The sequence below is a fragment of the Enterobacter sp. WPR_3_1 genome (assembly GCF_003635055.1).
GTDB classification, from domain to species: Bacteria; Pseudomonadota; Gammaproteobacteria; order Enterobacterales; family Enterobacteriaceae; genus Enterobacter; species Enterobacter ludwigii.
The window spans coordinates 918679-1032485 of the sequence record NZ_RBXU01000008.1 but is presented as its reverse complement, the minus strand read 5'-3'; the positions used below and the strand labels follow the sequence as shown (position 1 = coordinate 1032485).

Genomic DNA, 113807 nt, shown 5'->3' with positions numbered 1-113807 from the left:
TCAACATGACCGGGAAACCGTCTGAAGTCTGGGTCATATCGTAAAGAACAGCATTTTTTATATACCAGGTATTATATTCCCGCTCCTGAAAAGCTGACCTCGAAGGCGCAGAAACGACCACCAGCATTGCCAGTGTAATAGTTTGAATTTTCATGAGATGTTGTCATCCGTGTCGTTGCACACATTATTCAGATCGTGCAAAAAACAGCAACACCTTAAGAATATTCCTACTACTATTGGCAGTCGTTTTGAGTTATCTACCGTGGTCATCGCGTTATTTCATTCCGTTTGTACACGCTCAGTACGTTAAAACAGGAAAGAGTTGGTACACCGCCACCATCGCTGAAATACTGACGATGACACTGACAATGAAGTAGGTTTTGAAGGGCTGCTTTTGCGTTTTATGGCGAAACAGTTGCTGACCTATAATCGCCCCGGGCCATCCACCGATAAGGCCAAACACCAGCAGTGTGGCTTCCGGCACTCTGCGCATGGCCCTTCGCGCCGCCATTTTGTCGGCGCCATACGTCGCTAACGTCAGTACGTTGATAAGCAGGAGCCACAGGATAAACGGATGCGAGGTGAATAGACTTCCGATTGCGGCGATCAACAGAAGCAAATAACAAAAGCGATTGAGGGTCATAGCACAAGCCACTGGAATGTTCAGAGTATGTCGAAGCCGCATTATACGCGATATCACAAAGCAAGGTTGCTGCCGTCCACAATTCAAAATCCTGTAAAACGTGCTGGCATTCGGCGCAACAATCCGTACCATACACGGCACACTTTCGCATGCTGGTGGTTAACCGCAGGCGCTGACCCGTCTTTTATTGCCAGTCAGATGGGGCACTAAAATGCGCAGAGGGTGTTTGAAATCTAAGCTTCATAGAGTGAAGAGATGAACAGCAAAGAGAGGGCAATGCTGACAGAAGCTGCCCCTCTAAACCGTTTGCCCCACTGGTGCCCCATTTGAAATTTGAGTACAGATTAAATGCAACAAAATCAAGATATTAATAAGAAAGAGCAATACAACCTGAACAAACTGCAAAAGCGTCTGCGCCGTAACGTTGGTGAAGCCATTGCAGACTTCAATATGATTGAAGAAGGCGACCGCATTATGGTCTGCCTGTCAGGGGGTAAAGACAGTTACACCATGCTGGAGATCCTGCGTAATCTTCAGCAAAGCGCGCCGGTGAAGTTTTCCCTGGTGGCAGTTAACCTCGATCAAAAGCAGCCTGGTTTCCCGGAACACATTCTGCCGGAATACCTGGAAAAACTGGGTGTTGAGTACAAAATCGTAGAAGAAAATACCTACGGGATTGTGAAAGAGAAGATCCCGGAAGGCAAAACCACCTGCTCGCTCTGCTCTCGTCTTCGCCGCGGCATCCTGTACCGTACCGCGACAGAACTGGGTGCAACCAAAATCGCACTCGGCCATCACCGCGACGATATCCTGCAGACGCTGTTCCTGAATATGTTCTACGGCGGCAAGATGAAAGGCATGCCGCCAAAACTGATGAGCGATGACGGCAAACACATTGTGATCCGCCCGCTTGCCTACTGCCGCGAGAAAGATATCGAGCGGTTCTCTCAGGCCAAAGGGTTCCCGATCATTCCATGTAACCTGTGCGGCTCTCAGCCGAACCTGCAGCGTCAGGTGATTGGTGACATGCTGCGTGACTGGGACAAACGCTACCCGGGCCGTATCGAAACCATGTTCAGCGCGATGCAGAACGTGGTGCCTTCTCACCTCGCGGACGTTGAGCTTTTCGATTTCAAAGGTATCAACCATGAGTCGGAAGTGGTGAATGGCGGCGATCTGGCGTTTGACCGGGAAGAGATCCCCGTGAAACCTGCTGGCTGGCAGCCAGAAGAAGATGACAATCAGTTTGAAGAACTGCGCCTGAATGTCGTGGAAGTAAAATAGTGAAATAGTGAAATAATGCAAACGCGTCTCAGACCACCGTCTGAGACGCGTTTAAACTTTATTTCAGCAGACGAACGCGACAGGTTTTACCCTTGATTTTCCCGTTCTGCAGCTGTTTCCAGGCCTTATGGGCAACCGACTGGCGAACAGCAACATAAACATGTGCAGGATGTACCGCAATCTTGCCGATATCAGCCCCATCCAGCCCCACGTCTCCGGTCAGCGCACCGAGCACATCACCCGGACGCATCTTGGCTTTTTTACCGCCATCAATACACAGCGTTGCCATTTCTGCTTCCAGCGGAACGAGACTGACGTTGCCCGGTGCATTCACCCAGTTAAGCTTAATCTGCAGCATTTCAGACAGAATATTGGCGCGCTGCGCCTCTTCCGGTGCGCAGAAGCTGATGGCCAGACCGCTGTTTCCGGCACGCGCAGTACGGCCGATACGGTGAACGTGTACTTCAGGATCCCATGCCAGCTCGTAGTTCACGACCAGCTCAAGCGATTTAATATCCAGACCGCGCGCCGCCACGTCGGTGGCAACCAGCACGCGGGCGCTGCCGTTGGCGAAACGGACCAGCGTCTGATCGCGATCGCGCTGTTCCAGATCGCCATGCAACGATAACGCGCTCTGCCCTGCGGCGTTCAGGGCGTCACAGACCGCCTGACAATCTTTTTTGGTGTTACAGAACACCACGCAGGAAGCGGGCTGATGCTGACTGAGCACCTTCTGCAGGAGCGCGATTTTTCCGTGCTGGGACGTTTCATAAAACTGCTGCTCGATAGCAGGCAGCGCATCAACACTGTCAATTTCGATGGTGAGCGGATTTTTCTGCACGCGGCCACTGATTGCGGCGATCGCTTCAGGCCAGGTCGCCGAAAATAACAGCGTCTGACGGTCTGCAGGCGCGAAACGGATCACTTCATCGATAGCATCGCTGAAGCCCATATCCAGCATCCGGTCTGCCTCATCCATGACCAGCGTGTGTAATGCATCCAGCGAGACCGTACCTTTTTGCAGGTGGTCGAGCAGTCGGCCAGGCGTCGCCACAATGATGTGTGGTGGATGCTGAAGCGAATCACGCTGCGCGCCAAACGGTTGTCCGCCACAGAGGGTTAAAATCTTGGTGTTAGGCAGGAATCGCGCCAGACGACGCAGCTCGCCCGCGACCTGGTCCGCCAGTTCGCGGGTTGGGCACAGCACCAGAGACTGCGTCTGAAACAGCGCAGCATCAATATGCTGTAGCAGACCCAGACCGAAAGCCGCCGTTTTTCCGCTCCCTGTTTTAGCCTGAACGCGTACATCACGCCCCTCAAGAATGGCGGGCAATGCGGCCGCCTGAACAGGCGTCATGGTGAGGTATCCCAACTCGTTGAGGTTATCGAGTTGGGCGGCGGGCAGTACATTCAGGGTTGAAAAAGCGGTCACAATAGTCTCTCGTGGTCATCTTTGCGGTCAGATGGCGCGTATCCTCGCAGATCTCGGGGTTCGATGCGACAATTTAATCGGTTCTTCATCGGGCGGCGGGTCAGGCATGGGTTGCGGACGCGGAACAGGATCGGGCATCGGTGTCGGATCGGTGGGGATCGGATCGGACTGACGTGAATACTGCAGTTGCAGAGCGAGTAAGATGCTCATCATTCCCTCCAGGTTTTACTGACGTCCCTTTTAGGGTAGACGCTGGGGAACAGGAGGCAAAAAAAAGCCGACTAGTTAAGTCGGCGTCGTACGAATCAATTGTGCTATGCAGTAATTCAAAAAAGGAAGTAAGACAATATGGAGCGCAACGCCCATCGCTTGACGTTGCATTCACCTGCGGGAGTAATATTGCACCTTACGGGGTCATTGTTTATTGACTTCGCTCAATTAAAAGAGCGTTTTGATCTCCGTAAAAGCTGAAAAAAGCGTAAATTTACAGCCATTTACTACGATGCAACCACCATGCAACACCACCGATCAAAACAACTAACATGACGCAAAATGCGGTAAAGCCATAATGGGCCGCGCCGCCGGGAATTCCGCCCAGGTTCACGCCAAACAATCCCGTCAGGAATGTGCTCGGCAGAAAGACCATTGCCATCAGCGACATCGTATAGGTTCTTCTTGCCAGCGACTCCTGCATCACCTGCGCGATTTCATCCGCCATGACGCCCGTGCGGGCAATACAGGAATCGATTTCATCAAGTCCTCGGCCCAGCCTGTCGGCAATATCCTGCATTCGGCGTCGCTGATCGTCATTCATCCAGTTGAGCCTTTCGCTGGACAGACGCGCGTATACGTCCCGCTGTGGCGTCATATAACGGCGCATGACAATTAACTGCTTACGCAGGAGCGCCAGAAAACCGCGCGGCGGAATCTGCTGATCGAGCAGGTTATCTTCGAGGTCGATGATTTTATCGTGCAGCTCTTCGATAAACTCACTCGCATGGTCAGTCAGCGCGTCGCAGACGTCCACCAGCCAGCTTCCGCAATCGGTCGGCCCGGTGCCCTCTTTCAGATCGTTCACAATATCATCCAGCGCCAGAACTTTACGCTGACGGGTGGAGACAATCAGACCATCGTCCATATAAACACGCATCGCGACCAGCTGGTCAGGACGTTCATCGGTGCTGCCGTTAATGCAACGCAAAGTGATGAGCGTGCCGTCCCCCATTCTGCTCACGCGTGGCCGCAGGCTTTCACCCGCCAGCGCATCACGCACGTTGTTCGGCAGGAGCGGCGTCGTGGCCAGCCAGTCGGCACTGTCCGGATGGGTATAGTTAAGGTGTAGCCAGCAGGGATGCTCATTATCAATAACATCGTTGTCTTCCAGCGGTCGGGCACCGCCACGACCATCCAGCACCCAGGCAAAAACTGCATCAGGAACGTTTAGTTCTGATCCTTTTATACTCTCCACCGCGCCTCCCCCTTTTCAGCTCTTTCGTTGTCAGTCTAGCTTTCATCAGGGGTTAAGCAACAACTATGTTTCGCATCGCGCTGAATTCGCTCAGGAAATAACCGTATTCCGCCAGGCGCCTTTTCAGACCGCACGGGAGGATAATTCAGCGGCGAGAAGTCGGGATAAAAGAGCCCGGTGACCAGGCTCTTTTCGCGCATCAGAGGGAGTGACCGGGACGCGAGTGGAATGACAGCGGGGCAGCATGCGAAGGCGTGGATTCAACCTGATACCCCTTTTCGAGCCGGAAGTTACGCGTCCGCGCCTGCAGTTCACTTACCTGATTACGCAGTACATCAGAGGATCCGTTGAGTTCTTCTGCCATCGTAACGTTACTTTGCGTGACCCGTTCCAGCTCAGATAAGGCCAGCGTAATCTGGGAAATGCCTTTCTCCTGCTCTGACGTCGAGGTGAAAATGTCATCCATCAACTGGCTGACATTGCCGGAGCCGGTCACAATTTCTTGCATATTCTTTTCAGCTTCGGACACAACGGTCACGCCCTGAGTAACGTTATTGCTGGTCACTTCAATCAGCGTTTTGATGTTTTTGGCGGCGTCCGCGCTGCGGTGGGCCAGGTTTCGCACCTCTTCTGCCACCACCGAAAACCCTTTGCCGTGGTCACCGGCTCTGGCCGCCTCAACGGCCGCGTTTAGCGCCAGGATATTCGTCTGGAAGGCAATGCCGTCGATCATCGAGATAATCTCCGTCATTTGCTGTGCACATTCGGTAATGGATTGCATATTGGTAGCCACCTGCCCCATCAACTCGCCACCTTTGCGCGCCTGCAGTGTCGCCCTGTTTGCCTGCTCGCTGGCCAGTCGGGTGTTATCGGCATTATTTCGGGTACTTGCTGCCATCTGCTCCATGCTGGCAGCCGTTTGCACCAGCGATGCAGACTGCTGCTCTGTTTTCACCGAAAGCTGCGCGCTACGCGCGGAGAGTTGATCGGACAAGGTCATGGCGGTTTGCGACGAGGCCCTGATCTCGCGTACCAGGGTCGCGATGTTGCTGGAGAGGCTGTTAATCCCGGGGATTAAACGCCCTGCACAGTTATTGCCAAATTCAGGGATAGTCACGCCAAGATTGCCTGCAGTCACTTCTTCAATACTTTTTTTCACCGTATTGATCGGCGTCACAAGATACTTTGTCATGTAGCCCCAGAGCAAAAATAGCGCAACGAAATTAATGATATTGAGTGAAATAAAGAGAGAGGATTTGCTGGAAAATAGAACAACGACACCTGCATCAACCAGGAAAAGACATAAAAGGAACCCGGCAATGAAGGTTCTGACACTAATATTTCTTAGCATGATTATATCCACGATTTTATATTTAGGTCGGCATTAAGATTTATAGCATTCGTGTTGTTGTTTGTCCTGATGAACAACGCTGGTTTCACCTTTCGCCGTTAGCCACCTGAGATTTAACTTAAGTCAGATAAAAACAGGGTATTAGTGAAAATGTTATATGCAGCATCCTGTGATACTGGTTTCCTGCCACTTTAAGCGATACCATCGCCTGCGATGAGACAATATGGCCGCGCTCATATTTAAGGAGCTTTGCTGCAATTATTCGCCTTTGTTTAGCAATGCTTAATAGGTGCCGGAAAGAATATATTTTATATTCACCGCCAGCCTTAACGTTTTAATATGACCGGTCGTTTTGCACGATACATAACTCATATTATTTCAATGCGCATGTACGTTGCCAGTTAAAGACGTGCCCGGCAGGCGAAATCGGTAACCCTCTTTGGCGTGGGATTGCATAATGCTCAATATATCGTGGGACCCTGTGTTAATAGCCCTCTCGTATCTGGTGGCCTTTATCGCCTCATTTGTGGCCATGGACAGCGCCGGAAAAATCCCGCTTTCCAGCCGTAAAACGGCGATGTTCTGGCGTATCGCCGGAGGCGTCACGCTTGGGATCGGGATCTGGTCAATGCACTTCATCGGCATGCTGTCGATGCAAATGCCGATGATAATGAGCTATAACCTCTGGTTAACCCTCGCCTCACTGGGCGTGGCGGTGGTTGCATCCACGGTCGCCATCAATATTGCCGTAACGGGTAAAACCCTTTCCCCTTTTCGATTGATCGTTGCCACGGTGCTCCTGAGTGCTGGCGTGGTCTGTATGCACTTTATCGGTATGGCCGCACTGATGCTGGACAGCCATATTCTCTGGGATCGACGCATTGTTGCCGTGTCCGTGTTGATTGCCGTTATGGCCTCCGGCGCGGCGCTGTGGCTGGCATTTCGCCTGCGGGATATGCGCAAAGGGGTGTTTATCAATCGTATTCTCGCGGCCTGCGTGCTGGGTGTCGCCATCTGCGCGATGCACTACACCGGCATGCGTGCCGCCCATTTTCAGGAAATGACGCATACCCTGCCCGGCGGTATCAGCGAGTTGGGGTTATCGGTCTGGGTTTCTGTCACCACACTGTGCCTGCTCGGCGGTATGTTAATGATTTCGCTCATTGACTCGCACCGGCGGACGAACCGACTGACCGACAACCTACGCCAGCTTAATCGTCAGCTTGAACTGCAGGCGCGGTTTGATGCGCTCACCGGTCTCGCTAATCGCCATCAGATGGACATTCGGATGCAGGATTGCCTGCGCAGCGCATTGCTCAGCAAGAAGTCATTCGCCGTGATTTTCCTCAACGTCGATCATTTCAAACGCATCAACGATACCTGGGGCCACAACACCGGGGATGAGTTGTTAATCTCTCTCGCGCAGCGCATTACCGCTCGCCTTACCCGCGAGATGACCCTCGCCAGGCTTGGCGGCGACGCATTTATCCTGCTGGTTCCCGAGTGTGACGACGATAAACTCAACCCGCTGCTCACGACATTGCTGGAGGATATGCGCCGCCCGTTTTCACTTTGTGGGCACACGCTGAGCACAACAATCAGCGCGGGGGTCAGCCTCTACCCGCAGGATGGCGAGACGCTGCATGAGCTGAAGCTTAAAGCCGATGCGGCCCTGAATCGCGTCAAAGAGGATGGACGAAACGGCTGGGCCGTCTACCGAAACGAGATGTCAACGGCTATTCCGGCTAACCCCGGCTTCCTGCAGGAGTTAACTCAGGCGCTGGAACGCGATCAGTTTGAACTGTGGTATCAGCCCACCTGGCATGCAAAAGACACCACTATTCACGGTTTTGAAGCCCTTCTGCGCTGGCGGCACCCTGAGCAAGGGGTGTTGCTACCTAATCTGTTTTTACCGTCGCTGGAACAAACGGGGCTGATCATCCCGGTGGGGAACTGGGCGATTGAAGCGGCATGCCGTCAGCTTCATTTCTGGACAGAACAAGGTTTCAGCCAGTGGACATTGTCCTTTAACCTCTCCCCCGTCCAGTTCGAACAGCCGGATATCTTCCACATCATTTCGTCGATGTTGCATAAATATAATCTGTCGCCCTCCCGGCTTATCCTTGAGGTGACAGAAAGTACCGCACTGAAAAATCTCGACCGCAGTATTGAATTACTCAATGCGTTCAATCAAGCCGGGATTACCGTCTCGATTGATGATTTTGGCACCGGCTATTCCAACCTGTTGATGTTGAGCGTTCTGCCCGCTAAAGAGCTAAAAATCGACAAAAGCTTTGTGCACTCGATGCTGGTAAATGAAAAAAGCCGCAAGCTGGTGGAAACCATTATTAATATCGCCAGGACCATGGAAATGAATGTGGTTGCGGAAGGGATCGAGACGCAAGAACAACAGGTGGTGCTGACGGACCTCGGCTGTGATTACCTGCAGGGGTTCCTTTTCTCCCGTCCTTTACCTGCCGAACAGGTTCCCTGGCTGCTGCTGCAAAAAAACTCAGACAAACAAATTATACCCATTGGTAAAATTCACGCGGAACCCGCATATATTTCACAAAAAAATCATGCCTGACCGGGTTAAGTAGAGTATGTTTCAAAGGAGTCCACTCCCGTTAATTCTGTCATGATCCTCAGGCACATGGTGCCGATGTACAGGAATACGCTATGTCGCAAAATTGTTTTGATGCGCTGAATTTAATTAAAACCCCCGTGTGGCTCATTTCACCTGCTTCAGAACAGATCATTTTTGCAAATGTGGCCGCCGCTCAGATCATGGGCGATAAAACCCTGGATGACCTACGCAAAGGTACCTATTCCGCCAATGCGCATCACGTGCTGTCGATGTATGTGCCTGAACTGAAGAGTGAGCAGGAGATCGTCGAAATCTGGACCATCTCCCGCGATGGACATGAAACCGCGCTGAGCTGCCGTCTCTCGCTTGCCCATTTCGTGTCCCAGGGGAATGTTATTGTTTTTGAAGGGCTGACGCAGCAGGTTCTCTCCGGGCTTAAGGCCAGCCGCTCCGCGACCTACCAGCGCAAAAAACAGGGATTTTACGCGCGCTTTTTCCTGACCAACAGCGCGCCAATGCTGCTTATCGATCCGTCCCGGGATGGCCAGATTGTGGATGCCAATCTGGCGGCGCTGACTTTTTACGGTTATGCGCATGATGAAATGTGCAGAAAACATACCTGGGAAATCAATACTCTGGGGCGGGATGTGATCCCCGTGATGACGGAGATTGCCGCGTTGCCGGGCGGCCATAAGCCCCTCAACTTTATCCACCGTCTGGCCGATGGCTCCACCCGCCATGTTCAGACCTATGCCGGGCCGATTGAAATTTACGGTGACAAATTGATGTTGTGCATTATCCACGATATCACCGAGCAAAAAAGGCTGGAGCAGGAGCTGGAACACGCGGCACTGCGTGATTCCATGACGGGCCTGCTCAACCGGCGTCAGTTCTATATCATCACCGACCAGGCCAACACCCATCATCTTCCCGCGCAGCAGCAATTTAGCCTGCTGCTGGTGGATACCGATCACTTCAAAAATATCAACGACCTCTTCGGCCACCTGAAAGGTGATGAGGTGCTGATCTCGCTCTCGCGAACGCTGGAAGCCTGTAGCCGCAAAGAGGACCTGGTCTTCCGCTGGGGCGGTGAGGAGTTCGTCATCCTGCTGCCGCGCACCCCGCTCGACACCGCCCTGCAAATCGCCGAAACTGTGCGCGATGCGGTCGCCCGCATCACGATCCCGGGTTTACCTCGTTTCACCGTCAGCATTGGCGTGGCGCGACATAATCCGGGCGAGAGTATGGATGAGCTGTTTAAACGTGTGGACGATGCGCTTTATCGCGCCAAAAGTGATGGGCGCAATAAAGTCCTGGCGGCATGAAACTGGTGTATCTTCGTCAGCCCCGTTACAATGCCCCTCTCGAATAAATGGACCACAGGTGGGTAGATGTGCAATGGGAAAAACAGAAATAATACTCACCATAATTATTTTATTCGTTATTATATTTGGCTTCTGGTTTATTTTCAGCGGTGAGATCTGGTTTCTGGTGGAATACCTTGAGAACAGTATCTACCCCACCTTCGATGCGCTATGACGCATGTTTAATTCCTTGTTTCACCTACCGAATTTGTCAGGTATCAGCACCGGTAAGAGGTGCGTAAAATACGCAACGTTATCCTCCAACAAGTTGATAACGAATCATTAAATCATTTGCTTATTTCGCCCGTTCTCTGACGGGCTTTTTTTATTTCCGGCAATTCAGCTGTGCCAGGCTATATCTTAAACATCGTTAAACCTAAAGGTGAGAAATGATGAGCAAGAAAATCCTGATGTTGGTCGGCGATTACGCCGAAGATTATGAAACAATGGTGCCCTTTCAGGCTTTACAGATGATTGGCCATCAGGTGGACGCCGTCTGCCCGGACAAATCCCGTGGCGACTACATCATGACGGCGATCCATGATTTCGACGGCGCCCAGACCTACAGTGAAAAGCCGGGCCACCGTTTTATCCTCAATGCCGATTTTTCCGCCGTAAAAGAGCAGGATTATGACGCGCTGCTAATCCCGGGCGGACGAGCCCCTGAATATCTCCGGCTAAATGATGACGTGCTGAAACTGGTGCAGGCCTTCGACGCCGCGCGCAAACCGATTGCTGCGGTTTGCCACGGACCGCAACTGCTCGCTGCTGCCGGCATATTAAAAGGACGAACCTGTAGCGCCTATCCCGCCTGTGCGCCTGAAGTCCGCCTCGGCGGCGGGCACTATGCCAATATTGGTATCGATCAGGCGCACGTAGACGGTAATCTGGTCACTGCCCCCGCCTGGCCTGCGCATCCGCAATGGCTGGCGAAATTCAGTGCATTGTTAGAATAACAGTTCACTGTTCCCGCCAGCAGCGCCTGGCGGGAGCAATCCGCTGGGAATAATGTGTCGCCCGGCAATTTAGCGATCCTGCCGCTCCCACTGCGCTTCCCGCTCAAGCGCTTTTCTGCGGGCTTCCTCTTTTTCACGATACAGTGGCGGATAGTAGATGTTCCCCCAGTCCCATTTACCGAACCAGAGACTCATCAGCGTACTAAAGATGATAATAAGTACGGTATAAAACAGAACGGTTCCGCTTTCACCACCGTGGCTGAACAGATCGATGACCAGCGAATGCTGCGCATCGCTGAACCACTGCGGATGGTCATCAAGCATCATGAAAAACAGGATCCCAAAGAGTAAATCCCCGACTTTAAATCGCTCATGAAATTTCGTGCGCCAGTTTGCATTATGTTTTTCATAATAATTCAGCAGGAACTGGTTGTTTTCCTTCAACGCTAAATCAAGTACTTCGCCTGAAGGAACTTCACCCGACCTCTTCTGATAATCACTCTGCGCGCGCAAGAAATCCGGGAAGATTCTGCTGTAGATGAGCTCATTAAGTAATAGCCTGACGATATTGGCTATAAAAGGCATCAGGGTGGTGGCAATCAAACCTAAGGCGGCGAGCGCCACGCAGAAAAAACCCAGATGTTCGGTCCAGTTAAGTGTCTGAACAGGCCAGGTCAATATTCCTTGCCCGCTGTATACCAGCAGCGCCAGATCGGCGAAAAGGACAATATAGATGAAGCGGATAATCCATTGCCATTCCCAGATTTTATCCATAATCCCTAACCCTGCCGGGAAAGACGCTTTCTCTTTCTTTTCATCCGTCATCATTTACCTCCCCTTTGACTCACGGAACAAACTTCCCTCGTTCAATAAAGAAAAACTGGCGCAAATGCGCCAGCTCTTAATTTTACGTTCACAACGAAGACCGGCGGTTCCCGGCTCGTCAGTGTTTCTCAATATACATCGTCCGGCTATAAGCCACGTCTTCCGGGTTATTAATGGGGTAACCTTTCACCCATGGTTTGATCAGGCGGCCGTTGGTGTACTGGTAAATAGGTGCGATTGGCGCTTTTTCCGTGAGGATTTTCTCCGCCATGTTGTAGTCTGCGTTACGCGCTTTCGCCGTGTTTTCGAGCGTCGCCTGATGGATAATTTTATCGTACGCCGGATCGTTGAAACGCGAGATATTGCCGCTGTGGGTTGAGGTCAATAACGACAGAAAGGTCGATGGCTCATTGTAATCCCCGACCCATGACGCGCGGATCACATCGAAATTACCGGTATTACGGCTATCGATGTAGGTTTTCCACTCCTGGTTTTGCAGTTTGACGTCAACGCCGAGGTTTTTCTTCCACATCGAGGCCACCGCAATCGCGATTTTCTGATGGTTTTCTGACGTGTTGTACAACAGGTTCAGCTTCAGCGGGCGCTGAGGGCCATAGCCCGCGGCCTGAAGCAGCGTTTTCGCCTGGGCATTAAGTTCCTGCTGTGACATTTGCTCAAACGGCGAGGTTTCTGGCGTAAACCCTGCCGTCACGTCTGGCGTGAAATGCCAGGCGGGCTTCTCACCGGTTCCTAACACTTTGTCCGCCATGATGCGGCGATCGATGGTCATGCTCAGGGCGAGGCGTACACGGGCATCGGCCGTGGGTCCTTTTTGCGTATTAAACGCATAGTAATAGGTGCCCAACTGAGGCGGTGTATACACTTGTCCCGGAATGTCCTTGAGCAGCTTCTGATACATGTTTTTCGGGAACGATTCGGTGATATCAATATCATCCGCCAGATAGCGTTTAGTGGCCGAGGATTCCTGGTTAATCGGTACGAACGTCACTTTTTGCAGGACGGTTTTGGCGTCATCCCAGTAGTGTGTATTCGGCACCACAACCAGTTTTTCATTCACCACGCGATCTTTCAGAACGTAGGCGCCATTTCCGACCAGAGCCCCCGGACGCGTCCACTCTTTGCCGCTCTCCACATTGGCCTTTTGCACCGGATAGAAGGCAAAGTTTGCCGTCAGATTGCTAAACCACGGTAGCGGTTTATCCAGCTGCACACGTAAGGTTTTTGCATCTACGGCCGTCACGCCCAGCGTATCTGGCGCGGCTTTACCATCAATTATCGCCTGTGCGTTATGGATACCCGCCAGCGCCGCATACCAGGCAAACGGAGACGTGGTTTTCGGATCAACCAGACGCTGCCAGCTGTAGACAAAATCCTCAGCGGTAACTGGCGAACCGTCAGACCATTTCGCGTTATCACGTAAGGAGAAGGTCCAGATACGGTTATCGTTACTCTGCCAGCGCGTCGCCACGCCTGGGGTCAGTTCACCTTTCTCATTCTGATTAACCAGCCCTTCAAAAAGGTCGCGAATGACCTGTATCTCGGGTAATCCCACGGCTTTTGCCGGATCAAGGGAAGCCGGCTCATCTTTAATGTGTCTGACCAGCTCCTGTTTTTGCGCCAGTACCGTGCCCTGTGGCACATCAGCGGCGTACGAAAGTGAAGAGAGTCCGCACAGCAACAGTGCAGCACAGAGACGCGAAACAGGATGCTTCATAAGATCCCCTTTTATGAATTCAGGTAATAAGCAGATGCGTAATTATTTGTTTCGACAATGAGAATTGCAAATACCTTCCTCCGGAAAGTTGATATCCGGCAATTTTCCCGCCATACGGAAACTATTTGATTAACCGCGAGTTTTGCACAACACTGCCAGTAGAGACTTCTTTATCAGGATTTCCTATGGCAATCACCCGACCCAGAGCGGAACGCGGCGCCTTCCCACCAGGTGCAGAGCAGTATGGCCGTTCATTTTTAGGCGCATCGCTGATTTGGTTTCCGGCCCCCGATGCCGATCGCAACAGCGGCTTAATCATTGCCGGCACGCACGGCGACGAGAACTCGTCTGTCGTCACGCTCTCGTGCGCGCTGCGCACGTTGACGCCCAGCTTACGACGTCATCACGTGATTCTGGCCGTCAACCCGGATGGGTGTCAGCTTGGGTTACGCGCCAATGCGCGGGGCATCGATTTAAACCGTAATTTCCCTGCAGCAAACTGGCGCGCCGGTGAAACGGTTTATCGCTGGAACAGCTCCGCTGAAGAGCGTGACGTTGTCTTACTGACCGGCGACACGCCGGGCTCGGAGCCGGAAACACAGGCGCTGTGCCAGTTAATCCATAAGATCCACCCGGCCTGGGTTGTCACCTTCCACGATCCGCTGGCCTGCATCGAAGATCCGCGGCACACCGAGCTGGGTGAATGGCTGGCGAATGCTTTCGCTCTGCCGCTTGTTTCCAGCGTGGGCTATGAAACCCCTGGCTCATTCGGCAGCTGGTGTGCCGACCTGGGATTACCTTGCATCACCGCGGAATTCCCGCCGATATCGTCAGATGAAGCTAGCGAAAAATATTTAAAAGCCATGGTGGAGCTTCTGCGCTGGCAGCCTCAAAAATGAAGGACGCCGCTGGTAAACGTGAGTGCCGGTGAAACGTCAACCGCCAGCCATGTCGGGCCATCAAGATCGGCAAAACTGACATGATTTACCAGCGGCAACGCCGCGTTGATCGCCCGGGATGTACACAGCATGCATCCCAGCATGATTGAAAACCCCTGCGCCTGCGCCTGTTCTGCCAGTGCCAGCGCCTCTGTCAGCCCGCCGGTCTTGTCGAGCTTGATATTGACCATCTCGTAACGGCCCTGCAGTTCAACCAGGCTATCGCGCGTATGGCAGCTTTCATCCGCGCAGATGGGCAGCGGGTGGATAAAATTCTTCAGCGCCGCATCATCCTGTGCCGGCAGAGGCTGTTCCAGCATGGCTACGCCCAGGTCGGCCAGCAGCTGACATCGTGCGGCAAGGCCTTCGGGATGCCATGACTCATTCGCATCCACAATTAACGTGGCTGTCGGGACTGCCGAGCGGATAGCGACCATACGCTCGCTGATCAGACGATCGTCAAGCTTCACCTTTAACAGCGTCGCCCCCGCATCAAAGAGTGCTTTTGCGCTGGCGGCCATGTGTTCAGGCTCGCCAATCACCACCGTTTGCGCCGTGACAACCGATGTCGGCAACGTGACGCCTAGCAGCGTCGTCAGCGAGGTTTGCTGTTTGGCAGCCTCCAGGCTCCAGAGTGCGCAGTCAATCGCATTACGCGCCGCGCCGGCGGGTATACGCTGCTGTAACGCCTCGCGGGTGAGCCCTTTTTCCAGATCGGGAACGAGCGTCATGATAAGTGCCATTACCGACGCCAGACTTTCGCCATAGCGCGGGTACGGCGTGCATTCGCCGACGCCCTTAATGCCGTCCTCTTCTATCTCCACCACAACCACACTGGCTTCGCTTCGACTGCCGCGGGAGATCACAAACGGGGTATGCAATGGCCAGGCTTCTTCATAGACCTTAACGCTTCTCATCACTGACTCCTTGCGGCCCGGAAAGGCGAAAAAATTGGTTTGCCGTGTTATCCGCTGATGGCATACACTAGCCACGACGTTAACTATATGTAAACAGGAAGATATCTATGTCACAACTCGTTCATTTCCAGGGCAACCCGGTTACTGTTGCAGGTTCCATTCCACAGGCTGGCAGCAAAGCACAGGCTTTTACTCTGGTGGCTAAAGATCTGTCTGACGTCACACTGTCTCAGTTTGCTGGCAAACGCAAAGTCCTGAACATTTTCCCAAGCATCGACACCGGCGTCTGTGCTGCATCCGTGCGCAAATTCAACCAGCTGGCGACGGAAATGGACAACACCGTTGTGCTGTGTATTTCTGCCGATCTGCCGTTCGCCCAGTCCCGTTTCTGCGGTGCTGAAGGCCTGAGCAACGTCATTACCCTCTCCACCCTGCGCAGCCCGGATTTCCTGGAAAACTACGGCGTGAGCATCGCGGAAGGCCCACTGAAAGGCCTGGCAGCGCGCGCTGTACTGGTTATCGATGAAAATGACAACGTCGTGTTCAGCGAACTGGTTAACGAAATCACCACCGAGCCGGATTACACTGCCGCGCTGGACGTGTTGAAAGCATAATGAATGCTTAGCATTCTATATAGCTTAGCAATCTAATGAAATAACAGGGTTTATTTCTCTTTGCAGGCTCTGGAAGACGACACATGACAAACCTCGCACTGGCGGGGTTTTTTATTCCCTTTAAGCTGAATCGTTAAAGCTAAACCCTTCACTGTTCACATTTACTGTGCAATTAATTGTATTAAAGTTAACTTAATTGCGATATTATTCTCATATTAGACCTTAAATATTCATATTTTCTTCCCCAGTGAAGCACATCACATTTCCCTTCAGGTCAAAACATTAGATTTGCTGACGAAAGCAAATAATCGTTTCAGCAAAAAGGAAGGGATATGAAAATTAAACTGGCTATTACGCTCCTTGCAGCTTTGATTTCGGGTCATGCGGCGGCGAAAACCTGGGTGCTGACAAGCGCTGAAAGCGGCGTGGAGAAAGGAAACTGGAAAATAACGAGCGATGAGCTGAAGGTAAAAGATCAGGCGTTCAGCATTGAACAAAAAGTGTTGCACGGTGGCAAACAGGAAGGCAGCAAAATCCTTGTTATCAGCAGTAAAAGTGGCCTGACCATTACCTTAAGCCCCTCTCGCGGCATGAACCTGCTCCATGTGGAAGGCTTCGGCACCAGAATGGGCTGGGATTCCCCGGTAAAAGAGGTCGTGAACCCGGCATATATTAATCTGGAAAGTCGCAACGGGCTTGGCTGGCTGGAAGGTTTCAACGAGATGATGGTGCGCTGTGGCTATGAGTGGACGGGCCACCCGGTCACGGCTGACGGCCAAATCTACACGCTTCACGGCAAGGCGGGCAATACGCCTGTCTCGCAGGTTGAAGTGGAGGTGGCTGACGCCGCCCCCCATGAAATTCGAATTCGTGGTTTGATCAAAGAGAGCACGTTCAAAAAAGCAGATTTGCAGACCATGACCGAACTGCGTTACGTCCCAGGAACCAACCAGTTCAGTTTGCATGATGTTCTGACAAACCATGCCGATTACCCGCATGATTATCAAATCATCTACCACAGCAACTTTGGTACCCCGATCCTCGAAGAAGGTGCACGCTTCCTTGCCCCGGTCGCGAGCGTCAGTCCATTCAATGACTACGCGAAAGCCGGTGTCAACGACTGGCAGACCTATGCCGGGCCAACGAAAGGCTTTGATGAGATGGTGTTTAACCTCAAACCGCTTGCGGATAACAACCACGAAACCCTCGCGGCCGTGGTGAATAAAGCCGGTGATAAAGGGGCGTCCATTCAGTTTGATACCCGCCAGTTGCCGGTGCTGACCTTATGGAAAAATACCGACACCCTGAAGCAAGGTTATGTCACCGGTATTGAGCCGGGTACCAGCTACGCCTACCCGGTCACCATTGAGCGCGAACAAAAACGCGTTAAGCAACTGCAACCGGGAGCCAGCACACAGTTTGATCTGACCTATACCCTGCTCCATAACCCGCAACAGGTGAAAGACGTGGAGAACCGAATTGCATCGATTCAGGGAGAGACAAAGGTCGACATTAATAGCACCCCTATCGCAAAAGAATGAGTAAAAAAAAGCCTCTTTACAGAGGCTTTTTACCGTTATTCGTCACCCTTCTTCTGATTCAAACCATACTCTCGCAACTTATTGGCAATCGCCGTGTGTGAAACGCCAAGGCGTTTTGCCAGCTTACGGGTGCTTGGATAGCTACGGTACAGTTGCGTCAGCACGGAGCGCTCAAAACGGCTGGTAATGTCATCCAGCGAACCTTCCATCGCCTCTTCACCTACTGACACCGTACCGGCATCGTAATCCGGTAACAGAATATCCTGCGGACGCAGTTCATAACCTTCCAGCTGCGTCAGCGCGCGGTAAACGGCGTTCTTGAGCTGGCGAATGTTGCCCGGCCAGCCGTAGCGCATGAGCACCGTGCCGAGATCGGCTGAAAGCTTCGGACGCGGTACCCCCTGCTCGTCGGCAAAGCGCGCCACAAACAGTTCGGTCAGCGGCATGATATCCTGCGGGCAATCGCGCAGCGGTGGGATATTCAGCGTCAGGACATTCAGGCGGTAGTAGAGATCCTCGCGGAATACCCCTTTTTGCACCAGTTCGACCAGGTTTTTCTGCGTCGCACAAATCACACGCACATCCACATGAACTTCGTGATCCTCGCCTACGCGGCGGAACGTGCCATCATTGAGGAAGCGCAGCAGCTTGGCCTGCATGCGTGGCGACATTTCACCAATCTCGTCCAGCAGCACGGAGCCGCCGTTAGCCTGCTCGAAGAACCCTTTTTTACCTTCCGGCGCGTGACCAAATAATTCGCTTTCGACGGCATCTTCCGGAATCGAGGCGCAGTTCAGGGCCAGATACGGTTTTGCCGCTCGCGGGCTGGCCAGATGCACAGCATGCGCCAGCAGGTCCTTCCCGGTACCGGTATCGCCGGTAATCAGCAGTGGCGCGGTCAGACTCGCGAGTTTGCGCGCCTGATCCACCACATGCCGCATTTTCGGGCTGACGGCAATAATCTGGCTGAATGCCCCCACATCCTGGCTGGAGATATTTTGCAGCTGACGGCCCATGCGCACGGTAGAACGCAGCATGATCACGGCACCGGTCAGAACGCGCGTGTCGGCCTCGCCTTTCAGATAGACCGGCGTTATCTCCATTAAGAAATTCTGTCCGTGGATAACCACATGCTCGCTGTGGGTGTTCTGCGGATTGCTGTCCAGCCAGCGCTGGAAGTTAAAGCCGGGAATTAACTGTGCTGCGTTGTGGTTGCTGAGTTTTTCCTGACTCTGCGTGAACAGCTGGCAGCTGGCATGGTTAACACGCTCAACCTTACTTTTTAAATCCAGGGAGAGGAAAGGCTCTGGCATGGCTTCAAGCAATGCGCTCAATGCCAGATGCTCACGCTCCGACGGCATCCAGGGGATGGTGCGTACATCCGTAACGCCAGCGATACGGCGTATTTCTGCCATCAGGCTACTGAACGTATTAAATTCAATTTCGGCAAAATTGAGGTAAATTCGCCCGACAGGATCGATCTCAATGCCACGTAAATCAATGCTACGTAAAACAAGAAGATCGAGTAATTCGCGGGTCAGACCGAGACGGTCTTCACAGAAGACTTCAAGACGCATGGGAAATTCACCGTTTTAAGCCAATAACATTAAAATGATATGTCAGAACACGGTGATCGGGAAGATGGCTGTCAACAAATATTGACAGCCAGCACGATTAATGACCAAACCGGCTACTGAACCGGTTTTTTATTGAGCGTCTCTTTGAGCTGACCGATTAACTCACGTCGGAAATCCCCCAATCGCGGCTTATCGCCATCAATCCACGGCAGTGGACGGCACACTTCCATCGCTTTGATGCCCAGACGGGCGGTCAACAAACCGGCACCAATACCCTGCGCGGCACGGGCAGAGAGACGCGCCGCCAGATCCTGCGACATCCAGTCCATCCCCACTTCCCGCACGAGCTCGCTTGCTCCGGCAAAGGCGATGTTGAGCAATACCAGACGGAACAAGCGAAGGCGGCTGTAGTACCCCAGCTCAATACCGTATAAAGCAGCAATCCGGTTAATCAGACGCAGGTTACGCCAGGCGATAAACGCCATATCCACCAGCGCCAGCGGGCTGACGGCAATCATCAGGGTTGATTCCGCAGCAGAGCGGCTGATTTCGCGCCGCGCCTGGGCATCCAGCACCGGCTGCACCATGTGGGAATACAGCGTCACCACTTCACGATCGTTCTGGGTTTCATGGATAGCGGCATACCAGCGCTGAAGCGCCGGGTGTGACTGGTCAATACCCGCCTGACTGGCCAGCTTTTCACAAAACGCGCGGCCTTTGCCGGTTCCGTGACTGTGGAGCAGATCCCGCGCTTCATCACGCTCATGGGCGCGCTGTCGCAGGCGCCACAGGCGACGCCACTCGGTCGCAACAGACCCGACACCCGCCCCCACAATCAGAGCACCGGCAGCGCAGCCGCCCAACGCGACCCAATCCTGGGTTTGCCAGGCGTTGACTGCCCACTGGACGCCTTGCCCAACCACGCTGACGCCAAACAACGCCAGCCCGGCAGTCACCATCTTTCGCCACAGGCTGCGTTTTGGGCGTAGCGCGGCTTCCACGACCGCTTCAGCCGGCCCCTCTTCAACAAGCAGCTCTTCGGTCAGCGCCGGGGCAAAATTATCTGCCTGCGGGCCATTAAACGTCTGCGCAGTTTTAAACGCCTCCGGGTGCTCTTGCTCAAGCGTTCCGGTAAAATCAATGCGCGGTTTTAACGGTTCCGTCATCGCAATTTATCTCCAATCAAAAACTCCAGCGCCGCATCCAGACGGATATGCGGTAACGGCTGATCGACCGTCATGGCCTGCGGGCGGAAGGCTTCAAACTGGAAGCCCTGGTTCTGCCAGAAGGCCGGCCCCGGAAGGCGGGCGGGCACTTCGCCCGGATAGACAGTAAGCGGTTCGCCGTCGCTAAGACGATTCCCGCGCAATGCCGGTATTTTCTCGCCATTAAGGTCAATCAACCCACTCTGTGTCGCCTGTACGGAAGCCAGTCCGAGGCAATCCATACTGATCCCTTCGAACGCGGCATTCTGCCAGGCGTCCTGCACCAGTTGCTGCAGCAGCGACACCATATTGGCATGCTGATCGACCGTCACGTGATCGGCTTTTGTGGCCGCAAACAGCAACTTGTCGATAACGGGTGAGAAGAGACGACGAAACAGCGTGCGCTGCCCGTAGTGAAAACTTTGCATTAACTGTGTCAGCGCCAGGCGCATATCGTTGAAGGCCTGCGGCCCGCTGTTCAGCGGTTGCAGGCAATCCACCAGCACAATCTGGCGATCAAAACGTAAAAAATGGTTTTTATAAAAATCTTTCACCACTTTTTCACAGTAGTAATTGTAACGCTCGCGCAGCATTCCGGCGTTAGTGTGTTTGTCCGCCTGGGCCAGTTTTGACTCCCCGATGCCATCCACGTCCGGCCACGGGAAAAACTGCAGCGCAGGTGCGCCCGCCAAATCTCCCGGCAGAACAAAACGGCCCGGCTGGATGAAATGCAACCCTTCCTGCTTACACTGATGCAGATACTCCGTCCAGGCCTCGGCAATCGCCGCCAGCCGGTTTTCATCGGCAGGGGCCAGCGGATCCAGGCCTTCGCACAGTTTTCGCCATTTCGTCGACCACTCGGCGCGGTTGCCCTGCAACAGCCCCGTCATCTGTCGTGACCAGCTGAGATAGTCCTGAGCCAGCATAGGTAAATCGAGCAACCACTCACCGGGGTAATCCACAATTTCCAGATACAGGGTGGAGGTATCCTTGAAGTGGCGCATCAGGGATTCATTAGAGCGAAAACGCAGCGCAAGGCGAATTTCACTCACCCCGCGCGTCGGCGTCGGCCAGGTGGGCGGTTCACCATAAAGCTGAGCCAGCCCTTCATCATAGGTAAAACGGGGAATGCCAAAATCGCGCTGAGGCACACGTTTAACCCCCAGCAGGCGCTCTTCCCGCACGGCGCTCAGCAGCGGCAGCCGCGCCCCACTGTGCAGGTTAAGCAGCTGGTTCACCATCGCGGTGATAAACGCCGTCTTGCCGCTGCGGCTCAGCCCCGTCACCGCCAGACGCAGATGACGGTCAACGCCACGGTTCACCAGTGAATTGAGTTCGTTCTTAAGTCGCTTCATCGCCGTCCTTCATTGCCCGGAAGCCTCAAATACATTGCTTCAGAATACAATAAATGGGGGCAGATCGTTGATTATCAATTCTTATTTATTGCTATTGCCGTTTTCTCTCCAGTAAGATGAACGACATTGCTGTTAGTCAGGAGTGAGTAAGGTGTATGTCACCCACCATCTATGATATCGCACGGGTTGCCGGCGTTTCGAAATCAACCGTCTCCCGCGTTCTGAATAAACAAACGAATATTTCTCCTGAAGCGCGTGAAAAAGTGTTGAAGGCGATTGACGAATTAAATTATCAACCCAATAAACTCGCCCGCGCCCTGACCTCTTCTGGCTTCGACGCCATTATGGTTATTTCGACACGCTCGACGAAAACCACCGCCGGCAACCCTTTTTTCTCTGATGTTCTGCATGCCATTACAGCCAAAGCTGAAGAGGAAGGTTTTGATGTTATTTTGCAAACCTCGAAAAGCAGTGAAGACGATCTGCTGAAATGCGAAAGTAAAATAAAACAAAAAATGATTAAAGGGATCATCATGCTGAGCTCACCGGCAAATGAATCCTTTTTCACAACGCTGGATGCTTATGGCGTACCGGTGGTCGTCATCGGGAAAGTCGAAGGTGATTTTCAGAATATTTACTCGGTCGACACGGATAATTTTCACGACAGCGCCACGCTAACAGAAACCTTTATTAAAAATGGCCGACGTAACATTGCCTGTCTGCATGCGCCGCTCAATTATCATGTTTCGATTGATCGTCTTGCCGGTTATAAATCCAGCCTGGAAAAGCACGGCATCGCCATTAACCCGGCGTGGATCATCGATGGCGGATATACCCATGAAAGCGCGCTTGCCGCGGCCACAGAATTGCTCTCCTCGGCCACACCACCTGATGCGGTATTTGCCACCGACAGCATGAAGTTACTCAGCCTTTATCGCGCGGCGGATACTCTGGATCTGAGGATCCCCGAGCAGGTTGTGATTGCAGGATACAGTGACCCGATGCTCTCTCTCATTTTAACGCCAGCACCCGGGGGCTTTGATATCCCAACCCGCAAGCTGGGTGAAGAGAGCTGCAATCTTCTTTTCAGGCGTATCGCCGGTCAGCCTGCACCACAAAAAGTGCTTGTCGATACCCGCTTTACGTTAGCGCCCTCTCTTCGCTAAAACCAGGGGCTGAAAGCCCCTGGCATCCGGTCTGTCAGAACGCGTAATTAACGCCAACACCCGCGTAGTGGAAACGGTCGCTGTCGCCTTCGTCATGGTTTTCCCATTCGTAGGCGTATTCCAGCGTCATGGATAATCCATTGTTGAAGTCATACGCGTACAGTAAACCCAGTCGGTTGAAATCGTGTCCTTCACGATCGGGATCGTCCTGCCAGTCCCAGTTCGACCAGCGATCCAGCCCCAGACGGGTATATGGCGTGAGCGTCGTCTGGCCTAATGAAACAGGCAGATACGCGCGAATTTCCTGCGTTGAAAATTCGCCGTTATTACGTGAACTGTCCATATTGAAACCGCGCTCAAGATAATAGTTCACTTTTGCAGAGAAAGTTTCATTAATGGTCCAGGTAAAACCCGTTTCCGTTTCTACGCGGCTGTCGGCATAACCGGTTTTTTCCAGGTCATTCGCAAACTGATACATGGCAAACCAGCCACCAAAACGCCAGTCGTCGGACAATTTAATATCCCAGTCTGGCTGAATTTTGTAACGCTGCATATTTGCGCTACCGTCTTTGGCACCGTGTTCATCTTTAAAGTGATAACCGTAATTACGGAAACCGCCGGTCAACCCGAGTGTAAAATCATCGGTGCCAATAAAGCGATAGCGTAATTCAAATTCCGGACGGTCAAAATAGGTCCCACGGGTCATGCTGCTGTAATCAACCGGTCCTTCCTGATACATTGCCAGCGAAAGGGTCCAGGCATCCCACGTGGCATTAAACCATACAGAGGGTTCATATAATCCATCTTTATCGTCGCCCTGACCTTCGACGTTTTCAATTTCATACATGGCACCGATATTAAATTCCCAGTGTTTTGCTGATTCCGTTGCGTGCGCGCAGCTAACCCCTGCGCACAGAACGAGCGCAGCACTTCTTAGTAGAGTACTCATTTAAATGTTCCCTTTATAATTAACTCAAAAAAAACCGGAAATTTGCATTTCCGGCGAACGCCTTTCTTATCTAATAGCCACTTCAGTATCAGCGTCGAAGAAATGACATTTATTCATATCGAACTGGATGCCGATATTATCCCCCGCCGCATAATCATTTACCGCTCCTGCACGAACGACCAGCTCATGCCCGCCCACGGTGGCATAGAGCATGAACTCAGCCCCGGTCAGTTCGGCCACGCTGACTTTTGCCGCAATATCATCCCCACGGCTTTGCAGCGTCAGAATATCTTCCGGCCGGATCCCAAAGACCACGGCTTTACGCTGATATCCGGCGGCATTCACCGCCGCCAGCGTGTCTTCAGGTATCTCCAGACGCAGCGTTTCCGTCACGAAATAGCGATCGTCTATCGCGCCCCGGATAAAATTCATTGCCGGTGAGCCGATGAAGCCCGCCACAAACATATTTGCCGGTTCGTTGTAGACCTGCTTAGGCGCCCCCACCTGCTGAATAACGCCATCCTTGAGGATCACAATGCGGGTCGCCATCGTCATCGCTTCCGTCTGATCGTGGGTCACGTAAATCATTGTGGTGTTGAGCTTCTGGTGCAGCTTGCTGATTTCAGCGCGCATTTGCACACGCAGCTTGGCGTCCAGGTTAGAAAGCGGTTCATCCATCAGAAAGACGCCGGCTTCGCGCACAATCGCCCGTCCTAACGCCACGCGCTGACGTTGCCCACCCGACAATGCGCCAGGTTTACGCGTGAGGTAATCACGCAAGCCCAGGATTTGTGCCGCCCAGTTCACGCGCTCTTCAATGACCGCGGGGGCAATTTTCTGCATCTTCAGGCCAAACGCCATGTTGTCGTAAACCGTCATATGCGGATAAAGCGCATAGTTCTGGAAAACCATCGCAATGTCGCGGGACTTGGCGGGCACATCGTTCATGCAGACACCGTCAATCACCAGCTCACCGGCAGAGATCTCCTCCAGCCCGGCAATCATGCGAAGCGTCGTCGATTTACCGCACCCCGAGGGACCCACAAAGACGATAAACTCCTTGTCCTCAATTTCGAGGTTAAAATCCTTAACCACATGGACCTGGTTATCGTAGATTTTCTGAATATGTTTCAGAGACAGTTGAGCCATTTTTAATTCCTTATCATTACCGTTCGGGATGCCCAGAAATCCGTCAGGCATTTCCAGGTCAGTTCCTGCGTTGAATGAAGTTGTAATCCCGCATGGTTCAGGCCAGGCCCAATCCCGACCGAGAGCATTCCCGCCGCGTTGATTGCCTCAACGCCGGCTGCAGCATCTTCGATTCCGATAGCCTGCTCGGGGCGCACGTTCAGCCCGGCGCAGGCCGCAAGAAAGATCTCCGGGTCCGGTTTTGAGCGGGCAATGCGCGAGGCATCGGCGCAGAAATCAAAAGCCCTCTCAATGCCCAGCGCCTGCAAAATACCGGGGGCGTTAAGGGACACTGAGGCCAGCCCGATTTTGACGTTCGCCGCACGAATTTCCGCCAGCACCTCGCGGATGCCCGGAAGCAGAGAATCCTGCGTCAACGACGCCAGAGACCCGACGTAGCGCGCGTTCTTTTTATCCGCGAGCGCCTGCCGCTGCTGGTCGTTAAACTCCCCCTCTTTTCCGCCATGGCGCAGGATCCGCTGCAGCGATTCCATACGGCTTATCCCTTTCAGCTCGTCGTTGAACACCACGTCGAACGAGATGCCAATTTCCTGCGCCACGGCACGCCAGGCCAGAAAATGCAGATGCGCGGTATCGGTGATCACACCATCAAGATCGAAGACAACGGCCTCAGGCTTCATGATTTTCTCCTGTGGTAGCGGTCCCATAAGTAGATGTAAAAAAATCCCTGAAAGAACAGACCTGCCGATCCGTTATGTACAGGGTTTTACCCCACAGCGTTAAGGTCACCGGTGCAGTGGTTTCAATCGTTAAAACATCATTTTCAAACGTGAAGTGCATGCGCGCGTTTCTCCATCGCAGCGGGAAAGCCAGTTTTCGCCAGTGGGCAGGCAGCTTCGGGGCAAGATGCAATTCCCCCTGGACGATCTGCATGCCGGCAAATCCCTGAATAACGCCGGACCAGATAGCCCCGGTGGCGGCAGCATGAATCCCGTCATCGCAGCTGTGCGGATCGTCGCCCAGATCGATGGCGACACCCTCGCGCCAGAAGGCGTAGGCCCTTTCCGTATCGCCACACCGGGCAGCAACAATTCCGTGAATCGCTTTGCTCAGCGAAGAGTCGTGTATGGTACGCGGCTCGTAGTACGCCAGGTTGGCAGCACACTGCTGCGGGGTAAACCGTTCCGGCAGCAGGTAGTTGAGCATCACCACATCGGCCTGTTTAAGGATCTGCATCTCGTTCACTTCCGCGCGGGAGTAATCGAGCAGAATGGTCTGTTTACCCGCTTTCGCCTTATAGCGGCTCAGATCGATAGCCGGTTTCGCCATGAAGGTGTCATCCTGAGGAAGGACCCCTTCAGCGTTGGCTTGCGGTAACCACAAACGGGACATAAACCGGCTGGCATTCTCCATGAAGCCATCATCTTCACGATTGAACATCGCCATAAACTGGCGCGCACAGGCGACATTGTGCCAGGCCAGATAGTTGGTGTACGCATTGTTATTGACGTGCTCCGTGTACTCATCCGGCCCGATCACATCGTGGATTTCCAGGCGACCATTGACTTCCGTCGCCCGCCCCATCCAGAACGTTGCCGTCTCTAGCAGTAGCGTCAGCCCTTCGTTACGCATAAAAGCGTCATCATGTGTCGCCTGCCAGTAGGCCACGACAGCCCAGGCAATGTCCGCCACAATGTGATGCTCTGCCAGCGCAGAGGCCACTTTCTGGCGCGTGCCCGTGCGGATGTTGATTGCTGCATATTCCGGCGTCTCCTCCTGACCGCTCGCGGCACTCTCCCAGGGGAAAAGTGCGCCAGGCCAGCCGTTGCGACGCGCTTTTTCACGAGCCCCGGCCAGGTTGAGCCAGCGATAACGCAGCAGACTGCGGGCGACCTGCGGACGCGTAAAGAGATGGAAAGGCAGCAGGAAAATTTCGGTATCCCAGAAGACGTGGCCTTTATACCCTTCGCCGGTCAATCCTTTCGCGGCGATACTGCAGCGCTCATTGTCGGCAGGCGTCATGGCGGTCAGATGCCAGACGGTATAATCCAGCGCGAGCTGATCCTGCGGTTCCGCTGACGTTACCGCCACCCGCGCATCTCGCCAGACGTCTTCCCAGGCGCAGGCAGAGCTCTCCAGCAACGATGCGTAACCTCGCGCTGCGCACACCTTGAGTTCGGCCAGTGCGTTACGCGCAAACGACGCCTGCGAAAGGGCTTTGTCAGTGCGGTGGGCGACCCAGACGAGCTTTTCAAGCGTGACAGTGTCACCCTGCGAAACGTTCAGGGCGTAATGCGCACTGATGCGACGATTTTTAGCGGTAAAGCAGCTTTCGCTACCCGCTGAAAGCCGGCAGAACGCGGATATAAAGACATCAGAAACCCGGTCCTGCGTTTCATACACGCCCTGCATACAGTTCTGGTCGAATACCCGGACTGAAATCTCATCCAGATGCTGCCTGCCGGTGTTGGTTTGCGTCGCATCGATTCCGGTTTTCAACACCACCTGCGAGGGCCCATCAAGGGGAGTGATGGCGAGTTGCATTGCCACTAACGGCAACTGAGCGAGAGAAACGAAACGACGACTCTCCAGGCGATAGCGTTTCCCGTCGGGCGAGCGCCAGAGCACGCTGCGACGCAGTTCACCATTGGCAAACGCCAGCTCGCGCTGCCACTCAAGAAGCGCCCCGGAAAGCAGGGTAAAATTCACACCATCCAGTTCAACCTCAATAGCGGTAATATCCGGCAGGTTGATTAACTCCGTGGTCTCATTGCGACCTGCGCGATGATAAAGCCCGGCGAGATACATGCCTCTGGTTTGCTGGGTGTAATCCTCTTCGTGTGCCGCGCGAATGCCCATGTAGCCATTGCCGCAAGCCATGATGGAGGCGTATTTATTCAGACTGTGGGGAGAGAAGCCCGGTTCGGTTAAAACAGACACATTCAGCATAACGTCACGCTTTCCCCTGTATCCGCCGATTCATAAAGCGCGGCAACAAGTTGCTGGATAACCAGTCCCTGTTCCGCATCTGCGATCATAACCGGCTCTCCCAGCACATGGCGTACAAACGCCTCCATGCTGCGCAGGTGACGCTGGTCGTCTGCCTCATCACGCTGCATGAGGGTCTGTAAAACGCCTGCCTCATCGTGGTATATGTGTGCCGGGAAGAGCGTGGCCCCCGCCTTTTCGCCACAGAATGAAACATTCATGATCGACTGCTCACGGATATTCAGCGCAAACGACGTATCCAGGCGCAGAACGCCGCCATTGCAGAATTCAATTGTGCCAAACAGAGCATCTTCAACGGTAAACCGGGCGGGATCCCACTCGCCAAACTGTCCACTGTTTTTACGGTTCCCCAGCTTCTGGAAGCTGTGGGCGGTCACCCTTTTTACCGCCGGAAAACCCAGCACATACATCGCGGCATCCAGCATATGAATACCGATATCGATAAGCGGTCCGCCACCCTGTAGCGATTTGTTCGTAAAGACGCCCCAGCCCGGCACGCCGCAACGACGCAGCGCCTGCGCCGACGTAAAGTAGATCTCACCTAAAGCCCCGTTTGTGACAGCGTCACGTAGCAGCTGCGTGTCGAGCGCAAACCGATGGTGAAAATCATACGCCAGCACTTTTCCCGCTTTACGGGCCGCCCTGCGCATCTGGTCAGCCTGTTGCGGCGTCATGGCAGGCGGTTTTTCGCACATCACATGACATCCGGCCTCCAGTGCCGCCATGACATGTTCAAAATGGAACCGGTTTGGGGAGCAGACGCTGACCACATCAGGTTTTACCGCCTGCAGCATTTCAGATGCATTCTGCCAGACCGAAGGAATTGCATGACGTTCCGCAAACGCCTGTGCCTGTTCAAGGCCGCTGTCCATGACAGCGACCATTTGAACATCACTGCGTGTGGCGTAATACGAGGCATGCACTTTGTCCGCGACCTGCCCGGCGCCAATAATGGCGACGCGCAGAAGCGAAGGTGTTGAAGCACTCATCACGCTCGTCATCCTTAGCATTCACGCAGATACGTGAGTGAATCCTGGTAAGCCTGGGCCGGATCGTCGGCGCGGACACGGCACTCATACACCACGTAGCCCTGATAGTTGTCCGCACGAAGCTGCCCGAACAACGTGGCAAAATCCAGCGTCCCGCTGCCAGGCTGATAGCGATGGTTATCGGCGATATGCACATGACCCAGCAGATCCCGGTTGCGATGCAGCGCCTCTGTTAGCGAATCTTCTTCGATATTCATGTGGTAAAAGTCGCCGATGATCTGCACATGCCTGAGCGCGTTCTCTTCGATATAGCGACGCGCATCCGCGAGCGTGTTGATCATGTGATCCTGGTAGCGGTTGAGCGGCTCAAGGTAAACGGTGGTCCCGGTACGCGCCGCCACCTCATCCAGATAACGCAGCGAAGCACTCACCGCTTCGCGGTCACCCGCCAGGCTGCGTGGAGAGGTCATCGGCGGCAAACGGAAGGTAAACATTCCCCAGGCAGCGGGCACAATAATCCCCTTTCCACCCACTTCAGCCAGTGCTTCCAGGATGCGTTCGATCTGTTTTAATCCGTTCAGACGACGTTCTTCAATGAAGTCACCAATCCAGCCGTCATATCCCCCGCAGGCGGTGGTCACCGGCAGGCCCGTGGCGGTGATTGCGGCTTTCACTTCATCGAGATTGTCCACCAGCAATTTGCCGTCAATTTCATAGCCATCAAAACCCATCGCTTTGATGTACTGGAATTTCTGCAGAATAGAAGTCGGGAAAAAGGCCTGGTTTTGCGTTGCGATTTTCATTGATGCTCTCCTTAGCTTAAAAAGTGACGCCCATCTTGATGCTCAGTTCCGGATGCTGATCGACATACTTCATGTAGCTCTCAGCGCTGGTGGTAAAGGTGACAACCGGGTCAATCAGATCTTCGCAGTTCAGATAACCGTTCATCAGCAGTTCCCAGCAGGTCTCTTCAATACGCTTTCGGCTCCAGCGCGGGTAATCCGGGTTGGGTTCGCTGCAGGCGCGCGAGAAAACGATTTTCGCGTTATTGAAGTGGGCTTCACGCCCCAGATTGAACCCTTCTGCGAACGGTTTCGCGAAAGCCACGTAGGAGATCGTTCCACCGTAGGCGAGCCCGCGCAGCGCAGACTGCAATGCATCGGCAAAACCGCTGGTTTCGATAATCACGTCAGCGCCCTGCTTTCCGGTCAGTTTTTTAATCTCCAGACCGACATCGGTGCCAAACGGATTGAGGCAGTAATCAGCCCCGTGACGGCGGGCAATTTCGCAGCGATGCGCGATAGGATCGACACCGATGACGATGGATGCACCGGCTTTTTTCGCCAGCTGAATCGCAATCTGCCCAATGGCACCCAGTCCGACTACAACGACAAAATCCCCTACCCGCACGTTAGCATCACGCACGCCGCTCATGGCGAACTGCGCAGGGTCGTAACAGACGGCATTTTTCCAGGAAGACCCTTGCGGCATTTTGCGCAGCTTGTAGTTATTAACGGCATTCACGATGACCGTCTCCTGCAGCGGCCCATAGCAGCAGACACGGTCGCCCGTCTGGTACTCCGTCACGTCATCGCCGCATTCGATAATGTCGCCAACGATCATGTTGCCCAGCTGGAACTTACCAAACTCAATGCCCCGCGCCGCGCCCTCTTCACGCGGGGTAAACATCTGCCACTCCGCGTTAAACTCCTCATCAATGAAGGGACTTGCCGCCCGGAAATCTACCACTTCGGTGCCGTGTTTTGGCGCACCGAAGCGCGCACGAATTTTCACTTCATGGACGGCAACAGGACGATCTTCATATTCCACCAGCGCCGCTACACGAGGCGCTGTCGCAACTAACTTTTTCATGACTGACTCCTAGTTAAAACTGGCCGCCTCAGCCCTTAACGCCACCGGCGGTCAAACCACTTTTGATAAAACGTTCAGACAGTGCGTACATGATGACCACCGGAAGCGCTGTCACCAGCGATGCCGCCATCATGCGACCCCAGATATAATCTGGCGTGCTAAAGAGGGTGTTTAGCCCAACCGGCAAGGTGAAATTGCTGGCGCTGGACAGGAAAATGGATGCAAACAGGTAGTCGTTCCATGCCACCATGAAGCAGTAGACGAACACCGACACGAGGCCGGAAATCGCCAGCGGAACGGTAATGCGGAAGATAATTTGCAGGCGGTTAAGCCCGTCCATCATCGCAGCTTCTTCTATTTCATCCGGAATGGTGTCGAAATAGCTGCGCAGCATAAAGACGGCTGTCGGCAGCGTCTGGGTCACCATGGTGATAATCAGCGCCAGCTCTGTGTCATAGATCCCCAGCGCGGTGATGATTTTGAACAGCGGCACCACCAGCAAAATCCCCGAGAACATATAGACGGTGTAAAAACTCGCATTGATCGTCGTACGTCCTTTAAAACGCAGTTTGGATAACGCGTAAGCCCCCAGCGTGCCGAGAAAAACGGCAATCACCGACGAGGTCAGCGAGACCACCATGCTGTTTCTGAAGTAATCCACAAATGGGAAGATCAGCGGATTAAAGATGTCGATGTAATGCTGCAGCGTCCACGCCTGCGGCAGGATGGTCGGATGGAGCGATATCGCCTCTTTCGCGCTCTTAAGCGAGGTCATTAACATCACAAAGAACGGGAACAGCGTGATGATCAGAAACACCGCCAGCCCCAGATAAAAACCGAGACGACCCAGTACGCGTTTATTTGTTGCCATTGAGGTTTACCCTTTTTCTGGTCAGCAGAATGACGGCGAAGATGATCACGAACAGCACCACGGAGATGGCAGCGGCTTTCCCGAGGTCATTGAAGGCAAATGCGGTCTTGTAGAGATAGACGCCCAAAATATCGACCTTGGTGGTCAGGAGATAAACATCAGCGAACATATAGAACATCCAGATGGTTCGCAGTGTAATCACCGTGGCCAGCACCGGCATAATGGCGGGCAGCGTGACGATACGAAAACGCTGCCAGGCATTTGCCCCATCCATTTCCGCGGCTTCGTACAGCGATTTATCAATGGTCTGCAATATCGCGAGGAACGAGATAAACGCGTAGGGGAAGTAACGCCAGATGGCGAACAGCACCACCAGCACAAAACTGCTGCCCGGGTTGTCGAACCACAGCGGCGCCTGGTCATACAGGTGCAACAGATCGACACCCAGATAGTTCACAATGCCGTAGCCGTTGTTGAACATGTATTTCCATGCAAACACCAGCGAGATGGATGGTGTGACGTAGGACAAAATCACCAGTGAACGCGCCGTTTTCCGCAGGCGAAATTCCCGGTTAAAAAAGAGGGCAACGGCCAGCCCCAGCGCCGTGCTGCCCATCACCACCAGGGCGGTGTACCAGAACGTCATCCACAGGGAGTGCCAGAATGCGCCATCGCTGAGGATACGAACATAGTTATCCAGCCCGACAAACACGGCGCTAATGCGCGGGTTAAGCGGCAAACGTAAAAAGCTGATTTCAATATTGGAAATCATCGGCCAGGCCACCAGGCCCCCCAGCAAAATCAGGCTGGGGGCCAACAGCAGCATGGCGAAAGGCATATCTGAACGACCAGAAAACAACGTCTTCATAATTTCCTTCCGCAGAGCGCTCCTATCGTTGTGAAATCAGGTCAGTCAGTCGCTTCTGGCTGTTGCTTAACGTTGCACTGAGATCCTGTTGACCTACTGTGACGTTATGCACCATGGAACTGATAATGCCGGACCCCGTTACATCACCCATGCGGGTAAAGTTTTTGTCGCCCACGGCGCCAAATACCTGCACATTCGGGAACTGGGCGATAAGCTCATAGGGAAGTTGACCAAACGCTTTAATGACCTCGTTGTCTTTCCAGGAGTCCGTGCCGACGACCAGTTTGTTCACCGGCAGCGCGGCACCCGGGGACATCATCACCCAGTCAGACGCGTTCTGTGCCTGCTCCATCCAGGTGACAAACTTCTGTGCAGCCTGGGTTTCATCTTCGGTTTGACCGGAGGTGATCGTCAGCGATGTGACCATGCCGTAGACCGCTGAAGACGTTTCAGTCGGAACGACAAAGCCCAGGTTGGCCGGGTTGCCGTCTTTATAGACCGCCGGCAGGATATAGGTGGAATACACCGCCATCGGCGCCGAGCCATTCATAAAGGCATCTTTAATCTCCATGACATCGTTCGAGCCCGGCATGGTGGTCGCGGCCAGTGCTTTATAGAACGCCAGCGCGTTCACCATTTCCGGGGTATCGATGTTGATTTTCCCGTTGGCGTCAAAAACGTTCGCGCCACCGGAAAGCGCAAACTGAGAAAACGCCTGCTCGGTCATCACGCTTTCTGCCGTGGGTAGCGCTATGCCATAGCGTTTTTTAGCCGGATCGCTGAGGCGTTGGCTGGCTTTCAGCAGCTGTTCCCAGTTATGCGGCTCCTCAATACCCGCCGCAGCAAGCACATCTTTGTGATACCAGACGCCAGACAGCCAGGCGCTGATTGGCACCCCCGTCCAGGCTGAGCCGTCTTCCGTGCGAACGACACGTAAAATTCCGTCATAGAAGGTGTTTTCGCCCACCGCTTTGATGGCGGCGTTGATCGCATCCCGGTCCAGCAGCTGCTCTTTATCCATGACTTTTGCGTAGTCGTGGCTGACCTCAATGACCTCGGGCAGCGCACCGGTGCGGGCCAACGTAATCACTTTGGTGTTGTAGGCATCCTCTTCTACCGGTACCTGTTTCACCGTAATCGTCGGGTTCTCTTTCTCGAATTTTTCAATCAGTTTTGTAATTACCGCCTGACGCTCCTGTTCAACTGAGGAGTGCATAAACTCAATGGTGACAGCAGAGGGTTTGTCATCCTTACAGCCTGACAACAAGGCGCACGAAACCAGTGCTGATATCAGCACAATTTTGGGCATATTCATGTTTAAGGTCCTTTTTTAGTTTTCTTTAATCCACAACACCTGCCATGGATTAAGGGTCAGAGTCGTACCAGTAATATCTTTCCCGGCGATCAATTCCCTGCCGGATGGAATATTCGACTCAAGCGTTTGAACGCGATCGCTGAAATTAAATAACGCGGTAACTTTTTCGCCACTTTGCGCAATACGCATTATTTTTAATACATGCTCGCCTGCCGTACTAAAAAAAGCCTGACTGTCAGGGTGGAATGCTTTTTCTGCACGCCTCAGGGCGATTAATTCACGCAATCTATAATAGACTTTCTGCCGCAGGCTATTTTCGTTCTCAAGCTCACTGTCAATTGCACCGGCGAGGTATTTTTTGCGGTTAATCGCACGGTTATATCCCAGGCGCTCCACGCCCTCATAATCATTACGCGAGCCAAGAATACTTTGAATATAGACGGCAGGCACGCCGGGGAAGCTCAGGAGTACAGCATGAGCCAGAATAAACCGGGCAATACGGTGATTATCATCGCAGTCCCTTGTGCTTAACGCATCAAGATAAGTGACATTGATTTCATACGGGCTTCGCGTTCCATCCGGATTGTTTTTCCAGTTGACCAGCGCCCCCTCGGCCTGAAGTTTCTCAACCAGCGAGAGGATCTCAGACTCGGGTAAAATTCCGCGTAACGGATTGAGGCCAATCCCGTCATGCGAGGCCAAAAAGTTAAACCAGGTGGTTTTCGTGGAAGGAAGCGTCAACGACGACGCCCACTGACACAGCGCCCGGACATCCTGACGGTGTACCGCATGCAGTACAAGCGGCGGCAAGGAGAACTGATACACCATCTGCGCTTCATTGTTGCCATCACCAAAATAGGAAACGTTGTCTTTATGCGGGACATTGGTCTCAGTGATTATCACCGTACCCGGCGCGACAGCCTCGGTAATGGCACGGAAAAGCTGGATAAGCTGATGGGTTTGTTCCAGATGGATACAGCTCGTTCCGGGTATCTTCCACATAAATCCAACGGCATCCAGACGAATGTAGCGCGCCCCTTCAGTCAGGTAGTGCAGCAGCACGTCTACCATCGCAATCAGAACCTGAGGAGAGGCAAAATTGAGATCGACCTGGTCGCTGCTGAAGGTGGTCCACAGGTGGCGTACGCTGCCATCGTGAAGCGTAAACGGCGTGAGGAGGGGCAAAGCACGCGGTCGCGTGACGGCCGACAGATCCGTTTCAGGGTCAACAGAAATGAAGAAATCGTTATACCCCGGCATTTGCTTAAGGTAATTCGCGAACCATTGGCTTTGCGCCGACATGTGATTGCAGACGAAATCAAACATCAAACTGGCTGATTGTTTTAATTCGGCGATGTCCTGCCACGTTCCTGTTTCTGGTGCGACGTCGTGGTAATCAATAACAGAAAAACCGTCGTCAGAAGACCACGGATAAAAAGGTAAAAGATGAACATGTGAAAAGGAGTGAGAGAGCCACTTATTATAAAACCGTGTGAAAACCGGCAAGGCTTTCTCCCCTTCTGCCGAAAACTGATCGGCATACGTAATCAGGACAACATCTTTTTCATCCCACCCCACCTTACGCTTATCTGTAATAACAGAAATCGCGTTATCAATCTTTTCCAGCAACACCGAAAAATGGGTATCGGAAAATGATTCCCCGTAAACAAGATTAATGATTTCTTTAATTTTAGCCTGCATTTTATTTTCCATGGTAGCGGTCCCACGGAACGCAATCTACTCCCATGAAAAATATCTGTCAACGGACCGGGACGCAGAAAAAGGCGATTGCAAAGCAGCTCAACGCAGTATTGTGAGCTGCCGCAAAGAAAGAAAGGGAAAGCGAAGAAGTATCGCTAGCCTGCCCCGAAAACGAGAAAGGCTAACGTACGCAGGAATTATTGGGGAAAGTAGCGGCGTGAAAGCCGTTTTGCCACTTTTTGCAGCAGAGGTTCGAGCGCCACAGCCAGCAACATTCTTACCGGCTTGCGGGCAACAGATTTTATCGCCCAACCCGCCACACCTGCCGGGCCGAAACGTAATGCCGTCAGCAGGACCAGTTTACCTGCGATTTTCAGGCCGGGTTTTACCTTCTGACCGGCCTGTTGCCAGTTTTGCTTCATGTATATTCTCTCTTAAAGCTGACGAAAACGGCTTCTCAGCGTGAAGGTGTCAGACGTGACATAGCGCTCCATCTCACGTAACCGCTTCTCCCCAGCGGCGAGTTGATCGTCAACCGCGTTGAGAAGATCGTTGCTGGTCGGTGCGCCTTCTGCGGCCAGTTCACCTTCCGGCATCGGGTCGAGTACAAACGACAGCACGATGTACGCCACCAGGGTGATAAACGCCAGACCGAAGAAGATCGACAGCACCGTTACCACGCGAACCAGTTTGACCGGGACATCAAGATAATGAGCCAGTCCGGCACAGACGCCGCGTACCATTCCCTGCTGCGGAATGCGCCACAATTTTTTGTTCAGATTCAGTCCGGCCATTAACGGTCTCTCCAGTTTGGATGTTCTGCATCGAGGATATCTTCCAGCGCCTGAATGCGTTCGCGCATTTTATTCGCCTGTTCGGTCAGCTGTACGAGACGCTGTTGTTCACTCTGGGAAAGTTCACCACGTGAAGAACGGTTGCTGTAGTGCAGCCATAACCAAATCGGCAGAACAAACAGCACGAAAATGGTCAGGGGAATAGCCAGAAAAAGCGCGCTCATGTGTACTCCTTGTCTTACGATGCGTGGCGGCACGCTCAGGTGCCGCACAAATTATTATTGGTTGTCTTGCTTCATTTTGGCTTTCAGCGCAGCAAGTTGCTCGCTGATTTCATCGTCCGCTTTCAGGTCAGCGAACTGCTGATCCAGTGACTTTTGTTTACCAATGCTGTGACTTTCCGCTTCCGCTTCCATATGGTCGATACGGCGTTCAAACGACTCAAAACGTGCCATTGCTTCATCCAGCTTACCGCTATCCAACTGGCGACGTACATCGCGGGATGAACTTGCCGCCTGGTGGCGCAATGCCAGCGCCTGCTGACGCGCACGCGTTTCGTTCAGTTTGTTCTCAAGCTCACCAATCTCTTTCTTCATACGCGAAAGCGTATCATCGACCAGTGTGACTTCATGCTCGAGCGTCGCGACCATGTCTGCCAGCTTCTGTTTTTCAATCAGCGCGGCGCGGGCCAGGTCTTCTTTATCTTTACGCAGCGCAAGTTCTGCTTTTTCCTGCCATTCGTTAAGCTGAGCGGTCGCCTGCTCAATGCGGCGCGTTAACTGTTTTTTCTCAGCCAGCGCACGGGCGGAGGTAGAACGCACTTCAACCAGCGTATCTTCCATTTCCTGAATCATCAGGCGCACCAGCTTCTGCGGATCTTCCGCTTTCTCAAGCAGTGAGTTGATATTGGCGTTCACGATGTCGGCGAAACGAGAAAAAATACCCATAATGTGATCCTCATAGTTCTGTTATCGGGCGATGCCCTGCTACATAGCTAATACAAATACCGTGCCAAGTTTTTATCTTGTTGATTTTACTTGATGTGGTTGATTTCCAGGCATCGGCACACTATGCTCACCTGGTGAATATCACTAAGGAGTGGTTAATTTCATCATGGCTGGATACAAAGACAATTTACTCGGCGAAGCCAACAGTTTTCTGGAAGTCCTCGAACAGGTCTCCCGTCTCGCGCCGCTCAACAAGCCGGTGCTTATTATCGGTGAGCGCGGCACGGGTAAGGAACTGATTGCTAACCGTCTACATTATTTATCCGGACGCTGGGATGGCCCCTTCATTTCGCTTAACTGCGCGGCGTTGAATGAAAATCTGCTCGACACGGAGCTTTTCGGTCATGAAGCCGGTGCTTTTACCGGTGCCCAAAAACGCCATCCGGGTCGTTTTGAACGCGCCGACGGCGGCACGCTGTTTCTTGATGAACTGGCCACCGCGCCCATGCTGGTACAGGAAAAGCTGCTGCGCGTGATTGAGTATGGCGAGCTGGAGCGTGTCGGCGGTAGCCAGCCGTTGCAGGTCAACGTGCGTCTGGTGTGCGCGACCAATGCCAACCTCCCGCAAATGGTGGCAGAGGATAAATTCCGTGCCGACCTGCTCGACCGGCTGGCCTTTGACGTCGTTCAGCTCCCGCCGCTGCGCGAGCGAAGAAGCGACATCATGCTGCTGGCAGAGCAGTTTGCGATTCAGATGTGTCGCGAGCTCGGCCTGCCGCTTTTTCCGGGGTTCAGCGAGTATGCAAAGGAGACACTCCTCGCTTACCACTGGCCGGGAAATATCCGTGAGTTAAAAAACGTCGTGGAGCGTTCTGTCTATCGCCACGGCAGCAGTGAGACCGAGCTGGATAACATTATTCTCGATCCTTTTCAGCGTAGCCCGCAGCCAGCTTCCGCCCCGCCCGTGTCCGGGGCTTCCCCTTCACTTCCCCTGGATTTGCGGCAGTTCCAGCATGAACAGGAACAACAGCTGCTTGAGCAGAGCCTGAAGGTGGCGAAATATAACCAGAAACGGGCGGCTGAACTCCTGGGTCTGACCTACCATCAATTAAGGGCATTGCTCAAAAAGCATCAAATGCGCTGACAATATCAGCACTTACCCGCAGACATTTTTACGAAGCAGGCGTAAGTGCGATACACTTTGCAGATCGAACCTAAAAACCTTAAAAATTATGCGTCTGGTTTTATCGTCCTTCTTTGCACTTGGTTTGTTCAGCAGCCTGGCGTTTGCTGCGCCCGAACCCGCTACGCAACCTGATATTCGCGACAGCGGCTTCGTCTATTGCGTAAGCGGTCAGGTTGATACATTTAACCCGCAAAAAGCGGGCAGCGGCCTGATTGTGGATACCCTTGCCGCGCAACTCTATGACCGTCTGCTTGATGTGGATCCCTATACCTACCGTCTGGTGCCAGAGCTTGCCGAAAGCTGGGAAGTCCTGGATAACGGCGCGACCTACCGTTTCCACCTGCGCGATGATGTCGCATTTCAGCACACGCCATGGTTTACCCCAACGCGCAAACTGAACGCGGATGACGTGGTCTTTACGTTCCAGCGTATCTTTAACCGTAATCACCCGTGGCATAACGTTAACGGCAGCAACTTCCCCTACTTCGACAGCCTGCAGTTTGCCGATACCGTTAAAAGCGTTCGCAAGCTGGATAACCGCACGGTGGAGTTTTCGCTGAAGCGCCCGGATGCCTCTTTCCTCTGGCACCTGGCCACCCACTATGCGTCCGTCATGTCTGCTGAATACGCCGCGAACCTGAGCAAAATCGATCGGCAGGAGTTAATCGATCGTCAGCCAGTCGGTACCGGTCCGTTCCAGCTGGCCGAATATCGCTCCGGACAATATATCCGCCTGCAGCGCCATGCGCATTTCTGGCGCGGCACGCCGCTGATGCCACAGGTAGTGGTCGATCTTGGCTCTGGCGGGACGGGACGTTTATCAAAACTGCTGACCGGGGAGTGCGACGTGCTGGCGTGGCCTGCTGCCAGCCAGCTCACCATTTTGCGCGACGATCCGCGTTTGCGCCTGACGTTACGCCCCGGCATGAACATCGCCTATCTGGCGTTTAATACCGATAAGGCGCCACTGAACAACCCTGCCGTACGCCATGCGCTGGCGCTGGCCATCAACAACCAGCGTCTGATGCAGTCGATCTATTACGGTACGGCAGAAACCGCCGCCTCTATTTTGCCGCGAGCCTCGTGGGCCTATGACAGTGAAGCTAAAATTACGGAATACAACCCGGCAAAAGCGCGTGAACAGCTGAAAGCGCTGGGGGCGGAAAACCTGACGCTGCAACTCTGGGTACCGACCAGCTCTCAGGCCTGGAACCCAAGCCCGCTGAAGACCGCCGAGCTGTTGCAGGCAGATATGGCGCAGGTGGGGGTGAAAGTGATCATCGTGCCGGTTGAGGGTCGTTTCCAGGAGGCGCGCCTGATGGATATGAACCATGATTTAACCCTGACAGGCTGGGCGACCGACAGTAATGACCCGGACAGCTTCTTCCGTCCGTTGCTGAGCTGTGCGGCGATTAACTCCCAGACCAACTACGCCCACTGGTGCAACCGGGAATTTGACGGCGTGCTGCAAAAAGCGCTGGCGTCCCAACAGCTGGCGTCACGCATAGACGCCTATGATGAAGCGCAGAAGATCCTTGCCGAAGAGCTGCCCGTGCTACCGCTGGCCTCGTCCCTGCGCCTGCAGGCCTATCGCTATGATATTAAAGGCCTGGTGTTGAGTCCGTTCGGCAACGCCTCCTTCGCTGGCGTGTCTCGCGAAAAAGAACAAGAGGTGAAAAAACCATGATCATTTTTACCTTGCGCCGCCTTCTGCTGCTGTTGGTGACGCTCTTTTTCCTGACCTTTGTTGGTTTCAGTCTGAGCTATTTCACCCCGCACGCCCCGCTTCAGGGGTCGTCGCTGTGGGATGCGTGGCTCTTCTGGTTTAACGGTCTGCTGCACTGGGATTTCGGTGTTTCAAGCATCAACGGACAGCTCATCTCCGAGCAGCTGAAAGAGGTTTTCCCGGCGACAATGGAGCTGTGCATTCTGGCATTCGGTTTTGCCTTAATGGTTGGTATTCCGGTAGGGATGCTGGCAGGGATTTATCGCAACAAATGGCAGGATAAATTTATCAGCGCCCTCGCCCTGCTCGGCTTCTCGATCCCGATCTTCTGGCTGGCGCTGCTGCTGACGCTTTTCTTCTCCCTCAACCTGGGCTGGCTGCCGGTTTCTGGCCGTTTTGACCTGTTGTATACGGTAAAAACGGTGACCGGGTTTGCTATCGTTGACGCCTGGCTGTCTGATTCAGCCTGGCGACATGAGATGATCGTCAGCGCCGTACGCCATATGGTCCTGCCGGTACTGACGCTGGCGGTGGCACCGACAACCGAAGTGATCCGCCTGATGCGCCTGAGCACCATCGAGGTGTTTGATCAGAACTATGTCAAAGCGGCCGCCACGCGCGGCTTATCGCGCCTGACTATCTTGCGCCGTAATGTGCTGCATAACGCCCTGCCGCCTGTTATCCCGCGACTGGGGCTCCAGTTTTCCACCATGCTCACTCTGGCGATGATTACCGAAATGGTCTTCAGCTGGCCGGGGCTGGGACGATGGTTGATCAATGCTATCCGCCAGCAGGACTACGCCGCCATTTCGGCGGGCGTCATGGTGATTGGCTCTCTGGTGATTATTGTTAACGTGATTTCCGATATTTTGGGTGCTATGGCCAACCCGTTGAAGCATAAGGAATGGTATGCCCTACGATAACGTATACAGTGAAAAGCGCACGCCCGGTGCGCTGCGTACCGTGTGGCGTAAATTCTATGGTGACACCACGGCAATGATTGGCCTTTATGGCTTCGCCGGGCTGGTGTTGCTCTGCGTTTTTGGCTCCTGGTTTGCGCCCTATGGTATTGATCAGCAGTTCCTTGGCTATCAACTGCTGCCCCCATCCTGGTCGCGCTACGGTGAAGTCTCTTTCTTCCTCGGTACGGACGACCTCGGGCGTGACGTATTGAGCCGCCTGTTGAGCGGCGCGGCGCCGACGGTCGGCGGTGCATTTGTGGTGACGTTTGCTGCCACCATCTGCGGTCTGGCGCTCGGCATCTTTGCCGGGTCGACGCATGGCCTGCGCTCGGCGGCACTGAACCACATTCTCGACACCCTGCTCTCTATTCCGTCCCTGCTGCTGGCCATTATTGTGGTGGCGTTTGTCGGGCCACACCTGTCGCATGCCATGTTCGCGGTCTGGCTGGCGATCCTCCCTCGCATCGTGCGTTCGGTATACAGCATGGTGCATGACGAACTGGAAAAAGAGTATGTCGTCGCAGCTCGCCTGGACGGTGCAACAACCTTAAACATCCTTTGGTTTGCCGTACTGCCGAACATCGCTGCCGGGCTGGTCACGGAGATCACCCGCGCCCTGTCGATGGCGATTCTGGACATCGCGGCGCTTGGTTTTCTCGATCTCGGCGCGCAGCTGCCGTCGCCTGAATGGGGCGCGATGCTCGGTGACGCGCTCGAGCTTATCTACGTTGCGCCGTGGACAGTCATGTTACCGGGCGCAGCCATTATGGTGAGTGTGCTGCTTGTCAACCTGCTGGGCGATGGTATTCGCCGTGCAATTAATGCGGGGGTGCAATAATGCCGCTTCTTGATATTCGCAACCTGACCATCGAGTTCAAAACCGGTGAAGGCTGGGTGAAAGCCGTCGATCGCATCAGTATCACCCTTGCTGAGGGTGAAATTCGCGGGCTGGTGGGTGAATCCGGTTCAGGGAAAAGCCTGATCGCCAAAGCCATCTGTGGTGTGGCGAAGGATAACTGGCGCGTCACCGCTGACCGTATGCGTTTTGATGATATCGACCTGCAACGCCTCTCTCCTCGCGAGCGTCGCAAGCTGGTCGGCCATAACGTATCAATGATTTTCCAGGAGCCGCAATCCTGTCTTGACCCGTCCGAGCGCGTGGGCAAACAGCTGATGCAGAACATTCCCGGGTGGACCTATAAAGGCCGCTGGTGGCAGCGGTTTGGCTGGCGTAAGCGTCGTGCTATTGAGCTGTTGCACCGCGTCGGGATCAAAGATCATAAAGATGCCATGCGCAGTTTTCCGTACGAACTGACCGACGGTGAGTGTCAGAAAGTGATGATTGCCATCGCGCTGGCCAATCAGCCGCGTCTGCTGATTGCGGATGAACCGACCAACGCGATGGAACCGACCACGCAGGCGCAGATTTTCCGCCTGCTGACGCGTCTGAACCAGAACAACAACACCACCATTTTGTTAATCAGTCACGACCTGCAAATGCTCAGCAAATGGGCTGATAAGATTGATGTGATGTACTGCGGGCAGACGGTCGAAACCGCCCCGAGTGAAGACCTCATCACCGCGCCGCATCATCCGTATACGCAGGCGCTGATCCGCGCCATTCCAGATTTTGGCAGCGCCATGCCACACAAGAGTCGCCTGAACACCCTGCCCGGGGCTATCCCGCTGCTGGAGTCCTTGCCGATTGGCTGTCGTCTGGGGCCGCGATGCCCGTATGCGCAGCGTAAATGTATTGAGACGCCACGCCTGACAGGGGCCAAAAATCATCTATATGCCTGTCATTTCCCGCTGAACATGGAGAGAGAGTGAAATGGTCGAAACCTTACTGGAAGTCCGTAACCTGAGTAAGACCTTTCGCTACCGTACCGGGCTGTTCCATCGTCAGACCGTTGAAGCCGTGAAGCCGCTCAGCTTTACCCTGCGCGAAAAACAGACGCTGGCGATCATCGGTGAGAACGGTTCCGGTAAATCCACGCTTGCGAAGATGCTGGCAGGCATGGTTGAACCCTCCGGCGGCGAAGTGCTGATAGATGACCATCCGCTGGAATTCGGTGATTACTCTTTCCGCAGCCAGCGTATCCGCATGATCTTCCAGGATCCGTCGACATCGCTCAACCCGCGTCAGCGTATTTCGCAAATCCTCGATTTTCCGCTGCGTCTGAATACCGATCTCGAGCCAGAAGCGCGACGCAAACGCGTTTTTGAAACCCTGCGGATGGTTGGGCTGCTGCCCGATCACGAGAGCTATTACCCGCACATGCTCGCCCCCGGCCAGAAACAGCGTCTTGGGCTCGCGCGTGCGCTGATATTGCGCCCGAAAGTGATCATCGCCGACGAAGCGCTCGCCTCGCTGGATATGTCGATGCGGTCGCAGTTAATTAACCTGATGCTCGAATTACAGGAAAAACAGGGTATCTCGTATATCTACGTGACCCAACATCTGGGGATGATGAAACACATCAGCGACCAGGTGATGGTCATGCATCAGGGTGAGGTTGTTGAACGTGGCAGTACCGCAGATGTTATGGCCTCTCCGCTTCATGAACTGACTAAGCGATTGATTGCCGGCCATTTCGGTGAAGCATTAACTGCGGACGCGTGGAGAAAAGATCGCTAGCGCGTTGGTGCAAGGGGCGGATTAACAACGCTCATCACACGCGAAATCCTCGCGGCGTTTTAACGCCCCTTATCCGAAAAAATGCCCCCGGCACACCCATTCCTTTAAGGGTTTAATAGCAGCTCGCGCGCGTTAACCCTTTCCTTTCACTGATGGCGTAACCCGCTTGCAAGCAGGACAAACACCTCAATCGCATGTGGCAACGTCTTCTGCGGATCGTCACTGGCGGCTATCAACAGTGCAGCATTGAGCGCAGCGCCATTTAACAGCTGCGCAGCGACGTTTGCATCCATGTCTTTCAGGACCTTGCATTCAATCATTTTTTCTATGGTCTGACGGGTAGATTCCAGGCAGCTATTCTGGCTGGGCCAGTGGGCCGGGTCCCCCAGAACAGCCGGACCATCACGCAGTACAATACGCTGCACTTCCGGATCGAGCGCCATTTTGATGTAAGCGACGCCTTCGGCCAGTAGTCGCTCCCAGTCATTCTCGGCGCTGGCGGCAATTGCCTTCGCCTTTCGTGCCATTTCGCTGTCTATCTGGGCGACCACCGCAGCCAGCAAGCCTTTCTTGTCAGTGAAATTATGGTATAGCGCTCCACGTGTTAACCCCACGCTTGCGGTCAACTCATCCATGGAGGCTGCGGCATAGCCTTTCTCGGCAAAAGCTTTGCGCCCTGCCTGAATCATTTTTTCGCGATTTTCCTGGGCCGTTTCGGCACGGCTTTTTGCAGCCATAAGACGTCCTTGGTTACGTTGTGTTTTTCCGTTTGACATACGTGGCGTATGTGGTTTAGATTTTGACATACGCCACGTATGTTAATACGACCGCGTGATCTCAACAATACCCCCAATCGAAAAGGAAATGCCATGCACCCACGTGAACCTGTATTTCCCGCTAATCGTCATGCCCTCTATGAAGAACATGGCTATTCTGCTGCCATTCGCTCTGGCGATCTGTTATTTGTCTCAGGCCAGGTTGGAAGCCGCAGCGACGGCACACCTGAAACGGATTTCGGCGCTCAGGTACAACTGGCTTTTGATAATCTCCAGGCTACGCTTTCTGCCGCGGGATGTACGTTTGATGATGTGATCGACGTGACGACGTTTCATACCGATCCTGAAAATCAGTTTTCAACCATCATGGAAGCCAAAAAATTAGCGTTCCCCCGCCCCCCTTATCCGAACTGGACGGCTGTGGGGGTAAACTGGCTTGCGGGCTTTGATTTTGAAATTAAGGTCATTGCCAGAATCCCACCGCAATAACGCGAGTATTTGGCATAAGCCCCACCGGCAATTTATTAATTACGTCATGACGCCACACGCTGTAGATATCGATTGAAAGAAAGTATTAGTAAATATATTCTCACCTGGGTAGAGGAAAATAACTTTTCTATTTTACATATTGATCAACTGGTTAAAGATACCGGGTATAGCAGAAGAACCATCGAAACATGGTTTAAAGAGAAATATCACCTCTCTTTAGGTGAGTACATCCTAAGGAGAAGGCTGAGCCTTGCGGCCATCATGCTCAGAATGACGTCGCTTCCCGTTACGGACATTGCTTATTTATTTCACTACCAAAGCAGCCAGGGGTTTTCAAGAGCCTTTAAAAAGATGACGGGACTCACCCCTTCTGAATACAGAAATGCAAAAGAGTGGGATTTTGATATCCTTCAGCCCTCATTTTTATTAGACGATCTTCAAACACCCAAAATAACACTCTGTGAACTCAATGAGATTTTTCCGTATACCCATGAGATTATAGAGCACGATCATCTTTTTGATACAGCGGTGCACGATGTCACTAAAAAAATCAAAAAACTCCTGCTTGAGAATCGCGATCGGATCCAACAGCTTGCCATAGTGCCGCGCCGACCAGAACGTCTGGGTAAAAGCCGTTCCTATCTGGTAGAAGTCTTAATTTCATATTGTTTAGACAGCACTAAAACAACAAAGAAAGACACACTTTTACTTACCGGAAAATATGCAAAAATGTCCTTTGAAGGCAGCTGGGAATGTTATAGCGCCTATAACAAAATTGCGTTTGTTAAGGCAATGGTGACGAACCGCCTGACGCTGCGCGATGGCATTCATTTAATGCGTTTTAACGCCTGCAGCGATGAGCGCGTTAACTTTGATATTTACATCCCTGTGTTATAACCCCGTTTTTTCTTGCGCGTAAATCACACCGCGGGAGGCGCGCAACGCCGGATCAGACCGACCCTGCGGCCTGTCTGCACACGGTTCTGTTTTTACCACCGTGCTTGGCCTCATACAGTGCTTCATCCACATCACGAATGATATCGCTACTGTTGACGTTTTCCTGAATGGCTGAGCACACGCCAATACTTAACGTTACCGTTAGAGGCACCGCGTACAGGTTACCCTGCCCGGTGCGTTGCTCAACATTCTTGCGAATACGTTCTGCGACGGCTACGGCCATACTCCTGTCCGTGTCGGGCAACAGCAGGCCAAACTCTTCACCTCCCAGTCTGGCAAAGACGTCGTTATCACGAATACTGTCTTTAATAATATCCACGACCGCCAGAATGACGCGGTCCCCCACAGGATGTCCCCAGGTGTCATTAATGGTCTTAAAGTTATCGATATCCAGCATCATAATGCTGGTGCCCTTTTCTGTTCTGAGCATGCGGAGCCGCTGAAGTGCCTCAAAAAAATACTTGCGGTTGAAGATCTGCGTAAGGGGATCGCGGTTAACCCGATCGCCAAAAAATCTCAGCAAGCTGAAGACATGTAACAGTAAGGTACAGATAACGAATAGTTTACTGAACACTTCTACCGCCCGGCTGATATACCAGAGCGACAGGTTATACGTATCGAGTAAGAGCAGGAAAAAGTTATAGGTGATCGCAGAAAGGCACACCACGATGATGCTGTTCCAGACGCCAGATGAAAAGCGTGTCACGTAAGTCATGTAGCAGGCCAGGGCCGACCAGAGAACTATCAGAGCGTTAACGTAGCGGACATCCCAGACAGGATGATACTGATCGGGGCGATACGCGGCTATCGTTAATGTCCAGGTTGGATTGTAACTGCTCAACGCATGGGCCAGCACCGGGAACATAACCAGGGGGATTAACGATATTAGCGCCAGCCAGACCTTATTCCGTAATGTGAACCGTCGCCGTGCCGTGTGTTTCTCCACCCATACAGCAAGCCCCAGCAAAAAAATAAAACTTAACTGGCGGAAAAAATAAAATACCGCCGTATCGTTAGTTTTTAGCGTATGGGTTAACCCTGCGTCTTCAGGAAGCTGAATGACGATAATCGTTTCTATGAAATAGATGAGACCGCTCAGAAACGCCATGCTCAGGATTAACAGGGATAAATGAGATCGGTCAGACGCATACTGCATCTGGATAAAAATAGAGATAATGGTATCCAGAAAAAATAGCGCAATCATGACGATCAAATAGGTTGTCATGGGTACCCTGAAACCTGGATTATCATTAACAAAAAAGGAGTTCACCGCGATCATCAGTGCAAACAGCAGCGCACCGGACAGCACGATCATTTTCTCAGCCAACGTAATGTTATTCATGTTCATTAATACCGCATAAATAAAAGACGTGAAACGGCAGAGCGATTTACACCATTCTCTGCTTAACATCGAGGGGCAAACCGGTCAGGCTTGCCACCCTCTTTTCAGATGCTTCAGTTAACCGACCTCAGTCTGTTGAAGTGGATTATCCCGGTCGATGTCGTACCGAACCGGGATATTCCCTACTGCGCTTTACTCACCAGTGAGATCACTCTTACCGGCAAGGCCAGAGGCAACGCTAGCGCCATGTGCTGACATTCACCACATCGCCGTGGCTATTGAAGTCTACATACAGCCGCTTATTGTTCTGAAACGTCTGATAAACCGATTCCGAAAGCGCAAGGCTCGTTGCCAGCTCCGTCTGGCCTGCCACATGAGAGGCAGGAACGGCGAGATTCTGGTGTCTATAGCGGTTATAAAAATAGTTCTTTTTGCTGAGCTTACCGTAGGCGCACCAGCTACCGTCATACCGCATAACGGCATATTTACCGGAAAAATGATATTCCTGTTTTTGGTGCGACGTATTATCCGGTGACAGATAATCAATTATGACTTCAGCCATGTTTTCCCGGCTTTTATCCAGGCCTTCTGGACGCCGTCCCCTGATGGCGATTTCTTTTACCTCCCCACGATGATCAAGCAAAAGTTTTCTCAGTCTTTTGGTCACATCCTGTATCGCAGGATTAAAAATATGATCATATTCCGTCAGGGTATCGTTATAGGAAAACGTCCGCGCCAGCCGACATATCTTCACGTCAGGTTTACGGAGCCCTTCTAATAACAGTGAAGGATGGTAACACTGGAAGTCCCATATTTCATCGCTTCGATATTGAGACGGTGTTTTCCCGGTCAATTTCTTAAACGCGCGGGCAAAACCCTGTCCACTATGATACTGAAAAATGTGAGCGATTTCGGTGACCGGCAGCGACGTCATCCTTAATAAAGACGCGGCATAGCTCATTCGTCTCCTGAGCATATACTCACCCAGCGACTGGTGGAATTGGTGTTTAAACCAGATTTCGAGCGTCCTTCTGCTGTAACCCGTTTTTACGACCAGCCGATCGATATGCTCCAGAGATAAAATATTATCTTCAACCCAGTCTATAACGTGTTTGTTAATGATTTCTTTCATGTTTTGACTCTAACTGGATTGTAATACGTAAAATCCACTGAACGGATCATTTTGCGCAAAAACGCCCGCCTCTGGTTGGATGAGGCGAACCGGCCGCGCAGTGATATAATGGACGGATGCCTGTGAAACAGCGTGATAACGCGTTCGCTCACCCCCTTCCATGACATACGTCACGGGCTTTGAGCGAGAAATAGCGTGACACAAGGGGCACTGAGTGGGATATAATTTCGAGCTAATTTCGAATGACTTTGAAATGTTGCCTGTAATGCTATGATTTACAAGGCAAAAAATAAGCAATGAATATAAGGATTAAATCTATGGGTTTTCTTTCCGGTAAGCGCATTCTGGTAACTGGCGTTGCCAGCAAACTGTCCATCGCATACGGCATCGCACAGGCTATGCATCGCGAAGGCGCTGAGCTGGCGTTCACCTACCAGAACGACAAGCTGAAAGGCCGTGTAGAAGAGTTTGCCGCGCAGCTGGGTTCCAGCCTTGTTCTGGAATGCGACGTTGCACAAGACGAAAGCATCGATGGCATGTTTGCTGAACTGGCAAAAGCATGGCCGAAATTCGACGGTTTCGTTCACTCCATCGGCTTCGCTCCTGGCGATCAGCTGGACGGCGACTACGTGAACGCGGTAACCCGTGATGGCTTCAAAATCGCTCACGACATCAGCTCCTACAGCTTCGTGGCAATGGCTAAATCTTGCCGTGCGATGCTGAACCCAGGCGCAGCTCTGCTGACCCTGTCCTATCTGGGCGCAGAACGTGCTATCCCTAACTACAACGTTATGGGTCTGGCTAAAGCGTCTCTGGAAGCAAACGTCCGCTACATGGCGAACGCGATGGGTCCAGAAGGTGTGCGTGTGAACGCTATCTCCGCGGGTCCAATCCGTACCCTGGCAGCTTCCGGTATCAAAGATTTCCGTAAAATGCTGGCGCACTGCGAAGCGGTTACGCCGATTCGTCGTACCGTTACCATTGAAGATGTGGGTAACTCTGCAGCGTTCCTGTGCTCTGACCTTTCCGCGGGTATCTCCGGCGAAGTGGTTCACGTTGACGGCGGCTTCAACATCGCTGCAATGAACGAGCTGGAAATTAAATAAGCTGTGACTCTCTTCCCTCACGGGAAGAGAGTTTTCCTTCCTCCGCCCGACCCCTTCGTTATTCCGTTCAGCTATTTGTTATCACCTAACAATATTTTTCCCCACATCTGCCTTACGCCAGGATATTGATCGCCATTTTGAGATCAAGGAACGCCCATGGAACAACGCCGTTTTTCCGGCAAAGGCCACTGGTACCACGAAACCCAGTCAAACCACGCGCAGACGGATGTTCTGCCTCTGGTGCCCGAAGCCGCTAACGTCGACGATCGTTTTTTGCTCGATTTAGCCCTGCCTGACGAGATTGTCGCCGCCTGTACTGGCTGGCTCACCCCTGCCAGAACCTTATGCCACCTGTTGTTTCCGCTCTCAATCTCCGTTAACCGGCTGCATACGCTCAGCGCCTACGACAGATTGAGTACTGCATTAACGGTCGCGCAGGCCTGTGGCGTCCAACGGTTGTGTAACCACTATGCCGCCCTCCTCGCCCCGCTTCCCGGCCCTGACTCCTCACGCGAAAGTAACCGCCGCCTGGCACAAATCACCCAGTACGCCCGTCAGCTCGCCAGCTCACCTGATGTCATCGATGATAAAGCACAGCAGCAGCTTGATGAGGTGGGCCTGACAACCTACGACATGGTGCTTATTAATCAGATTATCGGCTTTATCGGTTTTCAGGCACGCGTGGTGGCCGTCTTTCAGGCCCTGCTGGGGCATCCTGTACGCTGGCTGCCCGGCCATCATATTCAGCCGCACACGCTGCCAGCCGCTCCTGAGTCCTGGGTGGCGCTTTTACCTGTCGTTGAACTGCGTTATGCCAGCGCGCATCAGCTTGAATCGCTTTCCCGCTGGCAGGCCGAACCCGCCCTTGAAGCGCTGACGCCGGTACTCAGCCATGAGCCCATCCTGCTCGACCTGACAGGTGAGATCCTGGTAAACAGCCATGATGATATTTCTCTTGATTCGCCGGCGCTTTCGGCGGCAATCGACTTGTTGACGCGTTCTCCGGACCGCTTCAGTGCCGCACAGTTCACCCCGCTCACTGAACAAGGACTGCCTGCGGTACGGGCGATAAAACTGCTCACCCGGAGCGCGATGGATGGCTGGCTTGAACGCCTGAAAGTCGCGTTTGGCAAAGGGGAATAACCATACTAATTACCCAAAGACCGCTTGCTGTGACAGTGAGAATCGCGTAAAACTGTCAGCCGCTCAATGGCTACGAAAATAGAACATTATGTTTCAGGACAACCCGCTGCTAGCGCAGCTTAAACAGCAACTGCATTCCCAGACGCCGCGTGCAGAAGGGGTCGTAAAAGCCACGGAAAAGGGCTTTGGCTTCCTTGAAGTTGATGCGCAGAAAAGCTACTTCATTCCGCCACCGCAAATGAAGAAAGTGATGCATGGCGACCGCATTACGGCCGTCATTCATACCGAAAAGGAACGAGAGTCCGCCGAGCCGGAAGAACTGATCGAACCGTTCCTGACCCGCTTCGTGGGCAAGGTCCAGCGAAAAGACGATCGTCTTTCTATCGTGCCGGATCATCCCCTGCTGAAAGATGCCATTCCTTGCCGCGCCGCCCGTGGTGTTGAGCATGATTTCAAAGAAGGTGACTGGGCCGTAGCAGAAATGCGCCGTCATCCTCTGAAAGGCGATCGTGGCTTTTATGCTGAACTGACCCAGTTCATCACTTTTGGCGACGACCATTTCGTGCCATGGTGGGTGACGCTTGCACGCCATAATCTTGAGAAAGAAGCGCCAGACGGCGTAGCGACTGAAATGCAGGACGAAGGCCTGACGCGTCGCGACCTCACTGCCCTGGAGTTTGTCACTATCGACAGCGCCAGCACAGAAGATATGGATGATGCGCTGTATGCGGAAGAGAGCGCTGATGGCAAATTGCATTTGACCGTCGCCATTGCCGATCCCACCGCCTGGATCGTTGAAGGCAGCAAGCTGGACGATATGGCAAAAGTCCGATCGTTCACTAACTACCTGCCGGGCTTCAACATCCCCATGTTGCCGCGCGAACTGTCAGATGACCTCTGCTCACTGCGTCCAAATGAAGTGCGTCCGGTCCTTGCCTGCCGCATGACCATCGCCGCCGATGGCGCGATCGAAGACGATATTGAATTTTTTGCCGCAACCATCGAATCGAAAGCCAAGCTGGCCTACGACAATGTTTCCGACTGGCTTGAGAATACCGGCACCTGGAAACCGGAATCAGACGCGATTGCCGCACAGATCCGCCTGCTGCACCGCATTTGTCTGAACCGCGGCGAGTGGCGTAAAACCCATGCGCTGGTCTTTAAGGATCGTCCGGACTATCGCTTTGTGCTGGGTGAAAAAGGCGAAGTGCTGAATATCGTGGCCGAACCGCGTCGCATTGCGAACCGCATTGTTGAAGAAGCGATGATTTCTGCCAACATTTGTGCCGCTCGCGTCCTGCGTGACAAGCTGGGCTTTGGTATTTACAACGTCCACACCGGTTTTGATCCGGCCAATACCGAAGCGCTGGCGGCCCTGCTGAAGAACCACGATGTGCACGTTGACCCTGAAGAAGTGCTGACGCTGCAGGGCTTCTGTAAGCTGCGCCGCGAGCTGGATGCACAGCCATCCGGTTTCCTCGACAGCCGTATCCGTCGTTTCCAGTCCTTTGCTGAAATCAGCACCGAGCCGGGTCCACACTTTGGCCTCGGCCTGGAAGCCTACGCGACCTGGACGTCACCTATTCGTAAGTATGGTGACATGGTCAACCACCGTCTGCTGAAGGCGATCATTAAGGGTGAGTCCATTGCGCGTCCGCAAAATGACACCACCCTGCAGATGGCCGAACGACGTCGCCTGAACCGTATGGCGGAACGTGACGTGGGAGACTGGCTGTACGCACGCTACCTGCAGGATAAAGCGGGTACAGATACTCGCTTCGCCGCAGAAATCATTGATATCAGCCGGGGCGGTATGCGCGTTCGCCTGGTGGATAACGGTGCCGTCGCCTTTATCCCTGCCCCGTTCCTGCATGCCGTCCGTGACGAACTGGTCTGCAGCCAGGAAAATGGTACTGTGCAAATCAAAGGCGAAACAGTTTACAAAGTCACAGACGTGATTGACGTAAACATCGCTGAAGTTCGCATGGAAACCCGCAGCGTTATCGCGCGCCCGGTCGCCTGATAACCGCTTAAATTGTCGGCCGTTTCCCTTCGGGAAGCGCCGACAATTTTTCTTTTGAACCCCCGCCGCAAAATCATTATTTTTTCGTACTATTTTCAGCGTCTTCCCGCCCAAAATTGCCATAATTATCTACAGTAAAAGAGTGCCGTTATATTCGGTTACGTGAATTTTTATACAATAAATACCCTTTTTCGCCAGACGCGTTTTTTATAAGAAAACCGGGAAAAAACACGACGTTCATTTTGGGGTTGCCGCTGTTTCACAACGGAAAAGTCGACGGCAAATGAATAATTTGTGCGCTAATGAGCAGCTGCGGGAGAAAACATGATGGACGATCTGGAGCAGAATTTGCTGTTTCGTTACATGGGTACGCATAGCCCCTGGTGGCGAATGACAGCTGACAGCAATGCTCTGCACCTTGCCGCCAGCGAAAATGCCGATGTGACTGAGGTGGTGGCGCTGGGTGATGAACAAGCCGAACTCATCCGCCAGTTAACCGTCATTACCTCCAGCATCTCCATGACGCTCTCGTTGTACGGGGAAGATGTCCCGGTTCATCTTGTGGGGCGCAAAATAACCCGAAATGAATGGGCCGGCACCGCGTCAGCGTGGAACGATACGCCCTCCGTGGCCCGTGACCTGGCTCAGGGCCTCTCTTTTGCTGAACAGGTTGTCTCTGAAGCCAACTCCGTCATCGTTATTCTCGATCATAACGGCAATATTCAGCGTTTTAACCGGCTGAGTGAAGAATATACCGGTCTGAAAGAACAAGAAGTTATTGGCCAGAACGTGTTCAAGCTGTTTATGAGCCGCAGCGAAGCGGCAGCTTCAAAGCGCAATATCACCGGTTTTTTTCGCAACGGCAGCTCCTACGAGGTCGAACGCTGGATCAAAACGCGTAAAGGGCAACGGCTGTTTTTGTTCAGAAACAAGTTTGTTCATAGCGGCAGCGGCAAAAATGAAATTTTCCTTATCTGTTCCGGCACCGACATTACCGAGGAGCGCCGCGCCCAGGAGCGTCTGCGCGTGCTGGCCAATACCGACACCATCACCGGTTTGCCAAACCGTAATGCGATCCACGAACTGATTTCTGATGCCATCGCCAGCCGCGGTGAAACGCAGGTAGGCGTGGTGTATCTCGATCTGGATAATTTTAAAAAGGTCAACGATGCCTACGGGCATATGTTTGGCGACCAGCTATTGCAGGCTGTCGCTCTGGCCATTCTGAGCTGTCTGGATGACGGTCAGGTGCTGGCGCGACTTGGCGGTGATGAGTTTATTGTCATGGCCACAGATACCTCTCAGGGCTCTCTGGAAGCGATGGCGTCGCGGATCTTAACCCGTCTGCGCCAGCCGTTCAGAATCGGCCTGATAGAAATTTACACCGGTTGCTCGCTCGGTATCGCCCTCGCGCCCCAGCACGGTAACGACAGGGAAAGCGTCATCCGTAATGCCGATACCGCCATGTACACGGCGAAAGAGAATGGCCGGGGCAAGTTCTGCGTCTTCTCACCTGAGATGAACCAGCGCGTATTCGAATATCTCTGGCTGGATACCAACCTGCGTAAAGCGCTGGATAACGATCAGCTTCTGATTCACTACCAGCCTAAAATTACCTGGCGGGGTGAAATCCGAAGTCTTGAAGCGCTGGTGCGCTGGCAGTCGCCGGAGCGCGGTTTGATCCCTCCGCTGGAGTTTATCTCTTATGCCGAGGAGTCGGGATTGATTGTCCCGCTGGGCCGCTGGGTGATGCTTGATGTGGTGCGCCAGGTGGCTAAATGGCGCGATAAGGGGATTAACCTGCGCGTGGCGGTCAACGTCTCCGCACGTCAGCTGGCCGACCAGACCATTTTCAGCGATTTAAAGCAGGCGCTGAAGGATCTGGATTTTGAATACTGCCCCATCGACGTTGAACTCACGGAAAGCTGTCTTATCGAAAACGAAGAGCTGGCGCTCTCTGTGATCCAGCAGTTCAGCAAACTTGGCGCGCAAATTCATCTTGATGATTTCGGTACCGGCTACTCGTCTCTGTCGCAGCTGGCGCGGTTCCCTATCGACGCCATTAAACTCGATCAATCCTTCGTCAGGGATATACATAAACAATCGATCTCCCAGTCTCTGGTGCGGGCCATCGTCGCGGTGGCACAGGCATTAAACCTGCAGGTCATTGCTGAAGGGGTCGAGAGCGCGAAAGAAGACGCCTTTCTGACCAAGAACGGCGTCAACGAACGGCAGGGCTTTCTCTTCGCTAAGCCGATGCCCGCTGCCGCATTCGAGCGATGGCTAAAGCGATATCAGTCGCGAAAACAACGTTAACTGGCTTTGCGTAACGCCCCATGATGGCGGTTTTGCAGCATCACCAGACGCTCCATATAGGCGATATCTTTTGGCTCGAGGCAAAACGCCGCATCAACCCAGTCTTCCGTGATATCCATCAGTTCACTGCGCGGCAGTTGCAGTACCCGGGTTCTGGCGCGCAACATCGCCCTTACCCCGTTCAGCTTCGGCCGCAGCGTGTCGATGAAGGTTCTGACGGAGACGTAGCTCTGCCCGGGCTCAAACAGCACATCGACCAATCCATGTTGTTCGTACCATTCTGCCGTATGCGACTCCCCCTTGTAGATGAGTTCTTCCGCCAGTTTCATCCCTGCCCGACGTGCGACCAGCGAATATGCCCCCATGCCCGGGAACAGGTTGAAGGCAATTTCCGGGAAGCCCAGACGGGCATCGCGCTGAGAGAGAACAAAATGGTGTGCCAGCGCAGCCTCAAACCCACCGCCTAGCGCGCTGCCTTCAACCATTGCCAGAGAGACCGCGCCCGTATCAAACCCCCGCGACGCTGCGTGCACACAGTCGACGCAGGCACGTGCATACGCGCGTAACGCTTCACGCCGTCCATTTTGAATGCACTCTACGAAGAACTGTAAATCGCCTCCCGCATTATACATTTCAGGAACCAGTGACCCGGTTACCCAAAAATCGACCAGATATCCGGACTGGCGAACCAGCCAGGAGAGGTTCATGATCTCCTCAATTAACGCATGATTAAAACAAGGACGAGGTTGCGCCCGCAGCATCATCCAGATGGTGTGCCGCTCTTCCTCGTAGTAGGCTGACAACTGTGTGAAACGTTCAGTATCGGTAAACAGGGTGCAGGTAGGCTGGTTGATAACTGTCATAGTCTAATTCCTCACAGAAAAAGCGCCTTGCGCGCAGTTTTAGACTAATCCACTCATTAAGCCCGCAGCATGTGGGGGAATAAATTTATCACTTTCATTTATGTGATTTAGTTATTGCATTTTTTCCCTTCTCTTTTGATCCCATTTTCTGCATCATTGAAAATATTACCTTTTCGCACCTGGGGTGAGATTATGTCTACTATTGATGCACAAGCTGTAGCACAACGTATTGATACCGTGCTGGATATCCTGGTGGCAGGCGATTATCACTCGGCGATCCGTAATCTGGAGATCCTGAAGTCTGAACTTCTTGCTCAGAAGGGTGCTGAAAACGCGCCTGAGAACGGACAGCCAAAAGCGCCGTGGGAAGTTTGATCCTGCTGTTTCCGAACCTGTTTCGCTTTATTAATTGGATGCTATGAATTCCCGACAACAAATCATTTTGCAGATGGTCATTGACCAGGGACGCGTCAGCGTAGTCGATCTCGCTAAAACCACCGGCGTTTCAGAAGTCACCATCCGCCAGGATCTTAACCTGCTGGAGAAACAGAGCTACCTGCGTCGTGCGCATGGATATGCGGTCCCGCTCGATAGCGAGGACGTTGAGACGCGCATGATGAACAACTACGCCCTGAAGCGTGAGCTGGCGGAGTTTGCCGCGTCTTTAGTCAACAATGGTGAGACGGTGTTTATCGAAAACGGCAGTAGCAATGCCTTACTGGCGCGCACGCTTGCCGAACAGAAAGACGTTACTATCATCACGGTCAGTAGCTATATCGCGCACCTGCTCAAAGAGACCCGCTGCGAGGTGATCCTGCTGGGCGGCATTTACCAGAAAAAAAGCGAAAGCATGGTTGGTCCCCTGACCCGCCAGTATGTTCAGCAGGTCCATTTCAGTAAGGCCTTTATTGGTATTGATGGCTGGCAGCCAGAAACGGGCTTCACCGGCCGCGATATGATGCGTTCTGATGTGGTGAATGCGGTGCTGGAAAAAGAGTGTGAGGCCATTGTGCTGACTGATAGCTCAAAATTTGGCGCCGTTCACCCTTATACCATGGGGCCAGTCTCTCGCTTTAGCCGTGTAATTACCGACGAACGTTTGAGCGATGAGCATCGTATTAAACTGGAAGATGACGGTCTTATCGTCAATATTATTAAAAAGTCGCCCTGAGTCCTTTAAACGCCCGAATGTCGGGCGCCTATGTCCCTACTGTCTGAGATGATTCCTAACCCTCCTTTAAGAGTTTTTACCTGTTTAACCCGCCTTAAAGTCGTAAAATTAATGTTAGCGATATAACAGGAAGTGACTATCACCTGCGTGATTACGTAACGCCTGCGCGACCAGCTTTCACGGAAAACAGTTTTTAAGTATTCAATTCGTCTATACTTAAAGCGTAGCTCTTTCCGTGAATCGATAATTCAGGAGAAAGTATTATGACCTTAACCAGCAAAAAATTAGCCGCCGCTGTTCTGGCAATCACTGTAGCAATGTCCCTGAGCGCTTGCTCTAACTGGTCTAAACGTGACCGCAACACCGCAATTGGTGCCGGTGCTGGTGCTCTGGGCGGTGCGGTATTAACAGATGGTAGTACGCTGGGTACATTAGGTGGCGCTGCTGTCGGTGGTATTATCGGTCACCAGGTCGGCAAATAATTATTAAATAAGCCTCCACCGTACTGCGATATTAGAACGCATTTCAGGTCTGACTTACGCACGTAAAAAAAAGAGCCACGGCAAATGCCGTGGCTCATCTATTTTAGCCGCCCGCCAGTTTCACTTTCATGCCTTTGGCTTCGAGCAGGGATTTAATTAAATCACGTTTATCGCCCTGGATTTCGATAATGCCGTCTTTCACGGCACCACCGCAGCCACATTTCTTTTTCAGATCGGCGGCCAGCTTAACCAGTTCCGCGTCGTCAAGATCAATGCCGGAGATAAGGCATACGCCCTTACCTTTGCGTCCACTCGTTTGACGCTGGATACGAACAATACCGTCCCCCTTCGGGCGCTCGGCTTTCGCTTTTGGTTCGTCTATACGCCCACTTTCTGTTGAGTAGACCAGACGACTGTTGGAATCAGTCATTATGCCCCCTTTTTCAGTGATGCATTGATCGCCTTGAGCGTCTCAGACGGGTTAGCAGACTGCGTCACAGGACGCCCAATGACCATATAGTCTACCCCTGCCGCCAGCGCCTGTTCAGGCGTCATAATGCGACGCTGATCGCCTGCCTCGCTGCCGGCCGGGCGAATACCTGGGGTAACAAGTTTGAAAGCCTGGCCCAGTTCTGATTTGAAACGCACGGCTTCCTGCGCGGAACAGACGACACCATCAAGCCCGCAATTTTGCGTCAGGCGCGCGAGACGCTCTGCATGCTCGGCAGGTGACAACGTCACGCCGAGATCGCGTAAATCACTCTCATCCATACTGGTCAGCACGGTAACCGCAATCAGCAACGGTGCGTCGCTGCCGAACGGCAGGAGCGCTTCACGGGCTGCGGTCATCATTCTTGCCCCACCCGATGCATGCACATTGACCATCCACACCCCCAGTTCTGCAGCAGCAGCCACGGCGTGCGCGGTGGTATTCGGAATATCGTGGAATTTAAGGTCGAGGAAAACGTCAAAACCGCGCTGTTGCAGGTCGCGTACGATTTGCGGTCCAAACAGCGTGAACATCTCTTTGCCAACTTTAAGACGGCAGTCGCGAGGGTCTATACCGTCGACAAAGGCCAGTGCCGCGTCACGTTTATTGTAATCAAGCGCAACAACAACAGGAGAATCAGTAATTACGCGGGAAGCGGAGGAAGTAACAGACGTCATGACCAGCCCTTTTCGTCTATGGGCGCGCAGCGGCGCGGAACAGATAAACGGCGAGCATTCTACCTGCCAACGCTGCAAATTAACAGAATCGATTTACTCTCCTGCCTGGCCGGCAAACCGCACGGACTCGATGGGTTCTGAAAACCCATCAGTATGTTGTAACTAAAATAGATCGTTTTTAAAAATTACTGCCCATCAAGGCCTCGGATTGGCTTGATGGTCGACCATGCCCGGCATGAAGGACAGTGCCAGTAAAGTGTATACGCCGTAAACCCACACTTCTGGCAACGATAGCGCGGTTTGCTTCGTACCTGCTCGCCTACCATGTCGCGCAGTACCATCAGGCTCTCTTTGGCGCGCCCTTCCTCTGCATCGTTGAGGTGGTAGTCCATCAGCTTATGGAATACCCGCATGGTCGGATGACGCTGCAGCTGACGCGTAATATAGACCTGCGCGGTATCACTGCCCTCATACTGCTCAACCACGTCCGAGAGCATCAGTTCGGCAGTCGCGCCGGTGTTCTCTTCCACGCAACGACGCAGGAACGCCACCCATTCATCCTGCTTATCCAGTTGTTGATAGCAGGTTTGCAGCATGTCGAGGGTTTCACTGACCAGCTCTTTATCCTGGTCGATAACCCGCAACAGGCTCTCTACAGCTTTGGCATAGTCGCCGTTCGCCATAAAGACGCGCCCCATCATGATGGAGATACGCGCACTGTTACGGTCAGCGGCGGCACCCTTTTTAAGCAACGCCATGGCTTTGTCCATGTCGTCGTTGCCCATTTGCTGAAGGGCCAGTTCACAGTAGAAGTGGGCTATCTCAACTCGCTGCTTATCTTTGCCCAGCTTCACCAGACGCTCGGCTGTATCAATGGCTTTCTGCCAGTCACTGGTGGCCTGATAAATCTGCAGCAGCTGCTGCAAGGCACTGACGCGGAAATCCGTTTCATCCACCAGCTGCGAGAACATGTCTTCTGCACGGTCGTACAGCCCCGCCGCCATGTAATCACGGCCCAGCTGTTGTACCGCCAGCAGGCGTTGATCGTAGGTCAACGAGGCGCTTTCCATAAGGGTCTGGTGAATACGAATGGCGCGGTCAACCTCGCCGCGCGAGCGGAACAGGTTTCCCAGGGTGAGATGCGCTTCAACGGTGCCCGTATCCTCTTTGAGCATATCGAGGAACAGATCTACTGCTTTGTCCTGTTGATTGCTCAGGAGGAAGTTCACCCCAGCAACATAGTCGCGGGAGAGTCGGTTAGCCTCATCCTGTTTTGTTTGTTGCGCACTTCTGCGGCCCATATACCAGCCATAGGCTGCGGCTACAGGCAAAAGCAGAAACAACAACTCCAGCATAGTCGATTATTCCTTGACGACCGGCACACCAGAGCTTTCCGGAATGTCGGACGCAGGCGCAATTTGATGTTCGAGTCGTTTAATTTTACGTTCAGCGCGCGCAAGTGAAACACGAACTTTCAACCAGAAAAGACCGCATACCAGCCAGCCAATCGCAAAGCCCGCGGCGAATAAAACCGCCAGAAGGCTCGATACACGATACTCGCCCTGCGCCAGCAGATAGTTAAACGTCACCTGTTGATCGTTTTGTGCACCCAATGTGACTGAAATGACAAAAATCGCCAATACCAGTAAGAAAATGAGTAAATATTTCACATTACTTCCCGTTATGTGGTTCAAGCGAATAAAGTGTGTTCAACTCACCGCAATCAGCCTTATAAACTACCATTTTAGTGACGGGCGCGAAACGGAAAAAGTGACGAGCCAGTCATGGATTTATGGGCAAAACACGGAATATCAACCGTCAGGCGTCGCTTTGGTCCCTTTCGGCGATCTCTTCTTCCTCGACAGGCGGTGGCGTTAACGGACCGCAGATGCGTTCAGCAAGCCATGTTGCCAGCGTCACAAGCAGCCATGAGATCAGCGTAGCCACCACCAAATCCCGCGGCCAGTGCATCCCCAGTAGCAAACGACTGCCCATCACCCCTGTGGCCCAGACCAGTAAAATCGCGATCGTGACCGTACGGCGCCGTGGCCAAAGCAGCCCTACTCCCAGTAACGCCCAGCTGGCGGCAAACATGGTATGGCCGGAAGGAAAAGCAAACCCGGTCTCTTTTTGCCAGTGTTTACGTAAGAACTTCGGGATATCCTGCTGTTCCGCAAGCTGTTCTTTGACCAGCGCACCACGATCTTTACGTTTTAAATTGTAGAACTCATCCACCGGAACATGGTGCGCTTTTTCCAGCCAGACGACAAAAGGACGCGGCTCCTGGACATGATCTTTAACCCAGGACTTCACGCCCTGACCGATGAGGATCGACCCACCCAGTATCGCAAAGAGCATCAGCGCCGCACGCAGACGAAAGCGCAAACACCACAGAAACCAGGCGCAAAGGATCACATGCGTGATAATTCCCCACGGCTGGGTGACCGTCTCCGTTATCCAGTATAATGTTTTCAGCCATGTGGCGTTCTGACCCGGCTGCCACATCCAGCCTGAAACCCATACGGCCAGCGGCATAATAAGTAGAATGGCCGCACCTGCTGCCGTACGTCTGGCGATTGAAAGCATGTCTTCTCCTTTTTCGCTAAGCACCACAATCATAACTGAAATTCATCTGTTGGGTGGATATGTCGGATCGTGCGTTTAACGTCCATATAGCATGGCGCCCATTAGGCGAACGTGCTGAGCTTGTGGCAAAATGAACAGATACAGAAAGCCAAACAGGCGAAAGGCACGAAACGTGTCAGCCTACTCTGGAGAATCACATGCAGCTTAAACGTGTGGCAGAAGCCAAACTGCCAACCCCATGGGGCGATTTCCTGATGGTGGGATTTGAAGAACTGGCAACCGGACAGGATCATGTCGCGCTGGTGTTCGGTGACATTTCAGGACAGACGCCGGTACTCTCTCGCGTACATTCGGAGTGTCTGACTGGCGATGCCTTGTTCAGCCTGCGCTGTGATTGCGGTTTCCAGCTTGAAGCAGCCCTTTCTCACATCGCTGAAGAAGGTCGTGGGGTGCTGCTTTATCACCGTCAGGAAGGTCGTAATATTGGCCTGCTGAATAAAATCCGCGCCTACGCGCTGCAGGATCAGGGATACGATACGGTTGAAGCGAACCACCAGCTCGGGTTCGCCGCCGATGAGCGCGACTTTACCCTGTGCGCCGATATGTTCAAGCTTCTTGGGGTAGATGAGGTCCGTCTGCTGACCAATAACCCGAAAAAGGTGGAAATCCTGACCGAAGCGGGGATCAATATCGTCGAACGTGTTCCGCTGATTGTCGGCCGTAACCCGAAAAATGCCCACTATCTTGATACCAAAGCCGCCAAAATGGGTCACCTCCTGAGCGAGTGATCGCGAGATGCCCGGCATCGCCATCGCGAGCCGGGCTGACTGCGTCAATCCAGCATTTTACGAATCACGTAATGTAATATGCCGTCGTTCTGGTAGTAGGTCAGCTCGGTTGCCGTATCAATGCGACACCGGCATTCAAGCACTTCCGTTTTACCGTCTGCTCGCGTTAACGTCACCGGAACCGTTTTACCCGGCTGCAGGTTTTGCAGACCACTAATATCAATCTGCTCTTCCCCGGTCAGTCCCAGCGTTTTACGGGTGACGCCCTGCGGGAACTCTAGCGGCAGGATCCCCATCCCGATAAGATTCGAACGGTGAATACGCTCGAAAGATTCGGCAATGACCACGCGAACCCCAAGCAGGCGCGGACCTTTCGCTGCCCAGTCTCGACTGGAGCCGGAGCCGTACTCTTTACCGGCAATCACCGCCAGCGGCGTGCCTTCCTGCTGGTATTTAACGGCGGCATCATAAATCGAAACCACTTCCGTGCCAGGTAAATGACGCGTCATGCCCCCTTCCACGCCCGGAACCATTTCGTTGCGGATGCGGATGTTGGCAAACGTCCCGCGCATCATCACTTCGTGGTTACCACGACGCGATCCGTAGGAGTTGAAGTCCCGGCGTTCCACCCCACGGCTTTGCAGATAGCGGCCTGCCGGGCTGTCGGCTTTGATACTGCCCGCCGGCGAGATGTGGTCCGTGGTAACGGAATCGCCCAGCATCGCCAGAATACGCGCCCCGTGGATATCTTTAAGCGGAGCAGGTTCAGCCAGCATGTCATCAAAGAACGGTGACAGACGAATATAGGTCGAATCATCCTGCCAGCCATAGGTATCCGAGCCCACGACGTTAATTGTTTTCCATTCCGGCGTGCCTTCAAACACTTCCGCATATTCTTTGCGGAACATTTCGGTTGAGACCTTTTCAACGGCTCGCGCGATGTCGCGTGAAGACGGCCAGATATCTTTCAGGTAAACAGGCTCGTTCTTGCGATCGTGACCAATCGGGTCTGTCGTGAGATTGATGTTCATGTTTCCCGCCAGCGCGTAAGCCACAACCAGCGGCGGCGAGGCCAGCCAGTTGGTTTTCACCAGCGGATGAATGCGCCCTTCAAAGTTGCGGTTACCGGAAAGAACCGCACCCACGGTAAGATCGCCCTGCTTGATCGCCGTTTCAATCGGCTCAGGCAGCGGACCGGAGTTACCGATACAGGTAGTACATCCGTAACCCACGAGATTAAATCCCAGCTCGTCAAGGTACGGGGTGAGTTTTGCCTGCGCCAGGTAATCTGAAACCACTTTAGAGCCCGGGGCCAGCGAAGCCTTAACCCACGGCTGCGGTTTCAGTCCAAGCTCAACGGCTTTTTTGGCCAACAGTCCCGCGGCCATCAAAACGCTTGGGTTCGAGGTGTTGGTACAGGAGGTGATAGCGGCAATAACCACCGCGCCATCCGGAAGTTGATACTGATGTCCGTTCAGGACATAGTCTATTGGACGGTGATCTTTTTTCGCGACATTGACTTCCAGTTCATTGCTGGCGGCAAAAGCTTTCGGCACGTCCGGTAACGCGACCCGATCCTGCGGGCGTTTTGGCCCGGCAAGGCTCGCCTCGACGCTTCCCATATCCAGCTCAAGCGTGCTGGTAAATACCGGCTCATCACCCGGGTTTCGCCACATCCCCTGCGCTTTAGTGTAGGCCTCGACCAGCGCGACCTGCTCTTCACTGCGACCACTCAGGCGCATATATTCCAGCGTGACGTCATCGATGGGGAAGAAGCCACAGGTCGCGCCATATTCCGGCGCCATATTGGCGATCGTGGCGCGATCGGCCAGCGGCAGCGAATCCAGCCCGTCACCGTAGAATTCAACAAATTTACCCACCACGCCATGCTTACGCAGCATCTGGGTGACGGTCAACACCAGGTCGGTGGCGGTAATGCCTTCCGACAGCTTACCGGTGAGTTTGAAGCCCACCACATCAGGAATGAGCATCGACACCGGCTGACCAAGCATAGCCGCTTCCGCTTCAATACCCCCGACGCCCCACCCCAGCACACCGAGGCCGTTAATCATGGTGGTATGTGAATCCGTCCCGACCAGCGTATCCGGATAAGCCACCCACTCTTTATCCTGCAATTCACTCCAGACGGCTTTGCCCAGATATTCGAGGTTAACCTGATGGCAAATACCGGTTCCAGGCGGAACCACGCTAAAGCGGCTGAACGCCTGTTGCCCCCATTTCAGGAAGACATAGCGCTCGTGGTTACGTTCCATCTCCAGACGTACGTTTTCGCCAAAAGCATCATCATCACCGAAGTGGTCAACGGTCACGGAGTGGTCAATCACGAGGTCAACGGGAGAAAGCGGATTCACTTTTGCCGTATCGCCACCGAGGCGCTTAACGGCTTCGCGCATGGCGGCTAAATCAACCACGGCGGGAACACCGGTAAAGTCCTGCATCAGGACCCTCGCCGGGCGATAGGCTATTTCTCTGTCGGCATGGGCACTCTTCAGCCACCCCGCCAGCGCCTGGATATCCTCGAGGGTGACGGAATCGCCATCCTGCCAGCGTAAGAGGTTTTCCAGCAAAACTTTCAAGGACTTGGGTAAACGCGAAATGTCCCCAAGCGTTCTGGCAGCCAGTGGCAGGCTATAGTAATGCCAGGTTTTGTTTTCTGCCTGTAATGTGTCCTTACTGGCTTCGCGTAGGGTTAACGACATAAGCTCCTCCTTAATTACAGAGATGTCCTGACAATCATCAGGGCTGTAATTAAAGATAACACAAAGATGTCGTAACGTTCTGATAACAACCCGAATTGATAAATTTAGGAATGGTCCAGTGAAGTGCGAAAACAAAAAACCCCGCCGCAGCGAGGTTTTGGATTTACAGGAAGGCCAGCCAGATGAGCTGAGACCAGAACAGGATCGACACAGAAAAAACGCCGAGCCATGACCAGTATTTGTGAGACATCATGTTATTCATCATAGGGTACACCAGGCATTATTTTTAAAAAGGCTCCGAGGTTTGCCCTCAGTTCTATATTGCTGATGTGTATTTATTAAAGAGTACAAAGGTGCAGAGTCTTTATTCAGACTATTTGCATCATTACGCAATTAACTAAATTATTGTTTTTTGGGTTCGTCTTCTGCGAACACATCAATAAAGGCTTGCTGCTGTGGCGTCAGTTTCCAGGACGCGGGGACAACGGTCGCAGGTGCTTTGCGTCCTTTGTGACCACTGTCACGATGCTGACACATCTGTTTTACCGTTTCTGTACGTACCGTCACTGCCATATTCAACCCCAATATTTCCAGGCAAGGAGAGCAACCACTACCCAAAACAGGGCGGAGACGAGAAAGACCGCCAGCCAGGCTTTACGCTTGAGCGCAGGATCCCTTTGCGGTTCTTCACTTCCTGAAGGCATTGCTAACCTCATACAATCGATATCGCTTATCATTTAGGACCAAACAATTGGTACAATTAATCATCTGTTGAGATAAATCCTAAAGAAACTTTAGCCGAAAAGCCAGTGAATTTACGCATCAATTGGTGGGAAATATTCAATCTTTTGACCAGAAATAAATAATTGAAAAGAAATATTTGCGTAGCCGTAAATTACTTTCTACTTTTGTCGCCAATTCACGACATTAAAACCATACAGATTAAATGGGTAATGACATTATATGGCAGGGAAAATGTAGATGATGATAATTATGATTTAGCTTTGAGGAGTTAATTCGGTATCTTTCCGTGAGGGAAAGATACCGGGAGTGATTATTTTGCCGGAAGTTTGATGTCTTTAAACATCTCTTCAATATCTTCATTTGAGCGTAATGCAACCGCCGTATCGACCACGTCACGCGTTAAATGCGGGGCAAAGCGTTGAATAAAATCATACATATAGCTGCGCAGGAAGGTGCTGCGACGGAAACCAATTTTGGTCGTGCTGTGGCTGAAAATATCGTGCGCATCAAGACGAACCAAATCCGGGTCTGAAACCGGGTCGACGGCCATGCTGGCAATCACCCCAACGCCCAGGCCAAGCCGCACATAGGTTTTAATGACATCAGCATCCGTGGCGGTAAAGACAATGCGCGGCGTTAATCCCGCCCGGTTAAAGGCCGTATCAAGCTCAGAACGTCCGGTGAAGCCGAAGGTGTATGTCACTAAAGGATATTGCGCCAGCTCTTCAATAGTCACCGCCCCTTTCCCCGCCAGCGGATGATCCGGGGTCACTACGATAGAACGGTTCCAGTGGTAGCACGGTAGCATAACCAGATCGTCATACAGGTGAAGCGCTTCTGTCGCGATGGCAAAGTCCGCGTTGCCCTTTGAAACCGCTTCAGCGATTTGCGTGGGCGAGCCCTGATGCATATGCAAAGAGACGCGCGGATAACGTTCTATAAAGCCCTTAATAACGCCTGGCAGCGCATAACGCGCCTGAGTATGCGTTGTGGCAATATAAAGCGAGCCTTTATCCGGCCAGGTATGTTCACCCGCCACGGACTTAATAGCGTCAACTTTGGAGAGGACTTCCCGGGCAATACGAATGATTTCCTGCCCGGCGGGTGTCACCTGTGTGAGGTGCTTACCGCTGCGAGCGAAAATCTGGATACCTAATTCGTCCTCCAGCATACGAACCTGTTTGCTGATGCCCGGTTGCGAGGTATATAACCCCTCAGCGGTAGAAGAGACGTTGAGGTTGTGATTCACCACCTCAACGATATAACGAAGCTGCTGTAATTTCATGCCAGACCATCCGATTTAGCGCACGCGGTCAATCGCTTAAGACGATTTGATAATAAGAAAAGGGTTAACTATAACCACTATATCATTTATAGCCTGACTGTATAGTACGGAACAAAAAATAATAACAAGGTAATAAAAAAGGGCCGGAAGTCCGGCCCTTTTACAGGTAAGTTACGGTAAGGGAAGATTATTTCTTGCCTTCAACCCATTTTCCGTCGACAAAGAAGGCGGACCAGCCGGTCGCTTTCCCCTCTTTCTCAGCCGCAACGTACTGCTGTTTTGTTTTACGGCTAAAACGTACCACCGTTTTATTGCCTTCAGGATCCTGCTGTGGCGCATCGGCCAGATAACGCAGTTTCTCAGGCAGACGGTCGCGGAAGCGATGCAGCTCTTCCACCAGCGGCGCGCGGGTTTCACGCGATTTCGGGAAGGTGTTTGCCGCGAGGAAGACCCCGGCAGCACCGTCACGCAGCACGAAATAGGCGTCAGACTTCTCACACGGCAATTCTGGCAGCGGAACCGGATCTTCCTTCGGCGGCGCGACTTCACCGTTACGCAGAATCTTACGGGTGTTCTTACACTCGTCGTTGGTGCACGCCATGTATTTCCCGAAACGCCCCATTTTCAGGTGCATTTCCGAGCCACACTTCTCGCACTCAACGATAGGGCCGTCATAGCCTTTGATGCGGAACTCACCCTCTTCGATCTCATAACCATCACACGTTGGGTTATTCCCGCAGACGTGCAATTTGCGTTTCGGATCGATCAGGTAGCTGTCCATCGCCGTGCCACATTTCTTACAACGACGTTTGGCACGCAGGGCATTGGTTTCTGCATCGTCACCTTCCAGCACGTTAAGAACTTCGTTCTCAGGTACCAGGTTGATGGTGGTTTTGCAGCGCTCTTTCGGCGATAACGCATAGCCAGAGCAACCGAGGAAGACGCCTGTTGTCGCAGTACGGATCCCCATCTTACGGCCACAGGTTGGGCAATCGATGCTGGTCAGTACCATCTGGTTAGGCAGCATGCCGCCCTCTTCAGGATCTTTCTCCGCTTTTTCAAGCTGGTTGGTAAAGTCGCTGAAGAAGCTGTCGAGCACTTTCTTCCATTCCGCCTGATGACTGGCAACCTGGTCAAGGCTGTCTTCCATCTGTGCGGTAAAGTCGTAGTTCATCAACTCGCGGAAGTTGGCTTCCAGACGGTCGGTTACGATCTCACCCATTTTTTCAGCGTAGAAACGGCGGTTTTCAACACGCACATAACCACGATCCTGAATGGTCGAAATGATTGACGCATAGGTTGACGGACGACCAATACCGCGTTTTTCCAGCTCTTTTACCAGCGATGCTTCGCTAAAGCGCGCAGGCGGCTTGGTAAAGTGCTGAGCTGGCACGAGGTCAACCAGAGAGAGTTCATCCCCTTTGTTCACCGCCGGCAGCGTTCGGTCTTCGTCGCCTTTACGCAGTGCAGGCATGACTTTCGTCCAGCCGTCGAAACGCAGGATACGGCCACGCGCTTTCAGACGGAAATCACCCGCCCCGACGGTAAGCGTAGTGGAATCGTACTGCGCGGGTGTCATTTGACACGCGACGAACTGGCGCCAGATAAGCTGGTACAGCTTCTGGGCGTCGGCTTCCATATCCTTCAGCGAGTCCGCTAACACAGAGACGTCAGAAGGACGAATGGCTTCGTGCGCTTCCTGTGAGTTCTCTTTGCTGGCGTACTGGTTAGCGCTTTCCGGCAGGTATTTCTTACCGAAATTGTCACCGATATAGCCGCGCACCATGTTAACCGCATCCTGACTCAGGTTAGTCGAGTCGGTACGCATGTAGGTGATGTAACCCGCTTCATACAAGCGCTGGGCCATCATCATGGTTTTCTTCACGCCATAACCCAGACGCGTGCTTGCGGCCTGTTGCAGCGTAGAGGTAATAAACGGTGCGCCAGGCTTACTGCTAGTCGGTTTGTCTTCACGCTCCAGAACCTGATAGCGTGCTTTTTCCAGCAGCGCCACCGCGGCCATGGTCTGGTCACGGTTTTCAGGACGGAAAGGCTTGTCGTTCTGATGGCTCACCTGCAGCGGCAGAGCATCCCCGCCCGGCGTGGTGACATTCGCGTCGACTTCCCAGAACTCTTCTGGCACAAACGCTTTAATTTCGCGTTCACGTTCAACGACAAGACGCACGGCAACGGATTGCACACGGCCTGCGGACAGACCACGGGCAATCTTTTTCCACAGCAGTGGAGACACCATGTAGCCCACAACACGGTCCATAAAGCGACGTGCCTGCTGCGCGTTTACACGGTCAATGTTCAGTTCGCCCGGCTTTTCAAACGCCTGACGAATCGCATTCTTCGTAATTTCGTTAAACACTACACGGCTGTAGCGTTTGTCATCACCACCGATCACTTCCCGCAGGTGCCACGCAATGGCTTCCCCTTCGCGGTCAAGGTCGGTTGCGAGATAGATGTGGTCTGCTTTTTCAGCAAGCTGTTTCAGCTCATTAACAACTTTTTCTTTCCCGGGCAGCACTTCGTATTGTGCATCCCAGTTGTGCCATGGGTTAACACCCATGCGGTTGACAAGCGCGCTACGTTCATCCTTTTTAGGCTTTTTAGCCCCTTTGGTGGAGGTAGAGTCTGCGCTCTTTTTGCTGGCTGAGCCACTGGTCGGCAAATCGCGGATATGACCCACGCTGGACTTAACCACGTAGTCATTACCCAGATACTTATTGATCGTTTTGGCTTTTGCCGGGGACTCAACGATGACGAGAGCTTTACCCATATTCACCTTTACCTAATTTAATTCTTCCAGGAATACGCCGCACGTTGATTTCCCTTCCACTGACGACGCGTCATTGATATTGCGACTGCGTCAGGGGATATCAACCCCTTTGTCTTACCGAACGTCAGAGAAATGACGCCCAGGTGATTGAGTTTTCGGGTATTTTTCTCACGCCTCATATGATTCGTGACGAATTACCGGTCGAATGTCAAGCAATTCTGTTGCCAGAATGACGAAAGCGCACACTCTACCTGATAAAATCCGTTACGCAACTTTATTAGCATGCAAAAGCAAATCACGCCAGCCAGGCTCCTGCGCCTTATCCCCTCAGATTACAGGGAAAATTTGCCCCCAAAGCGCCCTCGGCGTAGACTATTGTCACTGTTTAAGGAGTGGATTATGCACAATACGACCCAACCAATTGACCGAGTCTCTCTGCTTATCGAAGCAAACAAGCTTATCCGTGATCATGAAGATACTCTGGCGGGCATTGAAGCCACCGGCGTAGAACAGCGTAATGGCGTGCTGGTTTTCAGCGGCGAATACTTCCTTGACGAACAGGGGCTACCTACCCCGAAAAGCACCGCCGTGTTTAACATGTTTAAATACCTGGCGCATACGCTTTCAGAGAAATATCACCTGGTTGATTAATGCAAAACGCGAGGCCTGAGCCTCGCGTTTTTGTTTACAGCAACGGTTTTTGTCCGCGCTGTAGCCAGCGGAGCAACAGCCGATCGGCACTTTCTGCCGCACTGTTGGTAAAGCGATCGAGCAGACGCTTGCGCTGCGTAAAGCGCACGCCCACCAGCTCACGGCCATCCATCAAGTTCAGCAGCAGGTCATCGCTGGTGCCCACTTCATCTACCAGTCCTTTCTCCTGGGCCTGGATCCCGTACCAGTGCTCCCCCGTCGCGACCTGCTCAATATCGAGCGATGGGCGCATGCGGTGCACAAAGTCTTTAAAGAGGTGGTGCGTTTCATTGAGATCTTCACGGAATTTCTGACGCCCTTCTTCCGTGTTTTCCCCCAGCAGCGTCAGAGTGCGTTTGTACTGCCCGGCCGTGTGCAGTTCAATGTCGATCTCTTTGTTTTTGAGGAAGCGGTTAAAGTTAGGGATTTGCGCAACCACACCGATTGAACCAATAATAGAAAACGGTGCCGCCACAATTTTATCCGCGACGCAGGCCATCATGTAGCCACCGCTCGCCGCGACTTTATCCACCGCAACGGTCAGCGGGATCTGTTTTTCACGCAGGCGCTGCAGCTGTGACGCAGCCAGTCCGTAACCGTGTACCACACCGCCCGGGCTTTCAAGACGCACCACCACCTGATCCTGCGGTTTTGCCACGGCTAGAACGGCAGTGACCTCTTCGCGCAGAGAAGAAACTTCATGCGCATCCATGCTGCCTTTAAAGTCGAGCACATAGACGCGTGGCTTTGCCTCATCTTGCGGTGCATTGAGCTTTGCTTTCGCTTTTGCCGCTTTGGCTTCCTGTTTATGCTTTTTCTTCTGCGCTTTAAGCCACTGCTTCTGTTGATGGCTATCGAGCAGCGACAGAGACATATCTTCCTGCATCTCTTTATACTGCTCACTCAGGCGGGTAATGCGTAACTCCCCACGCTGACGCTTACGCTGCGTCAGGTTTACAATCAGAACGGCAATCACCGCAATGGCAATCACCACCGTTGCGATTTTGGCCAAAAACAACCCATACTGAGAAAGTAATTCCACGCGTTCCACCTTGTTTAACCACGATTCTTTCACGGCAGTGTACAACAGCCCTGCCCATGCGTCTCGCTCGTGACATTACCTCTGCGAGCCTGCTTCAGGAATCCCCTCATGGGGGTTTAAATATTTGCAAATTGTTAATTTTACAGTAATGCCTCCTGTAGACTGATTGAATTCTCATGCTAATTCGGGCATAAAGCCGAAAAGTCATAAAGAAGGCGTCATTGCGTCACTGCGCGCCAGAGGAGTCCCCGTGCATTATCAACCGCAAAAAAATCTGCTGCAAAATCGCATCATTCTGGTCACCGGTGCCAGTGACGGAATTGGTCGCGAGGCGGCCCTGACCTACGCTGACTATGGCGCGAGCGTTATTCTTATTGGTCGTAATGAAGAGAAACTGAAAAGCGTCGCGCAGGAAATAGAGGCGGCAGGCGGCATTCCGGCCCCGTGGTATACCCTCGATTTACTCACCTGCACGCCAGCGGTGTGCCAGGAGCTTGCTCACCGGATTAGCGCCCACTATCCGCGGCTGGACGGTGTCCTGCACAATGCGGGTTTGCTGGGAGAAGTCCGTCCTATGGATGAACAGGATCCCGATATCTGGCAGCAGGTGATGCAGGTCAACGTCAACGGCACGTTTTTCCTGACGCAGGCATTGCTTCCTTTATTACTTAAATCCGAGTCCGGCTCGCTGGTCTTTACCTCCTCCAGCGTAGGCCGCGAAGGTCGAGCCAACTGGGGGGCATATGCCGTCTCGAAATTCGCGACTGAAGGGATGATGCAGGTGCTGGCGGAGGAGTATCAAAGCCGCCATCTGCGCGTAAATTGCATTAACCCGGGTGGAACGCGCACCAAAATGCGCGCCAGCGCCTTCCCGTCGGAAGACCCGCAGAAACTGAAAACACCCGCAGACATTATGCCGCTCTATCTCTGGCTGATGGGCGACGACAGCCGTCGTAAAACGGGGATGACCTTCGATGCCCAGCCGGGCCGTAAACCAGGGATTTCGCAATGAGTGAAGAACGCCATCAACAACGCCAGCAGCGTCTGAAGGAACAGGTCGATGCGCGCGTTGCGGCCGCACAGGACGAGCGCGGGATAATTATCGTCTTTACCGGTAACGGCAAAGGTAAAACTACCGCGGCATTTGGCACCGCCACGCGTGCTGTCGGTCACGGGCAGAAAGTGGGCGTCATTCAGTTCATCAAAGGCGAATGGCCGAACGGCGAACGTAATCTGCTTGAACCGCATGGCGTTGAATTTCAGGTGATGGCGACAGGTTTTACATGGGATACGCAGAACCGGGAAACCGATACTGCAGCTTGTCTTGCAGTCTGGGAGCACGCCAAAAGAATGCTGGCAGACCCCGCCCTGAATATGGTTCTGCTGGATGAGATAACCTATATGGTGGCCTACGACTATCTCCCGCTGGATGCGGTACTGGAGGCGTTACAACAACGCCCGGCGCACCAGACGGTTATCGTCACGGGGCGTGGCTGTCATCGGGAAATACTGGAGCTTGCAGATACCGTCAGCGAACTGCGTCCGGTCAAACACGCGTTTGACGCGGGAATCAAAGCGCAAATCGGTATTGATTACTAAGAAAAAAGCCCGGTGATCTTCACCGGGCTTTTATGTTAACCGTTGTTGTTACGGCTGCCAGAGCGGCGGTTGCTGCTCACCTGGCTATGGCGTTTCACCGCACGACGGATCTGATTCGCCTTCATACGACGACGATCTTTTTCCACCGCCACTTTAGAGGTGGTTTCTGGCGTCAGGCCGACCAGTTCACGCAGGTAGTTAGTCTGTGTCAGATCCAGCTCGGTATAACCACCCCGTGGCAGACCTTTTGGCAGCAGGATGTCGCCATAACGGACACGGATCAGACGGCTCACCTGCACACCTACCGCTTCCCAAAGACGACGCACTTCACGGTTACGGCCTTCAGTCAGGGTAACGTTGTACCACTGGTTAATGCCTTCGCCACCGGTAAATTTGATGGTTTTAAATGCCGCAGGACCGTCTTCCAGCTGAACGCCGCGTGACAGATCGCGCAGTTTATTCTCATCAACCTGGCCGAAGACACGCACGGCGTATTCGCGTTCCACTTCACGGCTAGGGTGCATCAGACGGTTTGCCAGTTCACCATCAGTGGTAAACAGCAGCAGGCCGCAGGTATTCACGTCCAGACGCCCCACGGCAATCCAGCGAGCGCCGCGCAGTTTAGGCAGACGGTCAAACACCGTCGGGCGACCTTCAGGGTCGTTGCGCGTGCACAGCTCGCCTTCTGGCTTGTAATACGCCAGCACGCGGCAGATCTGCTCAGCGGACTCTTTCACGGAGATAAGATGACCGTCGATGCGGATCTTCAATCCCGGTACGATTTCTACGCGGTCACCCAGCGTGGCGATTTTACCGTCCACACTCACGCGACCCGCTTCAATAATGGCTTCGATTTCACGGCGTGAACCGTGGCCGGCACGCGCCAGCACTTTCTGTAACTTCTCGCTCATTGAGCTTCCTCAGGTGTCGCCTTCACAGGCGTCGAATCAGGTCAAAAGAGGGCTCAGCCCTGCTTTGATGGCCGCGTAGTATATCTGCTTACACCCTTACAAGAAAGGCTTAACATCACCCACGCCTTCACGAATCACTTCTGGCGCATCTTCGGTTAAGTCAACAACGGTGGTTGGCTGCTGACCAAGGTAGCCGCCATGAATAATCAACTCGACCACCTTTTCCAGACGGTCTTTAATCTCTTCGGGATCGGATTCGGTGAACTCGCTGCCAGGCAACATTAAAGAAGTCGAAAGCATCGGCTCGCCGAGGGTTTCCAGCAGCGCCTGCGCAATCGGGTTGGACGGTACGCGCATCCCAATGGTTTTACGCTTTTCCTGTAACAGTCGGCGCGGCACTTCCTTGGTTCCTTTAAGAATAAAGGTGTAGTTGCCCGGCGTGTTATTTTTGATCAGACGAAACGCCACGTTATCGACATACGCGTAGGTCGACAGTTCAGAAAGATCGCGGCACATCAGGGTAAAGTTATGGCCGTCCGGCAGCTGACGAATGCGGCAAATGCGCTCCATCGCCCCTTTGTCTTCAATTTTACAGCCCAGCGCGTAGCCAGAATCGGTCGGGTAGACAATCACGCCGCCTTTGCGAACGATCTCCACGGCCTGATTAATTAAGCGTGGCTGCGGGTTATCCGGATGAATATAGAAAAACTGACTCATACTTCCCTCTCTTCAATTTTCTGCGGCTGTTCCCAGAGCTGCCAGACGGGCTCAACGCCTGCGGGCAACCAGAGCTTGCGTCCCAGCTCGATCCACGCACAGGGTTGATGGAAATCCGACCCCTGCGAACCCAGCAGACCGAACTGACGCGCGTAGGTCGCGAGCTGCGCACGCTCATTGGGCGCCTGCTGACACTGGGCGACTTCCATCGCCTCACCGCCACATTCGGCAAAGTGTGCCAGCAGTCTTTTCAGCCACTTAGCAGAAAGATTATACCGCCCCGGATGGGCGAGCACGGCCTTACCGCCAGAATGATGAATGACATCAATAGCTTGTTCTATTGTACACCACTGTGGCGGAACGTAACCGGTTTTCCCGCGTGCCAGATATTTTTTAAACACGTCCGCCATCGTTGTGGCTTTGCCCGCCTCAACCAGAAAACGGGCAAAATGGCCGCGCGTCACCGCCCCACCGTTTGCCAGTTTCTGTGCACCTTCCAGCGCTCCGGGAATATGCGCTTTTTCCAGTCGCTCACCAATCATTTCGGCGCGTTCGTTGCGGCGCGATTTTTGTTCTTGCAAAAACGCACGCATTGCCGGATGTTCAATATCGATATTGAGGCCAACAATGTGAATTTCGTGATTTTCCCAGACTGTCGAAATTTCGACGCCGGGCACCAGATTCAGCGCAAGTCCGCTGCGGGCAATTTCGGCGCGCGCCGCAGGAATAGCATCTGTCGTATCGTGATCGGTTATCGCCAGCGTGCCAACACGCATTTCAACGGCGCGATGAACCAGGGCTTCGGGTGTCAGCAGGCCATCAGAGGCCTGAGTATGGCTGTGTAAATCATAAATTACGGCGTAGGTGGTATCGCTCAAAGCACTTCCCATAGCAGGTTAAAGACATCCGAAACCCCTATGATAACGGCTTGGCGCGAAATTCTGAAATCAAGGGTTGACAACTCGCCATCGAACTAGTTAACTAGTACGCAAGTTCACACGAGAAAGGTATCTGAAAATGACAGCACATTTCACTCTGCACGGTTGGTGGCGCACATCCTGATTATCGGGCAGTGTCACACGTCTGCAAAATGCAAACAGATACCCAGCCCGCGACTAAGCGGGCTTTTTTTTTGAACAGAATAAATGAGAACAACATAATGCAAACAGCCAAACCACACCTCGAATTGCTGACCTGCGAGGCGGTCTATCGCCACAACCCAACCGCGCTGTTTCATCAGGTCTGCGGTGCGCGTCCGGCAACGTTGCTGCTGGAATCCGCGGATATTGACAGTAAAGACGATCTTAAGAGCCTGCTGCTGGTCGACAGCGCATTGCGCATTACCGCGCTGGGTGACACTGTCACGATTAAGGCGCTCTCTGAGAACGGTGCCGCGCTGCTGCCACTGCTGGACGCCTCCCTCCCAGCGGGCATCGAGAATGAACGTCACCCGGAAGTGCGGGTACTGCATTTCCCGCCTGTCAGCCAACTGCTGGACGAAGATGCACGCCTCTGTTCTTTGTCAGTCTTCGATGCCTTCCGCCTGCTGCAAAACCTGGTCTCGGTACCAGAAGATGAACGCGAAGCGATGTTCTTTGGCGGGCTGTTTGCTTACGATCTGGTCGCCGGTTTCGAAGACCTGCCGGAAACCGAACAGGGCAACCGCTGCCCTGACTACTGCTTCTACCTGGCCGAAACCCTGCTGGTGATCGACCATCAGAAAAAATACACCCGTATTCAGGCGAGCCTGTTCACGCCATCCGTGACCGAGAAAACACGTCTTGAGCAGCGCATTGCTCAGCTGCAACAGCAAATGACCGAAGCGCCACCCGCACTGCCGGTTCAGCATGTAGAGAAGATGACCTGTGAGGTTAACCAGACCGACGATCAGTACGGTGCCGTGGTGCGTCAGATGCAAAAGGCGATTCGCGCCGGGGAAATTTTCCAGGTCGTCCCGTCCCGTCGTTTCTCACTGCCCTGCCCGTCGCCGCTGGCGGCCTATGACGTGCTGAAAAAGAGCAACCCAAGCCCGTATATGTTCTTTATGCAGGATAACGAGTTCACCCTGTTTGGTGCGTCACCGGAAAGCTCCCTGAAATACGACGCCACCAGCCGCCAGATCGAGATCTACCCGATTGCCGGTACACGTCCGCGCGGGCGTCGCGCCGATGGCTCTCTGGATCGCGATCTCGACAGCCGTATCGAACTGGAAATGCGCACCGACCACAAAGAGCTCTCCGAGCACCTGATGCTGGTTGACCTGGCGCGTAACGATCTGGCCCGCATTTGTACTCCCGGCAGCCGCTATGTGGCTGACTTAACGAAAGTCGACCGTTACTCCTTCGTGATGCACCTGGTCTCCCGCGTGGTGGGTGAACTGCGCAACGACCTCGACGTGCTGCACGCCTATCGCGCCTGCATGAACATGGGCACCCTGAGCGGTGCGCCGAAAGTCCGTGCGATGCAGCTTATCGCCGCCGCCGAAGGGCGCCGTCGCGGCAGCTATGGCGGTGCGGTGGGTTATTTCACCGCGCACGGTGACCTTGATACCTGCATCGTTATCCGCTCTGCCTATGTTGAAGACGGCATTGCCACCGTCCAGGCGGGCGCCGGGGTGGTTCTTGATTCTGTTCCGCAGTCTGAAGCTGACGAAACGCGCAATAAAGCTCGCGCGGTATTGCGCGCCATCGCTACCGCACACCATGCACAGGAGATTTTCTGATGGCTGACATTCTGCTGCTCGATAACATCGACTCCTTTACCTATAACCTGGCAGATCAGCTGCGTGCGAATGGTCACAACGTCGTTATCTATCGTAACCACGTACCGGCGCAAACCCTGATTGAGCGTCTGGCAACCATGCAAAACCCGGTGCTGATGCTCTCTCCTGGCCCCGGCGCCCCCAGTGAAGCGGGCTGTATGCCTGAACTGCTGACCCGTATGCGCGGCAAGTTGCCTATTATCGGCATCTGCCTCGGGCATCAGGCGATTGTTGAAGCCTATGGCGGATACGTCGGCCAGGCGGGTGAAATCCTGCACGGTAAAGCCTCCAGCATTGAACATGACGGTCAGGCGATGTTTGCCGGGCTGCCGAATCCGCTGCCGGTGGCGCGCTACCACTCGCTGGTCGGCAGCAACATCCCGGCAGGCCTGACCATTAACGCCTCGTTCGAAGGCATGGTGATGGCCGTACGGCACGATACCGATCGTGTCTGTGGGATGCAGTTCCATCCGGAGTCAATCCTCACCTCTCACGGCGCGCGTCTGCTGGAACAGACCCTGGACTGGGCGCTGCAGAAACTGGAACAGACCAACACCCTGCAACCTGTTCTGGAAAAATTGTATCAGGCACAGACCCTGAGCCAGCAGGAGAGCCACCAGCTCTTCTCCGCTGTGGTTCGCGGTGAACTGAAGCCTGAACAACTGGCGGCCGCGCTGGTGAGCATGAAAGTTCGCGGTGAAAGCCCGCAGGAAATTGCCGGTGCGGCAACGGCGCTGCTGGAAAATGCCGCCCCGTTCCCGCGCCCGGACTACATGTTTGCGGATATCGTCGGTACCGGTGGTGACGGCAGCAACAGCATCAATATCTCCACCGCCAGCGCCTTCGTGGCGGCTGCCTGTGGTTTGAAAGTGGCGAAGCACGGTAACCGCAGCGTCTCCAGCCGGTCGGGATCGTCGGACCTGCTGGCCGCATTCGGCATCAATCTCGAGATGAACGCCGAACGTTCGCGTGAAGCCCTGGACGACCTGGGCGTCTGCTTCCTGTTTGCGCCGAAATATCACACCGGTTTCCGCCATGCGATGCCGGTTCGCCAGCAGCTTAAAACCCGCACGCTGTTTAACGTGCTCGGCCCGCTGATCAACCCGGCCCATCCGCCGCTGGCGCTGATTGGCGTCTACAGCCCGGAGCTGGTTCTGCCGATTGCAGAGACCCTGCGCGTGCTGGGTTATCAACGTGCCGCGGTGGTTCACAGCGGGGGAATGGATGAAGTGTCGCTGCATGCGCCAACGCTGGTGGCCGAACTTCGCGACGGTGAAATCCTGAGCTATCAGCTGGAGGCGAGCGACTTTGGTTTAACGGCTTACCATCAGGAAGCGCTGGCGGGCGGCACGCCTGAAGAAAACCGTGACATTCTGACGCGCTTATTACAAGGTAAAGGAGAGGTCGCCCACGAGGCCGCCGTGGCTGCCAACGTCGCGATGCTGATGCGTTTGCACGGCGAGGAAGACCTCAAAGCCAACGCACAAAAAGTTCTGAACGTACTGCGCTCAGGTGCAGCTTACGATCGCGTTACCGCACTTGCGGCAAGAGGGTAAAGAATGCAGACCGTTTTAGCGAAAATCGTTGCCGATAAGGCCATCTGGGTGGAGGCACGTAAAGCACAGCAGCCGCTGGCCAGCTTCCAGAATGACGTTGTCCCGAGCAGCCGTCGTTTCTATGATGCTCTGCAGGGCGCACGCACCGCGTTTATTCTTGAGTGCAAAAAAGCGTCCCCGTCGAAAGGCGTTATCCGTGACGATTTCGATCCGGCGCGAATTGCCGGTATCTACAAACATCATGCGTCAGCCATCTCCGTGCTGACGGATGAGAAGTATTTCCAGGGCAGCTTCGATTTCCTGCCCGTTGTCAGCGGGATCGCGCCACAACCGATCCTGTGCAAAGACTTTATTATCGACCCGTATCAGATCTGGCTGGCTCGCTTTTACCAGGCCGATGCCTGCCTGCTGATGCTCTCAGTGCTGGATGACGAACAGTATCGCCAGCTCGCTGCGGTCGCGCACAGTCTGAACATGGGCGTGCTGACCGAAGTGAGCAACGAAGAGGAGCTGGAACGCGCCATTGCGCTGAAAGCCAAAGTGGTCGGCATCAACAACCGCGATCTGCGTGACCTGTCGATTGACCTGAACCGCACGCGCCAGCTGGCGCCGCGTCTGGGCTCTGGCGTCACCGTGATCAGTGAATCCGGTATTAACAGTTACGCACAGGTCCGCGAACTGAGCCATTTCGCCAACGGTTTCCTGATTGGTTCTGCAATGATGGAACATGACGATCTCAATGCCGCGGTGCGCCGCGTACTCTTGGGTGAAAACAAAGTGTGCGGCTTAACCCGTGAAGAGGATGCCCTGGCTGCGTATGACGCCGGTGCGATTTACGGCGGGCTGATTTTTGTCGCCTCCTCCCCGCGCGTGGTGACCGAAGCTCAGGCACGTCAGGTGATGACGGCAGCGCCACTCAGCTATGTGGGGGTCTTTCGCAACGCGGATATCGCCGACGTGGTAGCAAAAGCCGAAGCGTTATCTCTGCATGCGGTACAGCTTCATGGCAACGAAGATCAGGCCTATATCGATGCCCTGCGCAGCGCGCTGGCACCTCAGGTGCAAATCTGGAAAGCGCAGAGCGTGGGCGACAGGTTGCCTGAGCGTAACCTGAATCATGTTGATAAATACGTACTCGATAATGGCCAGGGCGGCACGGGACAGCGTTTTGACTGGTCCCTGTTGCACGGCGAAGTGCTGGACAATGTTTTGCTGGCGGGTGGACTTAGCCCGGATAACTGCGTGGAAGCCGCCAAAGCGGGCTGCGCGGGCCTCGATTTCAATTCAGGCGTAGAGTCGCAACCGGGCATCAAAGATGCCAGTAAGCTGGCCTCGGTATTTAAAACTCTGCGTGCATATTAAGGAAGAGAAGATGACGACATTACTAAACCCCTATTTTGGTGAGTTCGGCGGGATGTACGTCCCGCAAATCCTGATGCCCGCCCTGCGCCAGCTGGAAGAAGCGTTCGTGAGCGCGCAGAAAGATCCGGCGTTTCAGGCTGAGTTTACCGACCTGCTGAAAAACTACGCTGGCCGTCCAACGGCCCTGACGAAATGCCGTAACCTGACCGAAGGCACCAAAACCACGCTGTATCTTAAGCGTGAAGATTTGCTGCACGGCGGTGCGCATAAAACCAACCAGGTGTTGGGTCAGGCGCTGCTTGCAAAACGGATGGGTAAAACCGAAATCATCGCTGAAACTGGCGCAGGCCAGCACGGGGTGGCATCAGCCCTTGCCAGCGCCCTTCTCGGTCTGAAATGCCGCATTTACATGGGCGCAAAAGACGTTGAGCGCCAGTCGCCTAACGTATTCCGTATGCGTCTGATGGGCGCAGAAGTGATCCCGGTGCACAGCGGCTCCGCGACGCTGAAGGATGCGTGTAACGAAGCGCTGCGCGACTGGTCTGGCAGCTATGAAACCGCGCACTATATGCTCGGCACCGCTGCAGGCCCGCACCCGTTCCCGACGATTGTGCGTGAATTCCAGCGCATGATTGGCGAAGAGACCAAAGCGCAGATCCTGGAAAAAGAGGGTCGCCTGCCGGATGCGGTGATCGCCTGCGTTGGCGGTGGCTCTAACGCTATCGGCATGTTCGCTGATTTCATCGACGAAACCAGCGTCGGGCTGATTGGCGTTGAACCTGCAGGCCACGGGATTGAAACCGGTGAGCACGGCGCACCGTTGAAACATGGTCGCGTCGGGATCTACTTCGGTATGAAAGCGCCGATGATGCAGACCGATGACGGCCAGATTGAAGAGTCATACTCTATCTCGGCAGGCCTGGATTTCCCTTCCGTTGGGCCTCAGCATGCCTTCCTGAACAGCACCGGTCGTGCAGACTACGTTTCCATTACCGATGACGAAGCCCTGGAGGCGTTTAAAACGCTCTGTCGCCACGAAGGGATCATTCCTGCCCTGGAGTCCTCTCACGCCCTGGCGCATGCGCTGAAAATGATGAAAGAGAACCCGGAAAAAGAGCAACTGCTGGTGGTTAACCTTTCCGGTCGCGGTGATAAAGACATCTTCACCGTTCACGATATTTTGAAAGCACGAGGGGAAATCTGATGGAACGCTACGATAACGCATTTGCAGCACTGAAATCTCGCCAGGAAGGCGCGTTCGTTCCCTTCGTGACGCTGGGTGATCCGGGTCCTGAGCAGTCGCTGAAAATTATCGACACCCTGATTGAAGCCGGTGCCGACGCGCTGGAACTGGGTATTCCGTTTTCCGATCCTCTGGCCGATGGCCCGACTATCCAGAACGCAACGCTGCGGGCATTCGCGGCCGGTGTCACCCCGGGGCAATGTTTTGAGATGCTGGCCGCTATCCGCCAGAAGCACCCGACCATTCCGATTGGCCTGTTGATGTATGCCAACCTGGTCTTCAGTCGCGGTATTGATACCTTTTATGCAGAATGCGCGCGCGTGGGCGTTGACTCGGTGCTGGTGGCAGACGTACCGGTTGAAGAATCTGCGCCGTTCCGCCAGGCGGCGATGCGCCATAACGTGGCACCTATCTTCATCTGCCCGCCAAACGCCGATGATGAACTGCTGCGCCAGATTGCCTCTTATGGTCGCGGGTATACCTACCTGCTCTCCCGTGCGGGTGTAACCGGCGCGGAGAACAAAGCGGCGCTGCCTCTGCATCATCTGGTCGAGAAGCTGGCTGAATACCACGCGGCCCCTCCGCTGCAGGGCTTTGGGATTTCATCTCCCGATCAGGTCACGGCGGCAATTGACGCTAACGCAGCCGGTGCAATTTCAGGCTCCGCTATCGTTAAAATCATTGAGAAGAACGTGGACAAGCCAGAGCAAATGCTGGCTGAGCTGAAAACGTTTGTGAGCGCAATGAAAGCGGCAACGCGTAAAGCGTAACCTCTCCACCGTCTGGCTCCCCGCCAGACGGTGTTTCTGCCGATCAGTTATCCGGGTTCATCGTAAGCACTATCCGGTAGCGCGCCTTTCCCTGCCGTAACCTGTCGAGCGCCTCATTTGCCTGTTCAAAGGGCATCAGCTCTGTGACTGGCAGCGTCTGAAAGAGGTGGCTGAAACGCAGCGCGCGTTCGGTTTGCGACGGGGTGCTGACAAATGAACCGGTCAGGGTGCGTTCCGCGCCAATCATCATACCCGGCATGACCTGCAACGGTGTGCGTCCGGCACCCAACAGGATCGCTTTTCCTCTGGGGGCCAGGGCTGGCAATAACGCTGAAACCGCGTCTGCATCCGGGGCAGTGGCCACAATAATCTCGACACCGCCTTCCGCTCTCAGCCGTTCCGCCGCGTTTTCCGTCTGCGCATCGATATAGTGATGGGCGCCCAGCTGTAAAGCGTCATGCGCCTTTTCACTGCCGCGCGCAATCACGATAACCTCAAACCCCATCCTCCGGGCGTACTGAATCGCCATATGGCCTAAGCCACCAATACCGAGAATAGCCACCCTGTCTCCCGCGCTGGCACCGGATTGACGCAACGCGTTAAAGGTTGCCGTACCGGCGCACAAGATCGGGGCCGCGTGAACGGAAGTGAGCGCTGAAGGAATGGCAATCAGCGCGGTATGGCGGATAACAACATACTCGGCGTAACCTCCGTCACAGCTCAGCCCCGGCGTTAGCTGATTTTCACACAGGTGAAAAAGCCCGTTGCGGCAAGGCGGGCAATGCTGGCAATATCCCCCAAGACGCCCGACGCCCACGCGCTGACCGGTGTGCCAGATCCCGGGAACTGCATCTCCTTTCCGGGTAATGTGGCCCACAATTTCATGGCCCGGAATGCGCCCGGGCTGCCCCGCTTCCGGTACCTTCTCCGCATCCTGAAGATCGGCACCACAAACGCCGCATACCTCAATTTTAATCAGTACGTCCTCGGGTCCCGGCTCGGGCAACGGTCTGACGACCATTTCAAGCACGCCCGGCGAGGAAACCTGCATAGCACGAAAAGTTTTATTCACGGTATCACCTGTGATGAGCGGTGTATTAGGCGTTACGGCCAGCCATGACGCCGCCGTCAATGTCCCAGATTGCGCCGGTGACCCAGCCTGTCTTGTCAGAAAGCAGGAAGGCAACCGTTTCAGCCACATCGCCCGGTGTACCCACGCGGCCAATCGGATGGAAGCTGTCGAAGCTGTTCATCACCTCTTTTACATCGTCTTTTGGGATGAAGCCTTCATAAATTGGCGTGTGAACAACGGCCGGAGACACGGCATTGACGCGAATGCCTTTCCCGCCCAGCTCAATAGCCAGGTTTTTGGTCCACGCATGCAGGCCGGCTTTCGCCATAGAATATGCGGAAGACGGCGTGGCCCCGATGGCCTGCTGTGCCCACATAGAGCCGATATTGACGATGGAGCCTTTAATACCGGCATCAACCATATTGCGCACCACATCACGGGTGATGAAGAAGGTCGCGCGGTTGATGCTCATGTACATGTCGTAATCTGACGCTTCATGTTCAGTAAACGGTTTCGGGAAGAACACGCCAGCGGCATTGACCAGCAGGCTGATGTCTTTGTGTTCAGCATTGAGGGTATTCATCACGTGCTGCATACCCTCTTCTTTCATCAGGTCAGCCACGATGATGGATACCGGCCCGTCGACCGCCAGCGCCTGACGAGCCTGCTCCGCTTTGTCCTTGCGGTTCCCCACCAGCACCACGCTGCCACCGTTTTTCAGAACCCGCTTCGCCGTTTCGAAGCCCATACCGCTTGTACCACCGACCACTAACAGCTTTTTACCGGCAAAAGATGCGTTCATCGCTAACCTCTTTTAAAACATTTGGTTGTCATTGATGAAAAGCCTCGCTCCTCATCGTGTGCATCCAGAATGCCACCCTGCATCAGGGTTGACGACTGAGAAGAAATTGCGACACAGGAAAGAAAATCTTCTTCGCTCAGGTATACTGAAAGAAAGAATAAATCGGAGTACCTGCAATGCGTTCCCTGAACAGACTTAAATGGCTGCATGCTTTTGAAGCGACCGCCCGTCACGGCAGCTTTACCGGTGCAGCGCAAGAGCTTGGCGTGACGCCTGCCGCAGTAGGCCAGCTTGTTCGTTCGCTCGAAGACTGGGTTGGTCACCCGCTGCTTCGCCGTACGCGGTCGGGTAAGGAGCGCCTGACGCTGGTGGATGAGGCTCAGGATGCGCTGCAGGACATTACGCAGGGCCTGGACAAGCTGGAAAGCGGGTTAAACAAACTGCGCGGACGTCGCGCACGTTCTGTCGTGGTCGTCACCGCCTCTCAGGTATTGATGATGAACTGGCTGATGGAGCGTCTTAACCGGTTCTCAGAAACGCATGACACAATCGATCTGCGGCTTAACGTCACGGAAAAGCTGATGGACGTATCACACGGCGAGGCGGATATCGGCATTCGCTGCGGACAGGGAGACTGGCCCGGCGTGAATAAAACCTGGCTGATGGATGAAGAGGCGGTGCTGGTCTGTAGCCCCCGCCTGGTGCCTCCGGAGAAAATTGCCTGTGGTGACTGGCTCGCCACGCAGAAGCTGATCCACGATGACACGCCGCACCCGGGCGCGAATTTTCCCTCATGGGATGACGTTCTCCGTACCGTCAATGCCCCTGGCGCGCTGGAAAGCAGGCTGCATATTAACTCCACCTCCGCCGTGATTCTCTCGGCACTGAGCGGGCGGGGGGTGGCGATTGTGCGTCACGCGCTGGTGAAACAGCTGATTGAAACCGGGCAATTGGTTCAATTGCACCCAGACCATCGCTGGCCGTTAACATGGTCTTACTACCTGGTGACCCCGCAGCACACCGCCATGCGTGAAGAAGTAAAAATATTTCACGACTGGCTTCTTCATGATGTGGTCTCTGACAATCCTTAACTCCCCCTTTTTTAAGCATCATGCGGCAAGGGTCATCGCGTACCGGCATGATGCTTCTCTCTTCAGACGCCCAACATAGTTTTTCTTTTCTGCAACGCAAGATTAACTGATTTGTTGAAGATAACCGGCTTTCTCATAATCGCCCTCAACGAACGGTAAAGCAGACCGGTACCTTATCCGGCCGCCTTGCCTTAACCCTGAGCGAAGGAGAGAACGATGGCTTATCTGCAAATCAGCCTTGATATCAGTAATGAAAACCGTGCGGCAGCCGCCGGGGTCTACCAGCAATACAAAACCCCGTTCCTGACCACCATCGACGGTGCCACCTCTAAAGAACTGCTTGTTCGTGACGAGGACGTACAGGTCCTGCACGGATTTAAAACCGTGTCCCAGGCACAGGCGTATCTCAGCAGTCCGCTTTTCACCCAGGACGTCGTTGAAGCACTGAAACCGTATCTGAACAGCGCGCCTGAAATCCGCATTTACGACGTCCTGTAACGGGCATTTTCTGAAACCTACACGTACCGGAGCTATGAATGTTTTTAAACTGGAATGAATATCGCACCAGCCTGCTGGCCACCGTCGGGAAATTTGCCAGACTGCAGCCTGAATTTATGAAAGGCTTACAGCAGATGGATAAAGGGGCTTCTGAAAATCAGCACCTTGATCCCAAGACCCACGAACTGATTGCGCTGGCTGTTGCCGTTACCACTCGCTGTGATGGTTGCCTGGCGGTACATGTGGAAGCTGCGGTTAAGAAAGGCGCAACGCGTGAAGAGATAGCTGAAGCGCTTTCCGTTGCCATCAGTCTGAACGCCGGTGCTGCGTTAACCTATACCGCCCGGGCTCTGGATGTTTTTGACAACCTGCCAACAAAATAAACCTGCATACGGCACCGCCTGCGGTGCCGTTTAATGACTGACTATGATGTTACTGAATTCTGATTTTTCACAGCGAGCCATCATTACTCCTGATGACTACCGCTGGGTGCCTTCCCCGCAACCCGGTGTGGAGCGCGTCATGCTTGATCGCATTGGCCGCGAGCAGGCCCGCGCAACCAGCCTTGTCAGGTATGCCCCTGATTCTGTGTTTCCTGAGCACACCCACCCCGGCGGAGAAGAGATTCTGGTGCTGAGCGGTACCTTTACGGAAAACGGAACCGATTATCCGGCTGGCTGGTATCTGCGCAGCCCGGACGGCTCGTCGCATCGACCGTCCAGTCGTGACGGCACCACCCTTTTCGTTAAGCTGCGCCAGTTCGCCGCCGAAGAACAGGAACCGGTCAGGATCAATACCAACGAGGCGAGTCGCTGGCACGGCCAGCCGCACAGACTCCTTTGTCCCCTGTTCGCAAGCGTAGCGGAAACCACCCAGCTTCAGAGGATCGCACCAGGTGAACGACTCTTCTGCGCTCCGCTCGCCGGAGGAGCCGAGCTCCTGCTTCTCGAAGGGGAAATCAGCGCACCGGAAGGTCGTTACCCGAAAGGAAGCTGGCTCAGATTTCCTGAAGGCGATTTGCCGGCGCTGACGGCCGCCGCTTCTGGGGCACTTTTTTATCTTAAAACGGGACATTTCAGCCCGACCACACTGACCGGAGCGATACCATGAAAGGCAGCGTTATTATCATTGGTGCGGGTGTCAGCGGCCTGTATGCGGGCACACTGCTTGAAAAAGCGGGAGTGGATTACGTGATACTGGAAGCGAGGAAAAGAACCGGCGGTCGCGTACTTTCAGGTCAGGTGTTAGCAAACACGCCTGATGGGGTTCATGTGGACATGGGTGCGACCTGGTTCTGGCCGGAAATTCAGCCTGACTTCGCACACCTGGTTCATCAACTTGGATTAACGCCTCTCCCTCAGGGGCGACCGGGGGGTTATGCTTTATGAACGCCAGACGACGTCCCCCGCGCAACGTTATCCTGCCTATGTGACATCACCGGAGTCGTTCAGGCTTCAGGGTGGAATGCAGACGCTGACGAGCGCATTAACACGCCAGATCCCGGCGCAGAAGATTAAGTCAGACCATCAGGTGGTTTCCATTTCCCGTCTCGGCGAGGGTATGCAGGTCGCGACGCAGCCCGAAACGGGCGAAGGCTCACTTTTCACCGGTGAACACGTTTTCCTCGCCCTGCCTCCCGCGCTGGCAGCAAAAATGACGTTCGAGCCGGCATTGCCGGAGCAGGTACTTTCACACTGGCGTAAAACGCCAACCTGGATGGCGCCTCACGCAAAATATGTCGCCCTGTACCAGACCGACTTTTTGCAGGCACAGCATCTCTGCGGTGATGTAAGCAGCCGTGTGGGTCCGATGGTTGAAATTCACGATGTGTCAGAGCCCGATACCGGCAAAACGGCTATCTTTGGTTTTATTGGCGTACCGGCAAAATCGCGATGGACGGTGAGCGAGGCCGAACTCAAACGACTCTGCCGGGAGCAACTGGTGCGACTCTTCGGAGAAGACGCGGCAGAGCCTGAAGCCGAGTGGATAAAAGACTGGGCCGCCGATCCGTTTACGACGACAGAATTTGACCTGCAGCAGGACGTCGGGCACGCACAGCCTCAACAGGTTCCGGCGCAGGAAGAATGGGCTGATAAATTAACCGGGATTGCCAGCGAATGGTCACCGCAATTTTCGGGTTATCTGGCCGGCGCAATTGACGCTGCTGCTGAAGGCGTTGGGCACTGGTTACGCCACGTTGCCAGACCCTGAGGCCTGTATCTGTCGATAACAAACATTTTGCTTCCCGGACCGGATTAATGAAATTTATTCATTTTTCTATTCTGATAACGCCTATTAACACGCGGTTTATTTCTGTTAAGAATAGTTGCCAATGACTGCAGACGATTGCCGGTTGGCGCAACGAACTCATACAGGAAAACCCGATGAAGATAAAAATTATACTGAACGACAAGACGCTGACCGCAACGTTGAATAGCAGCCAAACCAGTCGTGACTTTATCGCACTGTTGCCCCTTACGCTGCAGCTGAAAGATTATGCCGGGGAAGAGAAAATCAGCGATCTTCCTCGCCGCCTGTCCACGGCCGGCGCACCTGCGGGTACCGCGGCCGCTAAGGGTGATATCACGCTATATGCCCCGTGGGGAAATCTGGCGATTTTCTATAAAGCACACGGATATGCGTCGGGATTAATTACGCTGGGGCAATTAGACGAACCGGATGCCTTGCTCGTATCACCTGCTGAATATACTGCCCGATTTGAGCTACTGACGGATAAGTAGCCGCCCGAATATGTATTTCCGGCACAGCCGGCAAATCTCATCACAACACATTTATCCCCTTCTCTTTTTCCCGGTACCGGGTTTGCCGTTTCATTCACAACAGGAGAGTATGATGATCCGTTTCACCTCTGTAGCAGCATCACTATTGGTATTTGCAGGTATGTCCGCACACAGCGAAACCACCCCTTCAGCTCAAATGACCGTGTCTGAAACGGGCAGTCGCGCGACGATTGCCGAACCCGCTGACCACTTTACCGGACGTGCTTACATTGACCCCCTCTTCTCACCTGTCGCCCCGCAAAGAGCAGGCGCTGCGTATGTCACCTTCGTGCCCGGCGCACGTTCCGACTGGCATACCCATCCGCTTGGGCAGACACTGGTGGTCACGTCCGGGACGGGCTGGGTGCAGGAGTGGGGGCAGGAGCGAAAAACCGTGCACGCCGGGGATGTCATTCAATGCCCGCCAGGGATTAAACACTGGCACGGCGCAACGGATAAAACCACGATGGTGCATATGGCCATTCAGGAATCGAATGAGCAGGGGCAAAACGTGAACTGGCTTGAAAAAGTCAGCGATGCGCAGTACCTGCAGGCGGGAGGGCATTAATGCTGAACAGAACCGCCCTGCTTATCGTTTCACTCTTATTGATTAACGGATGTGTCTCCCAGACTACTCAAAACAGGAGTTCGACAATGAAACCGGAAGACTCACGGGACGCTGTAGCCCAGGTCGCGCCAGCAATGGCTGCCTATTCAGAACAGTTTATTGAAAAAGATCTCTGGAATCGCCCGGAACTGTCGCGACGCGATCGAAGCCTGGTGACGGTTGCAGCGCTGATCAGCCGCAATGATACGGCGGAACTTCCCCACTACCTCAACGTGGCGCTGGACAGTGGCGTAAAACCTGCGGAAATCTCAGAAACAATCACCCACCTGGCTTTTTACGCCGGCTGGCCGAACGCCACCTCTGCGGCGCTGATCACGCGTCAGCTGTTTGCGCAACGCCATATCGATACTGCTTCCTTGCCCGGCGGAAAGGTGGATTTCCTGCCGCTGGATGAAGAGTCGGAAAACAAGCGTGCCACGCTGGTTGAATCAAACTTTGGCAAGGTCTCGCCGGGCGTAGTGAAATACACGACCGACGCGCTATTCCAGAACCTGTGGCTCAGGCCCGGACTGGCGCCACGGGACAGAAGTCTGATCACGGTCAGCGCGTTGGTCACTGCCGGCCAGGTGGCCCAGGTTCCTTACCATCTCAACCGCGCCATGGACAATGGTTTAACCCGGCCCCAGGCGTCCGAAGTCCTGACGCAACTGGCCTTTGTGGCGGGCTGGCCCAATGTTTTCTCGGCGATGCCGGTCTTTAAAGAGGTGTTTGCCGGCAGGGATAATGCCTGACATTTAGCCACGCAACTGTAAACGCCAGGCACCGGATGAGGGGCCTGGCTTTGCGTTGCTGACAAACGTCTCTCTTCAGGGATGTTTGTAATGGCGTAGCGCGTCGACCACCAGCTGGAATGCTTTCGATAGATTTCGGTTCTCGGGATAGTAAATATAATAGCCATCCCAGTAGGGGCACCAGTCGTCGAGCACGCTAATAAGCTCCCCACGGGCGATATGCTTTTCTGCGATATCACGCGGAACATGCGCCAGGCCGTATCCTTCCACTGCAGCCTGAAGGCACTGATAGATCCGGCTAAAGACCAGCTGGCCAGTGACTTTCACGTTCAGGCTTTTACCCTCTTTTTCAAATTCCCAGACGTATAAATTGCCATGCGTCGGAAACCGCAGGTTGATGCAGTTGTAATCAATCAGATCGTTAGGGTGCTGCGGCTGAGGATTGCGGGAAAAATAATCAGGTGAGCCGACCACGGCAAAACGGACATCCGGGCCAATACGCACGGAAATCATGCCGTTGGAGATCTGTTCCCCCAGACGGGTTCCTGCATCAAACCGCCCGGAAACAATATCCGTCAAGGCATAGTCATCAATCAGCTCCAGACTAATGTCAGGATATTCTTTAAGCAGCGGTTCCAGCTTCGGCCAGATAACAGACCCAATAGCATAATCTGACGTTGATATACGCACCGTACCCGCGGGTTTGCTGTTGAGATCTTTCAGGGACTGCAAACGACCCTGAATACCATCGATGTAAGGCCCCAGGTCATCCAGCATGGACTGACCAATATCGGTTAACGCAATACTGCGCGTGGTGCGAGTCAGCAGTTTCATCCCCAGACGAGATTCGAGGGTACGCATAGTATGGCTCAGGGCTGACTGCGATACGCCTAATTGGGCCGCAGCTTTGGTGAAGCTTTTTTCGCGCGCAACGGCAATAAAAGCCATTAAGTCATTAAGATTTTCTCGTGCCAATCTGGGCCTCTGATATCCGGAAAAAAGGGGTGGCTGATTCATCCCAATACACTGTCTCTTCAGACGAAAAGCGTTCTGGCGGTATGGCGTTCATTATAAATGACGGCCGCCTGCGCTGTACGAGAAGCAGTCTATCTAATTTATGAAAATTCCTCATTACTGCATTTTGATTTAGTCAGTTTTAACAACATCACATTTCCCGCAGAATACTTTTACACAACGTGAGACGTCTTCATTGCACGTGATTCCACGGTAAGAGGTATCAAATGGTTAAGTATGATTTTAGTGGCAAGGTGGCGCTGGTCACCGGCGCGGCTTCCGGTATGGGGCTCGCGACCGTCAGGGCATTTTGCGAATCTGGCGCAACGGTGGTGATGGCGGATATTCGCGAGGATGCGTTATCTCGCGAAGCGGATGCGCTACTGGCTGAAGGGTATACCGTGAAACCCGTCGTCTGCGACGTGACTGACGAAGAGCAGGTCAGACGCATGATTGAGAACGCAGTACAGGCGTTTGGTCAGCTCGACGCCGCCTATAACAACGCCGGTATTCAGAGCCCCATTGCAGAAACCGCAGATGCCAGCGGCGAAGAGTTTGATCGCGTCAACGCGATTAACCTGCGGGGTATCTGGAACTGCATGAAATATGAGCTGCAACAAATGCGCCGTCAGAAAAGTGGCGCTATCGTTAACTGTTCGTCTCTGGGCGGGCTGGTCGGCATTGCCGGGCGCGGCGTTTATCATGCGACAAAGCATGGCGTCCTCGGGCTGACCAAAAGCGCAGCACTGGAATATGCCGCGCGTGGAATACAGATCAACGCCGTTTGTCCCGGCATTATCCGCACGCCAATGGTCGAAAATATGCTGAACAGCGAGCCTGACGCAATGGCCGAGCTCATGAAGCTGCAGCCGATTGGTCGCCTGGGCGAGCCCGAAGAGATCGCGCGCGCCGTCTTATGGTTGTGCAGTTCCGATGCCAGCTTCGTCACCGGACAGGCTCTGGCAATTGATGGCGGTTATACGGTTCAGTAATCAGATGTCATTCTGGTTTATTCCCGACAGGGTGTAGACCAGCGTAATCAGCGATTTGAAAGAATAAAGACGATTACCACGGGTTCGTCGTGGTTCTGTTTATACTTTTGAATGGTGTCTAAACAGGGTGGAGGAACTCTTCAGTGGAATATACAGTATTAAGCAACAACCTCAGAATGCCGATGGCGGGTTTTGGTGTTTTTCAGGTCACCGATAAAGAAGAATGTAAACAGTCAGTGCTGAGCGCCATTCGTACAGGCTATCGCCTCATTGATACCGCAGCAGTGTACGGCAATGAAGACGCCGTGGGCGATGCCGTTCGTGAAGCCATCGCTGAAGGTCTGTGTACCCGCGAGGAGTTATTTATTACCTCTAAGCTGTGGGTGCAGGACATGGCAAGCTACGAGACCGCCAAAGCCGGTATTGAGGCATCGTTAAAAAAATCGGGATTAGACTATTTCGATCTCTACTTATTGCATCAGGCAATGCGCGATTATTTCAGCGCGTGGCGGGCTTTGGAAGATGCGTATGATGCCGGAAAGCTAAAAGCGATTGGCGTGTCTAATTTCTACGCCCACGTGCTCACCAACTTCTGTGAAACGGTCAGAATTAAGCCCATGGTAAATCAGGTGGAATTACACCCTTACTTTGCGCAATCTGACGCACTCGAGACCATGAAATATTACAACGTTCAGCCAGAAGCCTGGGCACCACTTGGCGGCGGAAGGCACAAACCGTACGAAAATAAAATGCTCAAGGGGATTGCCGAAGCGCATCAAAAAACCATCGCTCAGATCATTCTGCGCTGGAATGTGCAACGTGGCGTTACCGTCATTCCTAAATCCACGCACCAGAACCGGATTGAAGAGAACCTGGCTATCTGGGACTTCTCTCTGACCGATGCCGAAATGGCGCAAATCAGTTCGCTCGACTTAGGCTATGTTGGCGATGCGGTTAAACACTTTAACCCTGAGTTTGTTCGCGGGTGTCTGGGTGTAAAAATCCACGACTAAGCGCGACGCGGCGTGCCACCCTCTTCCACTTCTGCAGAGAATGTTACGCCCCTCTCCCTGCTTCGGTACCGAACAGGGAGAGGATATATGTTTTAGCGATCCAGATGCTGAAGGTGGGCATCGTCTGCTTTTATTGCCTGAAACGGTTCTGGAAATAAAGTTGCCGACCGAAACAAAATAGGTCTGTGCGACTTAGGATTCAGGTCGTGGACTTGTCTGTACCGGATATGCCATTATATGATTTGGTTAAATCTTTGTATTTATCTTTTGAATAAGGTCGATACAAAATGGCATACTTATTCAGGCGATAAGCGATGGTGTACTTGGATTATTTATTAACATTTATAGAAAGCAATCCGGCTCTGGCCATTGGATTTAATCTTATTCTGTTAGTCATCTCAGGTTTTTTTGCGCACCTGATGTGCAAATTCCTGCTCATAAAAATCGTTCGTAAGGTCTTCTTTGCCAGCCATAAACAGGATGTCCCGCTGGAAAAAGATCGTCGCATAGCCGAAAAGCTGTCGAATTTCATTCCGGTTATTATCGTTTATTACGTCCTGCAGTTTATGCCCAATATGCCTGCATCGCTGGTGACGGCAATAAATACCATTTGTGGGATTCTATTCTTTATTTTTCTGTCGGTTTTCTTCAATGAGATGTTGGATATTGTCAACAGCTCATATTTACGCAAGACGAAGCGTAAAAATCACTCTATCAAAGGCTATATCCAGATAGGGAAAATATTTATTCACGTCATTGCCGCGATCATGATCCTTGCCGTCATGTCGAATAAATCCCCCGCGATTATTATTTCCAGCCTCGGGGCCGTGGCGGCCGTGCTGATGTTAGTCTTTCAGCATACCCTGCTTTCGCTCGTTGCCAATATCCAGCTTTCGTCAAATGACGTCCTGCAGTTGGGGGACTGGATTGAAATGCCCGATAAAAACCTGAGTGGCGAAGTGACCGACATTGCGCTGCACACCATTACTATCCGTAACTGGGATAACACGATCTCGCGTATCCCGACCAAAAACTTTCTGACCGAAACGTATACCAACTGGCAGGCCATGTTTTCGTCAGGCGCACGCCGGATTATGCGCAGCACCACGATCGATCAGCACTCCGTTACATTTCTCACGCAGGAAACGCTGGCCCCGATGCTGGCCCTGCGCGGCACGAATGAACCGCTGGCAAAACTCATCGACGGGCGTGATCCCATGGGCATACCGGACAGTTGGTTTATGGATAATGGCCTGACAAATTTAACGCTCTTTCGGCACTACCTGATGGCCTGGCTCGCCGATCGGCCTGATATTATCAAAGATATGTATATTGTGGTGAGAACGCTGAAGCCTACGCCGTCGGGTATTCCCCTGGAAATTTATTGCTTTACCTCTTCCGTACTGTGGGTGGAGTATGAAAATACTCAGTCAGCGATATTTGAATACATCACCGCTGTCGCCGGTCAGTTCTCGCTCCGTTTATATCAGTATCCGGCAGGACATGATTTCTGGCGTTTATCACAGGAACACAGCCTTCGGGACCGCACCCCACCTCCGGGTGAAGGTTAAGCTTTTTTGAAAACAGGCCGGTAAAACGGAATAATAGACAGCCTATCACCATCCTGAAGCCATAAAAAAACCCGCACTCGGCGGGTTTTTTATTATCGGTGAAGCTTAACTGCTCAGACTCGCGTCTTCATCGCTATCGTAAGGCTCACCGACAATGTGCGCGACTTACAGCGGAGAAACGTTACCCGCTGCTGGGCCTTTAGCGCCATTTTCAATGGTGAAGGACACTTTCTGGCCTTCATCAAGAGATTTGTAGCTGTCGCTCTGAATAGCAGAGAAGTGTACGAATACATCTTTGCTGCCGTCGTCAGGAGTGATAAAGCCAAAACCTTTATCAGAGTTAAACCATTTTACTAAACCAGTCATTTTATTAGACATAGATAATTCCTTATTTTTTGAGCCACTAAGCGCGGCGATGATGGCCTGTATTTAGAGAGTAACTTATTTGGCACTTAGGAGGAGGCTCACGAAGAAGAGTATCTATTGATAACACCTGAACTGAGGACTGCTTTACTAAACTGCTTTAATAAGGTCTGTATTCCAAACCGATGACGCTATTTAGGCACAGAAAAATTTTTTAAGCAAAGTTTTTATTTTTTATTATAACCACTTAAACACCCGGACGGCTGAATGGCTATGGAAATTAAGGCGCTGGCGCAGCGTATTCACGCCCTGTTTAGCTAAAGCATACTTCCCCTTTTGAGGGTGGATACCCGTCTGACGATGGGTCATCGTATGCGCGTGACTGCTCAACCAGAGGCTGAACTCGTGTGGCATGGGGTTACATCGCTCAGGCGACTTACCACCTGGATTTCTGGTGCAAGGCTGAAGTCTGAGGTGGAAAGGTAATGCGCCCTCGCTAAGTAGCTCAAAATGCTTAAAATTCATGCCTATAGCGCACAAAGTGAAATAGATTTTCGTTCGAAGCCACTTATCATAGGTGTTTTGAATGAAAGTGGTGGTGTTAATGTCTGTGCTCAAAAGCTTTTTCTTCTTTCTTTTCGCGTCAGCAGCCTGCACTGTGCCCGTGCTTTGCCTGTGGGCGGATATCTATTTATTTAACCTGGATATACCGGAGATATCGCTGACCGAAATTGTGCAGGAATCAGTTTTAGGGGGCATTGTATTTATACACTTCCTGCTGGCGAAGAAATGGGCATTCATGCGCTATTGCAACATCCTGATTGGCGGCTTTTTCCTCTCCATGCTGATTCGAGAACTGGATGCATTTTTTGATCTTCTGGCTCACGGAAGTTGGGTATGGTTTGCACTGCTTTCCGCCGTTTGTGCTTTGCTTTATCCCGTTATCCATTATCGTCTTACCCTTACGCAACTGGCAGACTATACCCGTACCCCGTGGTACGGCGTGATGCTCAGTGGTCTGTTGGCAGTCCTGGTCTTCTCCCGGCTGTTTGGAATGCACGGATTGTGGTACGCGATACTTGATCAAAGCTACGTCAGGGTGGTCAAAAATGTCGTGGAGGAAGGCAGCGAATCATTCGGGTATATGCTCTGCCTTATAGCATCTGTAGGGTACTACTGCTCTTTCCGGTCGCTCCCCCGCCAGAAATGATTCTGGTATTTAGAGAGCACGATAAACACGCCAATCTTCCTGTGACGATGAGTTGAACGCCACAGGGAGAGCGGACTTCTATTCTCAAAAGCAAACGTTGTAGCGCCCAATATAATACGTTACATCTCTCTTAACGCCATCCGCGTGCTCCGTGTTCAGGTAATGCCCTTATAAAGTGAAAAAGAATCAATAGTCGTTGAACAGATGAAGATAAAAAAACAACATCAAAAATCTCTTCTTCAGATTTTTAATGGTGAAGTCAATCTCCCTCGCAGCAAAAATTCACGTGATTATATGTGAATTCGCAGACTAACATCTTAACGCTCTATTAATTCGGCGAATCTCTCAAGAAATGCACTAAATGCAGCTTTCGGTAGCATCGGAACGACTTTAATTATAACCGATGGTGATATATCTCGCAGGGAAGGATAGTCTAATACCTTTTCCATACCCAGATCCCTCGCTTCAGTAGCGAGCATGATCCGATCAGCATGCTTAACTTCTGAGGCTTTACAGGAGGAAATATTAAATTTCACTCTGATCAATGACTCAATTTCTTTCTCAAGGCTTATATACTGCGGCATACATTTTTTTAAAGGAGAAGGGAAATCTTTTATGTAAGCCTCGGTGGCATCATGAAGAAGCCCTTCCAGAGCCAAATGCACTGGCGTTAAATAACTTACCAGAACGGAATGCTGAGCCACTGAATAGAAACTTTCGCATTGCCCACCAAAACGGCATTCATTTGACAAGCCCTTAGCGATATCAATTATATCTATATCATTTATACTGAGATTAAGAAAATCAATTTTCTTGCCGCTAAAAGTAACGATAGTGGTTGCTGAATGCATAAAACCGCCCCAAATAAAATAACTCTCAGATCATTTACCTGGAGTATAAAAAACGCTTTATCGAAAAAAAAGGACGCATGTCCTTTTTTCGAAAGGAGTTTTATTATAAGAGTTGATGACGATTTGAGAAAATGGTATAGATGCGCCAGAAATATCATCGCTGACAGGTTAACCTGGGGATGCCAGGCATATGACTTGAGATTATTTCATGCACAATCTATAATAATTCACAAACAAAGCGTTGAGTCACCTTTATGAAATCATTACAAATAGATTTATCACATTCTGACATTCTGAACTCTAAACTTAAATTCATTTTACCAGATGACATACTCAGCAGAGCTAAATTACTGATTTTTAATAAGGGAGAGATTTTACTCCACCAAGGAGATTCCCCATCGGGAGTTTACTGTTTAATTAAAGGTAAGGTACAAATAGAGCATTTATCTAAAGATGGTAAAGATATTACTTTTTGTATAGAAGAACCTCTCTCTGTGATTGGTGCCATTGAAATTTTCCAACATGATAGCACCAGCAGAAATCTGAGTACAGTAAAGATCCTTAAGACGTCAACGATAGTTTATTTTTCACTTAACTATATAAATACTATTGGATTAAATGAGCCAGTTTTTCTTCGTTTTCTTTGCCAACAACTTGCAAATAAATTATTCATCTCTTCTCAATTAAAAACCACTATGTGTTTAAGTTCATTACAGAGAGTGTCAAATTACCTCATGAATGAATATAATAAACATGGTTCCGTTATCAGGCTTGAGCGAAGAGAATTGGTCGCATCATTTCTTTCCATTTCGGTGAGACATCTCAATCGAGTTTTAGCAGAGTTACAAGAAAATCAAATCATAGAACTCAAGAATAAAACGATTATAGTGAAAGACAGTGAATTATTAAAGCCAGAGTAATCTGCAAATAACCTTCGCACCACATTCTACCACAGCCGCTTTCAACGCCATCGGAAGATGGTTCATTTATATGAAGCCTTTTTTAATCACAAGTTTTTTATTTTATAAAAGCACTAACCATATATAAAAACTATGGCGCGCGATTTTTTCACAAATATCTTAGCGAAGTTAGCGCTCAGAATACTAATCGTTATTGAAGCGAGACCGACTGGCATGTCCACTAAAAAGAGATAGATGTCCTTTTTTTTGGATGCATTGTTCGTCATCTTATCTCGTGACAAGCTTCCTTACTGAGAGAAATACTATGAGAAAATTACTTATTGATACTGATACCGCTTCTGATGACCCAGTCGCTATTGTGATGGCACTCAGAGAGCGTACCGTTAGGGTTGAAGCAATCACAGTAGTCGTTGGTAACTGTGAGATCGAACAGTGTGTTCAAAACGCATTAGTGAGTATTGAAAAAGCCGGAACATATGCTCCTCCTGTATTTTCCGGAATGACAAAGCCGCTTTTTAAAACCCACTTCACTTCTCACCATATTCATGGCAAAGATGGTATGGGTAATATGGAAAATCCCCCCACCACCCTAAAGTCGGAATCACTTCATGCGGTAGATGCGATTCTTCTTTATGCAGAAAAATTCAAAGGTGAACTTGAGATCGTTACCCTGGGACCTCTGACTAATCTGGCAATGGCAGTACTGAAGGAACCAACGCTTGCGAAAAAAATTAAACATGTTTATATCATGGGCGGTGCCGGCCTTACTTCGGGAAATATCACGCCTCTGGCTGAGTTCAATTTTTTTGTTGATGCGGAAGCCGCTAATATAGTGATGCAATCAGGGCTCCCTATGACAGTCGTTGGGTGGGAAATAGGCATGGGAGAAGCTTTCATTAATGAAGATGATATAGCATACCTCAATCAACTGAGCCCCTTGGGTCAGTTCGCCGTAAGATGCAACAAATCCTTGATGGAGTTTAATGCAGGCCGAACGGTACGCAAGGGTTTTGATTTGCCAGACCCCACCACCATGGCAGTAGCGCTTTTTCCTGATATTGTTGAGGAGGCGTTTTCCCGTTATTCCTGGGTGGAGTACAAATGTGAGTCATCGTATGGACATTATGTTATCGATGCGACAAACCTTACAGGGAAAGCACCCAATGCCAGAATTATACTTAAAATAAAAAGTGGTATGTTCAAAGAGAAATTATTCTCGTTACTCGCAGACTCCGCAATGATGTATAGAGGAACTTTAGATGCATTTTAATTCCCGAAGGATTCCGAAAATTGAGCTTCACGTTCATTTGGATACTTGTATTAGCTATCATTGCGCAAAAATGCTGATGCCTGCACTGAATCTTAAAGTATTTCAGTCGAATTTTATCGCACCGAGTCAATGTACTGACCTGGGAGATTTTTTAAGAAGAATTTCTCCGCAGCTGAGCTTATTACAAACCCACACTGCATTACGTCAGGCCGTCGAAGACATGTTTGATCAACTCCATGCTGATGGGGTAATTTATGCTGAGTTACGCTTTGCGCCACTCTTACATCTTAATCAATATCTTACGGCTGAAGAGGTCATTGAAACCGTCCTGGATGCCATGCAGATAAATAGCCATATTTTTGATATCAAAGCCAATTTAATATTATGTACACTGCGTCATTTTACGGCAGAACAGAGCCTTGAGACGGCAAGACTGGTGACAAAATACCTGCATTATGGGGTTGTCGCGCTTGACCTTGCAGCTGATGAAGCCCGCTACCCGCTGGATAACCATGTTGAGGCGTTTAATTATGTACGCCAGCATGGAGGCAACTGTATCGCACATGCAGGAGAGGCTAAGGATTTCGTCAGCGTAAATGAAACGCTTAATAAACTGAAAGTTTCTCGCATCGGACATGGCGTCAGAAGCATTGCTGACAGAGCGACACTAGATCGGTTGCTTGAAGAGCATATCCATCTGGAGATTTGCCCGGGTTGTAACATTGTCTGTAATATTTATCCTTCCATTGAAGAGCACCCTGTTAATGCGCTTTTTCGTGAAGGCATTTCATTAAGCATTAATACTGATGCCAGAACCGTTGCCAACACCTCACTGGATAAAGAATATCAACTATTACATCATGTTTTTGGATGGGACACAGAAGAATTTCTGGTTTGCAATATCAATGCTATTGACGCATGTTTTGCCTCGCTACCGCTGAAGAAACAACTCAAAGCCAATCTTACGGGGTGATAATCCCAGACATACATTTAAACAACAGGCATGAGCGCTCATTACATCGAATATGAAATAACATGACCACATTTTTGTATCTAATACTCTGTGCGATGTCTACCGCCGCCGGCACCGATATGGTTTTGCCTGCTATTCCACTTTTTGCTACAGTCTTTAATATCTCATCGGAGATATCACAAAGGATACTCTCCATATATGTAGCAGGTAATGCCTGTGGTTTATTACTATTTGGTAACCTGGCCGATCGCTTCAGCAAAATCAGGATGCTCTTCTTTGCGCTACTTTTATTTTCACTAACTTCTTTTGGTTGCGCGTATGCTCCAGAAATAACACTTCTTTTAATATTACGATTTATACAAGGGATGGCTTCTGCTGCAGCATCAGTTTTCATCCCTGGATTTATTAGAGGTTTGTTTCCTCATCGGAAGGCAGCCCGGGCAATTGGATTGTTAGGGAGCATACAGGCATTAGTTCCGGCGATAGCCCCTGTAGTAGGTACACTTATCCTGCAGTTCTTTAACTGGAGAATCACGTTTATCTCTCTGGGCGTACTGACGATGGCTTTAGCTGTAATGATAAGGTTTGCAAAGGGACCAGAACGAAACCCAGGCCAGCACACGCCTGGAACGTACGTACAATTATTGAAAAATGCTGTTTATCTTCGCTATGCATTGAGCCAGGCTTTGGCCGTTGGCGGTCTGATAACGTTCGTATTCGGAGCACCAAGCGTCATTATCCTTTCCATGGGCGGGAACCTGAATGACTTCATCCTTATGCAAATGTTGAACGTAGGAGGTTACATCATCGCCGCCAACATTTCTCCGGGGTTGGCTGAACGTTTTAGCCATGAAAAAGTAATTCTTGCCGGCACGCTTATGGCATTGCTCAGCGCCTTCGCGCTATCGGGATATGGTTTCCTGAACGGAAGCCGGGCTTTTGTTATGACCATACTCTTTACGCCAATGGGTTTTGCGCTGGGGTTAAGGGGCCCCGTCGCCTTCTACAGGGGTATCGTTTCTGCAGGCAGTAATGATGCCAGAGGATCTGCGCTTATGATTTTCCTCACCTTCATAACGACTGCGCTGGGGTCACTCATAACTGGACATTTTATTACGGGTGGGCTCACCCCTCTTGCCATGTCAGTCACCGCCATGTTCTTACTGTCATTTTTGCTTTTTGTGTTATTGCCAAAACTGAACCGCCAGTGAATAAACAACAATGGGTAAGTCAATATTCTTTACAGCAGTGCATGAACGCTGTTGAAGAGTCGCTTCGGGGCGCAGCGGACATTGCACCCGCCCACCCCGGCAGTTAAAGCAAAGTAACTCCCCGGTACCTGTCTTGTCAGTCACCAGACGTACACTTATCAGGAACCCGAATCCGCCTCAATCAGGATAGGTCATCGGCGTCCGGTTTCTGCGCACGGTGGATCTTGTCACGGATCTTATCAACTGATGCTTTGATGTCAGCAATGATGTCGGCGTCCATCCCAAGGGTATCCACAATACAGCGCGTGATAGTGCTGGTCTCGCTTTTCAGCGCCTCACCCTTCTCCGTTAGGTGGATAAGCACTTCGCGCTCATCCTTCGGATTGCGTGTCCGGGTGATCAACCCCGCAGTCTCCAGCCGTTTCAGTAAAGGGGTCAGCGTGCTGGACTCAAGAAAAAGAATTCCACTCAGTTCCTTCACTGTTCGCCCATCCTGATTCCACAAGGTGACCATCACCAGATACTGGGGATAGGTCAGGCCAAGCTTATCGAGCATGGGACGATAGAGCTGGGTAAAAGCATGTCCCGCTGAGTAAAGAGAGAAACAGAGCATGCCGTGCACATCGGGCAGGGAATCCTCGGAAGTAGTGTGTTTAGTCATATGTCCTCCAGTCCCCCTAAAATAATTTGCATACGATTTAATTGCAAGCGATTGACAAAGGCAAAAAGGGCTGCCATATTAATTTGCACACAAACAAGTCGTACACAAACTAATAGCACAACACATGACAGGAGAACGAAATGACAACTTTCACCACCACAGACGGAACAGGCATTTTCTACAAAGACTGGGGTTCAGGTCAGCCTATCCTCTTCGCTCATGGATGGCCGTTATCGTCTGATGCCTGGGATCAGCAGATGCTGTTTTTCAGCCAGAAGGGTTTCCGGGTCATCGCACACGACCGTCGCAGCCACGGGCGTTCGGACCAGACTTTCCACGGTAACAATATGGATCAGTATGCGGACGATCTCGCTGAGCTGATTGAGGCGCTGGATCTGAAGGATCTGATTTTAGTGGGTCACTCAACAGGGGGCGGCGAAGTTGCACATTATATCGGTCGTCATGGTACCTCACGTGTGGCTAAAGTCGTTCTGGTCGGCGCTGTCCCTCCTCTGATGCTCCGGACGGATGCCAATCCTGACGGCACCCCGATGGAGGTGTTTGATGCCATCCGCGAAGGCACGGCCAAAAACCGCTCACAGTTTTACTTCGACCTGACGGTTCCGTTCTATGGCTTCAACCGTGACCATGTCCCCACCAATGACGGGTTGCGGGAAAACTTCCGCAGAATCGGCCTGCAGGGCGGTATTAAGGGGCAATATGACTGCATCCATGAGTTCTCTGAAGTCGATTACACACACGACCTGCAACAGATTGATCGCCCTACCCTGATTATTCATGGCGACGACGACCAGATTGTCCCCATTAAGGCATCTGCACACCGCGCCGCTGAGATCGTCGCGAATGCGACGCTGACGATATATGCCGGTGGTTCACATGGACTGGCGGAGACAGAAGCCGATCGCTTTAACGCTGACGTACTGGCCTTTATTCGCAGCTAACAAGGTGGCCTGTTCCAGACAGGCCGCAACCATCATACGCATAGCCTTTAAACTGAATTGAAAAGAGGAACGATCATGTCGAAATTTGCTGCCTCCCTTGCCGTTGCCACCGTTTTGCTGTCTGCCAGCGCTATTGCAGAAACCGCTAAGCCGACTGTTGTCCTGGTTCATGGTGCCTTTGCCGACTCTTCTAGCTGGAATGGCGTTACCCAAATCCTGCAAAAGGACGGGTATAACGTCGTCGCTGCGGCGAATCCGCTGCGCAGTGTTTCGACTGATGCGGCTTACGTCTCTTCCGTGGTGAACAATATTAAGGGGCCGGTCGTCCTTGTCGGCCATTCCTATGGTGGCCAGGTCATTACGAACGCGGCCCGTGATACAAACAATGTGAAATCGCTGGTGTATGTCGCCGCATTTGCTCCGGATGCCGGTGAAGCGGCGGCCGACCTGGCCGGAAAATTCCCTGGCGGCACGCTTGGCCAGGCGCTCGCCGCACCGGTGAAGCTGGCTGATGGTAGCGTCGATCTCTCCATCGACCAGGCGAAGTTCCACCAGCAATTCGCACATGACGTTTCAGCTAAAGAGGCAGCGCTGATGGCCGCAGGGCAAAGACCGATTACCGAAGCGGCTTTAACTGAAAAGTCAGGTGCGCCTGCCTGGAAAAAACTGCCCTCTTACTTTATTTACGGTGACGGCGACAAGAATATCCCCGCCCAGGGTTTGCGATTCATGGCTGAACGCGCGGGCTCAAAACACACCGTGGTGATCAAGGGCGCATCCCATGTCGTGATGGTTTCTCATCCGCAGGACGTTGCCACACTTATTGAGGAAGCGGCGAAGTAAACATCGCTCTCCCCCCTGAACGCCATCCCTCGTCTGAGGGATGGCCGTATAGGTAATGCCTCTTATGTTCCTGCCGGTATCCGTGAAAATGACATCAGCGGTATTCTTAATAATCCCAGGGACCCGGAATGCAACGGAACGTATCGCCGTCGACAGCAACATGGCAGACAGACGGGAATGAGAGATGAGTAGCGATCAATGACTCCCTGTTATCTGCCAGTTCCTGCAACAGACGAATGCGAATCTGTGCCGCTTCTTCGGGATAATGGTCGAAACCATTGAACCAGTCAGGATGTTCAAACCCAACCTGGAAAATAGCATCGCCGGCAAAGGTGAGTCGTTCCCCCTCAGAGGCCAGCCTTACCACGCTGTGTCCGGGAGTATGCCCGCCTGTACGAACAACACGCACGCCGGGTGCAACCTCGTATTCATCTTCGAATGTATGCAGTTGAGTCTGGTACGCTTGCAAAAATTGGGTAGCGGTTTGGCGCAGCGCTTCCGGGAAACCAGGCGGCATGGAAACCTGTGAAAAATCGGGGTCACGCCAAAATTCCACCTCAGCAGCAGCGACATGAATGCGAAGATCTGACCGCATGCGCGCTTTCACACCCTCAATAAGCAGCCCACCAACGTGATCCATATGCAGATGAGTGATAATCACATCCGTGACGCTGGCAAGATCTATCCCCGCTGACGCCAGGCGGTTAACCGTTCGCCCGGCGCGGGGTAAATCAGGGAAAGCCTCCCCCATCCCTGCATCAACCAGGATCGTCCGGTCACCGCTATGCACGAGAACCACATTTAATGCCCAGTCGAGAAAATCGGCAGGCAGAAACTTATCTTCAAACCAGTGGGTACGTTCGGAGGCCTCCGCGTTATGACCCAACATGGGTCCAGGTAATGACAACACGCCGTCACTGATCACCAGAACATCAATCTTACCGACCTGTAGTGCATAACGTGATGGCACCTTTTCATAAACGGCTTCCACATGCGAGGTACCATTAACCGGTGCTAACGACGCTGCATCATTCTTAGATATCGCCATATTTCCTCCGGACAACATAATTAATCGATTTAAGGGTATACACACCGTAGAAATGACTTTTTCCCCTCTGTTATTTCCCATCATCAAAAATAAACATACAGACAGAACACAATGAAACAGGGTTAAAACATCGCTATACTCTTAGGATGCCCACTGTTATTAACAGGTATACTCATGAAAAATCATGACATTCCTCTTGACGATGCCGTTCATAAAATGGCTCAGGTATTAAAGAACCGACCTGAATTAGGCATAGACAGTGGAGATGCGCTGCAAATTCGCTGTTATCACTGGCCGCATGGGCCATTGCATGAAACTATCCCGCCACTCGATCAACATGTGATTATTGCTCACGTTGGACATATGCAGCGTGTTGAGCGAAAAACAGAAAATAAAATCGTTAAAAACACGATCCGGAAAGGCGCCATCACGACAATTCCTCAGGGAAGTACATCTCGCTGGGATATTGCTGGTCTTGTAGATGTTATGCATTTATATATTCCTGATAATATTTTCGCCGATCTTCTGAATCAAATGGAGATACCCACTGCTGAGTTACTCTTACGCACAGCGCATTTTGATGAGACGGCATCAAAAATTACGCTGGCCGTTGCGGAAATCATTTCGGACAATAACAAAATTAACCAACTGCTCTGCGAGCACTTAACACTGTCATTAATATTACAGTTAATAAAAAACCACTCCAACACGCTGACAGCCGCAGGCCAGTCGCAAGGAGTATTGTCTTCGCGCGCATTAAAAATGGCGCTGGAAAAACTGGATAACAGCCCGATAGGTGATGTCACGATTAAATCACTGGCTCTTGAACTGGGAGTTTCCTCAGCTCATTTCTGCCGTGCCTTTAAAAACAGTACCGGCTTAACCCCGTACGGGTGGCTTAAGCAGCGCGTAATGGAACGCGCTTTCCACGAGTTACAACACACCGATAAACTGATTACAGAAATTGCCATTGAAAGCGGCTATGGCTCGCAAAATGCATTTACCCAGGCCTTCAGAAAAATAACAGGCTTGACCCCCGGTCAATGGCGTGAAAAAAAGAACACGCGTTGATGCTGCCTGCCGCCAGGCAGCATCAACAGAGATGGCCTGTTACGGAACAATAATGTAATCAGGGTTAGCAACAGAAAACATTTTCTCTCTGTCGGGTTCTGGCGGATAAATCCACTGAGTATTAATTTCCTGCTTTATTTTTTTCGCTTCCATGCCCTGGTACATAACCTGATGATCCCAGCCTTCCGTGTAGACCGCCCCCCATTTGCCCAGATCAAGACAGGTAACATATTTTGGCTGGCTGTAAGAATGCAGCGGTAATCCCAGTATTTCTGCTGCCGCGTTATGACCGGCGACGCGCCCCAGGCTCATCGCATGCTGGCAGGACATGACGTTATAATTACCTTCATCATCCGTAGGGACTTTTACGGTATCGCCGGTAACGAAGATACCCCTGGCGGCAGGTGCCCGCAGATACGCATCCCCAATAACACGGCCCAGATTATCGTGGTCGCCCGGGATGAGCCCGGCTAACGCGCTGGCCCGCATTCCCGCCGTCCATATCACCGTTTTACTGGGGATAAATTCATCGTCCGAAAGCATCACCCCCTCAGCGTTGATTGCGCGCACTCTGACGCCCGTTCGTACAGTCACGCCATTACTGGCCAGCGCCTGATTGATGATCTCACAGGCATCCTCGCCCATCGCCTGACCAATTTTGTTCGAACTGTCCACAATAATAACCTGCAAATGGTGCTCCGAACCCAAGAGGTCTCTGAGGCGTTCCGGCATTTCAGTGGCGGTCTCAAGCCCGGTCAGGCCCCCACCGGCGACAACAACAGTATTTCGTGCGGGAGAATAAGGCTCTGAAGCTAACGACATGAGGTGTTGCTCCAGTTCATGAGCAGCATTCAATGAGTTCACATCAAAACTGTATTCCGTGATCCCCGGCAGTTCTGGGTGAAATGCCTGGCTTCCGGTGGCCAGTACAAAACTGTCAAAATTAACCGAGGTTTCGCCACTCTCTTTTTTTACCGAGATAGTTTTATTTTCTGCGTCAATATCGGTGACATAACCGGCAATATAGTGCACACCCGCAGCCTTAAGAACATGCAGAATAGAGGGTGCCATATTTTCAAGTACGGCTTCATACAATCTTGGACGAATGGTTAATGCGGGTTCCGGAGAAACCAAAAAAATCTCAATCCGATCATTTGCCTTTTCCATATGTACCAGCCTTGCTGCTGAAATGGCGGCCCACATACCTGCAAAACCCGAACCGGCAATAATAATACGTTTTTTCATAGCGATACCTGTTAACAGCGGATGATGAAAATGTCGTTACCGCACCAAGAGTAGTGAAAGTCAAACCTGCCTGCTCTAGCAAAATTGATGTGCTTTAATCAAATTTGATGTTTTTTTATCAGCGCTGCGCGCGCCGCTAAATTTGCCCCATCCCGCCATCGACAGACAGGTCGATACCCGAAATAAAACTGCTTTCATCCGATGCAAGAAACAGCGCTGCCGCGGCCACCTCGTCAGGTTTGCCTAAACGACCTAACGGAATACGACTTGCGATGCTGGCGTCAAAAATCTCGCGATCGCTCAGGGAAACGCCCATTTTACTGATAATCGGTGTGGCGACGGGTCCTGGGCTCAGGCAATTCACGCGGATCCCACGGCCTTTAAGGTCGGTCGTCCAGCTGCGGGCAAAAGATCGCAGCGCGGCTTTTGAGGCGGCATAGATATTGTGTCCATCGAACCCTTTATAATGCGCAATGGAGGACGTTAATATTATCGAGCCACCGTCGGACATTAACGGGAGGGCCTGTTGCACGGCGAAAAACGTCCCTTTTACGTTGATATCAAACTGAGTATTAAAATCATCTTCGGAGGAAGCCGGGAAATCGGAAAGCACAATAACACCGGCATTTGCAAACATCACATCCAGCTTGCCGTATTTTTCGTTAATAATGCGAAAGAGGTTTTCATGGCTTCGTATGTCACCGATATCGTGTTGTATTGACAGTGCATTATCGTCACCGAGTTCATTCATCGCCTGCTGCAGGGTTTCTGCATTCCTGCCAGTGATAATCACCTTTGCACCTTCTTCAATAAACCGTTTGGCCGTGGCCAGTCCGATACCGCTACTGCCTCCGGTAATTAACGCGACTTTATTGTCTAACTGTTTCATGATGATATTTCCTGTTATTACTGCTCAGACAGCGCGATCACTCGTAGGCGTGAATACGCGTGGCAAGTGTATTTCTGCGTTCATTAAGTAATTCGATAAGCGTGTCCAGTGCCCGAAGTTTTTCTCTGTGCTGGGCCAGACACTGGATAAAACGCGCATCATCCATGTCGCTTACCTGAGAAAACTTTTCCAGCTCTGCAATCTGTCGGGTACTGAACCCACATTTTAAAAGCGAGATTATCCATCTCACTTTCTCGACGTCTTTCGCGTCGTAATTCCGATAACCGTTGTCCAACCGCTGAGAAACAATCAGTCCTTTAGCTTCATAATGTCTGAGCACTCGGGTGCTGACGCCAGTGAGCGCCGCCAGTTCAGATGGTCGCATACCTTTCTCCTCGTCATAGATGCACTCTACAACATTGACACTAGTGTCAATGTAAAGAGCATAGCGTTAGCTGGAATGTAAGCAGATATTTCCTGAGACAGGCAAAATTAACTCCGCCAACGAAGATTGCAGCAATCTTGATTTTGCCTTGACCGTTTATTGATTAACGGTCGGGATAATCAGCCTGTTCAGACAGAACTGCCCGGCGCTGACAGCGCCCTCTGATGAGATTGCAAGGAGAAACAATAATGGGCTTCAGACATTCGCTTTTTGGATGGGAACGTTCAAACTTCACGCATTACCAGGCGGCTTATTATAAGTACGGCGGCAGTGTTAATACTCACCCCGACATTATCAATTTCTTTATGCAGAAGAAGGAAAAAGATTTCGCATTCTGGCATTACCGACGCGATGGCGAGGTCACCGCAGCGTACTTTACCAGTGATGAAAATACCTTCGGCCTGAATGTCTGGCGCGATTACCCGGTATCTTATGATGAAATTATTATCCCCATGGCTGCCGATCAAAAAATCGTTCTGCCAGTAAAAACAAACCGGCTGTCTTCATCGCTGCGTGGGAATATAATAAATGCCACCTATTCTTTTCGTGAAAAACGTAAGGTTTGCCTGATTAAAACGTCTTTCTCAGGTAAAACGGTGAAAAAAAGAAATGGCGAGCTAAAAAAAATGCTGGCTGCGGGCGGAGAATGCATACCGCTCAGAGAGATGTCACCGGCGGATATTGCTGATATTTACGTGCATCTTTTCAGGCTGCGTTTTGCTGACAGCGTCAGATGCTATAACAGGAAAAACATCACTGAACTGTTAACCGCCCTGCCACATATGGTCACCGGCAATGTACTTTTCTTTGAAGGTGCCCCCGTTGCGATAGATCTCGTACTGTGTGCACGTAGTGAAAAAAGCCTGTATTTTGATGTTCCTAACGGAGGGATTGACCCGTCGATCACCGCATTCAGCCCAGGAAGTCTGCTCATGTGGAAAAATATTGTTGATGCACGAGAAGTATGTCGCAATGAAAATAAGGCAATGCAATTTTCAATCGGATTGTATGATAAAAAATGGGACTATAAATTGCTTTGGGCCGAAACCCAGCCCACAGGTAAATCACTGGTTCTTTGAACTGTATTCGCCGCCCTGCCCTTAACAATTATTTATCTCCTTTCGGCGCATCCAATAAAACAATAATGATAATCTGAAATATGACAATCAGCGGTGCGATGTACAGTAAAAAACAACCACATCGTACCATTTTACGAAAGGCAGAAAGCAGTGAGAGAAGTAATTCAGGTGACATGGTAAACCCCCGTTTACCATGTATTTAAACTCAATTTTTACAAGATTCAGTTCACCCTTTGTTAAGGAACCGTCAATGCTGTTCCTTTTCGCTTAGCGGTATCGTCATCGTGAACGATAGCCCTCCGCTGGCATTCCGTTCTGCAAAGACAGTACCGCGATGCGCCTCGCATATCGCTCTGGCAATAGAGAGCCCAAGGCCGGATCCACCGGTATGTCGTGAACGAGACTGCTCCTCACGCACAAACGGTGAAAATATGGTTTCAAGCAGTGCGTCCGGGACTGCCGGACCGTTGTCGCGGAAAATAACGGATACCTTTTTATCGCTGACATGATAACGAATATCCAGGATGCCCCCTTCCGCAGCGTAACGCAGAGCATTGTCCATCAGGATCAAAAAGACCTGGCCTATCCGGTACGGATCAACCCGACAGGTCACAGATTCCCCCTCATGGTAGATAATGTTCACTCCCACCCTTTGGGCTGAAGGCATCGTCCATGCCACTTTCTCACGGATTATCTGGTCCAGGCTGGTTGATACCAGGCTCAAATTCAGCTGGTTGGCATCAGCCAGTTTTAACAGATGCAGATCGTCAACCAGTCTGTTTAAATCATTCATCTGCTGCATGATCATGTTCAACTGGGCCTGACTGGGTTCAAATACGCCGTCCATAATGCCCTGCAGACGACCGATGGCAGCCGTCAGCGGCGAGCGCAATTCATGTGCCATGATCACATGCGATTTTTTCAAATCTTTCTCGTAGCGTTCCAGCTGCATCGACATCCCGTTAAAGTTCTCGCTGAGGCTACGCAATTCAAGCGGCAGATTGTCCGGCACGGGCACGCGGGTCCCAAACCCGCCTTCAGCAACAGACCGTGCCGCACCGGCAAGCCGGCTAATATGATGGGAAATGGGTCGCGCTGTTTTCAGCGTAAGCATAAAAATAATCGGTATGAATATCAGAACCAGGATGCCAAGAATCACCCAGTCCTTAATCCCCATCGTCGGATCTGAGTAGGACAGCCCATACCAGGTGTCGATAATTTCATGATAGCGGTTGATGTTCTGTTCAGGGTGCTTGCTCAGAACTGAGAGTTCAGCCCTGACGGCCTCTGGCATCCGGTAGGCGTGCCATTTGTTTTCAACAAAAAATCGCACCCACATAAAAAAGGCGATAAGAATAATACTTCCGACTGCCAGGGATATCAGCCGCTTGCATATCCAGTTCCACAGCGTACTCGGTTCGCCTCGTGGAGATAACGTAAACTTTTTCATGCATTTGCAAATCGGTAGCCGATCCCTCGTACGTTTATCAGCAATTCAGTCTGCCCCGCTGACTCGAGTTTTTTTCGCAAGTTATAGATATGCGTGTCCACAACGCGCTCCAGGGCTTCACTTTCTGGGAGACACGCTTCAAGAAGCGCCTGACGGGTGAAAGCCTTATTAGGCGACTTAAGAAATGTCATCAGTAGCAGCAGTTCCGTCGGCGTTAAATCCAGCGCTGTCCGTTGCCCGTTCTCGCTCTCAACGCTTACCGTCATGGACTCTGTATCTGCCTGCAGTCCCCGGTACTCAATAAGCGTGCTGCTGCGCTCGCCGGAATAACGACGGAGTACAGCATGGACTCTGGCGACCACCTCACCCGGGTTATAGGGCTTCACCACATAGTCATCCGCGCCAAATCGCAGGGCACTGATTTTGTCGCTGCCGTCGCGGATGGCGGTGATCATAATCACGGGAATATCACTGCGCCGGCGCAGGGCCAGCAGAACATCGTTCCCGCTCATGCCGGGCAACATCACATCCAGTAAAATAATGTCGGGCTTCCAGCTGAATGCCAGTTCGAGCCCCCGGTTACCGCTGCTGGCCGAAGAGGTCTGAAACTGATCGCGCTTAAGGTAAGCCTCAAGCACATTCGCGGCATCCAAATCGTCTTCAATAATTAAAACACGTTTCACATTCGCACCTTGATGGAATCTTGATTAAATCTTGCAGGAATATTGATTGACCGCCCGCATACTCCGCAATTCATAGATATAAGCATAATTCATTCAGGAAGTTTTATGAAGGAAATAAAAATCGCCTTAGTAACACTCATCGCAGCATCGTTCGCTTCACAGGCATCATCAGATAAAAAAGCATCTTATGTCACGATTGGCGTGGGTTCACAATATGCGCCTGAATATACCGGCTCGAATAAATATGATGTCAATACGCTGCCGTATTTCGGATGGACTTACGATGACTGGTCCGTCAATACCGACAAAGGTATCGTCTATTCCCATCAGTTCAGTAATGGCGTTTACCTGGGGCAAGCTCTGGGGTATTCCCTTGGCCGCACGGATAGCGGAAACGCCTGGCTTCAGGAAGGCTCTGATAAACTTAAAGGTATGGGTAAGATTAATACCGTAATGAATACCACCACCACGGCAGGATGGTGGATGGCACCCTGGATAGGCTTTGAGGGAAATATTACGGCACCGCTGACGGAAAGCCAGGGAATGCAATATAAAATGAAACTTAATGTCGTTCTTTTTGCTAACGACACAGATACTCTGGTAATCAGTACCGAAAGAAAATACGGCGACGCACGGTATAATAATACCTGGTTTGGGGTGAATAAAAATCAGAGTACCCATTCCGGATATAGGTCTTTCAACGCGGGTAGCGGATTAAACAGTGTGAATTACGATATTAACTGGCAACACACATTTAATGATAACTGGTCCGGCTATGCGGATTTAGGGTATATCACGCTTGCAGAGCGTGTAAGCAGCAGCCCCATTGTGCAAAAGGATGAATATCTTCTCTTTACCGTCGGGGCATTTTATACATTCTGATGCAGGATATCGGTTATCTGGTGCTCTGACCGCCAGATAACCTGGTTTACTGCGTTTTAAGTTTATTAATAAACCAGCGCCCGGCTGGCCCTGGAGGATATTGCGTCATATGTACCGCATGCATGGAAAAACCAGGGCCAACATCGGGCTGCATCTCCAGGTTCAGGATAACCAGTCTGCCATTAGCAATATCATCCTCAACCATAGGCAAAGGCATATAACCCCAACCGAGGCCCGCACGCAAGAATGCATGTTTTGCCCCCATGTCACCCAAACGCCACGTCTTAGCCGACATCACGCCAAAGTTGCGACCCGCCGTGAGTGATGAGCGGTCAGCCAATACAAGCTGCACAGCGTTCTCCATAACCGGCCGAAGAATTGGGCCAGCCATTTTAGCCAAAGGATGATCGGGTGAGACCACAGCCACGGCAGGAACACTGAGCAGGAACTCAGAGGCACACCCGGTCGGAACATCCGGTAGCGAGCCGATAATCGCGACCCGACAGCTGCCGGCCAGCAATGGCTGAAGTACCGCGCCCAGCGCCTCAACATAAAGACGCAACGGTGTGCCGGGAAAGGCCAGATGAAATTCCTTCACGACTGCGGTCAGGATCTCTATCGGAAACATCACATCCACAGACACGGCGAGTTCGGGTTCCAGGCCTTCTGCCAGGATACGCGCCTTAGCCTTAAACGCGTCCATTCCGGCAAGCGTATGGCGTGCGGCCTCCAGTAAGGCTGCCCCCGCCTCCGTCAGTTTCGGGTAACGTCCCGTTCGCTCAAATAAAGGAAAGCCTACCTGAGATTCCAGATTTGCCAGCGTAGCGCTAACGACGGACTGCGCCCGGCGAAGTTTGCGACCTGCGGCCGAGAAACTGCCTTCATCAACCGCAGCAATGAAAGTACGCAGTTGATCAATCGACATACCATCCAGCATGTATCGCCCCTTTAGATGTATACCATCTAATTATATAGGCTACACAGATAGATCGGTGAGCACTATTCTCCTTTCATGTTCTTAAGCAACCTAGCCAAACACATCAACGCATCTGTTCATTTAAGGAAACAAACTATGAAAAAAAATACTGTCGGCATTATT

The 113807-nt window shown here is 52.4% G+C and carries 115 protein-coding genes, 2 pseudogenes and 1 other annotated feature (2 of these 118 only partly in view); of the genes and pseudogenes, 59 read left to right on the top strand and 58 right to left on the bottom strand.

Annotation, left to right across the window (positions count from 1 at the left end):
* Positions 1–154, bottom strand: partial view of a hypothetical protein gene (locus BJ887_RS06775; protein ID WP_121339632.1) — the 5' end (the start) only. Its footprint begins 296 nt before the window's first position; only the first 154 of its 450 coding nucleotides appear in the window; its start codon is at positions 152–154; its stop codon lies beyond the left edge, outside the window.
* A 144-nt stretch (positions 155–298) separates the two neighbouring features.
* Positions 299–643, bottom strand: coding sequence for a DUF1294 domain-containing protein (locus BJ887_RS06770; protein WP_032680915.1), 345 nt, complete (start codon positions 641–643; stop codon positions 299–301).
* 90 nt (positions 644–733) lie between these two features.
* Between BJ887_RS06770 and BJ887_RS06765 the strand changes: the two are divergent.
* Positions 734–850, top strand: a pseudogene (locus tag BJ887_RS06765) (site-specific integrase); the annotation flags it as partial.
* A 141-nt stretch (positions 851–991) separates the two neighbouring features.
* Positions 992–1927 carry a tRNA 2-thiocytidine(32) synthetase TtcA gene (ttcA, locus tag BJ887_RS06760; protein ID WP_032678259.1) on the top strand — a complete coding sequence of 312 codons (936 nt, stop codon included), beginning with the start codon at positions 992–994 and terminating at the stop codon, positions 1925–1927.
* Between the two features lie 58 nt (positions 1928–1985).
* Here the strand turns inward: ttcA and dbpA are convergent, their stop codons facing one another.
* The 3 genes from dbpA to BJ887_RS06735 all read right to left on the bottom strand — a co-directional run bounded on the left by dbpA (position 1986) and on the right by BJ887_RS06735 (position 6178).
* Positions 1986–3359 (bottom strand): ATP-dependent RNA helicase DbpA, encoded by a 1374-nt coding sequence (gene dbpA, locus BJ887_RS06755; protein WP_014170312.1) that lies wholly within the window; start codon positions 3357–3359, stop codon positions 1986–1988.
* A 484-nt stretch (positions 3360–3843) separates the two neighbouring features.
* On the bottom strand, positions 3844–4827 hold the full coding sequence (gene zntB / locus BJ887_RS06740) for a zinc transporter ZntB (RefSeq protein ID WP_014170313.1): 984 nt from the start codon (positions 4825–4827) through the stop codon (positions 3844–3846).
* Between the two features lie 199 nt (positions 4828–5026).
* Complete coding sequence (locus tag BJ887_RS06735; RefSeq protein WP_083599680.1) at positions 5027–6178, bottom strand: methyl-accepting chemotaxis protein; 1152 nt, start codon at positions 6176–6178, stop codon at positions 5027–5029.
* Positions 6179–6635: 457 nt separating this feature from the next.
* Between BJ887_RS06735 and BJ887_RS06730 the strand changes: the two genes are divergently transcribed.
* The 4 genes from BJ887_RS06730 (at position 6636) to BJ887_RS06720 (ending at position 11085) form a co-directional block, all read left to right on the top strand.
* Positions 6636–8765: a GGDEF domain-containing phosphodiesterase gene (locus BJ887_RS06730; RefSeq protein WP_121339630.1), complete on the top strand. Its 2130-nt coding sequence runs from the start codon at positions 6636–6638 to the stop codon at positions 8763–8765.
* A 92-nt stretch (positions 8766–8857) separates the two neighbouring features.
* Entirely contained in the window at positions 8858–10090 is a 1233-nt protein-coding gene (locus BJ887_RS06725) for a sensor domain-containing diguanylate cyclase (protein WP_121339629.1), read from the top strand.
* The gene (locus BJ887_RS23315; RefSeq protein ID WP_369797154.1) at positions 10014–10304 is read left to right on the top strand and encodes an Ecr family regulatory small membrane protein; all 291 of its coding nucleotides are present in this window, start codon (positions 10014–10016) and stop codon (positions 10302–10304) included. Before BJ887_RS06725 ends, BJ887_RS23315 begins: the two co-directional genes overlap by 77 nt.
* A gap of 217 nt (positions 10305–10521) precedes the next feature.
* Positions 10522–11085, top strand: a complete 564-nt coding sequence (locus BJ887_RS06720; RefSeq protein ID WP_025204027.1) for a DJ-1/PfpI family protein — start codon at positions 10522–10524, stop codon at positions 11083–11085.
* 69 nt (positions 11086–11154) lie between these two features.
* Here BJ887_RS06720 and BJ887_RS06715 read toward each other — a convergent pair whose 3' ends face one another.
* Positions 11155–11859 carry a hypothetical protein gene (locus tag BJ887_RS06715; protein ID WP_229216813.1) on the bottom strand — a complete coding sequence of 235 codons (705 nt, stop codon included), beginning with the start codon at positions 11857–11859 and terminating at the stop codon, positions 11155–11157.
* Positions 11860–12028: 169 nt separating this feature from the next.
* Entirely contained in the window at positions 12029–13645 is a 1617-nt protein-coding gene (locus BJ887_RS06710; protein WP_121339625.1) for a peptide ABC transporter substrate-binding protein, read from the bottom strand.
* Between the two features lie 185 nt (positions 13646–13830).
* Between BJ887_RS06710 and mpaA the strand changes: the two genes are divergently transcribed.
* Positions 13831–14544: a murein tripeptide amidase MpaA gene (mpaA, locus tag BJ887_RS06705; RefSeq protein WP_020882474.1), complete on the top strand. Its 714-nt coding sequence runs from the start codon at positions 13831–13833 to the stop codon at positions 14542–14544.
* Here mpaA and ycjG read toward each other — a convergent pair.
* On the bottom strand, positions 14535–15500 hold the full coding sequence (gene ycjG, locus BJ887_RS06700) for an L-Ala-D/L-Glu epimerase (protein ID WP_032678269.1): 966 nt from the start codon (positions 15498–15500) through the stop codon (positions 14535–14537). The two genes, mpaA and ycjG, sit on opposite strands and share 10 nt — an antisense overlap.
* A 107-nt stretch (positions 15501–15607) precedes the next feature.
* Here ycjG and tpx point away from each other — a divergent pair, with 107 nt between their 5' ends.
* Positions 15608–16114: a thiol peroxidase gene (tpx, locus tag BJ887_RS06695; protein WP_020882472.1), complete on the top strand. Its 507-nt coding sequence runs from the start codon at positions 15608–15610 to the stop codon at positions 16112–16114.
* 332 nt (positions 16115–16446) lie between these two features.
* Positions 16447–17655: an aldose 1-epimerase family protein gene (locus BJ887_RS06690; protein WP_014170324.1), complete on the top strand. Its 1209-nt coding sequence runs from the start codon at positions 16447–16449 to the stop codon at positions 17653–17655.
* 35 nt (positions 17656–17690) lie between these two features.
* Here the strand turns inward: BJ887_RS06690 and tyrR are convergent, their stop codons facing one another.
* The 3 genes from tyrR to BJ887_RS06675 all read right to left on the bottom strand — a co-directional run bounded on the left by tyrR (position 17691) and on the right by BJ887_RS06675 (position 21792).
* A complete protein-coding gene (gene tyrR / locus BJ887_RS06685) occupies positions 17691–19232 on the bottom strand; it encodes a transcriptional regulator TyrR (protein ID WP_121339623.1) in 1542 nt (513 codons plus the stop codon).
* Between the two features lie 113 nt (positions 19233–19345).
* Positions 19346–20398, bottom strand: coding sequence for a YcjF family protein (locus BJ887_RS06680; RefSeq protein ID WP_020882470.1), 1053 nt, complete (start codon positions 20396–20398; stop codon positions 19346–19348).
* Positions 20395–21792: a YcjX family protein gene (locus BJ887_RS06675; protein WP_078774404.1), complete on the bottom strand. Its 1398-nt coding sequence runs from the start codon at positions 21790–21792 to the stop codon at positions 20395–20397. Before BJ887_RS06675 ends, BJ887_RS06680 begins: the two co-directional genes overlap by 4 nt.
* A 155-nt stretch (positions 21793–21947) precedes the next feature.
* Between BJ887_RS06675 and BJ887_RS06670 the strand changes: the two genes are divergently transcribed.
* Positions 21948–22958: a LacI family DNA-binding transcriptional regulator gene (locus BJ887_RS06670; RefSeq protein WP_121339621.1), complete on the top strand. Its 1011-nt coding sequence runs from the start codon at positions 21948–21950 to the stop codon at positions 22956–22958.
* Between the two features lie 34 nt (positions 22959–22992).
* Here BJ887_RS06670 and BJ887_RS06665 read toward each other — a convergent pair whose 3' ends face one another.
* The 15 genes from BJ887_RS06665 to pspA all read right to left on the bottom strand — a co-directional run bounded on the left by BJ887_RS06665 (position 22993) and on the right by pspA (position 37422).
* A complete protein-coding gene (locus BJ887_RS06665) occupies positions 22993–23907 on the bottom strand; it encodes an OmpG family monomeric porin (RefSeq protein ID WP_025204021.1) in 915 nt (304 codons plus the stop codon).
* A 66-nt stretch (positions 23908–23973) separates the two neighbouring features.
* The gene (locus BJ887_RS06660) at positions 23974–25056 is read right to left on the bottom strand and encodes an ABC transporter ATP-binding protein (RefSeq protein WP_032669771.1); all 1083 of its coding nucleotides are present in this window, start codon (positions 25054–25056) and stop codon (positions 23974–23976) included.
* A 2-nt stretch (positions 25057–25058) separates the two neighbouring features.
* A complete protein-coding gene (gene pgmB, locus BJ887_RS06655; RefSeq protein WP_032680902.1) occupies positions 25059–25736 on the bottom strand; it encodes a beta-phosphoglucomutase in 678 nt (225 codons plus the stop codon).
* Entirely contained in the window at positions 25726–28005 is a 2280-nt protein-coding gene (locus tag BJ887_RS06650; RefSeq protein ID WP_121339619.1) for a glycoside hydrolase family 65 protein, read from the bottom strand. The genes pgmB and BJ887_RS06650 overlap by 11 nt, the downstream gene beginning before the upstream one ends.
* Complete coding sequence (locus BJ887_RS06645; RefSeq protein ID WP_025204017.1) at positions 27999–29057, bottom strand: Gfo/Idh/MocA family protein; 1059 nt, start codon at positions 29055–29057, stop codon at positions 27999–28001. Before BJ887_RS06645 ends, BJ887_RS06650 begins: the two co-directional genes overlap by 7 nt.
* A gap of 11 nt (positions 29058–29068) precedes the next feature.
* Entirely contained in the window at positions 29069–29857 is a 789-nt protein-coding gene (locus BJ887_RS06640) for a sugar phosphate isomerase/epimerase (RefSeq protein ID WP_121339617.1), read from the bottom strand.
* A gap of 16 nt (positions 29858–29873) precedes the next feature.
* Entirely contained in the window at positions 29874–30926 is a 1053-nt protein-coding gene (locus BJ887_RS06635) for a zinc-binding alcohol dehydrogenase (protein ID WP_047744740.1), read from the bottom strand.
* A 28-nt stretch (positions 30927–30954) separates the two neighbouring features.
* Positions 30955–31797: a carbohydrate ABC transporter permease gene (locus BJ887_RS06630; RefSeq protein WP_025204015.1), complete on the bottom strand. Its 843-nt coding sequence runs from the start codon at positions 31795–31797 to the stop codon at positions 30955–30957.
* Positions 31784–32665 (bottom strand): carbohydrate ABC transporter permease, encoded by an 882-nt coding sequence (locus tag BJ887_RS06625; RefSeq protein WP_025204014.1) that lies wholly within the window; start codon positions 32663–32665, stop codon positions 31784–31786. The genes BJ887_RS06630 and BJ887_RS06625 overlap by 14 nt, the downstream gene beginning before the upstream one ends.
* 22 nt (positions 32666–32687) lie before the next feature.
* A complete protein-coding gene (locus tag BJ887_RS06620) occupies positions 32688–33980 on the bottom strand; it encodes an ABC transporter substrate-binding protein (RefSeq protein ID WP_040017634.1) in 1293 nt (430 codons plus the stop codon).
* A 15-nt stretch (positions 33981–33995) separates the two neighbouring features.
* On the bottom strand, positions 33996–35693 hold the full coding sequence (locus BJ887_RS06615; protein WP_121339615.1) for a sugar phosphorylase: 1698 nt from the start codon (positions 35691–35693) through the stop codon (positions 33996–33998).
* 185 nt (positions 35694–35878) lie between these two features.
* Entirely contained in the window at positions 35879–36103 is a 225-nt protein-coding gene (pspD, locus tag BJ887_RS06610; protein ID WP_014170342.1) for a phage shock protein PspD, read from the bottom strand.
* A gap of 12 nt (positions 36104–36115) precedes the next feature.
* On the bottom strand, positions 36116–36475 hold the full coding sequence (pspC, locus tag BJ887_RS06605) for an envelope stress response membrane protein PspC (RefSeq protein ID WP_014170343.1): 360 nt from the start codon (positions 36473–36475) through the stop codon (positions 36116–36118).
* Entirely contained in the window at positions 36475–36699 is a 225-nt protein-coding gene (pspB, locus tag BJ887_RS06600; RefSeq protein ID WP_025204011.1) for an envelope stress response membrane protein PspB, read from the bottom strand. The genes pspC and pspB overlap by 1 nt, the downstream gene beginning before the upstream one ends.
* 54 nt (positions 36700–36753) lie before the next feature.
* Positions 36754–37422 carry a phage shock protein PspA gene (gene pspA / locus BJ887_RS06595; protein ID WP_014170345.1) on the bottom strand — a complete coding sequence of 223 codons (669 nt, stop codon included), beginning with the start codon at positions 37420–37422 and terminating at the stop codon, positions 36754–36756.
* A gap of 166 nt (positions 37423–37588) precedes the next feature.
* Between pspA and pspF the strand changes: the two genes are divergently transcribed.
* The 6 genes from pspF (at position 37589) to sapF (ending at position 43934) form a co-directional block, all read left to right on the top strand.
* Positions 37589–38566 carry a phage shock protein operon transcriptional activator gene (gene pspF / locus BJ887_RS06590; protein WP_121339613.1) on the top strand — a complete coding sequence of 326 codons (978 nt, stop codon included), beginning with the start codon at positions 37589–37591 and terminating at the stop codon, positions 38564–38566.
* Positions 38567–38654: 88 nt separating this feature from the next.
* Positions 38655–40295 carry an ABC transporter substrate-binding protein SapA gene (gene sapA, locus BJ887_RS06585; protein ID WP_121339611.1) on the top strand — a complete coding sequence of 547 codons (1641 nt, stop codon included), beginning with the start codon at positions 38655–38657 and terminating at the stop codon, positions 40293–40295.
* On the top strand, positions 40292–41257 hold the full coding sequence (sapB, locus tag BJ887_RS06580; RefSeq protein WP_014170348.1) for a putrescine export ABC transporter permease SapB: 966 nt from the start codon (positions 40292–40294) through the stop codon (positions 41255–41257). Before sapA ends, sapB begins: the two co-directional genes overlap by 4 nt.
* Complete coding sequence (gene sapC, locus BJ887_RS06575) at positions 41244–42134, top strand: putrescine export ABC transporter permease SapC (RefSeq protein WP_014170349.1); 891 nt, start codon at positions 41244–41246, stop codon at positions 42132–42134. Before sapB ends, sapC begins: the two co-directional genes overlap by 14 nt.
* Positions 42134–43126, top strand: coding sequence for a putrescine export ABC transporter ATP-binding protein SapD (gene sapD / locus BJ887_RS06570; protein ID WP_014170350.1), 993 nt, complete (start codon positions 42134–42136; stop codon positions 43124–43126). Before sapC ends, sapD begins: the two co-directional genes overlap by 1 nt.
* A 1-nt stretch (position 43127) precedes the next feature.
* Positions 43128–43934: a putrescine export ABC transporter ATP-binding protein SapF gene (gene sapF / locus BJ887_RS06565; protein ID WP_014170351.1), complete on the top strand. Its 807-nt coding sequence runs from the start codon at positions 43128–43130 to the stop codon at positions 43932–43934.
* A 146-nt stretch (positions 43935–44080) separates the two neighbouring features.
* Here sapF and BJ887_RS06560 read toward each other — a convergent pair whose 3' ends face one another.
* On the bottom strand, positions 44081–44671 hold the full coding sequence (locus BJ887_RS06560; RefSeq protein WP_047356763.1) for a TetR/AcrR family transcriptional regulator: 591 nt from the start codon (positions 44669–44671) through the stop codon (positions 44081–44083).
* 132 nt (positions 44672–44803) lie between these two features.
* Between BJ887_RS06560 and BJ887_RS06555 the strand changes: the two genes are divergently transcribed.
* Entirely contained in the window at positions 44804–45199 is a 396-nt protein-coding gene (locus BJ887_RS06555) for a RidA family protein (protein WP_020882451.1), read from the top strand.
* A 72-nt stretch (positions 45200–45271) separates the two neighbouring features.
* Positions 45272–46096 (top strand): helix-turn-helix domain-containing protein, encoded by an 825-nt coding sequence (locus tag BJ887_RS06550; RefSeq protein WP_047356764.1) that lies wholly within the window; start codon positions 45272–45274, stop codon positions 46094–46096.
* 52 nt (positions 46097–46148) lie between these two features.
* Here BJ887_RS06550 and BJ887_RS06545 read toward each other — a convergent pair whose 3' ends face one another.
* Positions 46149–47498: a GGDEF domain-containing protein gene (locus BJ887_RS06545; RefSeq protein WP_047744895.1), complete on the bottom strand. Its 1350-nt coding sequence runs from the start codon at positions 47496–47498 to the stop codon at positions 46149–46151.
* A gap of 238 nt (positions 47499–47736) precedes the next feature.
* Entirely contained in the window at positions 47737–48630 is an 894-nt protein-coding gene (locus BJ887_RS06540) for a helix-turn-helix domain-containing protein (RefSeq protein WP_121339609.1), read from the bottom strand.
* Between the two features lie 317 nt (positions 48631–48947).
* Here BJ887_RS06540 and fabI point away from each other — a divergent pair, with 317 nt between their 5' ends.
* From fabI to pdeR, 4 genes are all read left to right on the top strand, one after another.
* Positions 48948–49736, top strand: a complete 789-nt coding sequence (gene fabI / locus BJ887_RS06535) for an enoyl-ACP reductase FabI (RefSeq protein ID WP_020882447.1) — start codon at positions 48948–48950, stop codon at positions 49734–49736.
* A 156-nt stretch (positions 49737–49892) separates the two neighbouring features.
* Complete coding sequence (locus tag BJ887_RS06530) at positions 49893–50879, top strand: CMD domain-containing protein (RefSeq protein ID WP_014170359.1); 987 nt, start codon at positions 49893–49895, stop codon at positions 50877–50879.
* Positions 50880–50967: 88 nt separating this feature from the next.
* Positions 50968–52902, top strand: coding sequence for an exoribonuclease II (locus BJ887_RS06525; protein ID WP_020882446.1), 1935 nt, complete (start codon positions 50968–50970; stop codon positions 52900–52902).
* A gap of 324 nt (positions 52903–53226) precedes the next feature.
* Positions 53227–55218 (top strand): cyclic di-GMP phosphodiesterase, encoded by a 1992-nt coding sequence (gene pdeR / locus BJ887_RS06520; RefSeq protein WP_121339607.1) that lies wholly within the window; start codon positions 53227–53229, stop codon positions 55216–55218.
* On the opposite strand, the gene BJ887_RS06515 is transcribed toward pdeR, so the two are convergent.
* Positions 55215–56081, bottom strand: coding sequence for a crotonase/enoyl-CoA hydratase family protein (locus BJ887_RS06515; RefSeq protein ID WP_014170362.1), 867 nt, complete (start codon positions 56079–56081; stop codon positions 55215–55217). The genes pdeR and BJ887_RS06515 overlap by 4 nt on opposite strands.
* A gap of 192 nt (positions 56082–56273) precedes the next feature.
* On the opposite strand from BJ887_RS06515, the gene BJ887_RS06510 reads away from it, so the two are divergent.
* The 3 genes from BJ887_RS06510 (at position 56274) to osmB (ending at position 57734) form a co-directional block, all read left to right on the top strand.
* Positions 56274–56456 (top strand): hypothetical protein, encoded by a 183-nt coding sequence (locus BJ887_RS06510; RefSeq protein WP_025204000.1) that lies wholly within the window; start codon positions 56274–56276, stop codon positions 56454–56456.
* 43 nt (positions 56457–56499) lie between these two features.
* A complete protein-coding gene (locus tag BJ887_RS06505; RefSeq protein WP_032680886.1) occupies positions 56500–57252 on the top strand; it encodes a DNA-binding transcriptional regulator YciT in 753 nt (250 codons plus the stop codon).
* Between the two features lie 263 nt (positions 57253–57515).
* The gene (gene osmB, locus BJ887_RS06500) at positions 57516–57734 is read left to right on the top strand and encodes an osmotically-inducible lipoprotein OsmB (RefSeq protein ID WP_008501216.1); all 219 of its coding nucleotides are present in this window, start codon (positions 57516–57518) and stop codon (positions 57732–57734) included.
* Between the two features lie 103 nt (positions 57735–57837).
* On the opposite strand, the gene yciH is transcribed toward osmB, so the two are convergent.
* The 5 genes from yciH to pgpB form a co-directional block, all read right to left on the bottom strand.
* Positions 57838–58164: a stress response translation initiation inhibitor YciH gene (yciH, locus tag BJ887_RS06495; RefSeq protein WP_014170365.1), complete on the bottom strand. Its 327-nt coding sequence runs from the start codon at positions 58162–58164 to the stop codon at positions 57838–57840.
* Positions 58164–58901 carry an orotidine-5'-phosphate decarboxylase gene (pyrF, locus tag BJ887_RS06490; protein WP_020882443.1) on the bottom strand — a complete coding sequence of 246 codons (738 nt, stop codon included), beginning with the start codon at positions 58899–58901 and terminating at the stop codon, positions 58164–58166. Before pyrF ends, yciH begins: the two co-directional genes overlap by 1 nt.
* Positions 58902–59086: 185 nt before the next feature.
* A complete protein-coding gene (lapB, locus tag BJ887_RS06485; RefSeq protein ID WP_014170367.1) occupies positions 59087–60256 on the bottom strand; it encodes a lipopolysaccharide assembly protein LapB in 1170 nt (389 codons plus the stop codon).
* A 6-nt stretch (positions 60257–60262) separates the two neighbouring features.
* Positions 60263–60571 (bottom strand): LapA family protein, encoded by a 309-nt coding sequence (locus BJ887_RS06480; RefSeq protein WP_013096374.1) that lies wholly within the window; start codon positions 60569–60571, stop codon positions 60263–60265.
* Between the two features lie 148 nt (positions 60572–60719).
* Complete coding sequence (gene pgpB / locus BJ887_RS06475) at positions 60720–61487, bottom strand: phosphatidylglycerophosphatase B (RefSeq protein WP_121339740.1); 768 nt, start codon at positions 61485–61487, stop codon at positions 60720–60722.
* Positions 61488–61684: 197 nt separating this feature from the next.
* On the opposite strand from pgpB, the gene ribA reads away from it, so the two are divergent.
* Positions 61685–62275 carry a GTP cyclohydrolase II gene (gene ribA, locus BJ887_RS06470; protein WP_003856813.1) on the top strand — a complete coding sequence of 197 codons (591 nt, stop codon included), beginning with the start codon at positions 61685–61687 and terminating at the stop codon, positions 62273–62275.
* Positions 62276–62319: 44 nt separating this feature from the next.
* Here ribA and acnA read toward each other — a convergent pair whose 3' ends face one another.
* The 6 genes from acnA to topA form a co-directional block, all read right to left on the bottom strand.
* A complete protein-coding gene (gene acnA / locus BJ887_RS06465) occupies positions 62320–64995 on the bottom strand; it encodes an aconitate hydratase AcnA (protein ID WP_032678290.1) in 2676 nt (891 codons plus the stop codon).
* Between the two features lie 163 nt (positions 64996–65158).
* Positions 65159–65257 (bottom strand): small membrane protein YmiC, encoded by a 99-nt coding sequence (gene ymiC / locus BJ887_RS23120; protein WP_032669830.1) that lies wholly within the window; start codon positions 65255–65257, stop codon positions 65159–65161.
* A gap of 140 nt (positions 65258–65397) precedes the next feature.
* The gene (locus BJ887_RS23115) at positions 65398–65568 is read right to left on the bottom strand and encodes a hypothetical protein (RefSeq protein WP_032669764.1); all 171 of its coding nucleotides are present in this window, start codon (positions 65566–65568) and stop codon (positions 65398–65400) included.
* Positions 65569–65570: 2 nt separating this feature from the next.
* Positions 65571–65711, bottom strand: a complete 141-nt coding sequence (locus BJ887_RS06460) for a YmiA family putative membrane protein (protein WP_214579162.1) — start codon at positions 65709–65711, stop codon at positions 65571–65573.
* A 338-nt stretch (positions 65712–66049) separates the two neighbouring features.
* The gene (gene cysB / locus BJ887_RS06455; RefSeq protein ID WP_014170373.1) at positions 66050–67024 is read right to left on the bottom strand and encodes an HTH-type transcriptional regulator CysB; all 975 of its coding nucleotides are present in this window, start codon (positions 67022–67024) and stop codon (positions 66050–66052) included.
* 187 nt (positions 67025–67211) lie between these two features.
* Entirely contained in the window at positions 67212–69809 is a 2598-nt protein-coding gene (topA, locus tag BJ887_RS06450; protein ID WP_121339605.1) for a type I DNA topoisomerase, read from the bottom strand.
* Between the two features lie 399 nt (positions 69810–70208).
* Between topA and BJ887_RS06445 the strand changes: the two genes are divergently transcribed.
* Positions 70209–70460 carry a YciN family protein gene (locus BJ887_RS06445; protein ID WP_020882438.1) on the top strand — a complete coding sequence of 84 codons (252 nt, stop codon included), beginning with the start codon at positions 70209–70211 and terminating at the stop codon, positions 70458–70460.
* Between the two features lie 34 nt (positions 70461–70494).
* Here the strand turns inward: BJ887_RS06445 and sohB are convergent, their stop codons facing one another.
* Entirely contained in the window at positions 70495–71541 is a 1047-nt protein-coding gene (sohB, locus tag BJ887_RS06440) for a protease SohB (protein ID WP_020882437.1), read from the bottom strand.
* Between the two features lie 250 nt (positions 71542–71791).
* On the opposite strand from sohB, the gene BJ887_RS06435 reads away from it, so the two are divergent.
* Positions 71792–72553 (top strand): YciK family oxidoreductase, encoded by a 762-nt coding sequence (locus BJ887_RS06435; RefSeq protein WP_020882436.1) that lies wholly within the window; start codon positions 71792–71794, stop codon positions 72551–72553.
* Entirely contained in the window at positions 72550–73140 is a 591-nt protein-coding gene (cobO, locus tag BJ887_RS06430; protein WP_020882435.1) for a cob(I)yrinic acid a,c-diamide adenosyltransferase, read from the top strand. Before BJ887_RS06435 ends, cobO begins: the two co-directional genes overlap by 4 nt.
* A 35-nt stretch (positions 73141–73175) precedes the next feature.
* Here the strand turns inward: cobO and rluB are convergent, their stop codons facing one another.
* The 3 genes from rluB to rnm form a co-directional block, all read right to left on the bottom strand.
* Positions 73176–74051, bottom strand: a complete 876-nt coding sequence (gene rluB, locus BJ887_RS06425) for a 23S rRNA pseudouridine(2605) synthase RluB (RefSeq protein ID WP_008502809.1) — start codon at positions 74049–74051, stop codon at positions 73176–73178.
* A gap of 96 nt (positions 74052–74147) precedes the next feature.
* The gene (locus BJ887_RS06420; RefSeq protein ID WP_003856793.1) at positions 74148–74768 is read right to left on the bottom strand and encodes an L-threonylcarbamoyladenylate synthase; all 621 of its coding nucleotides are present in this window, start codon (positions 74766–74768) and stop codon (positions 74148–74150) included.
* On the bottom strand, positions 74765–75658 hold the full coding sequence (gene rnm / locus BJ887_RS06415) for an RNase AM (protein ID WP_106504174.1): 894 nt from the start codon (positions 75656–75658) through the stop codon (positions 74765–74767). Before rnm ends, BJ887_RS06420 begins: the two co-directional genes overlap by 4 nt.
* Positions 75659–75785: 127 nt before the next feature.
* Between rnm and trpL the strand changes: the two genes are divergently transcribed.
* The 6 genes from trpL (at position 75786) to trpA (ending at position 82460) form a co-directional block, all read left to right on the top strand.
* Entirely contained in the window at positions 75786–75830 is a 45-nt protein-coding gene (gene trpL, locus BJ887_RS23310) for a trp operon leader peptide (protein WP_106993556.1), read from the top strand.
* Positions 75807–75901: a sequence feature (Trp leader region), on the top strand. (Overlaps the previous gene by 24 nt.)
* Positions 75902–75927: 26 nt before the next feature.
* Positions 75928–77490: an anthranilate synthase component 1 gene (locus BJ887_RS06405; RefSeq protein ID WP_025203978.1), complete on the top strand. Its 1563-nt coding sequence runs from the start codon at positions 75928–75930 to the stop codon at positions 77488–77490.
* The gene (gene trpD, locus BJ887_RS06400; protein ID WP_121339603.1) at positions 77490–79085 is read left to right on the top strand and encodes a bifunctional anthranilate synthase glutamate amidotransferase component TrpG/anthranilate phosphoribosyltransferase TrpD; all 1596 of its coding nucleotides are present in this window, start codon (positions 77490–77492) and stop codon (positions 79083–79085) included. The genes BJ887_RS06405 and trpD overlap by 1 nt, the downstream gene beginning before the upstream one ends.
* Positions 79086–79088: 3 nt before the next feature.
* Positions 79089–80447 carry a bifunctional indole-3-glycerol-phosphate synthase TrpC/phosphoribosylanthranilate isomerase TrpF gene (gene trpCF / locus BJ887_RS06395; RefSeq protein ID WP_020882432.1) on the top strand — a complete coding sequence of 453 codons (1359 nt, stop codon included), beginning with the start codon at positions 79089–79091 and terminating at the stop codon, positions 80445–80447.
* A gap of 10 nt (positions 80448–80457) precedes the next feature.
* Positions 80458–81651: a tryptophan synthase subunit beta gene (trpB, locus tag BJ887_RS06390; protein ID WP_020882431.1), complete on the top strand. Its 1194-nt coding sequence runs from the start codon at positions 80458–80460 to the stop codon at positions 81649–81651.
* On the top strand, positions 81651–82460 hold the full coding sequence (gene trpA, locus BJ887_RS06385; RefSeq protein WP_014170385.1) for a tryptophan synthase subunit alpha: 810 nt from the start codon (positions 81651–81653) through the stop codon (positions 82458–82460). Before trpB ends, trpA begins: the two co-directional genes overlap by 1 nt.
* Before the next feature lie 43 nt (positions 82461–82503).
* Here trpA and BJ887_RS06380 read toward each other — a convergent pair whose 3' ends face one another.
* Positions 82504–83532, bottom strand: coding sequence for a zinc-binding dehydrogenase (locus BJ887_RS06380; protein WP_121339601.1), 1029 nt, complete (start codon positions 83530–83532; stop codon positions 82504–82506).
* Positions 83533–83557: 25 nt separating this feature from the next.
* On the bottom strand, positions 83558–84334 hold the full coding sequence (locus tag BJ887_RS06375; RefSeq protein ID WP_014170387.1) for an SDR family NAD(P)-dependent oxidoreductase: 777 nt from the start codon (positions 84332–84334) through the stop codon (positions 83558–83560).
* Between the two features lie 176 nt (positions 84335–84510).
* Here BJ887_RS06375 and BJ887_RS06370 point away from each other — a divergent pair, with 176 nt between their 5' ends.
* From BJ887_RS06370 to BJ887_RS06335, 9 genes are all read left to right on the top strand, one after another.
* The gene (locus tag BJ887_RS06370) at positions 84511–85425 is read left to right on the top strand and encodes a LysR substrate-binding domain-containing protein (protein WP_014170388.1); all 915 of its coding nucleotides are present in this window, start codon (positions 84511–84513) and stop codon (positions 85423–85425) included.
* A 216-nt stretch (positions 85426–85641) separates the two neighbouring features.
* Positions 85642–85923 (top strand): hypothetical protein, encoded by a 282-nt coding sequence (locus BJ887_RS06365; RefSeq protein WP_014170391.1) that lies wholly within the window; start codon positions 85642–85644, stop codon positions 85921–85923.
* Positions 85924–85961: 38 nt separating this feature from the next.
* A complete protein-coding gene (locus tag BJ887_RS06360) occupies positions 85962–86306 on the top strand; it encodes a carboxymuconolactone decarboxylase family protein (protein ID WP_014170390.1) in 345 nt (114 codons plus the stop codon).
* 43 nt (positions 86307–86349) lie between these two features.
* On the top strand, positions 86350–87033 hold the full coding sequence (locus tag BJ887_RS06355; protein ID WP_121339599.1) for a cupin domain-containing protein: 684 nt from the start codon (positions 86350–86352) through the stop codon (positions 87031–87033).
* Positions 87030–87311, top strand: coding sequence for an NAD(P)-binding protein (locus BJ887_RS23110; protein ID WP_229216811.1), 282 nt, complete (start codon positions 87030–87032; stop codon positions 87309–87311). The genes BJ887_RS06355 and BJ887_RS23110 overlap by 4 nt, the downstream gene beginning before the upstream one ends.
* A complete protein-coding gene (locus tag BJ887_RS06350; protein ID WP_229216810.1) occupies positions 87301–88134 on the top strand; it encodes an FAD-dependent oxidoreductase in 834 nt (277 codons plus the stop codon). The genes BJ887_RS23110 and BJ887_RS06350 overlap by 11 nt, the downstream gene beginning before the upstream one ends.
* A 173-nt stretch (positions 88135–88307) precedes the next feature.
* Positions 88308–88664: a cyclophilin-like fold protein gene (locus tag BJ887_RS06345; RefSeq protein WP_121339597.1), complete on the top strand. Its 357-nt coding sequence runs from the start codon at positions 88308–88310 to the stop codon at positions 88662–88664.
* 109 nt (positions 88665–88773) lie between these two features.
* Positions 88774–89271 carry a cupin domain-containing protein gene (locus tag BJ887_RS06340; RefSeq protein WP_229216809.1) on the top strand — a complete coding sequence of 166 codons (498 nt, stop codon included), beginning with the start codon at positions 88774–88776 and terminating at the stop codon, positions 89269–89271.
* Positions 89271–90062: a carboxymuconolactone decarboxylase family protein gene (locus BJ887_RS06335; protein WP_080463575.1), complete on the top strand. Its 792-nt coding sequence runs from the start codon at positions 89271–89273 to the stop codon at positions 90060–90062. Before BJ887_RS06340 ends, BJ887_RS06335 begins: the two co-directional genes overlap by 1 nt.
* A gap of 75 nt (positions 90063–90137) precedes the next feature.
* Here BJ887_RS06335 and BJ887_RS06330 read toward each other — a convergent pair whose 3' ends face one another.
* Positions 90138–91037: a LysR family transcriptional regulator gene (locus BJ887_RS06330; protein WP_014170396.1), complete on the bottom strand. Its 900-nt coding sequence runs from the start codon at positions 91035–91037 to the stop codon at positions 90138–90140.
* A gap of 266 nt (positions 91038–91303) precedes the next feature.
* Between BJ887_RS06330 and BJ887_RS06325 the strand changes: the two genes are divergently transcribed.
* The 4 genes and pseudogenes from BJ887_RS06325 (at position 91304) to BJ887_RS23100 (ending at position 94652) form a co-directional block, all read left to right on the top strand.
* Positions 91304–92068, top strand: a complete 765-nt coding sequence (locus BJ887_RS06325; RefSeq protein ID WP_014170397.1) for an SDR family NAD(P)-dependent oxidoreductase — start codon at positions 91304–91306, stop codon at positions 92066–92068.
* Between the two features lie 143 nt (positions 92069–92211).
* Complete coding sequence (locus tag BJ887_RS06320; protein WP_121339595.1) at positions 92212–93081, top strand: aldo/keto reductase; 870 nt, start codon at positions 92212–92214, stop codon at positions 93079–93081.
* Between the two features lie 314 nt (positions 93082–93395).
* Positions 93396–93816, top strand: a pseudogene (locus BJ887_RS23105) (hypothetical protein).
* A complete protein-coding gene (locus tag BJ887_RS23100; protein WP_320738985.1) occupies positions 93738–94652 on the top strand; it encodes a mechanosensitive ion channel domain-containing protein in 915 nt (304 codons plus the stop codon). The pseudogene BJ887_RS23105 and the gene BJ887_RS23100 overlap by 79 nt, the downstream one beginning before the upstream one ends.
* Before the next feature lie 165 nt (positions 94653–94817).
* On the opposite strand, the gene cspA is transcribed toward BJ887_RS23100, so the two are convergent.
* Positions 94818–95030, bottom strand: a complete 213-nt coding sequence (gene cspA, locus BJ887_RS06310; protein WP_014170400.1) for an RNA chaperone/antiterminator CspA — start codon at positions 95028–95030, stop codon at positions 94818–94820.
* Positions 95031–95619: 589 nt separating this feature from the next.
* On the opposite strand from cspA, the gene BJ887_RS06300 reads away from it, so the two are divergent.
* Positions 95620–96225: a hypothetical protein gene (locus tag BJ887_RS06300; protein ID WP_047356783.1), complete on the top strand. Its 606-nt coding sequence runs from the start codon at positions 95620–95622 to the stop codon at positions 96223–96225.
* A 317-nt stretch (positions 96226–96542) separates the two neighbouring features.
* Here the strand turns inward: BJ887_RS06300 and BJ887_RS06295 are convergent, their stop codons facing one another.
* Positions 96543–97076, bottom strand: coding sequence for an HD family hydrolase (locus BJ887_RS06295; RefSeq protein WP_121339592.1), 534 nt, complete (start codon positions 97074–97076; stop codon positions 96543–96545).
* A gap of 254 nt (positions 97077–97330) precedes the next feature.
* Here BJ887_RS06295 and BJ887_RS06290 point away from each other — a divergent pair, with 254 nt between their 5' ends.
* The 4 genes from BJ887_RS06290 to BJ887_RS06275 all read left to right on the top strand — a co-directional run bounded on the left by BJ887_RS06290 (position 97331) and on the right by BJ887_RS06275 (position 101450).
* Positions 97331–97996 carry a Crp/Fnr family transcriptional regulator gene (locus BJ887_RS06290; protein WP_020882419.1) on the top strand — a complete coding sequence of 222 codons (666 nt, stop codon included), beginning with the start codon at positions 97331–97333 and terminating at the stop codon, positions 97994–97996.
* A 304-nt stretch (positions 97997–98300) separates the two neighbouring features.
* Complete coding sequence (locus BJ887_RS06285; RefSeq protein ID WP_121339590.1) at positions 98301–99266, top strand: nucleoside hydrolase; 966 nt, start codon at positions 98301–98303, stop codon at positions 99264–99266.
* A complete protein-coding gene (add, locus tag BJ887_RS06280; protein WP_040017659.1) occupies positions 99256–100239 on the top strand; it encodes an adenosine deaminase in 984 nt (327 codons plus the stop codon). The genes BJ887_RS06285 and add overlap by 11 nt, the downstream gene beginning before the upstream one ends.
* 62 nt (positions 100240–100301) lie before the next feature.
* Complete coding sequence (locus BJ887_RS06275) at positions 100302–101450, top strand: MFS transporter (protein WP_040017661.1); 1149 nt, start codon at positions 100302–100304, stop codon at positions 101448–101450.
* 181 nt (positions 101451–101631) lie between these two features.
* On the opposite strand, the gene BJ887_RS06270 is transcribed toward BJ887_RS06275, so the two are convergent.
* A complete protein-coding gene (locus tag BJ887_RS06270; RefSeq protein WP_025203961.1) occupies positions 101632–102111 on the bottom strand; it encodes a MarR family winged helix-turn-helix transcriptional regulator in 480 nt (159 codons plus the stop codon).
* 140 nt (positions 102112–102251) lie between these two features.
* Here BJ887_RS06270 and BJ887_RS06265 point away from each other — a divergent pair, with 140 nt between their 5' ends.
* Positions 102252–103073, top strand: a complete 822-nt coding sequence (locus BJ887_RS06265) for an alpha/beta fold hydrolase (protein ID WP_014170403.1) — start codon at positions 102252–102254, stop codon at positions 103071–103073.
* 75 nt (positions 103074–103148) lie between these two features.
* Positions 103149–103916, top strand: coding sequence for an alpha/beta fold hydrolase (locus BJ887_RS06260; protein WP_020882412.1), 768 nt, complete (start codon positions 103149–103151; stop codon positions 103914–103916).
* A 106-nt stretch (positions 103917–104022) separates the two neighbouring features.
* Here the strand turns inward: BJ887_RS06260 and BJ887_RS06255 are convergent, their stop codons facing one another.
* Positions 104023–104964, bottom strand: coding sequence for an MBL fold metallo-hydrolase (locus BJ887_RS06255; protein WP_073971023.1), 942 nt, complete (start codon positions 104962–104964; stop codon positions 104023–104025).
* Between the two features lie 174 nt (positions 104965–105138).
* Here BJ887_RS06255 and BJ887_RS06250 point away from each other — a divergent pair, with 174 nt between their 5' ends.
* Positions 105139–106035 (top strand): AraC family transcriptional regulator, encoded by an 897-nt coding sequence (locus BJ887_RS06250; protein WP_014170406.1) that lies wholly within the window; start codon positions 105139–105141, stop codon positions 106033–106035.
* Between the two features lie 39 nt (positions 106036–106074).
* Here the strand turns inward: BJ887_RS06250 and BJ887_RS06245 are convergent, their stop codons facing one another.
* The 3 genes from BJ887_RS06245 to BJ887_RS06235 all read right to left on the bottom strand — a co-directional run bounded on the left by BJ887_RS06245 (position 106075) and on the right by BJ887_RS06235 (position 108554).
* Positions 106075–107280, bottom strand: a complete 1206-nt coding sequence (locus tag BJ887_RS06245) for an NAD(P)/FAD-dependent oxidoreductase (protein ID WP_063156498.1) — start codon at positions 107278–107280, stop codon at positions 106075–106077.
* Between the two features lie 136 nt (positions 107281–107416).
* Positions 107417–108169, bottom strand: a complete 753-nt coding sequence (locus BJ887_RS06240) for a glucose 1-dehydrogenase (RefSeq protein WP_113656299.1) — start codon at positions 108167–108169, stop codon at positions 107417–107419.
* A gap of 37 nt (positions 108170–108206) precedes the next feature.
* Complete coding sequence (locus BJ887_RS06235) at positions 108207–108554, bottom strand: MerR family transcriptional regulator (protein WP_020882407.1); 348 nt, start codon at positions 108552–108554, stop codon at positions 108207–108209.
* 248 nt (positions 108555–108802) lie between these two features.
* Between BJ887_RS06235 and BJ887_RS06230 the strand changes: the two genes are divergently transcribed.
* Positions 108803–109693 carry a GNAT family N-acetyltransferase gene (locus BJ887_RS06230; protein ID WP_121339588.1) on the top strand — a complete coding sequence of 297 codons (891 nt, stop codon included), beginning with the start codon at positions 108803–108805 and terminating at the stop codon, positions 109691–109693.
* A gap of 247 nt (positions 109694–109940) precedes the next feature.
* Here the strand turns inward: BJ887_RS06230 and BJ887_RS06225 are convergent, their stop codons facing one another.
* Both BJ887_RS06225 and BJ887_RS06220 read right to left on the bottom strand, forming a co-directional pair.
* Positions 109941–111143 carry a cell wall metabolism sensor histidine kinase WalK gene (locus BJ887_RS06225; protein WP_044868160.1) on the bottom strand — a complete coding sequence of 401 codons (1203 nt, stop codon included), beginning with the start codon at positions 111141–111143 and terminating at the stop codon, positions 109941–109943.
* On the bottom strand, positions 111140–111826 hold the full coding sequence (locus BJ887_RS06220) for a response regulator (protein ID WP_014170413.1): 687 nt from the start codon (positions 111824–111826) through the stop codon (positions 111140–111142). Before BJ887_RS06220 ends, BJ887_RS06225 begins: the two co-directional genes overlap by 4 nt.
* A 105-nt stretch (positions 111827–111931) precedes the next feature.
* On the opposite strand from BJ887_RS06220, the gene BJ887_RS06215 reads away from it, so the two are divergent.
* Positions 111932–112708, top strand: a complete 777-nt coding sequence (locus BJ887_RS06215; RefSeq protein WP_049023752.1) for a MipA/OmpV family protein — start codon at positions 111932–111934, stop codon at positions 112706–112708.
* Between the two features lie 46 nt (positions 112709–112754).
* Here BJ887_RS06215 and BJ887_RS06210 read toward each other — a convergent pair whose 3' ends face one another.
* Positions 112755–113633: a LysR family transcriptional regulator gene (locus BJ887_RS06210; RefSeq protein ID WP_320738984.1), complete on the bottom strand. Its 879-nt coding sequence runs from the start codon at positions 113631–113633 to the stop codon at positions 112755–112757.
* An 87-nt stretch (positions 113634–113720) separates the two neighbouring features.
* Between BJ887_RS06210 and BJ887_RS06205 the strand changes: the two genes are divergently transcribed.
* Positions 113721–113807 carry the start of an NADPH-dependent F420 reductase gene (locus tag BJ887_RS06205; RefSeq protein WP_074164907.1) on the top strand. Its footprint extends 579 nt past the window's final position, so 87 of the gene's 666 nt are visible here — the first part of the coding sequence; it begins with the start codon at positions 113721–113723; the stop codon falls past the right edge of the window.

Bases quoted from the DNA above. Each gene is read 5' to 3' on its own strand.
- BJ887_RS06770 (WP_032680915.1), bottom strand. From the start codon at position 643: ATGACCCTCAATCGCTTTTGTTATTTGCTTCTGTTGATCGCCGCAATC.
- ttcA (WP_032678259.1), top strand. From the start codon at position 992: ATGCAACAAAATCAAGATATTAATAAGAAAGAGCAATACAACCTGAAC.
- BJ887_RS06735 (WP_083599680.1), bottom strand. From the start codon at position 6,178: ATGCTAAGAAATATTAGTGTCAGAACCTTCATTGCCGGGTTCCTTTTA.
- BJ887_RS06730 (WP_121339630.1), top strand. From the start codon at position 6,636: ATGCTCAATATATCGTGGGACCCTGTGTTAATAGCCCTCTCGTATCTG.
- BJ887_RS06725 (WP_121339629.1), top strand. From the start codon at position 8,858: ATGTCGCAAAATTGTTTTGATGCGCTGAATTTAATTAAAACCCCCGTG.
- BJ887_RS23315 (WP_369797154.1), top strand. From the start codon at position 10,014: ATGAGCTGTTTAAACGTGTGGACGATGCGCTTTATCGCGCCAAAAGTG.
- BJ887_RS06720 (WP_025204027.1), top strand. From the start codon at position 10,522: ATGAGCAAGAAAATCCTGATGTTGGTCGGCGATTACGCCGAAGATTAT.
- BJ887_RS06715 (WP_229216813.1), bottom strand. From the start codon at position 11,859: ATGGATAAAATCTGGGAATGGCAATGGATTATCCGCTTCATCTATATT.
- BJ887_RS06710 (WP_121339625.1), bottom strand. From the start codon at position 13,645: ATGAAGCATCCTGTTTCGCGTCTCTGTGCTGCACTGTTGCTGTGCGGA.
- mpaA (WP_020882474.1), top strand. From the start codon at position 13,831: ATGGCAATCACCCGACCCAGAGCGGAACGCGGCGCCTTCCCACCAGGT.
- ycjG (WP_032678269.1), bottom strand. From the start codon at position 15,500: ATGAGAAGCGTTAAGGTCTATGAAGAAGCCTGGCCATTGCATACCCCG.
- tpx (WP_020882472.1), top strand. From the start codon at position 15,608: ATGTCACAACTCGTTCATTTCCAGGGCAACCCGGTTACTGTTGCAGGT.
- BJ887_RS06690 (WP_014170324.1), top strand. From the start codon at position 16,447: ATGAAAATTAAACTGGCTATTACGCTCCTTGCAGCTTTGATTTCGGGT.
- tyrR (WP_121339623.1), bottom strand. From the start codon at position 19,232: ATGCGTCTTGAAGTCTTCTGTGAAGACCGTCTCGGTCTGACCCGCGAA.
- BJ887_RS06680 (WP_020882470.1), bottom strand. From the start codon at position 20,398: ATGACGGAACCGTTAAAACCGCGCATTGATTTTACCGGAACGCTTGAG.
- BJ887_RS06675 (WP_078774404.1), bottom strand. From the start codon at position 21,792: ATGAAGCGACTTAAGAACGAACTCAATTCACTGGTGAACCGTGGCGTT.
- BJ887_RS06670 (WP_121339621.1), top strand. From the start codon at position 21,948: ATGTCACCCACCATCTATGATATCGCACGGGTTGCCGGCGTTTCGAAA.
- BJ887_RS06665 (WP_025204021.1), bottom strand. From the start codon at position 23,907: ATGAGTACTCTACTAAGAAGTGCTGCGCTCGTTCTGTGCGCAGGGGTT.
- BJ887_RS06660 (WP_032669771.1), bottom strand. From the start codon at position 25,056: ATGGCTCAACTGTCTCTGAAACATATTCAGAAAATCTACGATAACCAG.
- pgmB (WP_032680902.1), bottom strand. From the start codon at position 25,736: ATGAAGCCTGAGGCCGTTGTCTTCGATCTTGATGGTGTGATCACCGAT.
- BJ887_RS06650 (WP_121339619.1), bottom strand. From the start codon at position 28,005: ATGCTGAATGTGTCTGTTTTAACCGAACCGGGCTTCTCTCCCCACAGT.
- BJ887_RS06640 (WP_121339617.1), bottom strand. From the start codon at position 29,857: ATGAAAATCGCAACGCAAAACCAGGCCTTTTTCCCGACTTCTATTCTG.
- BJ887_RS06635 (WP_047744740.1), bottom strand. From the start codon at position 30,926: ATGAAAAAGTTAGTTGCGACAGCGCCTCGTGTAGCGGCGCTGGTGGAA.
- BJ887_RS06630 (WP_025204015.1), bottom strand. From the start codon at position 31,797: ATGGCAACAAATAAACGCGTACTGGGTCGTCTCGGTTTTTATCTGGGG.
- BJ887_RS06625 (WP_025204014.1), bottom strand. From the start codon at position 32,665: ATGAAGACGTTGTTTTCTGGTCGTTCAGATATGCCTTTCGCCATGCTG.
- BJ887_RS06620 (WP_040017634.1), bottom strand. From the start codon at position 33,980: ATGAATATGCCCAAAATTGTGCTGATATCAGCACTGGTTTCGTGCGCC.
- BJ887_RS06615 (WP_121339615.1), bottom strand. From the start codon at position 35,693: ATGGAAAATAAAATGCAGGCTAAAATTAAAGAAATCATTAATCTTGTT.
- pspD (WP_014170342.1), bottom strand. From the start codon at position 36,103: ATGAAGCAAAACTGGCAACAGGCCGGTCAGAAGGTAAAACCCGGCCTG.
- pspC (WP_014170343.1), bottom strand. From the start codon at position 36,475: ATGGCCGGACTGAATCTGAACAAAAAATTGTGGCGCATTCCGCAGCAG.
- pspB (WP_025204011.1), bottom strand. From the start codon at position 36,699: ATGAGCGCGCTTTTTCTGGCTATTCCCCTGACCATTTTCGTGCTGTTT.
- pspA (WP_014170345.1), bottom strand. From the start codon at position 37,422: ATGGGTATTTTTTCTCGTTTCGCCGACATCGTGAACGCCAATATCAAC.
- pspF (WP_121339613.1), top strand. From the start codon at position 37,589: ATGGCTGGATACAAAGACAATTTACTCGGCGAAGCCAACAGTTTTCTG.
- sapA (WP_121339611.1), top strand. From the start codon at position 38,655: ATGCGTCTGGTTTTATCGTCCTTCTTTGCACTTGGTTTGTTCAGCAGC.
- sapB (WP_014170348.1), top strand. From the start codon at position 40,292: ATGATCATTTTTACCTTGCGCCGCCTTCTGCTGCTGTTGGTGACGCTC.
- sapC (WP_014170349.1), top strand. From the start codon at position 41,244: ATGCCCTACGATAACGTATACAGTGAAAAGCGCACGCCCGGTGCGCTG.
- sapD (WP_014170350.1), top strand. From the start codon at position 42,134: ATGCCGCTTCTTGATATTCGCAACCTGACCATCGAGTTCAAAACCGGT.
- sapF (WP_014170351.1), top strand. From the start codon at position 43,128: ATGGTCGAAACCTTACTGGAAGTCCGTAACCTGAGTAAGACCTTTCGC.
- BJ887_RS06560 (WP_047356763.1), bottom strand. From the start codon at position 44,671: ATGGCTGCAAAAAGCCGTGCCGAAACGGCCCAGGAAAATCGCGAAAAA.
- BJ887_RS06555 (WP_020882451.1), top strand. From the start codon at position 44,804: ATGCACCCACGTGAACCTGTATTTCCCGCTAATCGTCATGCCCTCTAT.
- BJ887_RS06545 (WP_047744895.1), bottom strand. From the start codon at position 47,498: ATGAATAACATTACGTTGGCTGAGAAAATGATCGTGCTGTCCGGTGCG.
- BJ887_RS06540 (WP_121339609.1), bottom strand. From the start codon at position 48,630: ATGAAAGAAATCATTAACAAACACGTTATAGACTGGGTTGAAGATAAT.
- fabI (WP_020882447.1), top strand. From the start codon at position 48,948: ATGGGTTTTCTTTCCGGTAAGCGCATTCTGGTAACTGGCGTTGCCAGC.
- BJ887_RS06530 (WP_014170359.1), top strand. From the start codon at position 49,893: ATGGAACAACGCCGTTTTTCCGGCAAAGGCCACTGGTACCACGAAACC.
- BJ887_RS06525 (WP_020882446.1), top strand. From the start codon at position 50,968: ATGTTTCAGGACAACCCGCTGCTAGCGCAGCTTAAACAGCAACTGCAT.
- pdeR (WP_121339607.1), top strand. From the start codon at position 53,227: ATGATGGACGATCTGGAGCAGAATTTGCTGTTTCGTTACATGGGTACG.
- BJ887_RS06515 (WP_014170362.1), bottom strand. From the start codon at position 56,081: ATGACAGTTATCAACCAGCCTACCTGCACCCTGTTTACCGATACTGAA.
- BJ887_RS06510 (WP_025204000.1), top strand. From the start codon at position 56,274: ATGTCTACTATTGATGCACAAGCTGTAGCACAACGTATTGATACCGTG.
- BJ887_RS06505 (WP_032680886.1), top strand. From the start codon at position 56,500: ATGAATTCCCGACAACAAATCATTTTGCAGATGGTCATTGACCAGGGA.
- osmB (WP_008501216.1), top strand. From the start codon at position 57,516: ATGACCTTAACCAGCAAAAAATTAGCCGCCGCTGTTCTGGCAATCACT.
- yciH (WP_014170365.1), bottom strand. From the start codon at position 58,164: ATGACTGATTCCAACAGTCGTCTGGTCTACTCAACAGAAAGTGGGCGT.
- pyrF (WP_020882443.1), bottom strand. From the start codon at position 58,901: ATGACGTCTGTTACTTCCTCCGCTTCCCGCGTAATTACTGATTCTCCT.
- lapB (WP_014170367.1), bottom strand. From the start codon at position 60,256: ATGCTGGAGTTGTTGTTTCTGCTTTTGCCTGTAGCCGCAGCCTATGGC.
- pgpB (WP_121339740.1), bottom strand. From the start codon at position 61,487: ATGCTTTCAATCGCCAGACGTACGGCAGCAGGTGCGGCCATTCTACTT.
- ribA (WP_003856813.1), top strand. From the start codon at position 61,685: ATGCAGCTTAAACGTGTGGCAGAAGCCAAACTGCCAACCCCATGGGGC.
- acnA (WP_032678290.1), bottom strand. From the start codon at position 64,995: ATGTCGTTAACCCTACGCGAAGCCAGTAAGGACACATTACAGGCAGAA.
- ymiC (WP_032669830.1), bottom strand. From the start codon at position 65,257: ATGAATAACATGATGTCTCACAAATACTGGTCATGGCTCGGCGTTTTT.
- BJ887_RS23115 (WP_032669764.1), bottom strand. From the start codon at position 65,568: ATGGCAGTGACGGTACGTACAGAAACGGTAAAACAGATGTGTCAGCAT.
- BJ887_RS06460 (WP_214579162.1), bottom strand. From the start codon at position 65,711: ATGAGGTTAGCAATGCCTTCAGGAAGTGAAGAACCGCAAAGGGATCCT.
- cysB (WP_014170373.1), bottom strand. From the start codon at position 67,024: ATGAAATTACAGCAGCTTCGTTATATCGTTGAGGTGGTGAATCACAAC.
- topA (WP_121339605.1), bottom strand. From the start codon at position 69,809: ATGGGTAAAGCTCTCGTCATCGTTGAGTCCCCGGCAAAAGCCAAAACG.
- BJ887_RS06445 (WP_020882438.1), top strand. From the start codon at position 70,209: ATGCACAATACGACCCAACCAATTGACCGAGTCTCTCTGCTTATCGAA.
- cobO (WP_020882435.1), top strand. From the start codon at position 72,550: ATGAGTGAAGAACGCCATCAACAACGCCAGCAGCGTCTGAAGGAACAG.
- rluB (WP_008502809.1), bottom strand. From the start codon at position 74,051: ATGAGCGAGAAGTTACAGAAAGTGCTGGCGCGTGCCGGCCACGGTTCA.
- BJ887_RS06420 (WP_003856793.1), bottom strand. From the start codon at position 74,768: ATGAGTCAGTTTTTCTATATTCATCCGGATAACCCGCAGCCACGCTTA.
- rnm (WP_106504174.1), bottom strand. From the start codon at position 75,658: ATGGGAAGTGCTTTGAGCGATACCACCTACGCCGTAATTTATGATTTA.
- BJ887_RS06405 (WP_025203978.1), top strand. From the start codon at position 75,928: ATGCAAACAGCCAAACCACACCTCGAATTGCTGACCTGCGAGGCGGTC.
- trpD (WP_121339603.1), top strand. From the start codon at position 77,490: ATGGCTGACATTCTGCTGCTCGATAACATCGACTCCTTTACCTATAAC.
- trpCF (WP_020882432.1), top strand. From the start codon at position 79,089: ATGCAGACCGTTTTAGCGAAAATCGTTGCCGATAAGGCCATCTGGGTG.
- trpB (WP_020882431.1), top strand. From the start codon at position 80,458: ATGACGACATTACTAAACCCCTATTTTGGTGAGTTCGGCGGGATGTAC.
- trpA (WP_014170385.1), top strand. From the start codon at position 81,651: ATGGAACGCTACGATAACGCATTTGCAGCACTGAAATCTCGCCAGGAA.
- BJ887_RS06375 (WP_014170387.1), bottom strand. From the start codon at position 84,334: ATGAACGCATCTTTTGCCGGTAAAAAGCTGTTAGTGGTCGGTGGTACA.
- BJ887_RS06370 (WP_014170388.1), top strand. From the start codon at position 84,511: ATGCGTTCCCTGAACAGACTTAAATGGCTGCATGCTTTTGAAGCGACC.
- BJ887_RS06365 (WP_014170391.1), top strand. From the start codon at position 85,642: ATGGCTTATCTGCAAATCAGCCTTGATATCAGTAATGAAAACCGTGCG.
- BJ887_RS06360 (WP_014170390.1), top strand. From the start codon at position 85,962: ATGTTTTTAAACTGGAATGAATATCGCACCAGCCTGCTGGCCACCGTC.
- BJ887_RS06355 (WP_121339599.1), top strand. From the start codon at position 86,350: ATGATGTTACTGAATTCTGATTTTTCACAGCGAGCCATCATTACTCCT.
- BJ887_RS23110 (WP_229216811.1), top strand. From the start codon at position 87,030: ATGAAAGGCAGCGTTATTATCATTGGTGCGGGTGTCAGCGGCCTGTAT.
- BJ887_RS06350 (WP_229216810.1), top strand. From the start codon at position 87,301: ATGCTTTATGAACGCCAGACGACGTCCCCCGCGCAACGTTATCCTGCC.
- BJ887_RS06345 (WP_121339597.1), top strand. From the start codon at position 88,308: ATGAAGATAAAAATTATACTGAACGACAAGACGCTGACCGCAACGTTG.
- BJ887_RS06340 (WP_229216809.1), top strand. From the start codon at position 88,774: ATGATGATCCGTTTCACCTCTGTAGCAGCATCACTATTGGTATTTGCA.
- BJ887_RS06335 (WP_080463575.1), top strand. From the start codon at position 89,271: ATGCTGAACAGAACCGCCCTGCTTATCGTTTCACTCTTATTGATTAAC.
- BJ887_RS06325 (WP_014170397.1), top strand. From the start codon at position 91,304: ATGGTTAAGTATGATTTTAGTGGCAAGGTGGCGCTGGTCACCGGCGCG.
- BJ887_RS23100 (WP_320738985.1), top strand. From the start codon at position 93,738: ATGTTGGATATTGTCAACAGCTCATATTTACGCAAGACGAAGCGTAAA.
- cspA (WP_014170400.1), bottom strand. From the start codon at position 95,030: ATGTCTAATAAAATGACTGGTTTAGTAAAATGGTTTAACTCTGATAAA.
- BJ887_RS06300 (WP_047356783.1), top strand. From the start codon at position 95,620: ATGTCTGTGCTCAAAAGCTTTTTCTTCTTTCTTTTCGCGTCAGCAGCC.
- BJ887_RS06295 (WP_121339592.1), bottom strand. From the start codon at position 97,076: ATGCATTCAGCAACCACTATCGTTACTTTTAGCGGCAAGAAAATTGAT.
- BJ887_RS06290 (WP_020882419.1), top strand. From the start codon at position 97,331: ATGAAATCATTACAAATAGATTTATCACATTCTGACATTCTGAACTCT.
- BJ887_RS06285 (WP_121339590.1), top strand. From the start codon at position 98,301: ATGAGAAAATTACTTATTGATACTGATACCGCTTCTGATGACCCAGTC.
- add (WP_040017659.1), top strand. From the start codon at position 99,256: ATGCATTTTAATTCCCGAAGGATTCCGAAAATTGAGCTTCACGTTCAT.
- BJ887_RS06275 (WP_040017661.1), top strand. From the start codon at position 100,302: ATGACCACATTTTTGTATCTAATACTCTGTGCGATGTCTACCGCCGCC.
- BJ887_RS06270 (WP_025203961.1), bottom strand. From the start codon at position 102,111: ATGACTAAACACACTACTTCCGAGGATTCCCTGCCCGATGTGCACGGC.
- BJ887_RS06265 (WP_014170403.1), top strand. From the start codon at position 102,252: ATGACAACTTTCACCACCACAGACGGAACAGGCATTTTCTACAAAGAC.
- BJ887_RS06260 (WP_020882412.1), top strand. From the start codon at position 103,149: ATGTCGAAATTTGCTGCCTCCCTTGCCGTTGCCACCGTTTTGCTGTCT.
- BJ887_RS06255 (WP_073971023.1), bottom strand. From the start codon at position 104,964: ATGGCGATATCTAAGAATGATGCAGCGTCGTTAGCACCGGTTAATGGT.
- BJ887_RS06250 (WP_014170406.1), top strand. From the start codon at position 105,139: ATGAAAAATCATGACATTCCTCTTGACGATGCCGTTCATAAAATGGCT.
- BJ887_RS06245 (WP_063156498.1), bottom strand. From the start codon at position 107,280: ATGAAAAAACGTATTATTATTGCCGGTTCGGGTTTTGCAGGTATGTGG.
- BJ887_RS06240 (WP_113656299.1), bottom strand. From the start codon at position 108,169: ATGAAACAGTTAGACAATAAAGTCGCGTTAATTACCGGAGGCAGTAGC.
- BJ887_RS06235 (WP_020882407.1), bottom strand. From the start codon at position 108,554: ATGCGACCATCTGAACTGGCGGCGCTCACTGGCGTCAGCACCCGAGTG.
- BJ887_RS06230 (WP_121339588.1), top strand. From the start codon at position 108,803: ATGGGCTTCAGACATTCGCTTTTTGGATGGGAACGTTCAAACTTCACG.
- BJ887_RS06225 (WP_044868160.1), bottom strand. From the start codon at position 111,143: ATGAAAAAGTTTACGTTATCTCCACGAGGCGAACCGAGTACGCTGTGG.
- BJ887_RS06215 (WP_049023752.1), top strand. From the start codon at position 111,932: ATGAAGGAAATAAAAATCGCCTTAGTAACACTCATCGCAGCATCGTTC.
- BJ887_RS06210 (WP_320738984.1), bottom strand. From the start codon at position 113,633: ATGTCGATTGATCAACTGCGTACTTTCATTGCTGCGGTTGATGAAGGC.